Origin of the sequence: Pseudomonas sp. C9-3 (assembly GCF_032392015.1) — a bacterium.
In the GTDB taxonomy this organism is placed as follows: domain Bacteria; phylum Pseudomonadota; class Gammaproteobacteria; order Pseudomonadales; family Pseudomonadaceae; genus Pseudomonas; species Pseudomonas nitroreducens.
The window spans coordinates 1,650,578-1,765,192 of sequence record NZ_CP135919.1 but is presented as its reverse complement, the minus strand read 5'-3'; the positions used below and the strand labels follow the sequence as shown (position 1 = coordinate 1,765,192).

At 65.8% G+C, this 114,615-nt stretch carries 100 protein-coding genes and 1 riboswitch (2 of these 101 only partly in view); of the genes, 41 read left to right on the top strand and 59 right to left on the bottom strand.

The window, feature by feature from the left end:
* Positions 1-1,034: the 3' portion of an ATP-binding protein gene (locus tag RS899_RS08045; protein WP_315809574.1), read on the top strand. The gene continues 325 nt to the left of window position 1, outside the view; 1,034 of the gene's 1,359 nt are visible here — the last part of the coding sequence; its start codon lies beyond the left edge, outside the window; its stop codon occupies positions 1,032-1,034.
* 51 nt (positions 1,035-1,085) lie between these two features.
* Here the strand turns inward: RS899_RS08045 and RS899_RS08040 are convergent, their stop codons facing one another.
* Entirely contained in the window at positions 1,086-1,745 is a 660-nt protein-coding gene (locus tag RS899_RS08040; RefSeq protein ID WP_315809573.1) for a glutathione S-transferase family protein, read from the bottom strand.
* A 407-nt stretch (positions 1,746-2,152) separates the two neighbouring features.
* On the opposite strand from RS899_RS08040, the gene gabP reads away from it, so the two are divergent.
* Positions 2,153-3,565, top strand: a complete 1,413-nt coding sequence (gene gabP, locus RS899_RS08035; RefSeq protein WP_233300353.1) for a GABA permease — start codon at positions 2,153-2,155, stop codon at positions 3,563-3,565.
* A gap of 62 nt (positions 3,566-3,627) precedes the next feature.
* Positions 3,628-4,644 carry a GlxA family transcriptional regulator gene (locus tag RS899_RS08030; RefSeq protein WP_139093066.1) on the top strand — a complete coding sequence of 339 codons (1,017 nt, stop codon included), beginning with the start codon at positions 3,628-3,630 and terminating at the stop codon, positions 4,642-4,644.
* Between the two features lie 249 nt (positions 4,645-4,893).
* Here the strand turns inward: RS899_RS08030 and RS899_RS08025 are convergent, their stop codons facing one another.
* Positions 4,894-6,588, bottom strand: a complete 1,695-nt coding sequence (locus RS899_RS08025) for an amidase (RefSeq protein WP_315809572.1) — start codon at positions 6,586-6,588, stop codon at positions 4,894-4,896.
* Positions 6,589-7,037: 449 nt separating this feature from the next.
* A complete protein-coding gene (locus RS899_RS08020) occupies positions 7,038-7,427 on the bottom strand; it encodes a hypothetical protein (protein WP_054907880.1) in 390 nt (129 codons plus the stop codon).
* A 202-nt stretch (positions 7,428-7,629) separates the two neighbouring features.
* Here RS899_RS08020 and RS899_RS08015 point away from each other — a divergent pair, with 202 nt between their 5' ends.
* Entirely contained in the window at positions 7,630-8,049 is a 420-nt protein-coding gene (locus RS899_RS08015) for a hypothetical protein (protein ID WP_054907879.1), read from the top strand.
* Positions 8,050-8,053: 4 nt separating this feature from the next.
* Here the strand turns inward: RS899_RS08015 and RS899_RS08010 are convergent, their stop codons facing one another.
* Both RS899_RS08010 and RS899_RS08005 read right to left on the bottom strand, forming a co-directional pair.
* Entirely contained in the window at positions 8,054-8,554 is a 501-nt protein-coding gene (locus tag RS899_RS08010; RefSeq protein ID WP_233300350.1) for a GNAT family N-acetyltransferase, read from the bottom strand.
* An 84-nt stretch (positions 8,555-8,638) separates the two neighbouring features.
* Positions 8,639-9,034: a RidA family protein gene (locus RS899_RS08005; RefSeq protein ID WP_233300349.1), complete on the bottom strand. Its 396-nt coding sequence runs from the start codon at positions 9,032-9,034 to the stop codon at positions 8,639-8,641.
* Between the two features lie 163 nt (positions 9,035-9,197).
* On the opposite strand from RS899_RS08005, the gene RS899_RS08000 reads away from it, so the two are divergent.
* On the top strand, positions 9,198-10,121 hold the full coding sequence (locus RS899_RS08000) for a LysR family transcriptional regulator (RefSeq protein ID WP_233300348.1): 924 nt from the start codon (positions 9,198-9,200) through the stop codon (positions 10,119-10,121).
* An 11-nt stretch (positions 10,122-10,132) separates the two neighbouring features.
* Here RS899_RS08000 and RS899_RS07995 read toward each other — a convergent pair whose 3' ends face one another.
* Complete coding sequence (locus RS899_RS07995; RefSeq protein WP_233300347.1) at positions 10,133-10,798, bottom strand: O-methyltransferase; 666 nt, start codon at positions 10,796-10,798, stop codon at positions 10,133-10,135.
* 95 nt (positions 10,799-10,893) lie between these two features.
* Between RS899_RS07995 and RS899_RS07990 the strand changes: the two genes are divergently transcribed.
* Positions 10,894-11,523 (top strand): TetR family transcriptional regulator, encoded by a 630-nt coding sequence (locus RS899_RS07990; RefSeq protein WP_233300346.1) that lies wholly within the window; start codon positions 10,894-10,896, stop codon positions 11,521-11,523.
* 4 nt (positions 11,524-11,527) lie between these two features.
* Here the strand turns inward: RS899_RS07990 and RS899_RS07985 are convergent, their stop codons facing one another.
* Positions 11,528-12,220 carry a B3/4 domain-containing protein gene (locus RS899_RS07985; RefSeq protein WP_315809571.1) on the bottom strand — a complete coding sequence of 231 codons (693 nt, stop codon included), beginning with the start codon at positions 12,218-12,220 and terminating at the stop codon, positions 11,528-11,530.
* Between the two features lie 437 nt (positions 12,221-12,657).
* Between RS899_RS07985 and RS899_RS07980 the strand changes: the two genes are divergently transcribed.
* Entirely contained in the window at positions 12,658-13,587 is a 930-nt protein-coding gene (locus RS899_RS07980) for an MBL fold metallo-hydrolase (protein ID WP_315809570.1), read from the top strand.
* Positions 13,588-13,749: 162 nt separating this feature from the next.
* Here RS899_RS07980 and RS899_RS07975 read toward each other — a convergent pair whose 3' ends face one another.
* Positions 13,750-14,634, bottom strand: coding sequence for a LysR substrate-binding domain-containing protein (locus RS899_RS07975; RefSeq protein WP_054907871.1), 885 nt, complete (start codon positions 14,632-14,634; stop codon positions 13,750-13,752).
* A gap of 379 nt (positions 14,635-15,013) precedes the next feature.
* Between RS899_RS07975 and RS899_RS07970 the strand changes: the two genes are divergently transcribed.
* Positions 15,014-16,561, top strand: coding sequence for a nucleobase:cation symporter-2 family protein (locus RS899_RS07970; protein WP_054907870.1), 1,548 nt, complete (start codon positions 15,014-15,016; stop codon positions 16,559-16,561).
* A gap of 49 nt (positions 16,562-16,610) precedes the next feature.
* Here the strand turns inward: RS899_RS07970 and RS899_RS07965 are convergent, their stop codons facing one another.
* From RS899_RS07965 to ptrR, 3 genes are all read right to left on the bottom strand, one after another.
* Positions 16,611-17,420, bottom strand: a complete 810-nt coding sequence (locus tag RS899_RS07965) for an N-acetylmuramoyl-L-alanine amidase (protein ID WP_315809569.1) — start codon at positions 17,418-17,420, stop codon at positions 16,611-16,613.
* Positions 17,417-18,403 carry a hypothetical protein gene (locus tag RS899_RS07960; RefSeq protein WP_233300341.1) on the bottom strand — a complete coding sequence of 329 codons (987 nt, stop codon included), beginning with the start codon at positions 18,401-18,403 and terminating at the stop codon, positions 17,417-17,419. Before RS899_RS07960 ends, RS899_RS07965 begins: the two co-directional genes overlap by 4 nt.
* Before the next feature lie 223 nt (positions 18,404-18,626).
* Complete coding sequence (ptrR, locus tag RS899_RS07955) at positions 18,627-19,505, bottom strand: putrescine utilization regulator PtrR (RefSeq protein ID WP_054907868.1); 879 nt, start codon at positions 19,503-19,505, stop codon at positions 18,627-18,629.
* A 144-nt stretch (positions 19,506-19,649) separates the two neighbouring features.
* Between ptrR and RS899_RS07950 the strand changes: the two genes are divergently transcribed.
* Positions 19,650-21,035: an NAD-dependent succinate-semialdehyde dehydrogenase gene (locus RS899_RS07950; protein WP_054907867.1), complete on the top strand. Its 1,386-nt coding sequence runs from the start codon at positions 19,650-19,652 to the stop codon at positions 21,033-21,035.
* Between the two features lie 254 nt (positions 21,036-21,289).
* Here the strand turns inward: RS899_RS07950 and RS899_RS07945 are convergent, their stop codons facing one another.
* The 5 genes from RS899_RS07945 to RS899_RS07925 all read right to left on the bottom strand — a co-directional run bounded on the left by RS899_RS07945 (position 21,290) and on the right by RS899_RS07925 (position 27,662).
* The gene (locus RS899_RS07945; RefSeq protein ID WP_315809568.1) at positions 21,290-21,817 is read right to left on the bottom strand and encodes a DUF3828 domain-containing protein; all 528 of its coding nucleotides are present in this window, start codon (positions 21,815-21,817) and stop codon (positions 21,290-21,292) included.
* 63 nt (positions 21,818-21,880) lie between these two features.
* On the bottom strand, positions 21,881-23,197 hold the full coding sequence (gene qhpG / locus RS899_RS07940; RefSeq protein ID WP_315809567.1) for a flavin-dependent monooxygenase QhpG: 1,317 nt from the start codon (positions 23,195-23,197) through the stop codon (positions 21,881-21,883).
* 178 nt (positions 23,198-23,375) lie between these two features.
* A complete protein-coding gene (gene qhpE / locus RS899_RS07935) occupies positions 23,376-24,047 on the bottom strand; it encodes a subtilisin-like serine protease QhpE (RefSeq protein ID WP_315809566.1) in 672 nt (223 codons plus the stop codon).
* Complete coding sequence (locus RS899_RS07930) at positions 24,037-25,764, bottom strand: ABC transporter ATP-binding protein (RefSeq protein WP_315809565.1); 1,728 nt, start codon at positions 25,762-25,764, stop codon at positions 24,037-24,039. Before RS899_RS07930 ends, qhpE begins: the two co-directional genes overlap by 11 nt.
* Positions 25,764-27,662: a sigma-54-dependent Fis family transcriptional regulator gene (locus RS899_RS07925; protein WP_315809564.1), complete on the bottom strand. Its 1,899-nt coding sequence runs from the start codon at positions 27,660-27,662 to the stop codon at positions 25,764-25,766. Before RS899_RS07925 ends, RS899_RS07930 begins: the two co-directional genes overlap by 1 nt.
* A gap of 261 nt (positions 27,663-27,923) precedes the next feature.
* Here RS899_RS07925 and RS899_RS07920 point away from each other — a divergent pair, with 261 nt between their 5' ends.
* The 7 genes from RS899_RS07920 (at position 27,924) to RS899_RS07890 (ending at position 37,321) form a co-directional block, all read left to right on the top strand.
* Positions 27,924-28,328, top strand: a complete 405-nt coding sequence (locus RS899_RS07920) for a MerR family transcriptional regulator (protein WP_054907647.1) — start codon at positions 27,924-27,926, stop codon at positions 28,326-28,328.
* Positions 28,329-28,384: 56 nt separating this feature from the next.
* Positions 28,385-29,548 (top strand): isovaleryl-CoA dehydrogenase, encoded by a 1,164-nt coding sequence (locus tag RS899_RS07915; RefSeq protein WP_015477016.1) that lies wholly within the window; start codon positions 28,385-28,387, stop codon positions 29,546-29,548.
* A 118-nt stretch (positions 29,549-29,666) separates the two neighbouring features.
* Complete coding sequence (locus tag RS899_RS07910; protein WP_054907648.1) at positions 29,667-31,274, top strand: carboxyl transferase domain-containing protein; 1,608 nt, start codon at positions 29,667-29,669, stop codon at positions 31,272-31,274.
* 10 nt (positions 31,275-31,284) lie between these two features.
* Positions 31,285-32,097, top strand: a complete 813-nt coding sequence (locus RS899_RS07905) for a gamma-carboxygeranoyl-CoA hydratase (protein ID WP_315809563.1) — start codon at positions 31,285-31,287, stop codon at positions 32,095-32,097.
* The gene (locus RS899_RS07900) at positions 32,097-34,058 is read left to right on the top strand and encodes an acetyl/propionyl/methylcrotonyl-CoA carboxylase subunit alpha (RefSeq protein ID WP_054907650.1); all 1,962 of its coding nucleotides are present in this window, start codon (positions 32,097-32,099) and stop codon (positions 34,056-34,058) included. Before RS899_RS07905 ends, RS899_RS07900 begins: the two co-directional genes overlap by 1 nt.
* Before the next feature lie 235 nt (positions 34,059-34,293).
* Positions 34,294-35,196, top strand: coding sequence for a hydroxymethylglutaryl-CoA lyase (locus RS899_RS07895; protein ID WP_315809562.1), 903 nt, complete (start codon positions 34,294-34,296; stop codon positions 35,194-35,196).
* A gap of 172 nt (positions 35,197-35,368) precedes the next feature.
* Positions 35,369-37,321: an acetoacetate--CoA ligase gene (locus RS899_RS07890; RefSeq protein ID WP_315809561.1), complete on the top strand. Its 1,953-nt coding sequence runs from the start codon at positions 35,369-35,371 to the stop codon at positions 37,319-37,321.
* A 195-nt stretch (positions 37,322-37,516) separates the two neighbouring features.
* Here the strand turns inward: RS899_RS07890 and pcaC are convergent, their stop codons facing one another.
* The 9 genes from pcaC to RS899_RS07845 all read right to left on the bottom strand — a co-directional run bounded on the left by pcaC (position 37,517) and on the right by RS899_RS07845 (position 45,926).
* Complete coding sequence (gene pcaC, locus RS899_RS07885) at positions 37,517-37,912, bottom strand: 4-carboxymuconolactone decarboxylase (protein WP_315809560.1); 396 nt, start codon at positions 37,910-37,912, stop codon at positions 37,517-37,519.
* A gap of 112 nt (positions 37,913-38,024) precedes the next feature.
* Positions 38,025-38,813: a 3-oxoadipate enol-lactonase gene (gene pcaD, locus RS899_RS07880; RefSeq protein WP_315809559.1), complete on the bottom strand. Its 789-nt coding sequence runs from the start codon at positions 38,811-38,813 to the stop codon at positions 38,025-38,027.
* Between the two features lie 36 nt (positions 38,814-38,849).
* Entirely contained in the window at positions 38,850-40,163 is a 1,314-nt protein-coding gene (locus RS899_RS07875; RefSeq protein WP_315810411.1) for a 3-carboxy-cis,cis-muconate cycloisomerase, read from the bottom strand.
* Between the two features lie 236 nt (positions 40,164-40,399).
* On the bottom strand, positions 40,400-41,605 hold the full coding sequence (gene pcaF, locus RS899_RS07870) for a 3-oxoadipyl-CoA thiolase (RefSeq protein ID WP_054907655.1): 1,206 nt from the start codon (positions 41,603-41,605) through the stop codon (positions 40,400-40,402).
* The gene (locus tag RS899_RS07865; RefSeq protein ID WP_054907656.1) at positions 41,602-42,384 is read right to left on the bottom strand and encodes a CoA-transferase subunit beta; all 783 of its coding nucleotides are present in this window, start codon (positions 42,382-42,384) and stop codon (positions 41,602-41,604) included. Before RS899_RS07865 ends, pcaF begins: the two co-directional genes overlap by 4 nt.
* Complete coding sequence (locus tag RS899_RS07860) at positions 42,384-43,232, bottom strand: CoA transferase subunit A (protein WP_315809558.1); 849 nt, start codon at positions 43,230-43,232, stop codon at positions 42,384-42,386. The genes RS899_RS07865 and RS899_RS07860 overlap by 1 nt, the downstream gene beginning before the upstream one ends.
* A gap of 259 nt (positions 43,233-43,491) precedes the next feature.
* A complete protein-coding gene (gene catA / locus RS899_RS07855; RefSeq protein ID WP_315809557.1) occupies positions 43,492-44,424 on the bottom strand; it encodes a catechol 1,2-dioxygenase in 933 nt (310 codons plus the stop codon).
* 47 nt (positions 44,425-44,471) lie between these two features.
* Positions 44,472-44,762, bottom strand: coding sequence for a muconolactone Delta-isomerase (catC, locus tag RS899_RS07850; RefSeq protein WP_017519458.1), 291 nt, complete (start codon positions 44,760-44,762; stop codon positions 44,472-44,474).
* Positions 44,763-44,804: 42 nt separating this feature from the next.
* Complete coding sequence (locus tag RS899_RS07845) at positions 44,805-45,926, bottom strand: muconate cycloisomerase family protein (RefSeq protein ID WP_233300051.1); 1,122 nt, start codon at positions 45,924-45,926, stop codon at positions 44,805-44,807.
* A 147-nt stretch (positions 45,927-46,073) separates the two neighbouring features.
* Here RS899_RS07845 and RS899_RS07840 point away from each other — a divergent pair, with 147 nt between their 5' ends.
* Positions 46,074-46,946 carry a LysR family transcriptional regulator gene (locus RS899_RS07840; protein WP_315809556.1) on the top strand — a complete coding sequence of 291 codons (873 nt, stop codon included), beginning with the start codon at positions 46,074-46,076 and terminating at the stop codon, positions 46,944-46,946.
* A gap of 18 nt (positions 46,947-46,964) precedes the next feature.
* Here RS899_RS07840 and RS899_RS07835 read toward each other — a convergent pair whose 3' ends face one another.
* The 18 genes from RS899_RS07835 to RS899_RS07750 form a co-directional block, all read right to left on the bottom strand.
* Positions 46,965-47,738 (bottom strand): 1,6-dihydroxycyclohexa-2,4-diene-1-carboxylate dehydrogenase, encoded by a 774-nt coding sequence (locus tag RS899_RS07835; protein ID WP_315809555.1) that lies wholly within the window; start codon positions 47,736-47,738, stop codon positions 46,965-46,967.
* Positions 47,739-47,869: 131 nt separating this feature from the next.
* Positions 47,870-48,880 (bottom strand): benzoate 1,2-dioxygenase electron transfer component BenC, encoded by a 1,011-nt coding sequence (gene benC / locus RS899_RS07830; protein ID WP_315809554.1) that lies wholly within the window; start codon positions 48,878-48,880, stop codon positions 47,870-47,872.
* Positions 48,881-49,034: 154 nt separating this feature from the next.
* Positions 49,035-49,520, bottom strand: a complete 486-nt coding sequence (benB, locus tag RS899_RS07825; protein WP_054907663.1) for a benzoate 1,2-dioxygenase small subunit — start codon at positions 49,518-49,520, stop codon at positions 49,035-49,037.
* A complete protein-coding gene (benA, locus tag RS899_RS07820; RefSeq protein WP_315809553.1) occupies positions 49,520-50,887 on the bottom strand; it encodes a benzoate 1,2-dioxygenase large subunit in 1,368 nt (455 codons plus the stop codon). Before benA ends, benB begins: the two co-directional genes overlap by 1 nt.
* Before the next feature lie 554 nt (positions 50,888-51,441).
* The gene (locus RS899_RS07815) at positions 51,442-52,395 is read right to left on the bottom strand and encodes an AraC family transcriptional regulator (protein WP_233300056.1); all 954 of its coding nucleotides are present in this window, start codon (positions 52,393-52,395) and stop codon (positions 51,442-51,444) included.
* A 221-nt stretch (positions 52,396-52,616) separates the two neighbouring features.
* Positions 52,617-53,033, bottom strand: coding sequence for a type IV pilin protein (locus tag RS899_RS07810; protein ID WP_315809552.1), 417 nt, complete (start codon positions 53,031-53,033; stop codon positions 52,617-52,619).
* A gap of 22 nt (positions 53,034-53,055) precedes the next feature.
* Positions 53,056-57,363: a pilus assembly protein gene (locus RS899_RS07805; RefSeq protein ID WP_315809551.1), complete on the bottom strand. Its 4,308-nt coding sequence runs from the start codon at positions 57,361-57,363 to the stop codon at positions 53,056-53,058.
* 31 nt (positions 57,364-57,394) lie between these two features.
* Complete coding sequence (locus RS899_RS07800; protein ID WP_233300058.1) at positions 57,395-57,937, bottom strand: pilus assembly PilX family protein; 543 nt, start codon at positions 57,935-57,937, stop codon at positions 57,395-57,397.
* Positions 57,934-58,710: a PilW family protein gene (locus RS899_RS07795; RefSeq protein ID WP_315809550.1), complete on the bottom strand. Its 777-nt coding sequence runs from the start codon at positions 58,708-58,710 to the stop codon at positions 57,934-57,936. Before RS899_RS07795 ends, RS899_RS07800 begins: the two co-directional genes overlap by 4 nt.
* A gap of 1 nt (position 58,711) precedes the next feature.
* A complete protein-coding gene (pilV, locus tag RS899_RS07790; protein WP_315809549.1) occupies positions 58,712-59,242 on the bottom strand; it encodes a type IV pilus modification protein PilV in 531 nt (176 codons plus the stop codon).
* Between the two features lie 8 nt (positions 59,243-59,250).
* Complete coding sequence (locus tag RS899_RS07785; protein ID WP_315809548.1) at positions 59,251-59,673, bottom strand: GspH/FimT family pseudopilin; 423 nt, start codon at positions 59,671-59,673, stop codon at positions 59,251-59,253.
* A 358-nt stretch (positions 59,674-60,031) separates the two neighbouring features.
* Entirely contained in the window at positions 60,032-61,381 is a 1,350-nt protein-coding gene (locus RS899_RS07780) for an MFS transporter (RefSeq protein ID WP_315809547.1), read from the bottom strand.
* Between the two features lie 277 nt (positions 61,382-61,658).
* Positions 61,659-62,501 carry an IclR family transcriptional regulator gene (locus tag RS899_RS07775; RefSeq protein ID WP_054907667.1) on the bottom strand — a complete coding sequence of 281 codons (843 nt, stop codon included), beginning with the start codon at positions 62,499-62,501 and terminating at the stop codon, positions 61,659-61,661.
* Between the two features lie 278 nt (positions 62,502-62,779).
* Complete coding sequence (gene zapE, locus RS899_RS07770) at positions 62,780-63,859, bottom strand: cell division protein ZapE (protein WP_054907668.1); 1,080 nt, start codon at positions 63,857-63,859, stop codon at positions 62,780-62,782.
* Positions 63,849-64,454 (bottom strand): protocatechuate 3,4-dioxygenase subunit alpha, encoded by a 606-nt coding sequence (gene pcaG, locus RS899_RS07765; protein ID WP_315809546.1) that lies wholly within the window; start codon positions 64,452-64,454, stop codon positions 63,849-63,851. Before pcaG ends, zapE begins: the two co-directional genes overlap by 11 nt.
* A 12-nt stretch (positions 64,455-64,466) precedes the next feature.
* Complete coding sequence (pcaH, locus tag RS899_RS07760; RefSeq protein WP_138216277.1) at positions 64,467-65,186, bottom strand: protocatechuate 3,4-dioxygenase subunit beta; 720 nt, start codon at positions 65,184-65,186, stop codon at positions 64,467-64,469.
* Between the two features lie 117 nt (positions 65,187-65,303).
* Complete coding sequence (gene pcaQ, locus RS899_RS07755) at positions 65,304-66,233, bottom strand: pca operon transcription factor PcaQ (RefSeq protein ID WP_315809545.1); 930 nt, start codon at positions 66,231-66,233, stop codon at positions 65,304-65,306.
* Positions 66,234-66,239: 6 nt separating this feature from the next.
* Positions 66,240-67,109 carry a helix-turn-helix domain-containing protein gene (locus RS899_RS07750; protein ID WP_409978074.1) on the bottom strand — a complete coding sequence of 290 codons (870 nt, stop codon included), beginning with the start codon at positions 67,107-67,109 and terminating at the stop codon, positions 66,240-66,242.
* Between the two features lie 117 nt (positions 67,110-67,226).
* Between RS899_RS07750 and pobA the strand changes: the two genes are divergently transcribed.
* From pobA to RS899_RS07705, 9 genes are all read left to right on the top strand, one after another.
* Complete coding sequence (gene pobA, locus RS899_RS07745) at positions 67,227-68,411, top strand: 4-hydroxybenzoate 3-monooxygenase (protein WP_315809543.1); 1,185 nt, start codon at positions 67,227-67,229, stop codon at positions 68,409-68,411.
* 439 nt (positions 68,412-68,850) lie between these two features.
* Positions 68,851-69,207, top strand: coding sequence for a hypothetical protein (locus RS899_RS07740; protein ID WP_315809542.1), 357 nt, complete (start codon positions 68,851-68,853; stop codon positions 69,205-69,207).
* A gap of 183 nt (positions 69,208-69,390) precedes the next feature.
* Positions 69,391-71,301, top strand: coding sequence for a di-heme-cytochrome C peroxidase (locus RS899_RS07735; protein ID WP_315809541.1), 1,911 nt, complete (start codon positions 69,391-69,393; stop codon positions 71,299-71,301).
* A gap of 350 nt (positions 71,302-71,651) precedes the next feature.
* Positions 71,652-72,806 (top strand): catalase family protein, encoded by a 1,155-nt coding sequence (locus RS899_RS07730; RefSeq protein WP_315809540.1) that lies wholly within the window; start codon positions 71,652-71,654, stop codon positions 72,804-72,806.
* Positions 72,807-72,866: 60 nt separating this feature from the next.
* Positions 72,867-73,487 carry an HNH endonuclease gene (locus tag RS899_RS07725; RefSeq protein WP_054907677.1) on the top strand — a complete coding sequence of 207 codons (621 nt, stop codon included), beginning with the start codon at positions 72,867-72,869 and terminating at the stop codon, positions 73,485-73,487.
* Between the two features lie 137 nt (positions 73,488-73,624).
* A complete protein-coding gene (locus tag RS899_RS07720) occupies positions 73,625-74,317 on the top strand; it encodes a hypothetical protein (RefSeq protein WP_054907678.1) in 693 nt (230 codons plus the stop codon).
* Between the two features lie 328 nt (positions 74,318-74,645).
* Positions 74,646-75,152 (top strand): BRO family protein, encoded by a 507-nt coding sequence (locus tag RS899_RS07715; RefSeq protein WP_054907679.1) that lies wholly within the window; start codon positions 74,646-74,648, stop codon positions 75,150-75,152.
* Between the two features lie 124 nt (positions 75,153-75,276).
* Positions 75,277-75,789 carry a hypothetical protein gene (locus tag RS899_RS07710; protein ID WP_315809539.1) on the top strand — a complete coding sequence of 171 codons (513 nt, stop codon included), beginning with the start codon at positions 75,277-75,279 and terminating at the stop codon, positions 75,787-75,789.
* Positions 75,786-76,253 (top strand): hypothetical protein, encoded by a 468-nt coding sequence (locus tag RS899_RS07705; protein WP_256233660.1) that lies wholly within the window; start codon positions 75,786-75,788, stop codon positions 76,251-76,253. The genes RS899_RS07710 and RS899_RS07705 overlap by 4 nt, the downstream gene beginning before the upstream one ends.
* Positions 76,254-76,312: 59 nt before the next feature.
* Here RS899_RS07705 and RS899_RS07700 read toward each other — a convergent pair whose 3' ends face one another.
* Positions 76,313-76,870, bottom strand: coding sequence for a hypothetical protein (locus RS899_RS07700; RefSeq protein WP_218187771.1), 558 nt, complete (start codon positions 76,868-76,870; stop codon positions 76,313-76,315).
* A gap of 236 nt (positions 76,871-77,106) precedes the next feature.
* Between RS899_RS07700 and RS899_RS07695 the strand changes: the two genes are divergently transcribed.
* Positions 77,107-78,024 (top strand): hypothetical protein, encoded by a 918-nt coding sequence (locus RS899_RS07695; RefSeq protein ID WP_054907681.1) that lies wholly within the window; start codon positions 77,107-77,109, stop codon positions 78,022-78,024.
* A 382-nt stretch (positions 78,025-78,406) separates the two neighbouring features.
* Here the strand turns inward: RS899_RS07695 and RS899_RS07690 are convergent, their stop codons facing one another.
* Complete coding sequence (locus tag RS899_RS07690) at positions 78,407-79,120, bottom strand: hypothetical protein (protein ID WP_082450569.1); 714 nt, start codon at positions 79,118-79,120, stop codon at positions 78,407-78,409.
* A 259-nt stretch (positions 79,121-79,379) separates the two neighbouring features.
* On the opposite strand from RS899_RS07690, the gene RS899_RS07685 reads away from it, so the two are divergent.
* Entirely contained in the window at positions 79,380-80,615 is a 1,236-nt protein-coding gene (locus RS899_RS07685; RefSeq protein WP_054907683.1) for a tetratricopeptide repeat protein, read from the top strand.
* 69 nt (positions 80,616-80,684) lie between these two features.
* Here RS899_RS07685 and ppk2 read toward each other — a convergent pair whose 3' ends face one another.
* The 5 genes from ppk2 to RS899_RS07660 all read right to left on the bottom strand — a co-directional run bounded on the left by ppk2 (position 80,685) and on the right by RS899_RS07660 (position 84,750).
* Positions 80,685-81,602, bottom strand: a complete 918-nt coding sequence (gene ppk2, locus RS899_RS07680; protein WP_054907684.1) for a polyphosphate kinase 2 — start codon at positions 81,600-81,602, stop codon at positions 80,685-80,687.
* A 288-nt stretch (positions 81,603-81,890) separates the two neighbouring features.
* On the bottom strand, positions 81,891-82,343 hold the full coding sequence (locus tag RS899_RS07675; protein ID WP_054907685.1) for a PaaI family thioesterase: 453 nt from the start codon (positions 82,341-82,343) through the stop codon (positions 81,891-81,893).
* 135 nt (positions 82,344-82,478) lie between these two features.
* Complete coding sequence (locus RS899_RS07670) at positions 82,479-82,871, bottom strand: hypothetical protein (protein ID WP_054907686.1); 393 nt, start codon at positions 82,869-82,871, stop codon at positions 82,479-82,481.
* A 336-nt stretch (positions 82,872-83,207) separates the two neighbouring features.
* Positions 83,208-83,363, bottom strand: a complete 156-nt coding sequence (locus RS899_RS07665) for a hypothetical protein (protein ID WP_315809538.1) — start codon at positions 83,361-83,363, stop codon at positions 83,208-83,210.
* A gap of 265 nt (positions 83,364-83,628) precedes the next feature.
* A complete protein-coding gene (locus RS899_RS07660; protein ID WP_315809537.1) occupies positions 83,629-84,750 on the bottom strand; it encodes a M14 family metallopeptidase in 1,122 nt (373 codons plus the stop codon).
* A 210-nt stretch (positions 84,751-84,960) separates the two neighbouring features.
* Between RS899_RS07660 and lpdA the strand changes: the two genes are divergently transcribed.
* The 10 genes from lpdA (at position 84,961) to RS899_RS07610 (ending at position 99,308) form a co-directional block, all read left to right on the top strand.
* Positions 84,961-86,376 carry a dihydrolipoyl dehydrogenase gene (lpdA, locus tag RS899_RS07655; protein WP_315809536.1) on the top strand — a complete coding sequence of 472 codons (1,416 nt, stop codon included), beginning with the start codon at positions 84,961-84,963 and terminating at the stop codon, positions 86,374-86,376.
* Between the two features lie 246 nt (positions 86,377-86,622).
* Positions 86,623-86,892 carry a hypothetical protein gene (locus tag RS899_RS07650; protein WP_024763325.1) on the top strand — a complete coding sequence of 90 codons (270 nt, stop codon included), beginning with the start codon at positions 86,623-86,625 and terminating at the stop codon, positions 86,890-86,892.
* A 304-nt stretch (positions 86,893-87,196) separates the two neighbouring features.
* A complete protein-coding gene (locus tag RS899_RS07645; protein WP_315809535.1) occupies positions 87,197-90,880 on the top strand; it encodes a PAS domain S-box protein in 3,684 nt (1,227 codons plus the stop codon).
* The gene (locus RS899_RS07640; RefSeq protein ID WP_315809534.1) at positions 90,877-91,878 is read left to right on the top strand and encodes a two-component system response regulator; all 1,002 of its coding nucleotides are present in this window, start codon (positions 90,877-90,879) and stop codon (positions 91,876-91,878) included. Before RS899_RS07645 ends, RS899_RS07640 begins: the two co-directional genes overlap by 4 nt.
* A 63-nt stretch (positions 91,879-91,941) precedes the next feature.
* The gene (locus tag RS899_RS07635) at positions 91,942-92,487 is read left to right on the top strand and encodes a DUF4256 domain-containing protein (protein WP_315809533.1); all 546 of its coding nucleotides are present in this window, start codon (positions 91,942-91,944) and stop codon (positions 92,485-92,487) included.
* A 150-nt stretch (positions 92,488-92,637) separates the two neighbouring features.
* Positions 92,638-93,720: an efflux RND transporter periplasmic adaptor subunit gene (locus tag RS899_RS07630; RefSeq protein ID WP_315809532.1), complete on the top strand. Its 1,083-nt coding sequence runs from the start codon at positions 92,638-92,640 to the stop codon at positions 93,718-93,720.
* Entirely contained in the window at positions 93,720-96,761 is a 3,042-nt protein-coding gene (locus tag RS899_RS07625) for an efflux RND transporter permease subunit (protein WP_315809531.1), read from the top strand. The genes RS899_RS07630 and RS899_RS07625 overlap by 1 nt, the downstream gene beginning before the upstream one ends.
* A 96-nt stretch (positions 96,762-96,857) precedes the next feature.
* Positions 96,858-97,862, top strand: a complete 1,005-nt coding sequence (locus RS899_RS07620; RefSeq protein WP_315809530.1) for a GlxA family transcriptional regulator — start codon at positions 96,858-96,860, stop codon at positions 97,860-97,862.
* A 27-nt stretch (positions 97,863-97,889) separates the two neighbouring features.
* Positions 97,890-98,132: a DUF1272 domain-containing protein gene (locus RS899_RS07615; protein ID WP_054907695.1), complete on the top strand. Its 243-nt coding sequence runs from the start codon at positions 97,890-97,892 to the stop codon at positions 98,130-98,132.
* Between the two features lie 9 nt (positions 98,133-98,141).
* Positions 98,142-99,308 carry an MFS transporter gene (locus tag RS899_RS07610; RefSeq protein ID WP_315809529.1) on the top strand — a complete coding sequence of 389 codons (1,167 nt, stop codon included), beginning with the start codon at positions 98,142-98,144 and terminating at the stop codon, positions 99,306-99,308.
* A 209-nt stretch (positions 99,309-99,517) separates the two neighbouring features.
* Here RS899_RS07610 and nfuA read toward each other — a convergent pair whose 3' ends face one another.
* From nfuA to RS899_RS07585, 5 genes are all read right to left on the bottom strand, one after another.
* Positions 99,518-100,102 carry a Fe-S biogenesis protein NfuA gene (nfuA, locus tag RS899_RS07605; RefSeq protein WP_054907697.1) on the bottom strand — a complete coding sequence of 195 codons (585 nt, stop codon included), beginning with the start codon at positions 100,100-100,102 and terminating at the stop codon, positions 99,518-99,520.
* Between the two features lie 208 nt (positions 100,103-100,310).
* Positions 100,311-102,593, bottom strand: coding sequence for a fatty acid cis/trans isomerase (locus RS899_RS07600; protein ID WP_315809528.1), 2,283 nt, complete (start codon positions 102,591-102,593; stop codon positions 100,311-100,313).
* Positions 102,594-102,664: 71 nt separating this feature from the next.
* Positions 102,665-104,824 carry an ATP-binding protein gene (locus RS899_RS07595; protein WP_315809527.1) on the bottom strand — a complete coding sequence of 720 codons (2,160 nt, stop codon included), beginning with the start codon at positions 104,822-104,824 and terminating at the stop codon, positions 102,665-102,667.
* A complete protein-coding gene (locus tag RS899_RS07590) occupies positions 104,809-106,026 on the bottom strand; it encodes a hypothetical protein (RefSeq protein ID WP_054907700.1) in 1,218 nt (405 codons plus the stop codon). The genes RS899_RS07595 and RS899_RS07590 overlap by 16 nt, the downstream gene beginning before the upstream one ends.
* A gap of 267 nt (positions 106,027-106,293) precedes the next feature.
* A complete protein-coding gene (locus RS899_RS07585) occupies positions 106,294-107,100 on the bottom strand; it encodes a hypothetical protein (protein WP_315809526.1) in 807 nt (268 codons plus the stop codon).
* A gap of 274 nt (positions 107,101-107,374) precedes the next feature.
* On the opposite strand from RS899_RS07585, the gene metH reads away from it, so the two are divergent.
* The gene (metH, locus tag RS899_RS07580; RefSeq protein WP_315809525.1) at positions 107,375-111,067 is read left to right on the top strand and encodes a methionine synthase; all 3,693 of its coding nucleotides are present in this window, start codon (positions 107,375-107,377) and stop codon (positions 111,065-111,067) included.
* A gap of 189 nt (positions 111,068-111,256) precedes the next feature.
* Positions 111,257-111,610, top strand: a complete 354-nt coding sequence (locus RS899_RS07575; RefSeq protein WP_024763316.1) for a 50S ribosome-binding protein YggL — start codon at positions 111,257-111,259, stop codon at positions 111,608-111,610.
* Positions 111,611-111,669: 59 nt separating this feature from the next.
* Here the strand turns inward: RS899_RS07575 and RS899_RS07570 are convergent, their stop codons facing one another.
* From RS899_RS07570 to RS899_RS07555, 4 genes are all read right to left on the bottom strand, one after another.
* The gene (locus RS899_RS07570; protein WP_017519512.1) at positions 111,670-112,029 is read right to left on the bottom strand and encodes a hypothetical protein; all 360 of its coding nucleotides are present in this window, start codon (positions 112,027-112,029) and stop codon (positions 111,670-111,672) included.
* Between the two features lie 71 nt (positions 112,030-112,100).
* Positions 112,101-112,511 (bottom strand): roadblock/LC7 domain-containing protein, encoded by a 411-nt coding sequence (locus RS899_RS07565; RefSeq protein WP_024763314.1) that lies wholly within the window; start codon positions 112,509-112,511, stop codon positions 112,101-112,103.
* Positions 112,512-112,543: 32 nt separating this feature from the next.
* On the bottom strand, positions 112,544-113,074 hold the full coding sequence (locus tag RS899_RS07560; protein WP_054907703.1) for a GTP-binding protein: 531 nt from the start codon (positions 113,072-113,074) through the stop codon (positions 112,544-112,546).
* Positions 113,071-113,670: a hypothetical protein gene (locus tag RS899_RS07555; RefSeq protein WP_315809524.1), complete on the bottom strand. Its 600-nt coding sequence runs from the start codon at positions 113,668-113,670 to the stop codon at positions 113,071-113,073. The genes RS899_RS07560 and RS899_RS07555 overlap by 4 nt, the downstream gene beginning before the upstream one ends.
* A gap of 121 nt (positions 113,671-113,791) precedes the next feature.
* A riboswitch (cyclic di-GMP riboswitch) is annotated at positions 113,792-113,879 on the bottom strand.
* Between the two features lie 229 nt (positions 113,880-114,108).
* Here RS899_RS07555 and RS899_RS07550 point away from each other — a divergent pair.
* On the top strand, positions 114,109-114,615 hold the 5' end (the start) of the coding sequence (locus tag RS899_RS07550; RefSeq protein WP_315809523.1) for an MATE family efflux transporter. It continues 819 nt past the right edge of the window; only the first 507 of its 1,326 coding nucleotides appear in the window; the start codon lies at positions 114,109-114,111; the stop codon falls past the right edge of the window.

The following is a 114,615-nucleotide window of genomic DNA, read 5'->3' as shown; positions in this document are numbered from 1 at the left end:
ACCTTGCCGATGGCCTGTCGACCCAGTCCCTGTACGGCGAGTCCTTCCGCGTGCTGGTGAAAACCACCGCCGCCGGCGAACGCATCGCCGTGGCGCAGGAAACCGGCAGCCGTGACAAGGACGCCCGCGAGAGCGCCTGGCGCAGCCTGCTTCCCCTGCTGGTACTGTTCCCGATCCTGCTGCTGGTGGTCGCCGACCTGGTGCGCAAGCTGTTCCGCCCCATCGCCCGGCTGGCGGCGGAAATCGACCAGCGCGACGAGCAACAGTTGCACCCGGTGAACGAGTCGGCGCTGCCCACCGAGGTCCGGCCATTCGTACATGCCATCAATCGCTTGCTGGGCCGCGTGGGTAACAGCCTGGAAACTCAGCGCCGCTTCGTCGCCGATGCCGCCCACGAGTTGCGCTCTCCCTTGACCGCGCTCTCGCTGCAGGCAGAACGCCTCGGCGCCGCGGACATGTCCGATGTCGCCCGCGAGCGGCTGGCGCAACTGCGCCGGGGGCTCGAGCGAAGCAAGAACCTCGTCGACCAGTTGCTGAGCCTCGCCCGCGCCCAGGCTCCCGCGACGCAACCGGCCTCACCGACCTCCGTGCACCAGGTGTATCGCAGCGTACTCGAGGACCTGCTGCCACTGGCCAGGGCCAAGGATCTGGATATCGGCCTGGAACCCGGCGAGGACGCCCACCTGCCCGTCAGCGAGATGGATCTCTCGACGATGCTGAAGAACCTGGTCGACAATGCCATTCGCTACACACCGCAAGGCGGCCGCATCGACCTGGCCGTCCTGCGCGGACCGCAGGCCGTCCTGCTACGGGTCAGCGACACAGGGCCAGGTATCGCCGAAGCCGAACGGCAACGAGTCTTCGACCCCTTCTATCGCACGCTGGGCAACACCGAAATAGGTTCAGGCCTGGGCCTGTCCATCGTCAGGGCCATTGCCGAACGCCTGGGAGCCGTGGTGGAACTGGGCTATACGGACGCCAAGGCGAAAACCGGTCTTAGCGTCACCCTGAGCTTTGCCCTCGCAGCCGACTGAAAGCCCGAGCGCGCAAATCCTCCCAGGCCTGTACGAAGCAGCGCACCGTACTCAATCGCGATCCGGCGCTCCCAGCGGGAACAGTGTCCGCAGAGGTCGCGCATCCTCCACCGCGCGGGCGAAGGACGGGCGCGCCAGCAGACGCGAACGGTAGGCGCGCAGGGTCGGGTAGCGGTCGCCGATGGGGTGGGTCCAGTCGGCGTAGAACAGCGAAGGAGCCGCGGCACAGTCAGCCAGGCTGAAGCTGTCGCCCGCCGCCCAGGCGCGCCCGGCCAGTTCCTCTTCCAGCCAGGCGTAGGCCAGTTCGAGCTTGCTCACCGCGTGGGCCAGGCCTTCGACGCGCTTGCTCGCCTCACCGCTCATGGCCCCCAGCACGGCGTGCTGCACCGGGGTCATCACGTGCCAGTCGAAGAAGCGGTCGAGGAAGCGCACGTCCAGCGCCTTCAGCGGATCGTCCGGCAACAGCCGCACCGGGCCGGGATGCTTCAGGTGGAGGTACTCGATGATGATGCTGGTCTCGGCGACGCTGTGCTCACCGTCGAGCAGCACCGGGAACTTCGCCAGCGGCCACAGGCGCAGCCAGTGCGCACCGTTGTCCGGCTCATCCGGGCCCAGGCCGCGGAACTCGAAGGGCGTGGCGTTCTCGTACAGCGCGATCAGCACCTTCTGCGTGTAGGAGGAAAAAAGATGGCCGAAGAGCACAAGGGACATGGCTGGATCACCTGAGGCAGACGAAAGTACTCAGCCTAGACCCGAATGCCGCCAGGCGAGCCTCAAGCCGCCGAAACGCTGACCGTCGATCCGGTTCGCTGGCGTCGCCCCCCCTACTCCGGCCGTGCGGAACCTTCGCCGCAGAGCGGCTGATGGCCACTATCGATCCCCGTAGCCATGTCGCTTTTGATCATGCCCGCGGCGATTTCGAGCAACTCGCAGCCTGCCCATCTGCCTTAGCTTGGATCCCGCGTGATGCGCGTTGCCAGCAGCGGCGCCTTTCCCCGGTCATTCCCTGATCCTGCAAGGAGCGGAACCATCGACCGGACGGGAAGCCTCACTCCTGCACGCGCCACCGCGCCGACCTCGCTACTTCCATAAGAACAATTTCAAGAAAAGGCCGACAGATGAGTGCTCCCAGTGCAAAAGGCGCCAATGGCGATCTGGTGCAGGGCTTCAAGCCCCGCCACGTGACCATGCTTTCCATCGCGGGAATCATCGGCGCGGGGTTGTTCGTCGGCTCCGGCCACGCGATTGCCGCCGCCGGCCCTTCCGCCATCGTCGCCTACGCGCTCTCCGGGTTGCTGGTGGTGCTGGTCATGCGCATGCTCGGCGAGATGGCCGTGGCCAGCCCCGACACCGGTTCCTTCTCGGCCTATGCCGACCAGGCCATCGGCCGCTGGGCCGGGTTCACCATCGGCTGGCTGTACTGGTGGTTCTGGGTGCTGGTCATCCCCATCGAGGCCATCGCCGCCGGGGTCATCCTCAACAACTGGTTCCCACAGGTCGAGACCTGGGTCTTCGCCCTGTCGATGACCCTGCTGCTCACCGTCACCAACCTGTTCAGCGTCGCCAAGTACGGCGAGTTCGAATTCTGGTTCGCCATGCTCAAGGTGGTCGCCATCGTGGCCTTCATCGGCCTCGGCGCGGCAGCGCTGTTCGGCCTGCTGCCGGGGCGCGAGGTCAGCGGCCTGCACAAGCTGATGGGCGAGCACGGCGGCTTCATGCCCAACGGCTGGACGGCGATCTTCAGTGCGCTGATCACCACCCTGTTCAGCTTCATCGGCACCGAGGCGGTGACCATCGCCGCCGCCGAATCCAGCGACCCCAGCCGCAACATCGCCAAGGCCACGCGCTCGGTGATCTGGCGCATCAGCGTGTTCTACCTGCTGTCGATCCTGGTGATCATCTCGGTGGTGCCGTGGAACGACCCACGCCTGGTGGAGATCGGCTCCTACCAGCGCACCCTGGAGCTGCTGCACATCCCCAACGCGCAGCTGCTGATGGACCTGGTGGTGCTGGTCGCCGTGGCCAGTTGCCTGAACTCCTCGGTGTACATCGCCTCGCGGATGATCTATTCGCTGAGCCGCCGCAACGACGCACCGGCCTTCATCCAGCGCACCTCGGCAGCGGGCGTGCCGCGGGCGGCGGTGATCGCCAGTACGCTGATCGGCATGTTCACCACCCTGCTCAACTTCTTCGCACCGGGGCGGCTGTTCGAGTTCCTGCTCGCCAGCTCCGGCTCCATCGCCCTGCTCGTCTACCTGGCCATCGCCGTGTCACAGCTGCGCATGCGCGGCATCCTGCGCCGGCGCAACCACGAGCTGGTGTTTCGCATGTGGCTGTTCCCCTGGCTGACCTGGCTGGTGATCGGGATCATCAGCTTCATCCTCACGGTAATGTTCATCATGCCGGCGCACCGCGTGGAAGTGAGTTCGACCCTGGCGCTGACGGTGATCATCGTCCTGCTCAGCCAGACCGGCCGGCGCACGTCGCCCCACACCCAGCGAACCATCGGCCGGCGCGCCGTGCGTAGCTGAACGCTCCGCCACACAACGAGACGAGGTGCCGATTGGTCGAACGCCGCCAGTTCAGTGGTGCCATGCAGGGGCGCAACCTGCGCTACCTCGACGGTGAGTCCCGGGAGCCCGGCCGGCTCGCGCGGGTGGGCTTCCTGCTGCTGGAGCACTTCTCTCTGCCGGCCTTCACCCAGGCGCTGGATACCCTGGTCACCGCCAACCTCATCCGCGCACAGACCTTCGCCACGCAGACCTTCAGCCTCGATGGCGAGTCGGTCACCAGCGACCTGGGCCTGGTGATCTGCCCCGGCGCGACGCTGACCTCGGCGCAACTCGTCGAGCTCGACCTGCTGGTGGTGTGCGGCGGCCTGCGCACCCCGCTGCGCGCAATCCCCGAACTGACGCGCCTGCTGCAGATCGCCGCCGACCGCGGCATCGCCCTCGCCGGCCTGTGGAACGGCGCCTGGTTCCTTGGCCAGGCCGGCCTGCTGGACGGCTACCGTTGCGCCATCCACCCGGAGAACCGCGCGGCGCTGGCGGAGATCGCCCGGCACAGCGAGGTCACCAGCGAGAGCTACCAGGCCGACCGCGACCGCCTCACCGCCGCCAGCCCCACCGGCGCCTTCAACCTCGTGCTGGAGTGGATCAACGCGCGCCACGGCCGCGAACTGGTGGACGCCATCGTCGACATCCTCGCCTTCGAGGAGTCGCGCTTCCGCCGCACTCGCCCGGCGCTGCACGAAAAGCTCAGCGAGCCGCTGCGCGAGGCGATCAACCTGATGAGTGCGAACATCGAGGAACCGCTGAGCCAGGACCAGCTGTCGAACTACGTCGGGCGCTCCAAGCGGCAGATCGAGCGGTTGTTCCAGGAACAATTGGGCACCACGCCGGTGCGCTATTACCTGGAGCTGCGCATCACCGAAAGCCGCCGCCTGCTGCAGCATTCCAGCCTGCCGATGTACGAGGTAGGGCTGGCCTGCGGCTTCGTCTCGCCCAGCCATTTCAGCAAGTGCTACACGTCCTTCTACGGCTACTCGCCGTCCAGGGAGGCGCGTTTCGGTTGCGTGAAGGCGCAACGCACATCCGAGCGCTCCCCGTAGGAGCGGACTCTGTCCGCGATGGCTTCCCGGCTGTCGCGCCAGGCCGGCAGGGGTTCGCGAGCAAGCTCGCTCCTACAAGGAGCAGGACCGCCACACCCTGTGGGGACCGAGGGGGACGCCTAGTCCTTGCTCGCGAACAATGGCCCATCAACACACGAGACCATCGAAAACGTCGCACCCAGTGCTTCTGGCAATAAAAAACCGCGCCCTGGGGCGCGGTTTTTCATCCTGCTGGAAGCAACTGACCGATCAGCCCAGCGGCGGCGTGCTCGGCGGCACCAGGCGCTTGGAGCCGGTGGCCTCGAAGGCCGCGGCAAAGCTCAGCAGCGCCGAGTCGTCATAGGCGCGACCGGCGAAGGTCAGGCCCACCGGCATGCCGATGTCGGCCATCACGCCCATCGGCACGGTGACGGTCGGCACGCCCAGGTGACGGATCGCCAGGTTGCCGTTGGCTACCCAGATGCCGTTGCTCCAGGCGATGTCGGCCGATTCCGGGTTCACGTCGGCGTCCGCCGGGCCCACATCGGCCACGGTGGGGAACAGCACGGCGTCCAGCTTCAGGCCGTCCATCCAGTCTTCCAGGTCGAGCTTGCGGGTCTTCTCCAGGCCGCGCAGGCCGTCGGGCAGGGTTTCGATCTGGTCCCAGGTCTTCAGGCCACGCTTGGCCATGTTGACGTACTCGTCCATACCGGCGACCAGGTCGTCCTCGCGGTTCGGCAGAGTGCCCGGGTCATGCGGGAAGATCTTCGGCCCGTCGACGTCGGCCAGCTTGTTCAGCTTGGGGTCGCCGTTGGCGCGGAGGAAGTCGTCGAAGCCCCAGCCGGACAGTTCCCACAGTTCGTCATGCAGGAACTGCTCGGAAACGAAGCCACGGTTGTACACGGTCGGCGCGCCAGGACGGTCGCCCTCGCAGTTGGAAACCAGCGGGAAGTCCACTTCGACGACTTCGGCGCCGGCGGCTTCCAGGGCCTTGCGGGCCTGTTCCCAGAGGTCGATGACCGAGGCGCGGGTGTTGATGCGCTGGCCGGTCGGGCCGCCGATACCGGGCTTCTCGCTGGTGCCGGCCAGTTCGTCCTTGTTGATGAACATGCGCGGCACGCCCAGGCGCTTGCCCTTGAGGGCTTCCGGGCCGGCGGCGAGGTCCAGGTAGGACGCCGGGCGCACTTCGCTGACGGCGGGGATCGGCACCCACGGCTGCAGGCGCCACAGGTCGCCACGCTTGTCGGCGTCTTCGGCGACGACCACGTCAAGCACTTCCAGCAAATCGGCCATGGTGCGGGCGTAGGGCACCACCACGTCCATGGTCGGGGTCAGCGGCCAGTTGCCACGCACCGAGATCACGCCACGGGACGGGGTGTAGGCGCACAGGCCGTTGTTCGACGCCGGGCCGCGGCCGCTGGACCAGGTTTCTTCCGCCAGGCCGAAGGCCGAGAAGCTCGCGGCGGTCGCAGTGCCGGCACCGTTGGAGGAGCCGGAGGCGAAGGGCGCGGTGAGGAACTTGCGGTTGTACGGGCTTTCCGCACGGCCGTAGACGCCGCGCTGCATGCCACCGTTGGCCATGGGCGGCATGTTGGTCTTGCCCAGGCAGATGGCGCCGCCAGCGCGCAGGCGCTCGACGGTGAAGGCGTCGCGGTAGGCGATCAGGTCCTTGAAGGCCGGGCTGCCGGAAGCGGCGGTCAGGCCTTTCACCAGGTAGCTGTCCTTGGCGGTGTACGGAATGCCGTCCAGCGGGCCGAGGGTTTCGCCACGAGCGCGGCGGGCGTCGGAGGCTTCGGCTTCCTTCAGGGCCTCGGGGTTGCGCACGACCACGGCGTTGAGCTTGGTCGGGCCATCGTAGGCATCGATGCGCGCGAGGTAGGCCTTGACCAGTTCGACCGCGGTGGTGCGGTCCGACTCGAGGGCTTCACGCAGCTGCGCAATGGAAACTTCGGTTACCTCGATCATGCTTTCACCGTCGGCTGAAGGTTGGTGGGAAGGGGCAGGTCTGCGTCGCGAAGGACCCAGACGGCGCAAGTCGGAAAATGCGTGTTCATCTCGATTCTCTTGTACTTCTGTTACGCGACGGGAGTGAGTTTACCGTCGGCCGGCGGCGTCGTTCAGCGCCCGGCGGACAAACCGGATGCGCATCCTGGGCAAGGCAGGGCGAATACAGCCGCCAGGGCGCACACACTGGCATGTCCGATCAGAATACACAACACGCGTAAATTAAAAAAAACGCCCGCCGAGCGCGGACTCGACGGGCGAGATACGGGTGCCGGGGGAAGCACCCTTGGAGAGTGAATCAGCGAAAGCCCGAAGGCAGACGCTGGCGCAGGCTACTCGCCGCCTGCCGGCGCTGGGCGGGTCGCTGGGGGGAGCGACCCGCTCGAAGACATATCAACCTCTACAGATCATCAACCGTGCTGCGAGCACTGGTAGGCGGCGTCCAGCAGCTCGCCCTTGTCCTGCCAGGCGCTGCGCTGGTAGGCGCTGAAATGGTTGCCACCGGCGATGGGGGTCACCTGGACGATGCCGCTGGCCTGCAGCGGATCAGCGCTGCCGGTGAGCAGCTGGCGGGTGGTGCCGCGGTCGCTGACGAACGTGGCGGTGCCGGGAGTCAGCCTGCCGTCGACGCAGTTGAGGTAGGCGCTGCTGTCCTGGGCAGTCATGCCGCCGAGGCTGTCCCAGCTCAGCTGGCTTTCGGAGGTCGCCGCGCAGCCGGTCAGGCTTGCCACCGCCAGCAGTAGCGAACCAAGGGCGATACGGGCAGCCGGGCGATTGGCGGTGGGGCGCTGGGTGTTCATCGATTCTGTCCCTTGCTCGGTTCATCGATCTCGTGGGACAGATAGTCAGCCGCGCCCGGCCCGCGCACCACTCGATTGCATCGATAGTGAAACTCGACGGTATTGATGGTTGCGCACCGCTGCGCAGGAAGTTCGAACCCTCCCCGCCATGGCCGGTCGCAAATCAGGAAGCCCCCGCCTTTCCAACCCCGGAGGACATGCCATGAGCTACGACTGGGACCTGATCGAACGCCTGCTGCTGCGCGCCCAGGAATGCGCTGACCAACCCTACAAGGCTCGCGAATGCGGCGAGGAAGTGGCCGAGCAGCACCGGCTGCAGGGCGAGCCGGTGGAGGGCAGCACGGATCATCTGAAGAAGGTCGCCGGCGACCTGGAGGGCGATCTCTTCGCCAACGGCTATATCCAGGAGCGCCCGCGCGAACACGGCGGCACCGGCAACAACTTCGAGCTGACCGAGCGCGGCACCGAGTTGCTCACGCTGATCAGCCGCAGCTTCCCGGACCACCTGGTATTCCGCCAGCTGCTCGACGAGCAGGGCGAGGCGGCGCTGCTGCCGGAATCCTTCGACCGGCTGGCCGAGCGCGCCACCCGCGACCGGGTGAACGATCGACCGGAGCGCTGAAGGCTCAGGCGGCTGGCAATTCCATGACCATCTCGTGCCACGCCATGCCGCCATGGTCGGACGCCGACGGCTTGACGTAGCGGTAGCCGAAGCGCTCGTAGAGCGGCACGTGGCGGTCCTTGCACATCAGGTGGATGGTGCGCTTGCCCAGGCCCGCCATGCGTTCGACAAAGGTGCGCATCAGCAGCGACGCATAGCCTTTGCCCTGCTGCGCCGGGTCGATCACCACCGACATGATCACCACGTTGGGCGCCGCCGGATCATGGCCGATGAGTTCCTTGAAGTCCTCGTCGGACATCACCACGTCGAACGCGCAGCCACTGTTGATGAAGCCGATGATCTCGCCGTCCAGCTCCATGATCAGGAAGCCTTCGGGGTACTGCGCGATGCGCGTGGCGATCTTCTCGTGCGTCGCCGCTTCGTCGCCTTCGTAGGCGGTGGTTTCGATCGCGAAGCAACGGTCGGTGTCGGCGGGAACGGCGGTGCGGAAGGTCGGCGCGGTCATGGGGGAAATCCTGGCAGGGCAAACAGGATGGCATGGTAAAGAAACCCGGCCGTCCCGTCTCGCCGCCCTGCCCTGCGGCCGGCCTCAGCCCTGTGGCAGGCGCGCGATCGCCTTGATCTCGAAATCGAAGCCGTAGAGCCAGGTCACGCCCACCGCGGTCACCGTCGGATAGGGGGCTGCGCCCCAATAGTCGGCGGCAACCTGCCAGGCGCGCTCGAAATTCGCCTGGGGGTCGACCATGAAGATCGTCACGTCCATCACGTCATCGAAGCTGCAACCGGCGGCGTCGAGGATCGCGTTGAGGTTTGCGAAGGCGCGCCGCACCTGGGCATCCAGCCCAGCCTCGGGCGAACCGTCCTCGCGGCTGCCAACCTGGCCCGAGACGAACAGCAGGCCGTTGCTGCGGATCGCCGGGGAATAGCGGTTGCGTTCATAAAGAGCCTGGCGGCCGGAAGGGAAAACCACGTCACGTGTACTCATCTGCTTGCTCCAGCGAGGGGCGCGATGGCCCCGGTTCAACGATGGAGGCAGGTTACGGCGCGGGCGGGCAGCAATAATCGGGCAACACTGGTCAGCATTGTTTGTAGAATCCAAACAATCAGCCCCTATCAACGCCCTCCTTCCTGAGCCAGCCGGAGCCGCCATGGACCGTTTCGATGCGATGCAAGCCTTCGCCCGCGTGGTGGAAACCGGCAGCTTCACCAAGGCCGCCGACACCCTGCACATGAGCCGCACCAGCGTGACCCAGCTGATCCAGCAGCTGGAGGCGCGCCTGCGTGTGCGACTGCTCAACCGCACCACGCGCAAGCTCAACCTCACCGCCGACGGCGCTGCGTACTACGAGCGCGTGGTGCGCCTGCTGGCGGACATGGATGACGCCGAGACCAGCCTATCCAGCGCCGCCGCCGAACCCCGCGGGCGGCTAAGGGTGGACGTGCCCAGCCCGCTGGCGCGCATCCTGCTGATCCCCGCGCTGCCGGGCTTCCACGCGCGCTACCCGGACATCCAGATCGACCTGGGCGTCAGCGACCGCATGGTCGACCTCATCGATGAGAATGTGGATTGTGTGGTGCGCGGTGGCGAACTCACCGATCAATCGCTGATGGCCCGGCGCGTCGGCGACCTGCAGTTGGGGGTCTTTGCCGCACCTTCCTACCTGCAGCGCGCCGGAGTGCCGGAGCACCCGCGTGACCTGGAGAATAGCCAGCAGCGCATCGTCGGTTACCTCTGGGCGCGCACCGGCAAGCCGTTGTCGTACGCGCTGCACAAGGAGGGAGAAACCGTGCAGGTCCAGGGTCGGCCGGTGCTGACCGTGGACGACGGCAACGCCTACCTCGCCGCCGGTATCGCCGGCATGGGGGTGCTCTGGCTGCCGCGCTACATGGCCGACGAGGCCGTGGCGCGCGGCGAACTGGTGGAGCTGTTCGCCGGCTGGACGATGGAAACCATGCCGCTGTTCGTGGCCTTCCCGCCCAACCGCCACGTCAGCGCGAAGCTGAGGGTGTTCATCGACTGGATCGTCGAGCTGATGGCGCGACACGCGCCGGTGGCCCAGCCCCTGCTCTAGACAGCGCAGCTTCAACCCAGGCGCATGGACAATTCCACGTCATCGGCAAACGAAATCGACAGGTAGCGCCCGCCCGGCAGGCGGACCTCCGCCAGGTATTCCGCGCTGTAGTCGGCGTTGTCGGCGATGACCAGCGCACCGGGCCGCAGACGGTTTTCCACCAGGGCGAGGATTTCCGGGTAGAGCGCCTTGGCGCCGTCGAGCAGCAACAGGTCGATGCTCTCGGGCAGGTCGCGGGCCAGCGTCTGCAGTGCATCGCCCTCGCGGATTTCCACCAGGTCGGCCACGCCACCCGCGACCAGGTTGGCCTGGGCGCGTGCCACTTTCGAAGGCTCGAACTCGCTGGTGATCAGCCGGCCGCCGCCGTTGTCGCGCAAGGCAGCCGCCAGGTGCAGCGTCGAAATACCGAAGGAAGTGCCGAATTCGACGATGTGCCTGGCGCCGATGCTGCGCGCCAGCATGTACAGCAGCGCACCGGTTTCCCGCGAGACGGGCAGCGGCTGATCCTTGAGCTGGCCGTAGAGCTCCCGGTACTCGGTCTTGCTCTGCATCAGGTGCGTCAGCGCGGCCTGGTCGAGATTGGCGAAGGCCGGGCTGGACTGGGGAGAGGCCGCATCAGCTTCCTCGAAGAGGCGTTGCAGCAGGGGTGCCACGGGGGCAGAAGTGAGGGTCGTCATGGTGGTCTCCGGATAGGGGATTGAGCGCGAAAAAGCGCCCGACTAGAATGCGACGAATTCGTCAGGTTCCACTATTCGCATTGCCGGAGAGCCCCATGCCCGAACGCCGCAGCCCGCGTATTTCCACGCGCAAGGAGCCGAAACAGGCGCGCTCCAACGACCTGGTGACGGCCATTCTGGATGCCGCTGTTCAGGTTCTGGAGAAGGAAGGCGCCTCGCGTTTCACCACCGCGCGCGTGGCCGAGCGCGCCGGGGTCAGTGTCGGCTCGCTGTACCAGTACTTCCCGAACAAGGCGGCGCTCCTGTTCCGCCTGCAGAGCGACGAGTGGCGGCAAACCACCGAGATGTTGCGCGGCCTGCTGGCGGACGAAACGCAGGCGCCATTGCAGCGCCTGCGCAACCTCGTCCATGCCTTCATCCGTTCCGAGTGCGAAGAGGCGCGAATGCGCATCGCCCTGAGCGATGCCGCCCCGCTCTACCGTGATGCGCCGGAGGCCCGCGAAGCCAAGGCCGCCGGCGAGGGGATTTTCCAGGCGTTCATCGCCGAAGCCCTCCCGCTCGCTCCCGAAGCACAACGCACGCTGGCTTGCGAGTTGATCACCACGACGCTCGGCTCGGTGGGCAAGCAGTTCTCGGAAAGCCCGCGCAGCGCCGAGCAGATCGATGCATTCAGCGACGCGATGGCAGATATGTTCTGCGCCTACCTGAAGAGCCTCATGCAGTAGAGGCTTACTCCCGGCACGCCACCAGCAGCGCCTCGGCCTTGGCGCCCGGCATCATCTCCTGCAACCCGGCAATCAACTGCTCACCCGCACCCTGCAGGGCCTCCAGCGGCATCTGCGGCAGGCTTTCGAGGATGAACCACATCTGCTGCGCTTCGGCGTCCAGGCGGGTGCGCACGCCCTGCCGCCAGTTCCAGCGGCGACAGGTGACACCGAGGTCGTCACGCCAGACGACTTCGCCGGCGTCGGGCGATTCGTGGGCCGGCGTGCCGTCCTTCATCGTGTCGAAGAGTTCGTTGCCGTCGGCGATTACCAGGCGCGGGGTTCCGATGTAGGCGGCGAGGTTCTCCCCACCCACCGGAATCGCGAACTGCACGCTGATGGCGTTGTACAGGTCCACCACCGGATCGATCACCGGCAGGCTGCCGTCACGCAGTACACGCTTGCGCAGCGCCTCTGCCGAGCAGGGCGTGCGCTGGGGCTTGGCGCCGAAGCGGCGGAACACTTCGGCCCACGCCGCCAGGTGTGCCTCGGCCCAGGCCGGCTCGCCCGCCAGGAGCGCCGCGCAGGCTCGCTGCAGGGCCTGCTCGGCCACCGCCGGGTGGCGGATCGGCGCGGCCTCGACCGTGATGCTCAGGGCCCGAAAGCCGGGGGCGATGGCAGCGATGGCGGGATCAATGCGAGGCGTGACGGGATGCATGGCGAAATCCTTGATGTACAGCGAATGCGGACGATCGAATTGCCCGCCTCAGCGGCGAACGAAGTTGCGCTTGTTGTAGTCGCCCCAGGCAACAGACAGGGTTTTCAGCACGCACAGCAATGTGGTCCATCTGGACGTCATTGGAATAGCTCCGGTAACAGGGGAATGGGGCGCGAAAAGCGCGCCCGACCAGCGTAGTTCTACCGGCATGGCGTTCTCGCTGCCATGAAATCCCCGAATGAAGGATTAGCCCTGCTTATCGGATATCACGCAAATCGACTTTGCTAATACCGCCCAACTGTCAGGCTTTAGCTGATCTGAACTGTCGGGCCACAAAAATCGTGGATTGAAGTGCGCCCTCGCCAGCGTTGAGATGGGCTGACGGAAATACCCGCCGCCATTCCCACCCAAAACAACGACAAAGAGGTTCGCGCCCCATGCGCACACTGATCAAAGCCTTGGCCCTGGCTTCCACTACCCTCCTCGGCGCACCGTTCGCCGCCACCGCCACCGCCGCCGAGGCGCCCAAGGCCGACGCCCTCAAGGTAGAAAAACCGACCTTCGTGGTACACAAGCTGACGGACTTCCTCTACGCCATCGGCGAGCCGAACTACTACCAGAAGAACTATTCGTACCTGCTGGTGGGTTCTGAGCACGCGCTGATGTTCGACTCAGGCGCGAACCAGAAGGAAGACGTCACCCAGGTCGCCCGCCAGATCACCGACAAGCCGCTCTCGGTGCTGCCTTCGCACCTGCACTTCGACCATCTGGGCGGGCTGCACAACTTCCAGAGCATCTACCTGGTGGATACGCCCTTCACCGCGAAATTCCGCCGCGCCGACGGCCTCTACCAGGTGCCCGAGCCGGTCTACCTGGGCAACATCGACCACATGACCCTGGCGCCCTTCAAGGTGTCACGGCTGGTGAAGCCTGATGAAGTGATCGATCTGGGCGGCCTCAAGCTGCGCCTGCTGAGCATGCCCGGCCACACGCCGGACGAAGTTGCGCTGTTTGACGAAGCGCACAACATCCTGCTCTCCGGCGACCACCTGTATCCGTCGTGGCTGCTGGCGGGGAACCTGAAGGATTACGTCGCCTCGCTGGACACCACCCTGAAGGTGATCAACCCGCAGACCACCCTCTACGGCGCCCACGCCGACGAGGACCCGAGCAAGGTGCCGGCCATGACCTACGCCGACGTCGTGGCGGTTCGCGACAAGATGCAGCAGATCCAGGCCGGCCGCGCCAAGGGCGAAGCCTTCAGCGACCCGGAACTGATCAGGAGCTCGGAGCTGTACAAGGTGGAGAAGGACATCAGCATCCTGACCGACATCCAGTTCACGGATGGGCGCGGGTACGGCTACTGAGGCCTGCGCCCAACCCGCCTTTTGTAGGACCGAGAGGGACGCCCAGTCCTTGCTCGCGAACCGGGGTCAGCCTGATACAAAAGTGCAGGAAGGTAGGCTGCTGTTCGCGAGCAAGCTCGCGCCTAAAGATACTTCCAACCCACAGCGCTGGCGGGTTGAGCACTACTCACCCACAGACAGCAACCACTCGATGAACGCCCGTACCTCCGGGCGTTCCCGCTTCGCCTCGGGGCAGACCACGTAGTAGTTGTGCACTGCCGCTACCGAGATCGGCAGCGGGCACACCAGCCGGCCTTCGTCCAGGTCGCGTTGTGAAACCGTCTCGTCGCTGAGCGCCACGCCGAAGCCATCGCGCGCCGCCTGCAGGACCATGCCGAAATCCTCGAAATGGATGTCCTCGGCGCCTCCGCGGCTGTGGCCAGCCTCGGCCAGCCATTGCTGCCACTGGCTGCCATCGTCCTCGTGGAGCAACCGGTGCCGCGCCAGGTCCGCGGCCTCGACGATGGCCAGCGGCCCACGCAGGTACTGCGGGCTGCACACCGGCGTCATGCGGATGCCATGCAGCAGACGCCACCAGACACCCGACCACGGCGGCGTGCCATAGATCACCGCGACGTCGGCGCGGCGCCAGTCCACCTGGGGCATGCCCGGCGCGGTGATCACGCTCACCCGCACCGAACTCGACTCCTCCATGAAGCGCAACAACGGCCGGGTCAGCCACTCCACGCCTTCGGCCGGGGGGATCGACAGGCAGATATCCACCCGTTCCTCGTCCGGGCGCCCTCCTGCCTGCAACGCCAGGACCGCCCCGCTGATCTCGTCCATCGCGCTGGCCACGCTCTTCTGCAGCGCTCGCCCACTGGCGGTCAGCACCAACTGGCGGCCGCGCTTCTCGAACAGCTCCACGCCCAGGCCGGCCTGCAGCGCCTTGACCTGCTGGCTGACCGCGCCGGTGGTGACGTGCAGTTCGACGGCAGCCGCCGCCAGGCTGCCCAGGCGGGCCACGCTTTCGAACACCCTGAAACTGTGCAGTGGCGGGAGGGCCATCTTCTGAAGCAGTCCTGCGCAAATCGTGACGGACGGTTATAGCAGGAGCGGCCTTCACAGGGGAACGCAACGCGCTCGAAGCCCCCCTGGCCCACAAATTGCGAAGTCCTGTGTCCAGGTGGTCGCAAAGAACCTTTCGGCGCTTTGCATGCAGCCAACTGGTGCTTTTGGATTCAGAAATGCACACATTTTGGGCAAAGCATCCCGAGTCAGGATTTCATGCATAACGCTGATTGCAGAGCGATCTCAACGGAAAAAGCACTTAACCTCCCGGTCAGATTCCGGACCATCGGACGAGAAAATGTATACAAACCAGTGGATATTTCACACGAACTTTGTCTACAGTGGCCGCACAACAAAAACAAGCGAGTCCTCAGCCATGAATGATCGTTCAGCTGTAGCGTCCGCCGGAGCACGCCCGGAAGACGAGAACCTCGGAATCGGCGCCAACCTGGCGTACGGCCTGCAACACGTTCTGACCATGTACGGCGGTATCGTCGCCGTGCCCCTGATCCTCGGCCAGGCGGCCGGGCTCTCCCCCAGCGAGATCGGCCTGCTGATCGCCGCCTCGCTGTTCGCCGGTGGCCTCGCCACCCTGCTGCAGACCCTCGGCATCCCCTTCTTCGGCTCACAGATGCCGCTGGTGCAAGGCGTATCCTTCGCCGGCGTCGCCACCATGATCGCCATCCTCGGTGGCGGCTATGAGGGCGGCGGCATGCCCGCCGTGCTCGGTGCGGTGATGGCAGCCTCGTTCATCGGCTTCCTGATCACGCCGATCTTCTCGCGTATCACCAAGTTCTTCCCGCCGATGGTCACCGGCATCGTCATCACCACCATCGGCCTGACGCTGATGCCGGTGGCGGCGCGCTGGGCCATGGGCGGCAACCCCAAGGCACCGGACTTCGGCAGCATGGCCAACATCGGCCTGGCCGCGCTCACCCTGGTGATCGTCCTGCTACTGAGCAAGCTGGGCAGCGCCTCCATCTCGCGCCTGTCGATCCTGCTGGCCATGGTGATCGGTACCGTGATCGCCGCCGCCCTGGGCATGACCGACTTCTCCCGCGTGGCCGAAGGCCCGATGGTGGCCTTCCCGTCGATCTTCCATTTCGGCCTGCCGACCTTCCACATCGCCGCCATCATCTCGATGCTGATCGTGATCATGGTGACCCTGGTGGAGACCTCGGCGGACATCCTCGCCGTCGGTGAGATCATCGGCACCAAGGTCGACTCCAAGCGCCTGGGCAACGGCCTGCGCGCGGACATGGCCTCCAGCATCCTGGCGCCGATCTTCGGCTCCTTCACCCAGAGCGCGTTCGCCCAGAACGTCGGCCTGGTGGCCGTGACCGGCGTCAAGAGCCGCTACGTGGTAGCCACTGGCGGGCTGATCCTGGTGACCCTCGGCCTGCTGCCGGTGATGGGCCGGGTGATCGCCGCGGTGCCCTCATCCGTGCTGGGCGGCGCTGGCGTGGTGCTGTTCGGCACCGTGGCGGCGAGCGGCATCCGCACGCTGTCCAAGGTCGACTACCGCAACAACATGAACCTGATCATCGTCGCCACCTCGATCGGCTTCGGCATGATCCCGATCGCCGCGCCGAGCTTCTACGAGCACTTCCCTAGCTGGTTCGCCACCATCTTCCACTCGGGCATCAGCTCGGCGGCGATCATGGCCATCGGCCTCAACCTGCTGTTCAACCACTTCAAGACCGGCAACTCGGACCAGCAGTCGGTATTCGTCGCCGCCGAGGAACGCACCCTGCGCTACCGTGACATCGCTGCGCTGAACGAGGGTGACTACTTCCAGAACGGCAAGCTGTTTGACGCCGAGGGCAACGAAGTACCGGTAATCGTCGACGATCACGACCACGACGAGCACCACGCGCCAGCGACCAGACCGCTCAAGCGCGAGACGGTGAACAGCAGCGCCTGATACTCAGTCAGACGTCCATGAAAAAGGCCCCTTCCGGGGCCTTTTTCATTCAGGGCGCCTGTTCCTGCAGCAGGGCCTGATCGACCAGCCGCCAGGTCTTCGGCCCCACTATGCCATCAGCCACCAGCTCGTGGCGGCGCTGGAACTCCCGCACCGCAGCTTCGGTTTTCGCGCCAAAATGGGCGTCCTCATCGGCACCACAGGCACGCTGGACAAGGCGCACCAGGTCACCTACCGCACCACGCCGCAAGGTCGGCCGCGGTAACTGGCCAGGCACCGTATCCGGCTCCAGGGCCGGGATCATCGGACGCAGGATCGCCTTGCCATCGAGTATCTCGCGCACCCTCGCGCGAAATGCCTCCATGTCGAAGGTCGGATCGTTCTTGCGCCCATGCGGCAGGGCGTACTCCTTGTGGCCGGCGCAGGCCTGTTCGTCCTGCTTCAGGTGCTTGAGAATGGCCGCGACACCGCGCTGGTAGCTGTCCATCAGTACGTCGCTCCAGGCTTCATCGAGCCCGGTGTTTTCCGCCTCGATGCCGATGAAGCTGCTGTTACCAGAGCTTATGCCTTCCCAGCTTCCCTTGCCGGCATGGTTGCAGCGGCCGGCGGCGATCACGTAATAGGTGCCGTCGCGCCCGAGCCCCAGCTGTGCCAGCGGCCCGCTGAGATCACGGCGCCCCTCGATCAGGGTCTTGAGACTGGGCATATTGCCGCGCAACGGGCCAGCGGTGTGATGGCAGATCACGCCGTGCACCTGCCCCATATCTCCCACGCCGCGACTGCTCCAGCCGTCCACACGGGCTACTTTCAAGCCGGCGGCTTCGAGCACGTCCGGCAACCAGGTCAATGCATAGCTCATGCTTCGACTCCTCCGGTGGCGGCGGGCAGGTCCTCGTCCGCGGTTTCCTCTTCGATGGGGCAATCGCAACCGTCGATCTCAACCTCCGGGTGCAGCATGACGACCCCGGGCGCCGACAGCCCCACCGGCGCCGCGAGTGGCGCCGCGGCTGGCTCCAGCAGCGGCAGCATCAGCGGCGCCGAGGCGCCTCCACCTGGAGGCGGATTGACTACCACCAGGCTCAGTTGGCGGCCCGTCAGCAGGTCCTCCTCCAGCAGTTGCACCGCCAGGCGAGTGCTGTCGCTGATGGTGGTTTCACGGCTCACGCCGTTGACCTGGACGACGGCACCGCGCACGAAACCGCCGCCCTGCAGGCTGACATGGAGGGACTGGGCATCCACGGCGCCAGGCTGTGCATCGGTCAATATCGGCACGGGGTTGCTCAGGCCGTCGCGGCGCTTGTCGCTTTCACGGGTCCGGAACAGGGTGTCGAACAACTCACCCAGCTTGTCGGTGGCCTGCTTGGCGAACATGCCGGCAAGGCATGCCATGCCCACCAGGCCGTAGAGATTGACGTTGACCACACCGTCATCGGCAGCCGCCGTGGTACCAACAGTGAGGAATCCGCCGCGGATGACCAGGTAGAGCATCAGCGCGAGGATCATGCCGATAAAGGGCTTGAGGATGTACCACCAGATCCAGCTGGCCATGAAGCGGTCGTTGCCGACGAAGTCGCCGAACGACTTGGCAATATGCACGAAGCTGCCCAGGCCGCCCGCGACCATCACCATCACCAGCAACCGGGCATCTGGGCCAGGGCACCAGCCGAGCAGGCATTGCGCGCCGGCGTCGCCTTCGACACCGGCCAGCGGGAACTTCGGGTAGTGTTGCGGCCACAACGACACAAGCAGCCAGGCCAGCAGAAGGGAAAGGAAGATCAGGCCAGCGCCCATCGTCCATATTTGCAGACGATTCGCGCGGCGAGTCCGGGTGCGTGTGTCCATAGCGGCTCCGGGCAACGAGGGATGGAAACGATCCCTGTCGCGAAGCGCCACGGCATGCGCCCAATGCTTCAACCACTGGCGCCTTCCGCGCATTCGCACGGCTGACAGTCCAGCTCACGTTAGCGCAGCGCAAAGGCTCTGCAAGGGGGCTTTGCGGATAAATTCGGGCGTCTCGCCACCGTTACGTTGCAGCGCTGAAACAGGTGCTGTTTCAGCGTTGAAATCAAGCCGCTTCGGTTTCCGCGCCCGGCGCGTCCAGCAGCCCGATAAACGCCCGCAGCGCCGGCGTGTCGGTGCCGCGCCGCCAGAACAGCCAGGTGCTGGCATCGGCGTGATGTGGCGCCAGGCGGTGGATCGCCACGTTGCGGCCGCCGGCCAGGCTCTCGAACATCGCCCGCGGGATGATCGCCACGCCACCGCCCGCCGCGATGCAGGCAAGCATGCCGTGGTAGGACTCCATCTCGACGATCTTGCCCGGGACCACGCGGTGCTCGGCGAACCAGCCCTCCAGGCGCTTGCGGTAGGAGCAGGTATCGCGGAAGGCGAATACCGTCTCCCCCGCCACGTCCCGCGCGTCATGCACCGGCGGATGCGACCTGGCGCTCATCAGTACCAGCTCCTCGCGGTATACCGGCTGGCCGTCCAGTTGCGGGTGGTTGGCCGGGCCGTCCGCGAAGGCAGCGATGAAACGGCCGGAGAGCACCCCGTCGATCATCTCGCCCGAGGGGCCGGTGGAGAGGTCCAGTTGCACCTTCGGGCAATGCTGGTGGTAACGCGCGAGCATCTCCGGGATGCGCACCGCTGCCGTGCTCTCCATCGATCCCAGGGAGAAGCTGCCGTGGGGCTCGGCGCCCACCGCCACCTGCCTGGCCTCCTCCACCAGATCGAGGATGCGTTCGGCATATTCGAGGAAGCTGCGGCCGGTCGGCGACAGACGCAGGCGCAGCTTCTCACGGATGAACAGCTCGGTGCCCAGCTCCGCCTCCAGCTGCTTGATCCGCGTGGTCAGGTTGGAAGGCACGCGGTGCAGACGGGCCGCGGCGGCGGTGATGCTGCCTTCGGTGGCGACGGCGCGGACGATTTCCAGCTGGGTCAGGTCCATCATTCTCTCCGAGAGAAAGAGTCTTTCTTGATTATTCATTTTACATGAATGGTTCGGCATCTTAATTTCTGCCCCATTCCGGAGCCAGTGCGCCCGGACGAACGACCGGCCTTGCGCCCCTACACAGAACAAGCAGGACTCACCATGAATCAGATCGCCGCCATCCCCGCTGCCATCTCCCGCAGCCCCGCCACCGGCCAGGAACTGGCCCGCTACACCTTCGAAGACGCCGCCCAGCTTGAAACCTCGCTGGCCCGCACCGATGCCGCGTTCCGCCAATGGCGCGACACCAGCATCGCCGAACGTGTCGCCGTGCTGCGCAAGATGGCCGAAGTGCTGCGCGCCAACGTCGAGCCGATGGCCCGCATGGAAGCCCAGGAAATGGGCATGCCGGTCACCCAGGCCCGTGGCGAGATCAACAAGTGCGCCAACCTCTGCGAGTGGTACGCCGACAACGGCCCGGCCATGCTCGAAGACGAGAAGACCAGCATCGAAGGCGCGTACATCTCCTACCTGCCGCTGGGCCCGGTCCTGGCCGTGATGCCGTGGAACTTCCCCACCTGGCAGGTCATGCGTGGCGCGGTCAGCATCATCCTCGGCGGCAACACCTACGTGCTCAAGCACGCGCCGAACGTCATGGGCTGCGCCTATCAGCTGCGCGACGCCTGGCTGCAGGCCGGCCTGCCGGAAGGCGTGTTCGAGGTGCTGAACGTCGAGCCGCCGCTGGTCTCCAAGGCCATCGCCGATGACCGCATCGCCTCCATCGCCGTCACCGGCAGCGTCGGCGCGGGCGCCGCCATCGCCTCCCAGGCCGGTGCCGCGCTGAAGAAGTGTGTGCTGGAACTGGGCGGCTCCGACGCCTTCATCGTGCTCGCCGACGCCGACCTCGACGCCGCCGTGAAGGCCGCCGTCGCCAGCCGCTTCGGCAACTGCGGCCAGGTGTGCATCGCCGCCAAGCGCATGATCCTCGAAGAATCCATCGCCCCGGCCTTCACCGAGAAGCTGCTGGCTGCGGTGCAAGCGCTGAAGATCGGCGACCCGCTGGCGGACGACACCTTCGTCGGCCCGATGGCCCGCTTCGACCTGCGCGACGAGCTGGACGGCCAGGTACAACAGGCTATCGCCGACGGCGCCACCCTGCTGCTGGGCGGCCACAAGCTCGACGGCGAAGGCAACTACTACGCGCCGACCGTGCTGGCCAACGTGCAGCCGGGCAACACCGCGTTCAAGAAGGAAATCTTCGGCCCCGTCGCCTCGCTGATCGTCGCCCGTGACGCCGAGCACGCCCTGGAACTGGCCAACGACAGCGAGTTCGGCCTCTCCGGCGCGATCTGGACTGCCGACAAGGCCAAGGCCCAGCACATGGCCCGTCGCCTGGTCAGCGGTGGTGTGTTCATCAACGGCTTCTCCGCTTCCGATCCCCGCGTACCGATCGGCGGCGTGAAGAAAAGCGGCTTCGGTCGCGAGCTGTCGCACTTCGGCCTGCGCGAGTTCACCAACCCGCAGACCGTTTGGATCGACCGCAAGTAAGCCACGCTGAAAGCAGAAGGCCCCTCTATCGCCAAGCGGTAGCGGGGCCTTTTTCATGGGCGATGTACCGTGCGTTTCGTTCAAGGCAGAAGGGCCTTTGCAGGGGCAGACTTCTTACTCGCGAACAGAACCGGACCGAAGTCCGACCTCAAGCCGTAGGGCGGATAACCTGGAACAGGTTATCCGCCGGCTCATCCTTCGGCGGATAACGCTTGCGCGTTATGCGCCCTACAAGAACTTGAGGCGTTTCTGCATCAGGGCTTGGCCGCGCCCTTCTTCAGCTGCAGGAGCTCACGGGTGCTATGCCGGAGATTCTCGGCCAGGCTGCCCTGCTCATTGAAGCAGTCCTCGACGAGCCAGCCGCCTGACGTGCGATGCAACAGCAGGCCAAGGTCGCGGTCCTCCCCGGTCAGTGCATCCTTGAGCACCACCCGGGCCTTGATTCGCTCGTCGTCCACCGGGGCAAACTCCAGCGACTTCACCTTGATATCGCCCCAGTCCTGGCAATCGCACAGCGGGTCGCCACCCAGGTAGCCCAGCTCGCCATCGGCGGCGTCCTGGTCGGCCTTCATCAGGGCGATCAGCGAGGCGTCGTAGACGTCCTCTTCCTTCAGCGACTGGTTCGGCACGCCCAGCCCGTCCGGCGAATAGCTGGCGTACAACTGGCGCAGGAAGCGCTCCGCGCTGGCGGTGTCGACCGCCGACGTCGAAGCCGCGAGCGAAGTATCGAAGAGCGTCAGCAGGATCAGCGACAGGGCAAAGGCGGATCGCAGGAAGGCCATGGGATTCTCCATCGGGCAGCCGTACATCATCGCCCGGCGCAGCCTCGAAAATCCGTGAAGTGGTTAAAGCTGCGGGCGATAGCCCTGGGCGAGCAGCCAGCCCTGGAAGGCTCGACGCCGTTCCGGCGGCAGGTCCGCCAGCACCTGGGCTTCCGGCTCCGTGCGCAGCCGCCGCAGCCAGGGCGCCAGCTCCAGGCCGTCGAGGTGCCAGATGCCCAGCGGCTGATCGGCGCTGACCACCACTTCCGCCTCATCGACGAACTCGCCCCTCAGGACCGGTGCACGCTCGATGCGCAGGCTGGCGAAATCCGCCGGCACGTGGCTCGGCTGCTCGTCAGGCCACCCGCGGCGCGCCTGCCAGAACGGCTGGCCACTCCACTGTTCTTCGCTGGCATAGAAGTCACGGCCAACGCGAGCGAAGCGCAGGAACAGCTGCTCGACCCGTTGCTGGTGGAAGCGCTTGGCCAATTCAGCCCGCTCCGGCGCGCGCAGCAGCGTGTTGATCACCAGCGGCGCCTGCAAGGCCGAGGACAGCGACTGGAAGATGCCATTGCCCGACAGCGGGTCCACCGCCATCGCCGCATCGCCCACGCGAATCCAGTTATCGCCGCAAGCCTCCAGGCAGAGGATCGCCGTACTGCTGCGGGCGTGCAGGTCCAGTTCGCGCTCCTCGGCATCCCCGAAAAATTGCCGGACCAACCTCGACGCGCGGCGGCGCTCGCGGCAGTAGCCCAGCAGTTGCTCGCGGGGCGGCAGTTGGCTGCTGGCGACGTCCAGGGTGAGCTGCCAGTAGCAGCGCCCATCCTCCAGCCGCGCCATCCACGCCCAGCCGTCGGGCAGGCTCTCCACCGCTGTCGCCAAAGGACCGGGCTCGCCCTGCCAGCGATTGAGCAGGCTGAGGGTTTCCGGGCCGCGCCGGGCTTTCATTCCCTTCTGGCTCAAGGGCGCCTGCCGGCCTCGCGCCTCGACCAGAAAAGCGCCCTGCACTTTCCGGCCGTTTTCGATTTTCACGCGCCAGCCGGGGCCGTCTTCCGCCACGCCCAGCACCTGGGCTTCGATCAGTTCGACGCCGGCCAGCCTCAGGTCCTCGCGCAGTCCTGCGTCGAAGCGCGGGCGGTCGAGGACACATTCGATGTTCTGCGCGCTTTCCACACCGTTCCAGTGCACGCGACGCTGTGAGGGTGGCGCGGCGCACTCCAGCGCATGCCGCAAGCCGGCATTGCGCAGGCCTTCGAGTACGCGCTGGGAGACACCTTCGACGGCGGCGAAGCGGCGCCATTCGCTGATCACTGTGACGGGATGACCGAGACGGCGCAGGCCGAGGGCGACGGCGGCTCCGGCGGGGCCGACGCCAAGAATCAGGATCGGGCGTTCACTCATGCTACGGAGGCCCTCACCCTAGCCCTCTCCCAGAGGGAGAGGGGACTGATCGGCGTGCATGGGAGTTTCTGCGCACGTAGAGGGCCGCGGGAAAGTCTGCGTAATGAACGCTTGCAGAGGACGGCTCCCTCTCCCTCCGGGAGAGGGTTGGGGTGAGGGGAAAAAACTCGACCATGACTCACAAACTCACCTTCCGCTCGATCCCCCGAAAAGCTGCCCGCTCCCGCATCAGCTCAATGAGCTGCACATTGGAAAGCTCCGGTCGTTCCACCAGCAATGCCGCCAGATGCCCGCAAAAAGCCGCACACCCCAGGCTCGCCCCGGAACGCCCGCCGACCTTCACCGCCGCGCCAAAATCCGCCTGCGGACTATCCAGCCACGACCACTCTTTTTCACTGCAGCGCGCATCACCCGTCACCCGAATTACACCGGGATAGGCCGCTGGAAACACCGCTTCACCCCGCGCCGGGCTGGACGCACAAACGATCACGCCAGCTTCGACCAGTTCCGCCACGGCATCACGCAGGATTGGCCGATCCTGGCGCACGCCCAGGCTCAGGTTGATCACCCGCACGCCCTGCTCACCGAGCCAGTGCAACGCGGCGGCGATCTGCAAGGGGCTGGTCACGCCGCGTTCGTCGAAGACCTGTGCAACAGACAGGCGAGCATCCGGCGCACGGGTAAGGACGGCTTCGCAGACAGCGCTTCCGTGGCCAAGGGCATCCACCTGGAATTCGCCTTCAGCATGGCCGGTGTCGGTGAGGAAGAAACGGCGCGCAGCGCTGACGCTCGCTGACTGCGACTCGGCAAAACCGCTATCGACCACCCCAACCCGCAGCTCAGGCCTCATGTCGCTGCACCGGCTGCGCTGCGCGCACGCGCATCTGTCCGTCCTGCAATTCCAGGTACAGGTCGGCGGCGGCCAACGTCGAAGTACGGTGGCTGATCAGCAATCGCGTACGCCCGGCAAACAACTGGTCGATGGCCGCGATCACCTCGCGCTCGGTGCTCTCGTCCACCTGCGACGTGGCCTCGTCCAGCACCAGAATCAGCGGGTCCTGCAGCAGCGCACGGGCAATGGCGATGCGTTGCTTCTGCCCACCGGACAGCTGCTGGCCGCGCTCGCCCAGCGGGCTGTCGAGGCCTTCGGGCAGGCTGGCGATCAGGCTGTCCAGCTGCGCGGCGCGAGCAGCCTTCTCGATGGCCTCGCGGCTCGACTCGGGTGCGCTGTAGGCCAGGTTGTCTGCGAGGCTGCCGCGGAACAGCACGATGTCCTGGCTGACCACCGCCACGCGCCGGCGCAGGGCTTGCAGGTCGAGCTCGCGCAAGTCGACGCCGTCGAGCAGGATGCTGCCTTGGTCGGGGTCGTAGAAGCGCTGCAGCAGGTCGATCAGGGTGCTTTTGCCAACGCCGGACGGGCCGCTCAGCGCGACCTTGAGGCCGGCAGGAATCACCGCCTGCACGTCCTGCAAAACGGCTTGCGCACGGCCAGGCCAGGCGTAGCTCAGGTTCTCCAGGCGCAGCTCGCCAATCGCAGGCATGGCCCGTGGAGTGACCGGTGAAACGATGCTGGCTTCCTCGCCGCGCAGTTCCATCACCCGGCCAAGGCTGACCGTCATGCGCTGCAACGCGACATACAGGCCGAGCAGGCTCTGCACCGGCCCGATGGCCATGCCCAGGTACGTGGAAAAGGCGATCAGCGAACCCAGTTGCCAGGTGCCCTGCACCACCCAGTAACCGCCGACCAGGAAGGCGCAGGCGCGGGACAGCGACATCAGCGTGCCCGGCACGGCCTGGGTGAAGAACTCGGTGAGTTGCAGGCGCAGCAGCTGGCCCAGATAGCCCTGCCCCAGGCCTTCCAGGCGCCCGGCTTCGCGGTTCTGCTGGCCGGCGGACTGGATGAACTTCATCGCCGGCAAGGTCTCGACGAAGAACGACGAGAGGTCCGCCGAACGCTCGCGCAGCCCGCGCGCTTCGCGCTCGACCTTGCGCCGCATCCAGCGCAGCCAGAGCACGTCCAGGGGAATCAGCAGCGCCACCAGCAGCGACAATTGCCAGGACAGCGTGAGCAGCAGCGCCAATGCACCGATCAGCCCGATCACGCTGGAGACGGCGGAGAACAGCGAGTCCACGGCGAAGCGCTGGATTTCCGCGACGTCGCCATCCAGCCGGGACATCAGGTCGCCGATGCGACGGCGGCCGAAGAAACTCGGTGAGAGGGTCTGCAGGTGGCGATACAGCGCATCGCGCAGGGAGAACAGGATGCGCCCGGACAGCCGCGTGTGCAGAAAGCGGTTGAGCCCGGACAGCGCGGTACCTACCAGACCGACGACGATCATCGCCATGGCCACCGTCACCAGCACCGGGAAGTTTTTCGCCAGCAGGCCGTCGTCGATCAGCGTCTTGGTCAGCCAGGGCTGCGCCAGCACCAGCAGGGATGCGCAGAACGACAATCCGAGAAGCCCGGCAATCGCCAGTTTATGCGGCTTCACGAAGCCGTACAGCCAGCGCAGCGAAGCCTTGAGTTGCTGCGGGTCTTCGCTGTCGATCAGGCGGGTGAAGAACATCAGCCCACCTTGAGTTGCTTGAGCTTGCGGTACAGCGTGGCGCGGCTGATGCCCAGCGCGTCGGCGGCGGCGGAGACGTTGCCCTGGTGACGTTCCAGCGCCTGGCGGATCAGCTCCAGTTCGTTCTCGCGGATGCTGCCACTCTGCGGGCGTTCGCCGACGCTGAGTTCGTCCAGGGTGCTGTCGGGCAAGTGGTCGAGACTCAGTTCCTCCTCGCCCTCCTCGCGCATGGCCAGCGCGGTGCGCAGGACCATTTCCAGCTGGCGGATGTTGCCCGGCCAATGGTATTCGCGCAGCAGGCCGAGCAGTTCGGCGGAGAGTTTCACCTTGAGTGCGCCCAGGCGTGCCAGTAGACATCTGGCGAGCTCGGCGAGGTCGTCGCGTTCGCGCAGCGCCGGCAGCTTCACGCTGATGCCGTTGACGCGGTAGTAGAGGTCCTCGCGGAAGTGCTTTTCTTCTACCAGGCGCTTGAGGTCACGGTGGGTGGCGCAGATCAGCGCGACGTCGATGTCCTGCTCTTCGCCGGCGCCCAGCGGCGCTACCTTGCGTTCCTGTAGCACGCGCAGCAGTCGCGCCTGCAGTGCCAGCGGCATATCGCCGATTTCGTCGAGGAACAGCGTGCCGCCGTGGGCCTGTTGTAGCCGGCCGACCATGCCGCCACGCCGCGATCCGGTGAAGGCGCCGTCGCGGTAACCAAAGAGTTCGGATTCGATCAGGCCCTCTGGAATCGCCGCGCAGTTCACCGCGACGAAGGGTTTGTCGCTGCGCGCGCTGGCCTGGTGCAGGGCACGGGCCACCACTTCCTTGCCGCTGCCGGTTTCGCCCAGCAGCAGTACCGGCAGTTCGTTCACCAGCCCCTGGCGCGCCATGCGCAGGGCGCGGGCATAGCGCGGATGATTGCCGGCAAGGGCTTCAAGTTCGGGACCGGCCGCCGGGCGCGGCGCGCGGGCACTGACCGGCACCGCATGGCTGCGCAGCGGCGCCTGCAGGGTCTTGTAGAACAACTCGCCCTTGGGCGTCTGCAGGCTGCCCACGCCGCCCTGGTAGAGCCGCGCAATAAGCTGCTCGCCGCGCAGGCCGAGGAAGTCTTCGCTACGCCGGCCGACGAGGGATTCACGGTTGGCGCCGAGCAGTTGGCAGGCCTGCCCGCTGACGGCCAGCACCTTGCCGTCCAGCCCCAGCGCCAGCAGGCCTTGCCAGGCTGAGTCGAGGTACTGGCGACGGTAATGGAAGGCGATCACCACCTGCCCCGGATGGCTGACGGCGAACAGCCGCGCCTCGATCTGGAACACCGCGAGGCTGAGCAGCGAGAGGCTTTCCCGCGGGCCGGAAAGCGGTCCTTCGCGAGTCATGTCGAGCACGCCGAGCAACGTGCCCTGCGGCCCTTCAATGGGCACCGAGGTGCAGGAGAAACGGCTCAGGCGGTCGAGGAAGTGCTCGCCGCAATCGATCTGCGTGGCGCGCCTTTCCACCAGCGCGGTACCCAGCGCATTGGTGCCGCGCGAGGCTTCGCTCCAGCAGGCGCCCTGGACGATGTCGGCCAGGCCCTTGCTCTGCATGCGCTCGCGCGCGCCTTCGACGGAAAGAATGGTGGCGTCGGCGTTGGCCAGGATGATCACGCCGTCGTGGCCCTGGCGCTGTTGCAGGTAATCGAGCTCGGGAGTTGCCGCGTCCAGCAACAGGCGGTTACCGGCCAGCAGCACGTCGGGTTTGACCCGTGTATCGAGCCCATGCTCGGTGCCGTTGGAGCAGTCCAGGCCATGGCCCAGGCTGCGCCGCCAGGAAGCGTCGATCTCCTCGCGGAGCACGCCGCTAGGCACTTCGCCCTCCTGTTGCAGGTGTTCACGGGCAAGGTGGGCTTCGCGCAGCAGGTCGCTGTTTATTGTTCTTGTGGTCATGCATCGCTCCGGTAGGTTCCGCGCCCTCTTTGAGGGCACGGAACTCGCAGGCTGGTCAGGGCTGTGTACACCCGCTGGCGGCGTCCGTAAAGGGGAAGCCCCCGGTAGGAAGGTTAGTCCTCAGACGCGAGGCAATTCCCGCGCCAGAGAAGCTTGCCGGACCTTTCCAAAACCTTCCTACGCCGCATTCGCGTTGTATTGACAGTGACCCAAGGCAGGTTTACGTTAACGTAAAGGTAAACAACCAGGCAAGAGCATTCCATGTCCACGACCTACACCATCTCCGAGCTGGCCCGCGAACTGGATGTCACCACCCGTGCCATCCGCTTCTACGAGGAGCAAGGCATGCTCAGCCCCGAACGCCGTGGCCAGGAGCGCATCTACAGCGCCAAGGACCTGGTGGCGCTGAAGCTGATCCTGCGCGGCAAGCGCATCGGCTTCTCGCTGGCCGAGTGCAAGGAACTGATCGACCTCTACGACCCCAGCAGCGGCAACACCAGGCAGCTGCAGACCTTCCTCGACAAGATCACCGCGCGCCGCGCGCAGCTGGAACAGCAACTGCTCGACATCGAGCAGATGAAACTGGAACTGGACACGGCCGAGGAGCGCTGCCTGGCGGCCATGGCCGAGACCGACAAACCCCGCAAGCAGCGCGCCACGAGCTGATCTCGCCGCCCTGCCCGCTCTCTCATCCGATTACAAATACAAGTACAGGTGATTCCATGAGCTACCCCTCCCTCAACTTCGGCCTCGGCGAAACCATCGACATGCTGCGCGAGCAGGTGCAGGGCTTCGTCGCCAGCGAACTCGCCCCGCGCGCCGCGCAGATCGATGCGGACAACCTGTTCCCCATGGACATGTGGAAGAAGTTCGGCGACATGGGCCTGCTCGGCATCACCGTCGCGGAGGAATATGGCGGCGCCAACATGGGTTACCTGGCCCACGTCATCGCCATCGAGGAAATCAGCCGTGGCTCGGCGTCGGTCGGCCTGTCCTACGGCGCGCACTCCAACCTGTGCGTCAACCAGATCAAGCGCAACGGCTCGGCCTCCCAGAAGGCCAAGTACCTGCCCAAGCTGATCAGCGGCGAGCACATCGGCGCCCTGGCCATGAGCGAGCCCAACGCCGGCTCCGACGTCGTATCGATGAAGCTGCGTGCCGAGAAGCGCGGCGACCGCTTCGTCCTCAATGGCAGCAAGACCTGGATCACCAACGGCCCGGACGCCAACACCTACGTGATCTACGCCAAGACCGAGCCGGAGAAAGGCGCCCACGGCATCACCGCATTCATCGTCGAGCGCGACTGGAAAGGCTTCAGCCGTGGCAGCAAGTTCGACAAGCTGGGCATGCGCGGCTCGAACACCTGCGAGCTGTTCTTCGATGACGTGGAAGTGCCGGAAGAGAACGTGCTGGGCGCGGTCAATGGCGGCGTGAAGGTGCTGATGAGCGGCCTGGACTACGAGCGCGTGGTCCTCGCCGGCGGCCCGATCGGCATCATGCAGGCCTGCATGGACGTGATCGTCCCCTACATCCACGACCGCAAGCAGTTCGGCCAGAGCATCGGCGAGTTCCAGCTGATCCAGGGCAAGGTCGCCGACATGTACACCCAGCTCAACGCCAGCCGCGCCTATCTGTATGCCGTGGCCCAGGCCTGTGACCGTGGCGAGACCACCCGCAAGGACGCCGCCGGGGTGATTCTCTACACCGCCGAACGCGCCACCCAGATGGCCCTGGACGCCATCCAGATCCTCGGCGGGAATGGTTACATCAACGAATTCCCCACCGGCCGCCTGCTGCGCGACGCCAAGCTCTACGAGATCGGCGCCGGCACCAGCGAAATCCGCCGCATGCTGATCGGCCGCGAGCTGTTCAACGAGACCCGCTGATCCTGCTCTTGTAGGAGCGAGCTTGCTCGCGAACCGGCCCCGCTACGGAGGTTGTTCGCGAGCAAGGGCCAGGCGCCCCCCTCGCTCCTACAGATCCCTTCCCGCTCGTGGAGACGCCATGACCATCCTCGGCACCCAACTCAACACCCGTTCCCCGGAATACGCCGCCAACGCCGCGACCATGCTGGAGAACGTCCAGGACCTGCGCGCCGTCCTCGGCCGCGTCCACGAAGGCGGCGGCGCCGCCGCCCAGGCCAAGCACACTGCGCGCGGCAAGCTGTTGGTGCGCGAGCGCATCAACCGCCTGCTCGACGCCGGCTCGCCCTTCCTCGAAGTCTCTGCCCTCGCCGCCCATGAGGTGTACGGCGAAGACGTCGCCGCCGCCGGCGTGGTCGCCGGCATCGGCCGCGTGGAAGGCGTGGAATGCATGATCGTCGGCAACGACGCCACGGTGAAAGGCGGCAGCTACTACCCGCTGACCGTGAAGAAGCACCTGCGCGCCCAGACCATCGCTCAGCAGAACCGCCTGCCGTGCATCTACCTGGTGGACTCGGGCGGCGCCAACCTGCCGCGCCAGGACGAGGTGTTCCCCGACCGCGAACACTTCGGCCGCATCTTCTTCAACCAGGCCAACATGAGCGCTCAGGGCATCCCGCAGATCGCCGTAGTGATGGGTTCCTGCACCGCCGGCGGCGCCTACGTGCCGGCGATGAGCGACGAGACCATCATGGTGCGCAACCAGGCCACCATCTTCCTCGCCGGCCCGCCGCTGGTAAAAGCCGCCACCGGTGAAGTGGTGAGCGCCGAGGACCTGGGTGGCGCCGACGTGCACTGCAAGACCTCGGGCGTCGCCGACCACTACGCCGAGGACGACGAACACGCGCTGGCCATCGCCCGCCGCTGCATCGCCAACCTCAACTGGACCAAGCAGGGCAAGCTCAACACCCGTGCCCCGCGCGCGCCGCTGTACGCCGCCGACGAGCTGTACGGCGTGATCCCGGTGGACAGCAAGCAGCCCTTCGACGTGCGCGAGATCATCGCGCGGCTGGTCGACGGCAGCGAATTCGACGAGTTCAAGGCGCTGTTCGGCACCACCCTGGTGTGCGGCTTCGCCCACCTGCATGGCTACCCGGTAGCGATTCTCGCAAACAACGGCATCCTCTTCGCCGAGGCCGCGCAGAAAGGCGCGCACTTCATCGAACTGGCCTGCCAGCGCGGCATCCCGCTGGTGTTCCTGCAGAACATCACCGGCTTCATGGTCGGCCAGAAGTACGAGGCCGGCGGCATCGCCAAGCACGGCGCCAAGCTGGTCACCGCGGTGGCCTGCGCCCAGGTGCCGAAGTTCACCGTGATCATCGGCGGCAGCTTCGGCGCCGGTAACTACGGCATGTGCGGCCGCGCCTACGACCCGCGCTTCCTGTGGATGTGGCCCAACGCGCGGATCGGCGTGATGGGCGGCGAACAGGCTGCCGGCGTGCTGGCCCAGGTCAAGCGCGAGCAGGCCGAACGCGCCGGCAACGCGCTGTCCGCCGAGGACGAGGCGAAGATCAAGGCGCCGATCCTCGAACAGTACGAGCGCCAGGGTCACCCCTACTACTCCAGCGCCCGCCTGTGGGACGACGGCGTGATCGATCCGGCGCAGACCCGCGACGTGCTCGGCCTCGCCCTCTCCGCTTCGCTCAACGCGCCTGTCGAAGCGACCCGCTTCGGCGTCTTCCGCATGTAAGGCCGCTGCCATGACCGACTATCAGACTTTCTCTTTTGAGAGCATCGAGCTCGATATCGACCCACGCGGCGTCGCCAGCCTGTGGCTGAACCGCCCGGAGAAGAACAACGCCTTCAACGCCCAGACCATCACCGAGCTGATCCAGGCGCTGGGCGCCGTGGCCAACGACGACCGCGTACGCCTCGTCGTGCTGCGCGGCCGTGGCCGCCACTTCTGCGGCGGCGCGGACCTGGCGTGGATGCAGGAGTCCGTGAAGCTGGACTACCAGGGCAACCTGAACGACGCCCAGCAGCTCGCGGAGTTGCTCTACAACCTCCACCAACTGAAGAAGCCGACCCTCGCCATCGTCCAGGGCGCGGCGTTTGGCGGCGGTGTCGGCCTGGCCGCCTGCTGCGACATGGTGCTGGCCGCCGAGGATGCGCAGTTCTGTCTGTCCGAAGTGCGCATCGGCCTGATCCCGGCGACCATCGCCCCGTTCGTCACCAAGGCCATCGGCCAGCGCGCCGCGACTCGCTACGCCATGACCGCCGAGCGTTTCAGCGGCATCCGTGCCCGCGAACTGGGCCTGGTCGACGAGCACTACCCGGCCGCCGAACTGGACGATGAGGCCGAGGCCTGGATCGCCAACCTGATGAACAACAGCCCGGCGGCGCTGGTCGCCTGCAAGGCGCTGTTCCAGGAAATCGGCGCCGGCGAACTCACCCCCGAACGCCGCCGCTACACCGAAGCCGCCATCGCCCGCATCCGCATCAGCCCCGAGGGGCAGGAAGGCCTGCACGCCTTCCTGGAAAAACGCAAACCGGCCTGGCAGGAGCAAGTCTGATGAAGAAGATCGATACCCTGCTGGTGGCCAACCGCGGCGAAATCGCCTGCCGCGTGATGCGCACCGCCAAGGCCCTGGGCCTGACTACCGTGGCCGTGCACAGCGCTACCGACCGCAACGCCCGCCACGTTGAAGAGGCGGACATCGCCATCGACCTGGGCGGCGCCAAGCCCGCTGAAAGCTACCTGCGCGCGGACGCCGTGCTGGCCGCCGCGAAAGCTGCCGGCGCCCAGGCCATCCACCCCGGCTACGGCTTCCTCTCGGAAAACGCCGGGTTTGCCCGCGCCTGCGAAGAGGCCGGGCTGATCTTCCTCGGCCCGCCGGCCAGCGCCATCGACGCAATGGGCAGCAAGTCCGCTGCCAAGGCGCTGATGGAAACCGCCGGCGTGCCGCTGGTGCCCGGCTACCACGGCGAGGCGCAGGACTACGCCACCTTCCAGCGCGAAGCCCAGCGCATCGGCTACCCGGTGCTGCTCAAGGCCGCCGCCGGTGGCGGTGGCAAAGGCATGAAGGTCGTCGAGCGCGAGGCCGAACTGGCCGAGGCGCTGGAATCCGCCCAGCGTGAAGCGCAGTCCGGCTTCGGCGACTCGCGCATGCTGGTGGAGAAGTACCTGACCAAGCCGCGCCACGTGGAAATCCAGGTGTTCGCCGACCAGCACGGCCACTGCCTGTACCTCAACGAGCGCGACTGCTCGATCCAGCGCCGCCACCAGAAAGTCGTCGAGGAAGCGCCGGCACCGGGCCTCTCCGCCGAGCTGCGCGCCGCCATGGGCGAGTCCGCTGTACGCGCGGCCCAGGCCATCGGCTACGTCGGCGCCGGCACCGTGGAGTTCCTCTACGACGAAGGCAGCGGCCAGTTCTTCTTCATGGAAATGAACACCCGCCTGCAGGTGGAACACCCGGTCACCGAAGCCATCACCGGCCTCGACCTGGTCGCCTGGCAGATCCGCGTCGCCCGTGGCGAGCCGCTGCCGATCACCCAGGAACAGGTTCCGCTGAACGGCCACGCCATCGAAGTGCGCCTCTACGCCGAAGACCCCGAAGGCGGCTTCCTGCCCGCCAGCGGCCATCTCGCGCTGTACCGCGAACCCGCCGCCGGCCCCGGCCGTCGCACCGACAGCGGTATCCGCGAGGGCGACGACATCTCACCGTTCTACGACCCGATGCTGGCCAAGCTGATCGCCTGGGGCGAGAACCGCGAGGAAGCGCGCCAGCGCCTGCTGTCGATGCTGGCGGAAACCGCCGTTGGCGGCTTCAAGACCAACCTGGCCTTCCTGCGCCGCGTGCTGGCCCACCCGGCCTTCGCCGAGGGCGAACTGGACACCGGCTTCATCGCCCGTTACCAGGACACCCTGCTGCCCGCTCCGACCGCACTGCCCGAGCGCTTCTGGCAACTGGCCGGCGAAGCCTGGGTGCAAAGCGAAGCCGCCCGCGTGCGCGGCGATGACGCCCATTCGCCCTGGTCCGCCCAGAGCGGTTGGCGCAGCGGCCTGCCGGGCGAGACCGACCTGCACCTGCTGGCCAAGGGTGAATCGCAAGTGGTGCGCCTGCGCCATGCCGATGGGCAGCGCATCGCCCAGCTCGATGGTCAGTGGCTGGACGTGAAGGACGGCGAGATTCGCCGCCGCCATCAGGTGATCCGCCGTGGCGACAGCCTCTACCTGGAGTGGAACGGTGAGTTGGTCAACGTGCAGCGTTTCGACGCCATCGCCGAGGCCGAAGCCGCGCATTCGCACCAGGGCGGCCTGGGCGCGCCGATGAACGGCAGCATCGTGCGCATCCTGGTCGAACCCGGCCAGAGCGTCGAAGCCGGCGCCGCGCTGGTGGTGCTCGAAGCCATGAAGATGGAACACAGCATTCGCGCGCCGCACGCTGGCGTGGTGAAATCGCTGTATTGCAGCGAAGGCGAGCTGGTGTCGGAAGGCACGGCGCTGGTCGAACTGGAAGAAGCGCCGGCCTGACGCTGGCTTTTGTAGGGCGCATAACGCGCCAGCGTTATCCGCCGCGAGACAACGGCGGATAACGCGTTCCGCTTTATGCGCCCTACCTGGCTGATTGATGCCGAAACAACTTTTGTAGGAGCGAGCTTGCTCGCGAACCCGCTTCACTCCGATCCCTTCGGGTGCAATGCGTTCGCGAGCAAGCTCGCTCCTACAGGAAGAGCCGCCCTTCGCACGAATCCAACGAGGACAAGTCATGACCCTGCCCCAATCCGTCCGTTTGGTCGAAGTCGGCCCGCGCGACGGCCTGCAGAACGAGAAACAACCCATCGCCGTGGCCGACAAGGTTCGCCTGGTCGATGACCTCACCGCCGCCGGCCTGGGCTACATCGAGGTCGGCAGCTTCGTATCACCCAAGTGGGTGCCGCAGATGGCCGGTTCGGCGGAAGTCTTCGCCGGCATCCAGCAGAAGGCCGGCGTCACCTACGCTGCCCTGGCGCCGAACCTCAAGGGCTTCGAGGCCGCGCTGGAATCGCAAGTGAAGGAAGTCGCGGTGTTCGCCGCCGCCTCCGAGGCCTTCTCGCAGAAGAACATCAACTGTTCCATCAAGGAGAGCCTGGAGCGCTTCGTGCCGATCATGGAAGCGGCGCGCCAGCACGGTGTGCGCGTGCGCGGCTACGTCTCCTGCGTGCTTGGTTGCCCCTACCAGGGCGAGGTGGACGTGGCGCAGGTCGCCGCCGTCGCCGAAGAACTGCACGCCATGGGCTGCTACGAAGTCTCACTGGGCGACACCATCGGCGTCGGCACCGCCGGCGCCACCCGGCACATGTTCGACGTCGTCGGCCAGAGCGTACCGCGCGCGCAACTGGCCGGGCACTTCCATGACACCTACGGCCAGGCCACGGCGAACATCTACGCCAGCCTGCTGGAAGGCATCGCCGTGTTCGACAGCTCGGTCGCAGGCCTCGGCGGCTGCCCCTACGCCAAGGGCGCCACCGGCAACGTCGCCACCGAAGACGTGCTCTACCTGCTCAACGGCCTGGGCATCCACACCGGCATCGACCTGGACAAGCTGATCGACGCCGGCCAGCGCATCTGCGCCGTGCTCGACAAGCCGAACGGCTCGCGGGTGGCCAAGGCGCAGTTGTCCAAACGCTAAGGCGCCTGCCTGAACCTGTAGGAGCGAGCTTGCTCGCGAACACCCCCGCTGCGGGCCCGGTTCGCGAGCAAGGACAAGGCGCCCCTCGCTCCTACAAAAGCCTTCCGCTTCTCCTACATCTCGGCGTCCCGTGCCACACTGGTTCGAAAGAAAAACCGGACGGACGCCCAAGATGACCCCATTGTGGACCCCCTCCCCCGAACGCATCACCGCCACCCGCATGGACGCCTTCCGCCGCAAGGTGGCGCAGCGGCATGGGCTCGACCTGCCCGACTATGCCGCCCTGCACGCCTGGAGCATCGCCGAGCGCGAGGCCTTCTGGCTGGCGATCGTCGATACCTTCGGCGTGCAATTCCACGAGGCGCCCACAGCGGTCCTCGAGGAAGGCCCGGAAATGCCCGATGCGCGCTGGTTCCCCGGCGCCACCCTGAACTTCGCCGAACATCTGCTGCGCCGCCGCGACCACCAGCCGGCGCTGATCGCCATCAGCGAGGACGAGCGCCGCGAGGTGATCAGCCACGCCGAACTGGCCGCACAGGTCGCCGGCCTGCAACGCGCGCTGCGTGAAGCCGGCGTGGGCGTCGGCGACCGCGTCGCGGCCTTCATGCCCAACACCTGGCAGACCGTGGTCGGCATGCTCGCCACCACCAGCCTCGGCGCTACCTGGTCGAGCTGCTCGCCGGACTTCGGCACCCAGGGCGTGATCGACCGCTTCGGCCAGATCGAACCCAAGGTGCTGATCGCCTGCGCCGGCTACCGCTACGCCGGCAAGGTGCTGGACCTGACCGCCAAGCTCAACGAAATCCTTGCCCAGCTGCCGAGCCTGGAGCAGTTGCTGATCGTCCCCTACGCCAACGGCCACGCCCGCCGCACGGACTTCCAGACCCCGGCGCGGGTCAGCCTCTGGCAGGACTTCTTCCACAGTGGCGGCGAGCCCGTGTTCACCCCGGTGCCGTTCGACCACCCTCTGTACATCCTCTACTCCTCCGGCACCACCGGCGTGCCCAAGTGCATCGTGCATGGCGCTGGCGGCGTGCTGCTGCAGCACCTGAAAGAACACGGCCTGCACGTCGACCTGGGCCAGGACGACACGCTGTTCTACTACACCACCTGCGGCTGGATGATGTGGAACTGGCTGGTCTCCGGCCTGGCCGTCGGCGCCACGCTGGTACTCTATGACGGCTCGCCCTTCCACCCCCGCCCGGAACGGCTGATGGACCTGATCGACGCCGAACACATCAGCGTCTTCGGTACCAGCGCCAAATACATCGCCGCGCTGGAAAAGGCCAATGTGCGACCGCGCCTGACCCACTCGCTGGAACAACTGAAGGCCCTCCTCTCCACCGGCTCGCCGCTGGCCCATGAGAGCTTCGACTACGTCTACCGCGATGTGAAAACCGACCTCTGCCTGTCGTCGATTTCCGGCGGCACCGACATCGTTTCCTGCTTCGCCCTCGGCAACCCGACTGCGCCGGTGTGGCGCGGCGAGCTGCAATGCAAGGGCCTGGGCATGGCGGTGGAAGTCTGGGGCGATGCCGGCAAACCGGTGCGTGGCGAGAAAGGCGAGCTGGTCTGCGTACGGCACTTCCCGTCGATCCCGGTGGGCTTCTGGAACGACGAGGACAACGGGAAGTTCCTTGATGCCTACTTCGCCACCTTCCCTGGCGTCTGGGCCCATGGCGACTACGCCGAGGAAACCGAACACGGCGGCCTGGTGATCCACGGTCGCTCTGACGCCGTGCTCAACCCCGGCGGCGTACGCATCGGTACCGCGGAAATCTACCGCCAGGTGGAAAAGATCGAGCAGGTGCTGGAGTCCATCGCCATCGGCCAGGACTGGCAGGGCGACGTGCGCGTGGTGTTGTTCGTACGCCTGCGCGAAGGCGTGGAGCTCGATGAAACGCTGCAGGAGCGCATCCGCCAGAACATCCGCAGCAACACCACGCCGCGCCACGTGCCGGCGAAGATACTTGCGGTGACGGATATCCCCCGCACCATCAGCGGCAAGATCGTCGAACTGGCGGTGCGCAACGTCGTGCATGGGCAACCGGTGAAGAACACCGATGCGCTGGCCAATCCGCAGGCGCTGGAGTTGTTCAGGGATCGGAAGGAGCTGGAGAGCTGAACTGGTGGTTGGGTAGAGGCACAGCATGGGTATCGCTTCGCTCCACCCATCCTACGAGAACCCAACCCACGGCATGCGCCTGCGATCGCCACATGAGACGCTCATACATAAGCAGACAGACCTCCGGATGCGTGGTCCGGAGGCCGTTGTGTAGGATGGGTGGAGCGAAGCGATACCCATCAATCCCGGAACGGGTTACTCGTCCAGCGACTCGGTACCCAGCTCGTCCCACACCGCTTCGGCAAGGTGGAAGGTAGCGTTGGCGGCGGGAATGCCGCAGTAGATCGCGCTCTGCAGCAGCACTTCCTTGATCTCCTCGCGGGTCACGCCATTGTTGCGCGCAGCGCGCAGGTGCAGCTTGAGCTCGCCCTCGCGGTTCATGCCGATCAGCATGGCGATGGTGATCAGGCTGCGCGTATGGCGCGGCAGGCCGGGGCGGGTCCAGATGTCACCCCAGGCGTGGCGGGTGATCATTTCCTGGAACTCTTCGTTGAAGTCCGTGCGCTTCTCCAGGCTGCGGTCGACATGGGCATCGCCCAGCACCGCGCGGCGGACCTGCATGCCGACTTCGTAGCGTTCTTTCTCGTCCATCTCTAACTCCGATGTTGACCTGTAGGACCGAGGGGGCGCCTGGCCCTTGCTCGCGAACAAGCCCCGCAGGGGGGCTTGGGTTCGCGAGCAAGCTCGCTCCTACGAAGAGTAATTACGCGCGCAGGAAGGCCAGCACACGCTGGCTGAAGGCATCGCCTGCCTGCACATTGGACAGGTGCGCGGCGCGGAACTCCACCAGCTCGGCGCCGTGAATGCGTGCCTGCAGGAAGCGGCCGTCCTCGGTGGTGGTCACCGGGTCGGCGGCGCCGCAGACCACCAGGGTCGGTGCGCTGATCGCGCCGATCTCGCCACGGAAATCGGCGTCACGCACAGCGGCGCAGTTGGCCGCGTAACCTTCCGGCGAGGTCTGCGCCAGCATGCCGACGATGGCCTCGACCTTGCCCGGCTCAGCCTCGGCGAAATCGGCAGTGAACCAGCGCGAGATGGAGGCATCGCGCAGGTTGCGCATCGCTTCGGCCCCACCGCTGAGCACGGTGTCGATGCGCGGGTTCCAGACGTCCGGCGTACCGATCTTGGCGGCGGTGTTGCAAAGCACCAGCCGCGAGAGACGCTCTGGCGCATGGATGCCCAGCCATTGGCCGATCAGACCGCCCATGGACAGGCCGCAGAAATGCGCACGCGGGATGTCCAGCGCGTCCAGCAGCGCCAGCACGTCGCGGCCGTTCTGCTCGACGCTGTAGGGGCCGGGGGTGACCAGCGAAGCGCCGTGGCCACGGGTGTCGTAGCGCAGCACGCGGAAGTGTTCGGCGAAGGCCGCGACCTGCGCGTCCCACATGTGCAGGTCGGTGCCCAGGGAGTTGGACAGCACCAGCACCGGCGCACCGGCCGGGCCGTCCAGTTGATAGTTCAGGTCGCCATCGGCGAGATGTACGGCAGGCATGCAAAGCTCCTATCGCGACTGTTATCGCAAAGCCAGTTATCGCAAAGAAAGTTCTTGATGTTCGGCCAGCGCGCGCTCAACCCAGCGGCGCGCCTGGCCCAGGTAATGGGCGGGATCGAGCAGGCGATCCAGCTCCTCGGTATTCAGTTGTGCAGTGACCTCGGCATTGGCGCCGAGCACCGCGCGCAGGTGCGCGCCCTCCTTCACCGCCTGCTTGCAGCACTGCTCCACCAGATGGTGGGCGGCATCACGGCCGATGCGCTGGGCCAGGGCGATGCTCACGGCTTCGGCGAGTACCAGGCCGCGGGTCAGGTCGAGGTTGGCGAGCATGCGCTGGGGATCGACTTCCAGGCCCGGCACAAGGGACAACGCCTGTTGCAGCGAACCGGAAACCAGGCAGCACAACTCCGGCAGGCTTTCCCATTCGGCGTGCCACAGGCCGAGGCTGCGTTCGTGCTCCTGCGGCATGGCGGAGAACAGCGTCGAGACCAATCCCGGCGCGCGGGTTGCTGCGCCGATCAGCACGGCAGCGCCCACCGGATTGCGCTTGTGCGGCATGGTGGAGGAGCCACCCTTGCCCGGTGCAGAAGGCTCGAAGACTTCGCCGGCTTCGGTCTGCATCAGCAGGCTGAGGTCGCGGCCGAGCTTGCCGAGGCTGCCGGCGACCAGGCCGAGCAGGCTGGCGAACTCCACCAGCCGGTCGCGCTGGGTGTGCCAGGGTTGCTCGGGCAGTTGCAGGCCCAGTTCTTCAGCGAGTGCTTCGGCCACGGCAAAGCCCTGTTCACCCAGCGCGGCGAGGCTGCCGGAGGCGCCGCCGAACTGCAGGCACAAAAGGCGAGGTTTGAGTTCCCTCAGACGCTGGCGATGGCGGGTAATCGCGCCCAGCCAGCCGGCGATCTTCATGCCGAGCGTGACCGGCGTGGCGTGTTGCAGCCAGGTGCGGCCGACCATGGGCGTGCCGGCGTGGGCTTGAGCCTGAACGGCGAGCGCGTCGGCCAACTGGGCGAGATCACTCTCCAGCAACTCGATGGCGGCACGCAGTTGCAGGACCAGTCCGGAATCCATGGCGTCCTGGCTGGTGGCGCCCAGATGCACATGGCGCTCGGCCTCGGCGTCCTCGGCGGCGATGCGCTTGCCCAGCGCCTTCACCAGCGGGATCGCGGAATTACCGGCGCTGCAGATGGCCTGGGCCAGTGCCTCGAAATCGTAGAGCTCGGCGCGACAGGCAGCGGTGATGGGTGCCACCGCGTTCGCCGGGATCACGCCAACACGGGCCTCGGCACGAGCCAGGGCAGCCTCGAAGTCGAGCATGCCCTGCACCCGGCCGTGGTCGCTGAAGATCGCGCGCATGGCGGGCTGGGTGAAGTAGGCGTCGAACAGAAGGTTGGTGCTCACGAGGCAGCTCCGGAGATCGGCGGGCGTTGTCGGGACAGTATGATCGCAGAGCAGGAGTCTGTAGCAGACTCCCATTGGCTGCGCGCAAGGGCGTCGGTTTGCGTAGGGCGAATAACGCGCCAGCGTTATCCGCCGAATGGGAACCGGCGGATAACCTGTTCCAGGTTATGCGCCCTACACGGCTGAGCGAATCACACCCGCTCGACGACCAGCGCCACGCCCTGCCCGACGCCCACACACATGGTGCACAGGCCGAGCTTGCCACCAGACTTCTGCAACTGATGCACCGCTGTCAGCACCAGCCGTGCCCCGCTGGCGCCCAGCGGGTGACCGAGGGCGATGGCGCCGCCGTTGGGATTCACCCGCGCGTCGTCATCGGCGACGCCGAGATCACGAGTGACTGCCAGCCCCTGTGCAGCAAAGGCTTCATTCAGCTCGATGACATCGAACTGATCCATCGACAGATTCAGGCGCTCCAGCAGCTTGCGCACCGCCGGCACCGGGCCGATGCCCATCACCCGTGGCGCGACGCCGGCGCTGGCCATGCCGAGTACTTTCGCACGCGGCGTCAGGCCGTGTTTCTTCACCGCTTCGGCACTGGCGATGATCAGCGCCACGGCGCCGTCGTTGACGCCCGAGGCGTTGCCGGCGGTGACGGTCTTGCCTTCGCCGTTGACCGGCTTGAGCTTGGCCAGCGCTTCCAGGGTGGTATCCGGGCGCGGATGCTCGTCGGTGTCGACCACGGTCTCGCCCTTGCGACCCTTGATCACCACCGGGACGATTTCCTCGGCGAAGTAACCGTTGGCCTGGGCGATGCCGGCACGCTGCTGGCTGCGCAGGGAGAAGGCATCCTGGTCGGCGCGGTTGACGTTGTAATCGTCGGCCACGTTGTCGGCGGTCTGCGGCATGGCGTCCACACCGTACTGCGCCTTCATCAGCGGGTTGATGAAGCGCCAGCCGATGGTGGTGTCTTCGATCTTCTGGCCACGACCAAAGGCGCTGTCGGCCTTGCCCATCACGTAGGGCGCACGAGACATGGACTCCACGCCGCCGGCGATGACCAGTTCGGCCTCACCACTGGCGATGGCGCGGAAGGCGGTGCCTACCGCGTCCAGGCCCGAGGCGCAGAGACGGTTGAGGGTCACGCCCGGCACGCTCTCCGGCAGGCCCGCCAGCAGCAGCGCCATGCGCGCGACGTTGCGGTTGTCCTCGCCGGCCTGGTTGGCGCAGCCGAGGTAGACCTCGTCCAGAGCGGCCCAGTCGACCTGCGGATTGCGCTCCACCAGCGCCTTCACCGGCACGGCGGCGAGGTCGTCGGCGCGCACACCGGCCAGCGAGCCGCCGAAGCGGCCGATGGGCGTGCGCACGGCGTCGCAGATGAAGACATCGCGGCTCATTCCTCACCTCCCAGCTGACCGTGGGCGGCGGCAGTGCGAGCTTCCAGGGCACGCAGGGCGGTCAGTTCGATCTCGTTCGGGGCGACGGTTTCGCTCACCTGCTCGGCGAAGCGGATCGCCCAGCCGGTGTTCTCGACCACCTGCTCGCGGGTCACGCCCGGGTGCAGCGAGGTGACGATGAATTCGTTGCTGCCGGCTTCCGGTTCCATGATGCACAGGTCGGTGATGATCGCCACCGGGCCTTTTCCGGGAAGGCCCAATTGCTGGCGGTGGTCGCCGCCCTCGCCGAAGCCGACCGAGGTAACGAAAGCCAGCTTGTCGACGAAGGTGCGGTGCGACTGCTTGAGGATGATCAGCACTTCCTTGGCGGAACCGGCAATCTCCGGTGCCCCGCCGGCGCCCGGCAGGCGCACCTTCGGCTTGTTGTAGTCGCCGATGACGGTGGTGTTGATATTGCCGAAGCGATCGACCTGGGCCGCGCCGAGGAAGCCGACGTCGATGCGCCCGCCCTGCAGCCAGTAGCGGAAGATTTCGCCGGTGGGCACCACGGTGTCGGCGGTCTCGGCCAGTTCGCCGTCGCCGATGGACAGCGGCAGCACGCTGGGCTTGGCGCCGATGGGGCCGGATTCGTAGATCAGGACCACGTCAGGGGACGCGGTCAGGCGCGCGAGGTTGGCGGCCTTGGACGGCAGGCCGATGCCGACGAAGCAGACGGCGCCGTTCTTCAGGCGGCGGGCGGCGGCCACGGTCATCATTTCATTGGTGCTGTAGGCGCTCATCAGTTGGCCTCCGCGAGCTTGGTCTGGAACTCGGCAAAATCCTTGGTGCCGCGGATGTAGGTATCGATCCAGGCGTTGAAGGTGTCGCGGTCACGGGCGATCGGGTCCCAGGCCTGGTAGAAGCGGTTGTCACGCTCGGAGTAGCCGTGGGCGTAGGACGGGTGCGAGCCGCCGGGCACGTGGCAGACGGCGGACAGTGCCCAGGTCGGCAGCACGCAGGAGTTCATCGGCGCGTTCAGGTCGTCGACGATTTCTTCCACGGTGACAATGCAGCGCTTGGCGGCCAGGGCGGCCTCCTTCTGCACGCCGAGGATGCCCCACAGCAGCACGTTGCCCTTGCGGTCGGCCTTCTGCGCGTGGATCACGGTGACGTCCGGGCGAACCGAAGGCACGGCGGCCAGTTGCTCGCCGGTGAACGGGCAGTTGATGAACTTGATGTTCGGGTTGACCTTCGGCAGGTCGGAACCGGCGTAGGCGCGCAGCACGGCGAACGGCAGGCCCGAGGCGCCGGCGACGTAGGAGTTGGCGAGGTCGGCGTGGCTGTGTTCGTCGATCTCCAGTTCGCGCGGCCAGCCCTTCTCCACCGCGTCACGCAGGCGGTGCAGCGAACCGACGCCGGGGTTGCCACCCCAGGAGAAAGTCAGCTTGCGCACGCAGCCGGCGCCGATCAGCAGGTCGTAGACCAGGTCGGGCGTCATGCGTACCAGGTGCAGGTCTTTCTTGCCCTGGCGGATCAGCTCGTGGGAAGCGGCGGTCGGGATCAGGTGGGTGAAGCCTTCGAGCGCGACGGTATCGCCGTCGTTGACGAAGCGCTCGACCGCTTCGCGGAGAGTCAGGAGTTCAGCCATGGTCGGTCTCGTTGTAAGGGTGGTGCGGGTGGGAAAAAGGTACCGCCGGGGGGATGGACGAACAATGCGATAATCGACTATTGGTGCGAATATCGAACACTTCTCTTAGGGGGCTAACGGCTGCTCTGGGAGTAAGGATTGCCACTTGAGCGAGTCTGCGGGAGGCGCGGTCTTTTGTAGGAGCGAGCTTGCTCGCGAACCCGCCCAGCGCTGGAGCGGCCGGGGAATCCGTTCGCGAGCAAGCTCGCTCCTACAGGTTTCAGGCTTGCTGCAGCGCGCGGGGGCGGTTGCTGCGGTCCTCGGCATCGGCGGAAACCGCCTGCTGCAGCTGGAAATCGAACTCGATCTCGGCGAAGCGCCCTTCCACGCCGCGTGCCCTGGCAGCGGCTGCGTCCTCGACGAAACGCACCTCGCCGATCAGCCCGTCGCGGGTGGCGTAGGCGAAGTCGTCCCACAGGTACTGGTCGCCGGCCAGGTTGATCTGCGTGGTCAGGTGGCGATGCCCCGGCGCGGAGATGAAGAAGTGGATGTGCGCCGGGCGCTGGCCGTGGCGGCCGAGCTGGTTCAGCAGCTCCTGGGTCGGGCCGTCCGGCGGGCAGCCGTAGCCGCTGGGCACGATGCTGCGGGCTTGGTAGCGGCCTTCGGCGTCGGTGACGATGCGGCGGCGCAGGTTGTACTCGGACTGGGTGCTGTCGAAGTACGAGTAGGTGCCGTTGGTGTTGGCGTGCCAGAGGTCGACTACGGCGCCAGCCAGCGGCTTGCCGTCGAGGTCGAATACGCGGCCGGAGAGGAACATCACGGTGCCGGCATCTTTTCCGTCATCCATCCGCGCTTCGCCTTCGGACAGCGGCGCACCGGCCACGTACAGCGGGCCTTCGATGGTGCGCGGGGTGCCGCCTTCGATGCCGACAGCAGCGTCCTGGGCGTCCAGCAGCAGGTCGAGATAATGCTCGATGCCCAGGCCGGCGACCACCAGGCCGGCTTCCTGGCGAGCGCCGAGGCGGTTGAGGTAGTCCACGGCTTTCCAGAACTCGTCGGGGGTGACGTTCATGTCTTCGATGAGCTTCGCGGTGTCCTGCAGGATGCGCAGGACGAGGTTCTTCACGCGCGGGTTGCCGGCATCGTTCAGGGCGCCGCTGGCTTCTTCGAAGAAGGTCTGGATATCGGCAGTCTGGGAAATCTTCACGGTCATGGTGCGATCCTCAAGTCTTGTTCTTGTTGAGTCGTACGGAGCGACTGTCAGCGGTCGTCGGAATGGATCGAGGACGGATGGCGGCAGAGCCCGTCGACCTCGATGTCCATGTAGGGGAACAGCGGCAGCTGCATCAGGGTGTCGTGCAGCTCCTCGACACTGGCGAGGTCGAACACGCTGTAGTTGGCGTAGTGCCCGGCGATGCGCCAGAGGTGGCGCCACTTGCCCTCGCGCTGCAGGCGCTGGGCCAGTTCCTTCTCGTCGGCCTTGAGCTGGGCGGCCTTGGCCGGGTCCATGTCGACGGGCAATTTCACGGTCATCTTCACGTGGAACAGCATCGGGTCATCTCCTCTATCGGGCAGTCGGGAACAGGTTGAAAGTCAGGTGCGGCGGAAGCGCGCCAGGCGCTCTTCGTCCAGGGTCAGGCCCAGGCCGGGTGTGCGCGGCACGTGCAACTGGAAGTCGCGGTACACCGGCGCTTCGGTAACGATTTCCTCGGTGAGCAGCAGCGGGCCGAACAGCTCGGTGGCCCAGGTGAGTTTTTCCAGGGTGATGAAGGCGTGGGCCGAGGCCAGCGTGCCGACCGCGCCTTCGAGCATGGTCCCGCCGTACAGCGCGATGCCCGCCGCCTCTGCAATCTGCGCGGTACGCAGCACAGCGCGCGGGCCGCCGTTCTTGGCGATCTTCAGGGCGAAGATGCTGGCTGCGCCGTCGGCGGCGAGACTGAAGGCGTCGGCCACGCTCTCGATGGATTCGTCGGCCATGATCGGTGCCGGGCTGCGCTGGTTCAGGCGCACCTGGCCGCTGCGGTTGATGCGCGAGATGGGCTGTTCGATCAGGTCGATGCCGTTCTCGCCGAGCACCTGGCAGCCGCGGATGGCCTGGGATTCATCCCAACCCTGGTTGACGTCCACGCGCACGCTGGCGCGCTCGCCCAGGGCCTTCTTGATCGCCACCACGTGCTTGAGGTCCTGCTCCAGCGGGTTGGCGCCGATCTTCAGCTTGAAGATGCGGTGGCGGCGGATCTCCAGCATCTGTTCGGCTTCGGCGATGTCGCGGGCGGTGTCGCCGGAGGCCAGGGTCCAGGCCACTTCCAGGCTGTCGCGCACGCGGCCGCCGAGCAGCTCGCTGACCGGCAGGCCAAGGCGCTTGCCCTGGGCGTCCAGCAGCGCGCTCTCGATGCCGGAGCGGGCGAAGGTGTTGCCCTTGATCGACTTGTCCAGGCGCTGCATGCACGCGTTGATGTTGCTCGCGTCCTGGCCCTGCAGCAGCGGCGCGAAGTGCGCGTCGATGTTGGCCTTGATGCTTTCCGGGCTCTCGTTGCCGTAGGCCAGGCCACCGATGGTAGTGGCTTCGCCGATGCCTTCGACGCCGTCGGAGCAGCGCAGGCGGATGATCACCAGCGTCTGCCGCTGCATGGTGTGCATGGCCAGCTTGTGCGGGCGGATGGTCGGCAGGTCGACGATGATCGACTCGATGCGTTCGATGACGGGGCTACTCATGGACGGCGTTCCGTTCTGCTATTTCTGAAGTGGCCGGGCTGCCAGCTGGCGATACCCGGAGGGTCTTTTCGCGATTCAAGAAGGATTGCGCCGGGGCCTGCGGCCAGTCCAATATCGATGCCGTCTTGTGCATACCCTGGAGGTATCATGGAGCTGCGACACCTGCGCTACTTCCGCGAAGTGGCCGGCACCCTCAACTTCACCCGCGCCGCCGAGCGCCTGCACATCGCCCAGCCGCCGCTGAGCCGGCAGATCCAGCAGCTTGAGGAGCTGCTCGGCGTACCCTTGCTGGAACGCGGCCGGCCGCTGCGCCTGACCGACGCCGGGCGCTACTTCCACGAGCAGACCGGCACCCTGCTGGCGCAGCTGGAGGGCATCTGCGAAAGCACCCGGCGCATCGGCCTGGGCGAGCGCCAGTGGTTCGGCATCGGTTTCGCGCCGTCGACGCTGTACGACGGCCTGCCCGAGCTGATCCGCGAGCTGCGCAGCGATGCCGGGCTGGAGTTGGGTTTGCAGGAAATGACCACGGTGCAGCAGGTCGAGGCGCTGAAAAGCGGGCGCATCGACATCGGCTTCGGGCGCATCCGCATCGACGACCCGGCGATCAGCCAGATCGTCCTGCGTGAGGAGCCGATGGTCGCCGTGCTGCCCGCCGGACACCGTCTGCTGGGTCACCCAGTGAGCCTGGAGCAGCTGGCCGGCGAGGACTTCGTGCTCTACCCCGCCAACCCACGCCCCAGCTACGCCGACCATGTGCTGGCGCTGTTCGCCAATCACGGCCTGAGCGTGCGTATTGCGCAGTGGACCAACGAATTGCAGACCGCCATCGGCCTGGTCGCCGCTGGCCTTGGCGTGGCGCTGGTGCCGGCGTCGGTGCAACAACAGCACCGTGCCGATATCGGCTACGCCACGCTGACCGATGCCGAGGCAGTCTCGCCGATCATCCTCAGCCTGCGCCGGGGCGATGTCAGCGCACCGCTGCAACGCTGCCTGCAGCTGATCGGCGCGAAACTGCCGTGAGCGGAGCATGGCGGCGCCTCAGCCCAGGTCGCCGCCACCCACCGGCAGGGTCACGCCGGTGATGTAGCTGGCTTCGTCGGAGGCGAGGAAGAGAATCGCCCCCACCTGCTCGTCGATAGTCCCGTAGCGCTTCATCAGGCTGCTGCTGACGGTCTGGTCGACGATCTGCTGGTACCAGGTTTTCTCTGCTTCGCTCTGCTGTGCCGCATTGCGCGGAATGCGCCGGGGCGGCGCCTCGGTGCCGCCGGGCGCGGTGGCGTTCACCCGCACGCCGCGCTCGGCGGTCTCGAAGGCCAGGCAGGCGGTCAGCGCGTTCACCCCGCCTTTCGCCGCGCCGTAGGGCACGCGGTTCACCCCACGGGTGGCGATGGACGAGACGTTGACGATGGCGCCCGCACCCTGCTCCAGCATCGGCACCAGCGCCGCGCGGCAGCACCACAGGGTGGGGAACAGCGAGCGACGCACCTCGGCTTCGATCTCCTCTTCGGCGTAGTGCTCGAAGGGTTTCGCCCAAATGGTGCCACCGACGTTGTTGACCAGGATGTCGAGGCGGCCGAAGCGTTCGTGTGCCTGATCGACCACGCCCTGGCAGTCGGCAAAGCGCTCCAGGTCCGCGGTCAGGGTGAGGATTTCTCCGTGCTGGCCGAGGGCGTCCTGCAGTTCGTGGACGATCTCGGAGCGGTCCACGGCGATGACCTTCGCGCCCTCTTCCACCAGTCGTTCGGCGACGCGACGGCCGATGCCCTGGGCGGCGCCGGTGACGAGGGCGATCTTGTTGTTGAATCTTTTCATGGTGACCTCATGGCACTGAGGCGAGCACAACCTGTTGGAGCGCGCTTGCTCGCGAACCAAAGCCCCGCTGCGAAGCTGTTCGCGAGCAAGCTCGCTCCTACGAAGAGCCGCCCCGCGTGGGTTGTCGGGAATCAGGCAGCGCTGGCGGCGAACTTCTCGTAGTAGAAATTCGCCGGAGTGATGCCCTGTTCTCGGATGTACTGGCTGACCGCCTCGACCATCGGCGGCGGCCCGCAGAGGTAGATGTCCACTTCGCCATCGTTCAGGTGCGCCGGCGTGATGTGCTGGGTGACGTAGCCCTTGCGCGGGTAGCTGCTCTGGGGGCTGGCCACGCAGGCGCTCCAGGTGAAGTTGGGAATGCGCACGGCGAAGGCTTCCAGGCGATCCAGCTCCACCAGATCGAAGTCATGGGTGACGCCGTAGATCAGGTGCAGCGGATACTCGCTGCCACGCTCGGCGATCTGCTCCAGCATCGCGGTGAAGGGCGCCAGGCCAGTGCCGCCGGCCAGCAGAAGCAGCGGCCGCTTGATCTCGCGCAGGTAGAAGCTGCCCAGCGGACCGGCCAGGGTCATGCTGTCGCCGGCTTTCGCCAATCCGGTGAGGAAGCTGCTCATCAGCCCGCCCGGCACATTGCGGATCAGGAAGCTCACCTCGCCATCCTTCTGCAGCGAGCTGAAGGAGTAGGCGCGGCTCTGTTCGCTGCCCGGCACCTGCAGATTGACGTACTGCCCCGGCAGGAAGGCGAGCTTGCTCAGCGCCTCGCCCTGGATCGACAACGCGATGGTGCTTTCGGACAGTTGGCGCACGGCACTGATGCTGGCCTCGAAGCTGGCCTGGGCGGTCTTGCAGACTTGCGACGATGCCGGCACGCGCACCACGCAATCGCTTTGCGCACGCATCTGGCAGGTGAGCACATAGCCCTTCTCGGCTTCGTCCTCGGTCAGGGCATCTTCGATGTATTCCTGGCCCAGGTCGTAGCGGCCGGTCTCGGCGAAGCACTTGCAAGTGCCGCAGGCGCCGTCGCGGCAATCCAGCGGGATGTTGATGCCCTGGCGGTAGGCCGCATCGGCCACGGTTTCGTTGGGGCTGGCGTCGATGAAGCGGGTAACGCCGTCTTCGAAGTTGAGTGCGATCTTGTTCATTTCATTCGCCTCAAAAACGCGGCTTGAAGCGTCGCGAGCGCAGGCCGGGCAAGGCGGAGGACGGTTCGGAAGCGCAGTTCACTCTAGTGAATGAGCATTACGGACCGTTCTCCAACGCAGCACGGGCAAGCGCAGTAGCTTCATGCCGTGTTTTTCAGATGTGGTAGATGTCGATGACTTGCCTGACGTAATCGTTCTTCAGCACGACCTTCTTGGCCTTCACCAGCGGCTGCTCGCCAAGCACGTCGAGCGTGTAGAAACTGGTGCCGAAGTAGCTGTCGACGGTCTTGTAGCGGAAGCTCAGGGTGTGCCAGTTGAAACGCACCTGGCACAGGCCATCCGCCTCGCTCAGCACCTCGATGTTGCTGAGGTTGTGCGAGGTGCGGGTATCGGGCAGGGTCGCGCTGGAACGCTCGGTCCTGATGCGGAACACGCGGTCTTCCAGGCCGCCACGGCTGCCGTACCAGATCAGCGAAATCTCCCGCTGCGGGTCTTCGGTGAGTTGGTCGCGGTCGTCCCAGGAAGGCATCCAGAAGGAGGCGTCGGCGGCGTACAGCTCCAGCCAGGCGTCCCAGTCCTTGTCGTCGAGGTAGCGCGCTTCGCGGTAGAGGAAATCGCGCACGGTTTCGTAGCGGCTCATCACACGCCCTCCTCTTTCAGTGCGATGCGATTGGCCTGCTCGGTGGCCAGTGCGTCGATCATGGTCTGCTGCCAGTACTGGTGCTGCAGCACGAACAAGCCTTCATCCTCGGTGCGCACCCCGGACAGCGCCGGCGCCAGGTCGATTTCCCGTGCGGCCTCGTCCGCGCCCTCGATCCAGTGCTTCGCTCCGCGCGACATGTCGTTCCAGCCACCCGCACTGCCCTGGTAGGCCTGCTGGCAGGAGCGGAATTCCTCCAGATCGTCCGGCGTGGCCATGCCGCTGACGTTGAAGAAGTCCTCGTACTGGCGGATGCGCTGGGCGCGCGCCTCGCTGCTCTCACCCTTGGGCGCGATGCAGTAGATGGTGATCTCGGTGCGGTTGACGTCGATGGGCCGGGCGATGCGGATCTGCGAGCTGAACTGGTCCATCAGGTAGACGTTGGGGTACAGGCAGAGGTTGCGCGAGTTCTCGATCATCCAGTCGGCGCGGGCACGGCCGTGGTCGCGGGCCAGCTCGTCGCGGCGCTCGAAGGCCGGGCGCGCCTCGGGGTTGGCCCAGCGGCTCCAGAGCAGCAGGTGGCCGTGGTCGAAGGAGTAGAAACCGCCACCATGCTTGGCCCAGCCACCGGCGCTCATGGTCTTCACTTCCTCGCCGGCTTCACGCTGCTGACGCTGGCTCTGGGTGGCGGCGTAGTTCCAGTGCACGGAACTGACGTGATAGCCGTCGGCGCCGTTCTCGGCGGTAAGTTTCCAGTTGCCCTCGTAGATGTAGCTGCTCGATCCGCGCAGCACTTCCAGGCCTTCGGGGGACTGGTCGACGATCATGTCGATGATCTTCGCTGACTCGCCCAGATGCTCCACCAGCGGCTTGACGTCGGCCTTCAGGCTGCCGAAGAGGAAGCCACGGTAGGACTCGAAGCGCGCGACCTTCGTCAGGTCGTGGGAGCCTTCGCAGTTGAAGCCTTCCGGGTAGCCGGCCTCGGCCGGGTCCTTGACCTTGAGCAGCTTGCCGGAGTTGTTGAAGGTCCAGCCGTGGAACGGGCAGGTGTAGCTGGAGCGGTTGCCGGACTTGTGCCGGCAGAGCATGGCGCCCTTGTGGCTGCAGGCGTTGAGGAAGGCATTGAGCACACCGTCCTTGTTGCGCGCGATGAAGATCGACTGGCGACCGATCATGGTCGTCAGGAAGTCATTCTTCTCGGGGATCTGGCTTTCATGGGCGAGGTAGACCCAGTTGCCTTCGAAGAGGTGGGTCATCTCCAGGTCGAACAGGCGCGGGTCGGTGAACATTTCCCGGCGGCAGCGGTAGACGCCCTTCGCGGGGTCTTCCTCAAGCAGTGAACGCAAGTAGTCGATACCCAGGGACATGGCCAGGGCCTCCGTTGTTATTGTTCAGGCAGGCTCAGGTTAGGGCTGGGTACGCGGGGGCAATATCCGCTTTGTGCAGAGTGCTATCCGTTTTGTGCAGGCGTGCTGGTGAGCGGATGCCCTTGATTTGTGGCACAGGATTCGCGAGCAAGCTCGCTCCTACAGGCAGGGGCTGCCTCTGTGTGCTCTTGAGGGCTTCCAGAGCGACTTCCGAGCACTCCGAACGGCCCCGTTCAGGAGGCCTCGTTGAAGCGCAGTTTCAGGGGTTGAGCGACATGGATGTCGCGAGAGCCGCGATGGGCCAGGGATGGCCCTTCGTGGGGGGACGCCTAGTTCGGGCCCCTGAAACTGCGCTTCAACGAGGGAATTTTTCGCCTAAGCGAAACCGGGGCAAGACCTTTGGTTACTTTGGGCGGGGCGGCCATCCGTCGTTTGCCAAAGTGACTCGCCCGAGGGGGCGAAACGAAGAGTCCGAGTGCACGCCGATGCGGCGCAGGACGCCCAAACGGCACACCAATCCAATCTTGGAACCAAGGCTAACCAGCAGGAACGGCTCAGGTGCGACGCTTGAAAGTTTCCGAAGGCAACTCGCCAAACTGCTGCCGATACCCCTCGGCAAACCGCCCCAGGTGCAGGAAGCCATAGTCCAGCGCCAGCTCGGTCACGCTGCGGACATTGCACGCCGGGTCCGCCAGGCACGAGCGAATACGCTCCAGCTTGAGCCGGCGGATATATTGCCGCGGCGTGGTGCCGGCCTGGCGCTCGAACAGCGCGTACAACGAGCGCAGGCTCATGGACGCCTGGCGCGCCAGGGCTTCGACATCGATGTCCTCACGCAGGTGGCCTTCGATGTACGCCTCGATGCGCTCGAAGGAGGCGCTGCCGCCAGCGATGGGCTCGCGACTGACATTGGTCTTCAACAGGGTCAGCAGCTTGCTGGCGACAATCTGCTGGTAGTGCTCGTCCACCCGAGCCAGACGTTCGCCAGCTTCGGACTCCTGGCAGACCATCGACAACAGGTTCACGAAGCCTTCCAGTTCGCCCAGCCGGTAGCGATTCTCGGTGAAGCGCACGCCACCGCGCGGTGCGTTCCAGCGCTGCTCGGCGCAGATGGCTTCGAGCAGGGTCACCGGAATCTTCAGGATGAATTTCTCGCAGTCGTCCGAGTAGGTCAGGTCGACCGGATCATCCGGGTTGATCAGCAGCAGCTCGCCCGGCGCCAGGTAATGCTCCTGCCGCTGGCCGCGCCAAAGGCAGTGGCCGCTGAGGAGAATCTGCAGATGGAAGATGCTTTCCAACGCCGGCGAGGTGACGCGCACCGCACCGCCATAGCTGATACGGCAAAGGTCGAGGCTGGCGAAGCGGCGGTGGTTGAGGCTGGCCTGGGGATGACCGTGCGCCGGCAGGCGCAGGTCGTGGGTGCCCACATGCTGGTTGACGTAGCCGGATACCGCATAGGGATCAGCGCGCTCGAACACGCGGCTGCGCTCGCTCAGCAGGCTTTGCATACAGGCACTCACTCTTGTGGTTGGCCGCGCTCTTCGGCGCGGCTCGTGTGCCCAGTCTATGCCGTGGCCCAAGGCATGGGCAGTAGCGGAGATGGGCGGTCGCGCGGGCGGTTCAGGGCGACGGCAGGCCCGCGTCTGCGTCCCACCCTAGGGACCCTCCCCGCTGGGCGCAATTCGACCTGTGGTGCAGTGTTCGCCAATCGCCCGCTTTCGTTAACCACTCATTGCCAACAAGTGGTGCCGGTTCCCGTGCCGGTATTGCTGCGGGTACCGGCCTGGTCGAGGATCAGGGAGAGGCACTCGCTGTCCTTGGCCTGGGCTCCCTTGGCAGTGGCAGTGAGCGTGTAGCTGGTGGCAGTGACATTGGAAATCGCCAGGCTGTAGTACTGCAGTCCGTTGACGTAGCTGGTCATGTTCAGTGCGCCAGCATTACTGGCATAGGCGTTGTTCTGCGTGTAGTAGCGCTCCTGGCGGGCGGCCGCCTCGCTGAGCAATGCCTGGCCTTCGACACGATGGCTGCGCAGCACGTAACGCTGGTAACTGGGGAACGCGACCGCGGCGAGGATGGCCACTATCACCACCGTGATCATCAGTTCGATCAGGGTAAAACCGTGCATCGGCCGCCGTATCTTTGTCATCGCCCTACTCCTTCGCCTGGCGTCAGTTGGGGTTGGCCGGCTGCACCTGCCAGGTGCGCCTTCCGCTCACGCTGCCGAGATTGGTGCTGATGCCGTCCAGGGTATTGTTGGGGGTATCCGAGTTGCCCCAGGTGTAGCCGCCGGACAGGGTGATATCGCCCCCGCCGGTGATGAAGCCCGAGAGGCTGTCGAAAGTGCCGTCGCCATTGAGGTCGAAGACGTTGTAATCGGTACGGGCGCCCGACTCCGGGTTCACCGCGTAGACGGTGCCGGAAAGCCCTGCCGTGCAGGTTCCGGTCTGTGGCGTGATGGTGCTGAGGATGATGCTCGATCCATACAGCGTCATGTCGTAGATCAGGCGCTCGCCGCTCTGGGTGAAGTCGAAGTACCAGCCCCACTTGTTGACGTTGGCATCGGCGGTATTGCCCGAGGTGTCGTACCAGGCCACGGCGTTGGTGCTGAGGCTGTAGGTCGTCGCGCCATTGGCGGTGGTAGCGCTGAGGGTCTGCGCCTGCAGGCTGCTGCGGGTGCGCGCGCCCGTCAGCGATGTAGCAGTGGCCTCGCCGGCAGTCTTGCGGTCCCAGATGCCGTAAAGGCTCTGCACGCCGGTGGAGGTCTTGTCGGCGGTGACCAGATAGCGCCCTGTGCCGAAGGTGACGATGTAGCCAATGCCACCGGGATGCTCCAGCAGCGACGGCGCAGCAGTGATCGGCTGGCGCGTGCCGTCGGCGTTGCGCGCGACGTACAGCGGGCTGCCGCCGAAGGACACGCCATAGCGCGCTTCAGCGGCCGTCGAGTTGAGCGGGTCGGCCACGGCAGTATCGATCAGGTCGAAGCGCCAGAGGTTGCCCAGCAAGTCGCCGCCGTAGGCGTAGTCGGCGATGCCGTCGCTGTTGACGTCGGCGACGAACAGACGCGAGAGGCCGTTGCTCAGGGCATCCAGCCCGGCCGTTTCAGCGGCGGTCAAGCTCGGCGTGGCAGTGATCTTTCGCAGCAGCGTGCCGGTCTGGATATCGATGATCAGCAGCGAGGCGGTACTGCTGCCGGTGTCATAGCCATTGGGCACCAGCGCCACCCACTTGCCGTTGTGCAGACGGGCGATGGTCGGGCGCGCAGCGGTGTAACCCAGGCTGCTGTCGTTGTCGCTGGTGAATTCCCAGAGCAGCTTTGGCGCGGCCGGGTCGCTGACGTCGAGGGCGAAGACTTCGCGCCCACCGCCCCCCAGGCTGCCGACCAGTACCTTGTGCCAGTCGGCGCCGTAGTAGACGTCGGCAACCACGGGACTGCCGTCGACGAAGTATCGGTGCTCGGTGCCCTGGTTCTTCCCGTAGTCGGTGGCGGTGAGCGCGTTGAGGTTGGGGATCACCGCGCTGGGAATGAAGGCGAAGAGCTCGGCGCCAGTGCCGGCGTTGAAGGCATGCAGCATGCCGTCATTGGCGCCGACGTAGACGGCTGCCGGCTTGCCTGCCTGGACGGTGGCGTAGGCAGCGTATTTGGTGGTGCCCTCGAGGGCGTCGGCGCGAGACACCAGGTAGTCGCTGCCACTGACCAGCGCCGGCGAGGAGTTGATGATGTCGCCGATCAGCGAGGCACGGGTGCGGAAGGTACTGTTCTCGCCACGCAGGAAACCGACGCGCGCCTGCCCCTGGCTATCGACCACACCTGTCACGGTGCGGTTGAGCTGGGTCTGCTGGGCGGTAGTCAGGTTGCCCCAGTTGAACGCCGTGAGCGCGCCGGACTTGGCGAACAGGATGTTGCGTGAACCGGGCGCACCCAACTGTGCAGAGGCACGCCAGACGACGGTGCTGGTGGCCGAGGTGCCGGTGCGTGTCTTCTGCCGCTTCACCACGTCGCCAGTCCAGTCACTGGAGGTGAAGCTGGTGCCGTAGACGTACTGGCCACTGTCCAGGGACTGCGAGTCGACCGCCACGGAAGTGACCGAGGTGTTGAGCTGGAGGATATCGTCGAACGCCGATTTCAGCTGGGCTGCCAGTTGGCTCGGGTCGCTGACCAGGAAATAGTTGTCCGGCACGCCGTCGCCATCGCGATCCCAGCTGTTGAGGTCGGTCTTGCCGTACTTGGCGGCATACCACAGCGGGTCCTGCAGGGTGGTCACGGCGGTGGTCGCCGAGGGCGTGAAATTGCGCGTGTGATAGGCCAGGCGATTGCCGCTGAGTGCCCCACTGCTGCCACTCAGGCCAGGCAACAGGGCACAGGTGATGGAGGAGCAATCGCCGGGGGATCGGCCGTCGGGGGTGTCGAGCTTGTAGCGGGTGCTACCGCTGCCGCCGCCGGTGACCTCCAGGTACACGCCGTCCTTGGTGGTGCCGGCCATGGTATAGCCCATGTGCGATTCGTCCCCGGCCACCGAGTATTCGGTCTGACTGGTCACGTCCACGGTGCCGTCGCCCTTGGCCGTCACTGTGTAGAGCACGATGGCGTCCATGTCGTAGTCGCGGCCCTGGGCCGAATCGTCGTAGACCACGCGGAAGGTGATGGAGGTGAGGTTGCCGGCGCTGTCGCGGGCCAGGGTGTCGACGTAGAACCCAGTGATCTGGCTGACCACCCCCTGGCTGACGTTCATGCTGAAGGGCACCAGGCGCAGGGTGCCCTTGCTGGTCTTGATGCGGATATAGGGCAGGGTCGAGGACAGCGCGATGGAAAAGCTCTGCACCTTGTTCGAACCGGCGGTGGTAAGGACATTCTGGCTGCCGAAATAGGACACCGCGGAAGCCACATAGCTGCCCTGCCGGGTCGGTTCCTCCGCCAGGCCGCGGATGGTGGCGAAACTGCTGGCGGTCTTGGCGGTGGGCGCAGAGTCGTTGGTGCTGCCCGATTGGCCGACGTTGACCGAAACGCTGCCGCCCACCTCGCGGCTCCACAGGGTGGCGCCGATGCTGGCGAAGTCGAAGCCGATATCGGTGGTCGGTCGGCTGTCGGTGCCGAGCGTGCTGCCCGGCACGTCGGAATCGTAGCTGGGGTTGATGTCGCTCATCAGCGTCATGAACGGCCGGGTGCAGGACGGGTAGGTACTGTAGGGGTTGCTCCAGGTGGTCAGGCTGGAGAGACCCAGGTTGGTATCGGCCGTGCCGGCGGCATAGGCGCTGTTGGGCGCCTTGCCCGCGTAGTAGCGCAGGGTTTCGTAGCTCATCTCGCCCAGCGGGTTGCCCCAGTCGACGCATTTGCCATTGGTCAGCGGATTGAGGTTGTAGCCGCTGGAATCGGTGCAGCCGGCGGAAAAGACCAGGCGGTCGAGGTTGGCGACTATGCCGCTGTTGTTCACATAGCAGCGACCATTGAGGCAACCGGTACCGGTGATGGCATCGGTGAGGAAGCGCCCCGTGGAACTGCTGTATTCGTTGCTGAAGGACGAGGCTGCCTTGCGCACTACCCCGCCGCGCAGGTTGTTGGTGTAAGTGCCGGTGACCAGGCCGAAGTACATCTTGTCCGCCGAGCCGTAGTCGTGCAGCACGCCGGTCGGTTTGTAGACGCTGCCGTACTGGGTGCAGTTGCTTTCCAGCAGCCCCGCCACGCAGACCCGCACCCGCACATTGAGGTCGTAGGCCGGGATGATCGTTGTGTCACTGTTGGTGGTGCTGGTGATGGTGTTGGTGCCCTGGGCCGACTCACGCGAAACCCATCCCCAGATGCGATAGGTGCCCAGAGTCTGCTGAGTGCTGGTAATGATCCGCAGCCGCGGCACAGCACTGCTGTTGTAGGCGGTCAGCGTGCCAGTGCCGATGGAGGTGTTGGCGAAGAGCACGTACTTGCCATTGGTGGGCGCGCTGATCGGTGTGTAGTCGGCGATGTTGTAGCCGTCGCGGGCCACGCTCAGGTATTCCTTGCCCCAGCTGTGCGCGTCATTGGGGATGAAGGCGCGCTCGAGCACGGTGGACAGGGTCGTGTCGGTGGAGCGGTAGCCCCCGTAGAGCACCTTGCGCAGCACGTCCTGGCGCGACATGGTCAGGTAGTTGAGGTAGTCGCCGCTCCAGCGCCCCAGCGCACTGCCGCACTTCTTGTTGGCCGTGGTGGTGGACGGTGTGAACGCTCCGCTCAGCGCATCGTAGAGGTAGCACTTGTAGGAGTCGAAATAGCCGGTGTAGTCGATGCCGGGCTTGTAGTAGGTATCCAATTGACCGTCGCCGTCGATGTCGGAGGCATCGTTGTAGGCCGGGAAGTAGAGCTTCTGGTCACGGCCGACCACCAGCATGTTCATGGGTGGGGCGATGTTGCTGACGAACAGTGGCGTCTGCGCCAGGGAGGCTCCCCAGGCCTGGGCTACCGCCAGGCAGGACAACAGCAGGAACAGCGTCGCGCGCAGCATCTTCATGGCATCGGCATCCTTGTACGACCGGAACGATTCAAGGGATCACCAGCCCGAAGGTCGAGCGCAGGCACAGCGCATCGGCACCGCAGGCCTTGCTGGTGGCGGTGCCCTTGTAGGCCTGCGAGTTGACCTCGTAGTAGTAGGTACAACCCACCTGCCCCTTCGACAGGTAGGAGTTGGCGCTGCCCCCTGCGCCGCCCTTGCAGTTGTTGGAGATGTAGCGCAGGTACCAGCGCGCACTGCGCAGCAGGCTGGTGCCACCGTCCATGCCGGAGTAGAGGTTGGACTTGCTGAAATCGGTGGTGTAGTTCGTCGCCTGGGCAGCGAAGCAGGGCGTGGTCCCCGCGGTGCAGTTGTCCAGCGCGCGGGTACTCTTGCGCAGGCGCCCTTCCCCTTCACGCAGCGCGGACTCGGCCGCACTCATCAGCCGCTGCTGCTCCAGGCGATTGCCAGTCATGCGACCCTCCAGTTGCATGCCGCGCATGCCACTGACGGCAGCCAGGGTAATCAGCAACAGCATCACCAGCGCGACGAACAGCACCGCTCCGCGCTGCCGTGGGAAAGACTGTCGGTTCATGGCATCAGGTTCCTCAACATGCTGGTGCCGCTGACGATGCGCCGCACCGGCCCATCGCCGTCAGTGCAGGCCTTGCTGCCGTAAAGGTCCTGCCAACGCTGGCAGGTAGTGGCAGCCAGGCCGCCGCTCACCGAGCTACTGCTGGCCAGCAGCACGGCGTAGCGCAAGCTGCGCACCGTCTGCCCGCTGGCGGGGGTGGCGACGTACTGCGCCACCTGGCGATTGAACTCGTCGCTGCTGGTGTCCACTCCGAAGTCGAAGCGCACCGCCACCACGTTATCCACCAGGGTGGTGCCGTTGCAGGTCAGCTGGCCGTTGCTCAACGTGAGCTTCTCGACCACGTTGTTGCTGGGGCTGTAAGTGCTGTAGGGCTTGCTCACCCCCGCACGACTGGCCAGCGAAGCGCCGGTGCAATCCACGTCGGTGGTGTCGCGCGGCTGGTAGCGCAGGCAGACGGTATTGGCGTCCACCCGCACCAGCGCCTGTCCGGCGGTAAAGACACAACCGTTGCTGGTCTGCGCGGGAAAGGCAGCGGTCATCCGCGAAGACGGCAGGCGCCGGTAGCCGGCTTTCGTCAAACGCCCGTCCAGCATCTGCTGGGCGTAGCGGGCGCTGTCCTGGTTCTGCGCCTGGCCGTCGAAGTAGCGCGAACGGTTCTGCCCGTCGAGGAACATCTGGGTCACACCCAGGATCAGGAAGAGGCTCAGCCCCATGGCGATCATCAGCTCGATGAGCGTCACCCCCGCCTGAGCGCACGCACTTGACCGATGCATCCTAGGGTTCCTCCCGCAGCACGTACCGGCAGATGGTGTTGTCGCCCGTGGCGCTGGCATCCAGGCACTCGCCCGCCTTGACCCGCCAGGCCAGCTGGATCTCGATGGCCGACCCGCTGTTGCTGCACTTGCTGCTGCCATTGGTGCGGCAGACATAGAATTCGCTGGCCAGGCCCGAGGCGCCCGGCAGTGCCTGGTTGACCCGCTGCGCCCAACAGGCCAGGCGCTGGCTGGCAGTCAGCGTCGCCAGCGAGGCACAACTGCTGGGGGCACTGGGGAAGGAAGCGCTGGCAGCCTTGTAGTAACCCCAGCTGGAGGGCGGCAACACCTGGGCGGCGCTGCCGTCCTGGATGGAGTACAGGTCCGTGCGCATCAGTTCCATCAACTCGTCCGCCAGCTCCGCTGCATTGCTGCGCAGAACGGTGTCCTGTGCGTAACTGATGGTGCGCCCCTGCATTGCCAGCATGCCCAGTACACCAAAACAGGTGACCAGCAGGGCCACCATCACCTCCACCAGACTGAATCCCGCCATGCGCCGGTTCATTGCCCGCTGGCTCCCTGCAGGTTGATGTAGCCCGAGGCAGCGACCCTGATGCTGAATGCCTTGCTGGTGCCGCTGCTGGAAATGCCCAGATCGGCCGCCGCGGCGGTGCCATCGGGCTTGAAAGAAAGCGTGCTGACACTGCTGCTGACGCTGAGGCTGCCCGGCAGGTCCAGACGCTGGCTTACCAGGCTGCTGGCGAGCGATCCGCAGGTGCTGGCGCGCACCACCACCCACTGCAGGTTTCCCCCGCTGGGGCAGAGCGTGAGGGTCTGTCGGGTATTCACCGCATCCGCGCGGGATGCCTGCAGCAGCCGATAGAGGGTCGAAGCGCCGCTTTGCACCCGGCTGGATTCGATCAGGTAACGGAAACCCGGCAGGGCTACGCTGGCGAAGATCGCCAGCAGCGCGACAACCACCATCAGCTCCACCAGGGAAAAGCCTTCCTGGCGTCCGGGGCCCCGCCACGAATGTGGGCGGGAATACGAGCATCCAACTGCATGAAGAAACATGGACTTTTCCAACGATGGTCAGGTGGCCGGGCCCCGTGTGGAGCCCCCCTTGCGGGATGCCAGGACAAAGATTGGCTATTGGTCCGACAGCAATTTCTTCAGGGAGTTGAATCTGATTCAGCGAAATAAGACGATTTTTCGACCGCTCATTCCCGCTCAGCGACCGTTCATCCTGTTGACGTCAAAACAACTGCGTTGACGTGGGCGTCGGGAAGACCTGCAGGAGGGAAGCCGCGACCTTGCATCGCGGCCTTATCGGAAGCGTCTGTCAGGTAGCGTCGGCGTGGCTCACCAGCCCCTTGACCAGCACCGCCGCCGTCGCGATGGCGGCCGGCACCATCAACGCGGTCAACACCTGCTCGAAGTTCCAGCCCAGGCCCAGCAGGGTCGCGCCGATCCAGGCACCGAGGATGGCACCGAAACGGCCGATGCCGAGCATCCAGGACACCCCGGTGGCGCGCCCCTGGGTCGGGTAGAAGCGCGCGGCGAGAGACGGCATGGCCGACTGCGCACCGTTCACGCACATGCCGGCGGCCAGCACCAGGGTCGCCAGCAGCGTGACGGTGCCCAGGCTCTGCCCGACGAAGTAGGCAAATACGCCTGCCAGGCAGTAGAAGATGCCGATGACCTTGTGCGGGTTGAAGCGGTCCATGGCCCAGCCCACCGCCACCGAACTGAGCACCCCGCCGAGCTGGAACAGCGCGCCGATGAAGGCGGCCTGCTCCATGCTCGCGCCGGCGTCACGCATCAGCGTCGGCAGCCAGCTGGTGAGCAGGTAGACGATCACCAGGCCCATGAAATAGGTCAGCCACAGCAGCAGGGTTCCCGCGCTGTAGGTGCCGGAGAAGATCACCTTGAACACGTTGCGGCTCTGCACCGTCTTCTGTTCCGGCACGCTGAATGCGCTGGCCGTGACAACCTCGGCCGGGGCAATCGGCGCCAGCACACGCTTGACCCTGTCCGCTCCGCGATTGCGCACCACCAGGAAACGCGCCGACTCCGGCAGCCAGACCAGCAGCACCACCGTCAGCACCAGCGGCAGCACTCCGCCGAGCAACAGCAGGCTATGCCAGCCGTAGGCCGGGATCAGCTTGGCAGAGACGAAACCGCCCGAGGCCATGCCGAGGTTGAAACCACAGAACATGCTGGTCACCAGCAGCGACTTGAGGCGCTCGGGGGTGTACTCCGAGAGCAGCGTGGTCGCGTTAGGCATCGCCGCGCCCAGGCCGATACCGGTCAACAGGCGCAGCGCCATCAGTTGTTCGAGGTTGCTGCTGTAGGCCGACAGAAGGCTGAACAGCCCGAACAGGAACACCGCCACCACCAGCACGCCCTTGCGCCCGAAGCGGTCGGCCAGCGGGCCGGAACCCAGGGCGCCAAAGACCATGCCAATCAGCGCGGCGCTCATCACCGGGCCAAGGCTGGCACGGTCGATGCCCCAGTCCTGGGTCAGCGCCGGGGCGATGAAGCCCATGGCGGCAGTGTCCAGGCCATCGAGGAAGACGATGAGGAAGCACAGCAGCACGATGCGGCACTGGTACAGCGACAGCGGCTGGGCGTTGATGAAGGACTGGACGTCTAGGGTGCCGGCAGCGGGCACGTGGGCGGAACTGGTCATGCGAAGACTTCCTGCGAAGGCGTCGTCGCGGGAAGGCCGGCTGGATCGCCCTGCACTCCCGCAAGCTGGACAGGAATGAGGCGCGAGCCGGTGGACGCACGGACCGGCGGATGGGGCAGGCACACAGGGGCCATGGCTGACGCTCATTGTTGTTATTGCCCGTCCGGCTGGACGGGTCGAGCAACAGTACGAAGAGACGTTCAGCCGATCAATTCGATAATCGCCACTGTGGGCGGTTAGCGAACGGGATTACCGCAAGACGGACCGCGCAAGGCAATCAATGGAACAGCCGCGTGCCCAGCTCGCGGCTGGCCTCAAGCAGTACCGGCAGGAAGCGCGTTTCCAGCTCCTGGCGTGACACGCGCCCGGCGTGGGTGCCGACGTTCAGCGCGGCCAGTACCTGGCCGGCGGAGTCCTTCAGGGGCACGGCGATGGAGCGCAGGCCGACTTCCAATTCCTGATCGATGATCACCCAGCCCTGCTGGCGGATCTCGGCGATGCTCGCGCGGAGCATTTCCGGGGTGTGCACGGTGCGGCTGGTCTTCACTTGCAGGTCGGCGTGGGCCAGGTAGTCCTCCAGGGCTTCGTCATTCAGCCCAGCGAGCAGGATGCGGCCCATGGAGGTGCAGTACGCCGGCAGGCGGCTGCCGACGCTCAGGTCTACCGAGATCAGACGCTGCGGCGTGGCCGAGCGGGCGATGTAGAGAATCTCGTCGCCTTCGAGCGTGGCCATCGAACAGGCCTCGTGCAGTTGCTCGCTCAAGCGGTCGAGAATCGGCTGCGCGGTGACCGCCAACGGCGTCGACGACAGGTAGGCGTGGCCGAGGGTCAGCACCTTCGGCAACAGCGAATAGGTGCGACCGTCAGAGGTGACGTAGCCCAGCTTCATCAGCGTGTGCAGGCAGCGGCGCACGGCGGCGCGGGGAATCTCGGTGCGGTGGCTGATCTGCGCGATGGTCAGGTGCCGTTTGCGCTCCTGGAACGCGTGGATCACCGCCAGGCCGCGGGCCAGCGAGGTCATGAAGTTCGGGTCGCCGGTGAAGGCCTCGATGCGCTTGGCAGGCGAAGCGATGATCGGTGGTGCGAGGGGCGGCAGGCTGGCGCGGGGGGCGTCGGTCATTGTTGTTGTCCTGGCAGGCGAATGCCGGGCGATTATCGACACGCACGGGCGATTATCGCAACACAACTGGCCGATTATCGAACGGAGGTTACCGGCACCGCAGGCGATGGCTGCAGCGCGCCTGCCCTGCCTGCCCTGCCTGCCCTGCCTGCCCTGCGGGCCGACGCATCGGTGCCGGCCAGAGTTCGCGAGCAAGCTCGCTCCTACAGGCGAAGACCGTGCGTTCCTTGTAGGAGCGAGCTTGCTTGCGAACAAATCTCGACGGCCCGCGCGACCGCCTACAGCGGCTCCAGCTTCAACTGCCGCAACCGGCTCAGCGTTCGCGAGAAGTCCAGCGCCGCCCCGCCTGCGGCCAACTCGTCCAGCGACACCGTGGCGAACAATTGCAGCCTCAGCTGCCGATCGTAGGCGATATCGATGAAGTTGAGGAAGCGCATGCTCACGTCCGGCGGGTAGTCCGCCAGCGGTCCGAGGCCGCTCACCGCCATGCGCGGGAAATGCTCGATCAGCCACAGGTAATCGCTGGCCGAGCGCGGGCGCTCGAACATTTCGCTGAAGTCCATCCACGCGCAGTGATCGTCGTGGGCATGTACCTTCAGCGGATGGTGATTGACGCTCAAGACCTCGTCGAACTTCGCGTCTGCAGCCAGCCCCAGGCGCGAGCCGATCAGCTCCAGATCATCCGCGCGGGCCGGCCAGAGGAAGCTGCCCCACTCTTCCAGCGACGTGCTGTGCTCGCGGTAATCCTGGCCGGCATCCACCGAAATCACGTCGAAGCGCTTTTCGATCAGCTCGATGGCCGGACGGAAGCGCTCGCGGTACAGCGGATTCGGACAGAGATTTTCCGGTTCGTAGTTGGACGTACAGACCAGGCCTACGCCTTCATCCACCAGCACCTTCAGCATCCGCCCCAGGAGCATGGCGTCGCCGATGTCGTGCACGTGGAATTCATCGAAGCACAGCAGCTTGGTTTCCTCGGCGATGGCGCGGGCCACACGCACCAGCGGGTCAGATTGCCCGGTGATCGCCAACATGCGTGATTGCAGTTCCTGCAGGAAGGCATGGAAGTGCACGCGGCGCTTGGCCTGCGTCGGCGCGGCGGCGAAGAACTGGTCCATGACGAAGCTCTTGCCCCGCCCGACGCCGCCCCACAGGTAGACGCCCGCCACCGGCTTGCGCAAGAAGCCATGGCGGCCGGCGAGGAAGTCGTCGAGCCAGGTGGCGAGGTGGTCCACCGCCGTCACCTGCGCTTCGTCCGCCCGATAGCCGCGCTCGTCGAGCGCGGCCGCGAAGTGCCGCCGAACGCGGTCGGCGACCGGCTCGGCGGATGTCTCATGTAGTCGTGTATCAGAAGTCAAAGAACACCGTTTCCGCATTTCCCTGGACGCGGATATCAAACCGGTAAGCGAGCCTCCCGTCCACCTCGCAACGCTTTGCAATGAGGGTTTGCCGACGTTCGGGCTGCTCGATCAGGTTCAAGACCGGGTCCAGGGCGTTCGCTTGCGCCTCATCCTCGAAGTACAGCCGCGTCTGCAGATGCAGGTTTATACCGCGGGCGAACAACGAGATGTTGATATGCGGCGCCATGGGCACACCGGCGGCGTTTTTCACCACACCGGGCTTGATGGTCTGCACCTGCCACTCGCCAGCATCGAAGGTCGTTGCCGTGCGTCCGAAGCCATTGAAGGGCTTTTCCAGATCGTAATCAGTGTCATACACACCTTCGTGATTTGCCTGCCACAGCTCCAGGAAGGAATCGCGGATCAGGTGGCCGTTGCCGTCATACACATGGCCGATCAGCAGGATGTGTTCGCCCGGCGCGCCGGACTTGGCCATCTCGCTCCAGATTTCCTGGTCACGGGGCGGATTACCGGCGGCGGCCAGCGCCAGACCGATGTGCACGTAGGGGCCGGCGGTCTGCGAGGGGGTTTCCGGCAGCAGTTCGATAGGCATGGTCGGTCCTCCTCACTTGTTCTCGAAATGGGTCTTGCGCTGGCCGCGCAGCACGATGTCGAAGCGGTAGGCCAGGCAGTCCATGGGGTTGGCGTTGCTCATGTCGAGCTTCGCGATCAGGCTTTCCACCGCGTCCGGGTTAGCGATGGACTTGACGATGGGGCACATCGGAATCAGCGGGTCGCCCTCGAAGTACAGCTGGGTGATCAGCCGCGTGGAGATCGACGGGCCGCTGATGGAGAAGTGGATGTGCGCCGGGCGCCAGTCGTTCGGGCCGTTGCGCCAGGGATACGGGCCGGGCTTGATGGTGCGGAAGACGTAGCGTCCTTCGCTGTCGGTCAGCGCACGGCCGACGCCGCCGAAGTTCGGGTCCAGCGGCGCGAGGTAGCGGTCGTTCTTGTGGCGATAACGGCCGCCGGCGTTGGCCTGCCACATCTCCACCAGGGTATGTGGCACGGGCTTGCCATACTGGTCCATGACCCGGCCGGAAACGATGATGCGCTCCCCGATGGGCAGGCCACCGTTGTTGAAGTTGAGCAGCAGGTCATTGTCGTGCTCGCCCATCTTCAGGTGCGAGAAGTCCGGGCCGCTGGTTTCGGAAACCGATTGCGGAATGCTCACCAGCGCCTGGCGCGGCGAGCGGGCGATGGAAGTCTTGTAGTCGGGCGTGAGGGCTTTGGGGTGCCAGTTTCGGTCACGAATGACGAAGCGGCTGTTCTCCGCGTCGGACATGTCGGTCTCCTCTTGTTGGATTTATAGGAGCCTGTTGCATCAGGCAGTGCGACGCAGTGTCGCCGGCTCATCCGAACTGGAAAACTGAAAAGATGCCCGCCATCCATAACCAATAGGTTATGGATAAGTCCCGTTGCGATAGGCTTCTCCCACCTCGCGCAGTACCTCCAGGCACCAGTGCGCACCGAGGGAAAGCGGCAGCGTCGAGTTGCTGCAAATCCCCACCGAACCGCCCGGCTCCTGTACATCCAGCGGCAGTTCGACCATCTCGCCGGAGCGCAGGTCCAGGCGCACCGAATCCAGCGGAGCGATCCACAGCGCGTCGCTGGTCAATACATAACGGCGGCTGAGCACCGTGGACAGGGTTTCCAGCCTCTGGCGCGGCTGGCCGAGGCCGCTCTGCACCAGCAGGCTGTCGGCGGACTTGCGGATGGTGGTGCCGGCCAGCGGCAGCACCAGCGGCCAGTCGTCCAGCGCAGAGGGCGGCAGAGGGCGGCCCAGCAGCGGATGGCCGGCGCGGGCCACCAGGGTCATGGCTTCGCTGTACAGGTGCTCGAAAGCGAGGCCCTGGATCTGCGGGCTTTCGGTCATACGGCCGACCACCAGGTCCAGCTCGCCCACACGCAGTTGCGAGAGCAGGTGCGCACTCGGCCCAGTCACCACGCTGACCACCAGCGCCGGATGGCGCTCGTGCAGGCGCCGCACCGTCTCCGGCATCAACAGGCTTTCCACGGTAGAGAGCACGCCCAGGCGTACCGTGCTGGAGGCGTACTCGCCGCCGCGCAGGCTGTTCACGCCGTCACGCAGCGCCTGCACGCAGGGGCCGGCGTAGCGCAGGAAGGCTACTCCCGCTTCCGTCAGACTGGCCCCGCTCTTGCCGCGCTCGAACAGGCTGGCTTCGAGCAGGTCCTCCAGTTCCTTGAGCGTCTTCGAGATGGCCGGCTGGCTCACGGCCAGGGCATCCGCCGCGCGGGCCAGGCTGCCCTGACGGGCCACTTCGAGGAAGCACACGAGGTGGCGGAACTTGATACGCGAATCGATATTCATGGCGGCTCAACGCAGCTCGCGGAACGCGCGGGGCGAAACCCCGGCGTAGCGCTTGAAGAATCGGGAGAAATACGCGGGTTCGGAGAAGCCCAGGCTGTCCGACACCTGCTGGATGGTCATGGCTGTGTACACCAGGTTGCGCTTGGCCTCCAGCAGCAGGCGCTGATGGATCATCTGCAGCGCCGACTGCCCGGCCAGGCGCCGGCACAGCGCATTGAGGTGCGCGGCGCTGATGCCCAGCGCCGCCGCGTAGTGTTCGATGGGCCGATGTACCCGGAAATCCTGCTCCAGCCGGCGGGAGAACGCCTGCATATGCTCGACGCCGCGATCCTGCTGGCTTGCCTCCGTGCGGGACTGCTCCAGCGCCCGGCGGCTGAGCCAGACCAGCAGCATGTTGAGCAGCGATTGCAGCATCAGGTCGCGGCCCGGTGCCTGCCCGGCGTACTCGCGGTCGATGGATTCGAACAGCGCATCCAGGTGACGCTTGCCCTCGCCCACGGCAAAGCACGCCGGCTGCTCCAGCACCGTGCTTTCCAGCAGGCTGCCGAGCTGTTCGGCCAGCGGCAGGCCCATGCTCAGCACCCAGCCCTGCACGTCCTCGGCGAAGCGAAAACCATGCACAGCCAGCGCCGGCGTGACCTGCAGCGACGCCTCGCGGATCAGCGTCAGCTGCCCCTCCACCTCCAGCTCCGCCGCACCGGCCTGCACGTAGAGCAGTTGCACCAGGTCGCCATGGCGATGCGGGCGGATTTCCCAGTCATGCAGGCGACTGCGCGAGGCGATCGACTCGCAGTGGATCAGGTCCGGCGTCGGCCAAACCGTCGTTTCGCCATACAGGCGGAACACCGGGACCGGATTGTCAGCACGTTGTTCGATCACCGCCCGCATCCATGAAAAGTCCAAGAAGACTGTTGGAAATTACCTTCAAAGACCGATCCCATCCACAAAAAATGCAGGAGACAAAAACAACAGCGCTCTCCAAGGAGCCACGCCATGAAGACCCAAGTCGCGATTATCGGCGCCGGCCCTGCCGGCCTCCTGCTTGGCCAGCTGCTGCACAAGGCTGGCATCGACACCGTGATTCTCGAACGCCAGACCCCCGACTACGTACTCGGCCGCATCCGCGCCGGGGTACTCGAACAGGGCACCGCCGACCTGCTGCGCGAAGCCGGAGCCGGCGCGCGGATGGACGCCGAAGGGTTGCTCCACGACGGTTTCGAGCTGGTGCTCAACGGCCGCCGCGAGCGTATCGACCTCAAAAGTCTCACCGGCGGAAAGCAGGTGATGGTGTACGGCCAGACCGAAGTCACCCGCGACCTGATGCAGGCCCGCGCGGCCAGCGGCGCGATGAGCGTGTATGAAGCGGCTGACGTGGAGCTGCACGACGTCACCAGCGAAAAGCCCTACGTCAGTTTCACCCATCAGGGCGAGCGTGTGCGCCTGGACTGCGACTACATCGCCGGCTGCGACGGCTTCCACGGCGTGGCCCGGCGCAGCATTCCCGCCGATCGCCTCAGCGTCTTCGAGCGCGTCTATCCGTTCGGCTGGCTCGGCCTGCTCAGCGACACGCCACCAGTCAGCCACGAACTCATCTACGCCAGCAGCGAACGCGGTTTCAGCCTGTGCAGCCAGCGCAGCGCCACTCGTAGCCGCTACTACCTGCAGGTAGGGTTGGATGAGAAGGTGGAGGATTGGTCTGACGGGCGTTTCTGGGACGAGCTCAAACGCCGTATTCCCGAGGACGTTGCGCGCCAGTTGGTGACTGGGCCGTCACTGGAAAAAAGCATCGCCCCGCTGCGCAGCTTCGTGGTGGAGCCGCTGCAGTACGGCCGGCTGTTCCTGGTCGGCGACGCCGGGCACATCGTCCCGCCCACCGGCGCCAAGGGACTGAACCTGGCGGCCAGCGATGTCGATGCCCTGCACCGAATCCTCCTGAAGGTCTACGCCGACGGCCGCACTGACTTGCTGGCGCAGTACTCGCCGATTGCCCTGCGGCGCATCTGGAAGGCCGAGCGCTTCTCCTGGTGGATGACCTCGATGCTGCACCAGTTCCCCGACAGCGACGCCTTCACCCGGCGCATGCTGGAGACCGAGCTGGACTACTTCCTCGACTCCGAGGCCGGGCGCACGACCATTGCCGAGAACTATGTCGGGTTGCCGTTCGAGGACGTAGCCTGACGGCGCTTCCCCAGGCCTGTAGGGCGCATAACGCGCCAGCGTTATCCGCCGTTCAAGTGCAGGCGGATAACCTGTTCCAGGTTATTCGCCCTACGATTCTGGGGTGAGGGGAATTCAGTGGTACGAACTTCCCCGAAGAAGACAGTTGCTCCTGCAAGGAGGCTCCGTCGGTAGCCCTAAGTTGTAGGAGCGAGCTTGCTCGCGAAGAGGGGCTCGCCGGGAGATCCGCTGCTGGGCGGTTCGCGAGCAAGCTCGCTCCTACAAAAGCATCGCGATCTATCCTTACCCTCCAGCCACATCGCTCGCCGCGACACCGCCGGAGGCCGTCATCGACCCGGACGAAGCCAACTTCCTCAGCTACCTGCTCGCCGAAAGCGGCGACGGGGACGCGCGCGCCTTCGCCACGCTGTACCGCTGCACCGCCCCGCGCCTCTACCCCTTGGCGCTGAAGCTGAAGGACGATCAGACGCAGGCCGACGCCCTGCTGGTCGACACCTTCCTCCACGTCTGGACCGACGCCGACCGCTACCATCCCACGCGCATTGCCGCGCTGGACTGGATGATCGCCCTGCTCTACCAGCTCGCCGGCCACCCTTCCCCGCCGCCCAGCGACGAACCCTGGCCGGAGTTGCCGCCCCCGGACGAACTCTGGCCCGCCATCCATGCGCGCCTGCCCGATGACGAAGACGACAGCCCCGGCCTGCGCTGGCCGCTGATCATCGCCAGCGTGGTCGGCGTGCTGATCGGCGCGGTGATCTGCCTGAGCCTGCTGATGGAGCTGCGCCCCGCGGCTTAGGCGCTTGCCTGAAAGACGATGGCTGCCACCGCACATCCGCTCTCCGTAAATCCGGAAACTCCCCACCACACCCCGTAACCCGCCATAAAAACCCTGAATTCAGTGCGGCATCACCTTGCCAATCCGTCACGCAGTTGGCATAAACGTCCGAATCTTTTTCGCACACATAACAAGGAAGTTTCGATGCGCATTCTCGGACGCGTCCTACTGGCGATTTTGCTGCTGTTCCTGCTCGTCGGCGGCGTCATCGCCTGGTACACCGCGCATCCCAACCTGCCGGAATACACCCCGCCGCAGAAGATGATCCACCTCGAGGAGCAGTGGTCCAAAGAGGACCGCGAAACCTATTACTACACGCCCCAGGGCACCCAGGTGAAAGGCCTGCGCTACGACTGGTTCACCCACCTCGAGCAGCCTTTCAACAAGGACAAGTTCGCCTCCCCGGAAAACCTCGCGCGCTTCGGCTTCCTCATCGAGCCCGAACAGATCGGCCGCGCCGCCGACGACACCCTGGCCGCCACTGCAAAGAATCCCGGCAACCTGCCAGTCGGCTTCGCCCGCCACCAGGACGGCGAGACCGGCGCCTGGTACCTGGACATCACCTGCTCCGCCTGCCACACCGGCGAGCTGCGCTATAAAGGCACCGCCATCCGCATCGACGGCGGCGCGGCCATGCACTCCATCGCCTCCACCGTGCCCACCCTGCGCGGCGGCGCCTTCGGCCAGGCGCTGGGCGCCAGCCTCGCGTCCACCTACTACGTACCGTGGAAGTTCGACCGCTTCGCCAAGGGCGTACTGGGCGATCGCTATCCCAAGGGCAAGGCCGCCCTCAAGCGCGACGTGCGCAACGTGCTCGGCACCCTCGTCTCCACCGCCTGGAACGACACCCACCGCGGCCTCTACCCGACCCTGGAAGGCCCTGGCCGCGCCGACGCCTTCGGGCGCATCGCCAACAGCGTGTTCGGCGATGGCATCGACGCCTCCAACTACCGCGTCGCCAACGCCCCGGTGAACTACCCGCAGGTGTGGGACATCTGGAAATTCGACTGGGTGCAGTGGAACGGCTCGGCCATGCAACCCATGGCGCGCAACATCGGCGAAGCCCTCGGCGTCGGCGCCACCTTGCGCATGTTCGAAAGCGACGGCAAACCGGTGATGGGCGATGAGCGCTACGCCTCCAGCGTGCGCCTGCGCGACCTCTACACCCTCGAAGAAACCCTCAAGCAGCTCAAGCCGCCGGCCTGGCCGAAGGACGTCTTCGGCGAAATCGACCTGAAGAAAGCCTCCCAGGGCCGCGCCCTGTTCCAGGCCAACTGCGTCTACTGCCACGGCCCGCACGTGAAGGAGCCCGGCGCCAAGGACTACATCGCCCCGGCGCGCGTGCCCGAGTGGCGCATGAAGCTGGTGTCCACGAAAGAGATCGGCACTGACCCGACCACCGCCGACAACATCGCCGACCACACCTTCGACATCCGCGCGCTGAAGCTGAAGACCGACGAGCTGCAGGGCATGAACGTCCACCTCTACCCGCAGAGCGACGTGCAGTTGGACCTGTCGAAAATCTCCGCCGCCAAGGGCCTGGCCTACGTCACCGCCTTCGTCGAGCAGCGCGCCTACCGCGACGCGCACATCAGCGAGCCACAGCAGCAGGAAATGAACGGCTACGGCCTGCCCATCGGCGTGCAGGAACTGCGCGCCTACAAGGCCCGCCCGCTGGACGGCATCTGGGCCACCCCGCCCTTCCTGCACAACGGCTCAGTGCCCAACCTGTTCCAGATGCTCTCCCCGGTGGCCGAGCGCGACGCGCAATTCTGGGTCGGCAGCTTCGAGTACGACCCCAAGTTCGCCGGCTACCGCACCGAGCGCTTCCCCGGCGGCTTCCTCTACAAGACCAGCGTCACCGGCAACAGCAACCGCGGCCACGAATTCCGCGACGGCTGCCGCCAGGACGGCGTCATCGGCCGCGCCCTGTCGCCGGAAGAACGCTGGGCGCTGGTGGAATACCTGAAGGTGCTGGGCAACGCCGAATACGAAAACAAACTCGACCCGAACGTCCCCACCCCACCGTGGACGCCCGGGCCGAAGTGCGAATGACCGGCCAGCGCTGAACTGTCTTTTGTTTTTTTGTAGGACCGAGGGGGACGCCTAGTCCTTGCTCGCGAACAGACTCCCCACCGCTCCAGAGTGAAGCGGGTTCGCGAGCAAGCTCGCTCCTACAGGTAAAGCTCCTGAGCACAACCGAAACACCGGACAGCCCCCTCTCCCCCTGGGAGAGGGCTGGGGTGAGGGCCAGCCGCCCGCTCCCAAGCACCACCGAAACACCGCCCCATCCCCTCTCCCTTCAGGGAGAGGGCTAGGGAGAGGGAAACGCTCCACAGCAAGCCCGCACGGGCCAGGGAACGGAATCCCCTCCAAAAAAAGAAAACACCAAAGGACCCCGTGCCATGCGCTCCCTGCTCACCCGAATCTGGCTCTTCCTCGGCAAATGGCTCGGCCGTCTGCTGCTCGCCATCGCCGCCATCGGCCTGCTCGGCTGGGGCATCGGCAGCCTCTACTACGCCTGGAAATTCTCCGGCCCCGTCTCCGCCCAGGAAGAAATCCCGCCGGGCGAAGCCCAGCTCACCCAGGCCATCATCGAAGACGCCGTGCGCATCGTCGAACAGCACCGCGACAACACCCGCGTACTGCGTGACGCCCACGCCAAGGCTCACGGCTGCGTAAAAGCCGAGGTCACAGTCGCCAGCGATATCGCTCCCGGCCTGCGCCAGGGCGTGTTCGCCGAGCCGGGCCACAAGTGGGACGCCATGGTCCGCTTCTCCAACGGCAACGCCTACCCGCAGTTCGACAGCGCCCGCGACGCCCGCGGCATGGCCATCAAACTGCTCGACGTCCCCGGCGCCAAGCTGATGCCAGGCAAGGGCCACGACACCGAACAGGACTTCGTCATGTTCAACCACCCGGTGTTCTTCGTCCGCGACGTCGCCGAATACCGGCAGAACTTCGCCGCCCAGGCCAGTGGCCAGAAGGTCGCTGCCTTCTTCCCCAGCTGGAAGCCCAGCTCCTGGGAAATCCGCCACCTGGTCATCGCCCTGCAGACCCTCGCCCCCGCGCCCGACAGCCCCTTCGAAACCGGCTACAACGGCATCGCGCCGTACAAGCTGGGCGAGGCGAACAACATCAAGTTCCGCGTCATCCCGCAAGCCGAAGGCTGCCCGGCCTACCAGCTACCCAAGCTCAACGAAAAACTGCCCAACTTCCTGCGCACCGCTATGTACCAGCAGCTCTCGGTCGACCGCGTCCCCGCCTGCTTCGCCCTGCAAGTGCAGAAACAGGACCCGAGCAAGTACATGCCCATCGAAGACACCAGCGTCGAATGGAGCGAATCCGACGCCCCCTTCCAGACCGTCGCCACCGTCAGCATCCCGCCCCAGGACTTCGACAGCCGCGAGCAGAACCTCGCTTGCGACAACATCTCCTACAACCCGTGGCATGCCCTGCCGGAGCACCAGCCGATTGGCGGGATCAACCGGTTGAGGAAGGCGGTTTATGAGGCGGTGAGTGTTTATCGGCATCAGCGCAATGGGGTGGGCGGGGAATAGTCCCGCCCAACTCATAGAGACGCAGTAACTGAAATTCAGCGGCAAAAAAGTTGGCGATAGATGACGTTTCACGATTGGTTGATTGCCCAAGGCAAAAGCCCCAAGACCATCAAACACTACACCGGTGCCATCGACGGGCGCCTACAAGGGATGGCTACGCATTTCAATAACGGCGATTTCTCGCTGGGCGATATCAAGACCAGTGCGGCATTCGCCGACACTTGCCAGACGTTCGATCCAACTGAGGAAATCCTGCCGCTCAACACACGCGGGAAGGACATGTATCGCCGCGCTCTGGTGATGTACGCGGAATATCGGCACAGCTCGCTGAACGAAGCCGCGCTCGTCCAAGACGACTTCCTGCAATCCGTGCAGAAAGCGCTTCAGGACTCAACCGAGCAGCGACGGGGCCGTCTGGCAAAAGCCCCAAAGAAACCGAGCAAGAAAACCGTCCGTACGGTGGTGTTTAACCGCAACCCTGATGTAGTCGCCGAGGTATTGCTGCGTGCAGAAGGGCATTGCGAGGGCTGTAAGGAGCCTGCCCCCTTCAAGCGCAAATCGGACAGCTCACCCTATCTAGAGGTACACCACCGGATACCGCTCGCCCAGCACGGGGACGACACGGTTGAGAACGCCATTGCGCTTTGCCCTAACTGCCACCGCGAAAGACATTTCGGCTGAAGCCCTTACAAATTCAGCGCCCAATAGTGCACCAAGGACCGTTCATGTACAGCCTCCTACGCAGCTCTCTCCTATCCGTGACTACTGCTCTGCTAATCCCGATTGCTAGCGCCCAAGCAGCCCAGGAATATTTGGTGATGGCCCCGTTGGAGGAGGTGCGGCACAAATGCGATAGCGACCTGCCCCGCCTCGGAGTCGGGTGCACCCTCGACGGCAACCCAATCGGTGGCGAGGCACAGTGGATCAAGGTCACCGAGAATCTCTCGCAGGACGAGTGGGCCGCAGGGGTGACCGTCAGCGCCGTGCTTCAACTCACAACACACACTACTGCCAACGGAATCCCGTACCTCACGGCCACCAGCTACCAGATGACCAGCCAGGCGCCAAAACAGAAGGAAACTCGCTTCGGCAGCACTTTCTGGAAGTCCATCCGCGCCCAGGTGTATAGCAAACCGATCGAAGACCCAGTCTCCGTGCAGTACTTGAAGGACGCCAACAACAATCCCACCTCGGAACAACTGGCTGCCCGCGACTTCGCCGCGAAGGACGCCGAAGCGCGCCAGTACGCCGCTTCCCCCGAAGCACAGCGCAATATCTCCGCCGACTTGATCCTTGATTGCGATCTACGCATCAAGGAAGCGCGCGAAACCATCACTTACGAGAAGAAGGTGGGCGCGACGTCCGGCTTCGTGAACAAGCTGAATCTGCGTCAGGCAGGTGAACAGATCGTGCAGTGCCAGGAGGACATGAAAGAGTACTGGAGTGACTACAAGAGCAACGGCGGCAAGTCGCGCAACATTGAACAACTCAGAGCTGAGCGCGCGAATTGAACGTGACGCTAGAGCAAGCCCCACAACTTTCACGAACGAAATGGCTGCAGCATCGACTGCAATACTGAGACAGGCAATGCAGTTTCACCCCGAGGCGGACTGTACCCATCGCGTCTCTTGTCTGCCTCAGTTTGTTCCCTCTATCGTTCACCCGCCCCGTGATAAAGCGGGGCCGGGATTAGCAGCCCGAAACCCTAGAGACAATCGCCGATCTGTATCGGCGGCCCAGCCAATTGGGCCGTCCACCGGAACGCGGCGTGTTGGTTCATGTGGCTGCTGATCCAACATCGTCCGTAGGTGGTCTGCTCGTAGTAGAGATGTGACTGAAATGGACGATTCATCCCTGCCCACCCCACTCCCCTTCCTCCGCAATCGCCGCACCCTGCGCGCCCTGCTGATCGACGATCAGGTCTGGTTCCTCCTTCCCGATTTCTGCCGCGTGACCGGCTATACGCACGAAGACCGCATGGCCATGCGTATGGCCGACGACCAGATTCGCCAGGAACGGCTGCTGACCGAGGACGGCCTGGAACTCGACCAGGTGCTGATCAGCGAATCCGCCGTGTACCAGGCGCTGGTGCTGTTCAACGTGCCGGACTACGGCTCGCTGCGGCGCTGGATCAGCGGCACGGTGGTGCCGCAGGTGCGCAGCCAGTTCAAGGCCAGCGGCCCACGCCATGTGCAGTTGCAGTTCGAACGGCAATGCCTGCGAGTGCTGGATTGGCAGGACGATCTCTGGGTGAGCTTCGGCGACTTGCCGCGCGTGCTCGGCGGGCGCTCGCCGATTGTCGGGCGCACCGGGTGGCGCGGTTGGGCGAAGCGATTGCGGACCTGATACACGGGCAGGGTATGAGCCGCGCATCAGCGCTGTACCCAGTCAGCCGCTTCAGCGGAGCAGCCAATGGTTTGGCTTTGCGATATGGTGCGAGGCTTGTTACAGATCGCACGGAAGCACACCCATGCACATCGAATTGCTCACAGCGCAGATGATCGGCCACTGGGAATCCAGCCCCGGCGTCCATCAGTGTGAATTTCAGTTCGGATCGCGACTGATCTATGTCGAGCACCCCTCCAGTGAACCACCAGAACCATCCCTCCAGGTCGCGCTGCCACTGGCACAGGCTGCATGGAACGACATCGATGCAGTCATCGCCTTCGCTCAGCTGACGCTCCGCCCGGGCGATCCTGAGCTGTGGCGACTGTTGGAGTCGGCGACGAGAATGGGCTCGCCACTGGATGTTTTCTCGATCCATATTTCAGAAGGCGGCGGCCTAGTGTCCTACACGATGTCGTGGAATCCGGATTTCGATTGGCGGCAGATGTTGTACGACGAGTTCGACACTTGGAAGGAATCGCCCATTTCGCTGCAGCGCTTCGAGCCAGAAAAAGATCTCTGGCTGGGTATCAGGCGTCACAGCGACGGTCGATTCGAGCTGGAAAATCCTGAATCCCTGGCCGGGAGCGTCGAATGAATCGACTCTCCTGCAAACTGTACAAGTCGCGCTACAGCATGGACTTTTACCCAGCCCTGAGCATTGACGGGCTGCCGCTGGAGGTCTGGTTGCCGCAACACGATGCAAGCGCAGAACTCGATTTGGTCTGCGCTCATGCAGGCCTCTACAGCGATACCGATTCAGAGCTGGTCTGGGATCGATCGTATTCCGTGGCACCGGGCTGGAAGACGGTCGTGCCTTTGCTGGTGCGCTCCGATGACCTGGACCTGAGCTGCGCGGTGATCGCTGTCAAACAGGTGGCAGACGAGCAACATGTTCGCTGGGAGCGCTTCGGCTTGTTGCGCGAGTGTATTACCCACCCCACTCCCATTCCCGAGTATTACGACATTCCACCGGCAGTGTTCGACCGCGATCAGTTCATCGCCGCGCTGGACGATTTTCGTCGGGAAATCGGGCTGCGGATGGAATGGGATCTGCCGTGATGGCGCAGGGCGCGGCGCAGCATCAGCCTTGTCCTCCCTGCTGAGGCGTCACGCAAAAATCAGAGCCTGCCGGTCAGCTTGAGGACGGTGAAGACCAATCCGCCGATGGTCATCGCGGCCGAAAGGATGGTGCCGAGGATCAGTGGGACGAAGGTGGCCGGCGAGACATGGGGCGAGACTTCCAGCTGGAAGCCGGGGCGGATGTGTTCCGGGGTCAGGCAGGTGACCTGGTAATCGCCGGGTTCGCTGCAGCTGAACTCGCCCAGTGGGTTGCTGGAGTTGCCGCCCATGTCGCTGCGCCGCACGCTGAACAGGTTGAACCGGCTATAGCGCTGGTACGGCACGGGCTGGCCGGAGGCGCGGGCGGTGATGGCGAAGTCGGCGGAGAAATAGGCGGTGCCGGTGACCATGGTGAAGGCCGGGAAGACGATGTTGATGACGTAGCGCCCGGCGCAGGGCAAGGCGACCACTTCTGGCCGCCTGGCGTCGGCCCAGCGCTGGCGCACGGCCGGGAAGATGATGCGGCGCAACCGGCCGATACAGCGGGTCAGCAGGTAGCCGCCCAGCAGCATCAGCACGGGAGCGCCCCATAGCAGGGTGGTGGGTTCGAGGGTCATGGGCGCCCTGCTCTGTCAGGTACGTTGGCTGGGGTAGCAGAAACTATAAGCCAGCCGTTCCCCGAGCATGCAATCTGCGGCGCTGCGCGGGCCCGATCCTGCAATCTGCATGGCCATCGGCCGCCGAAATTTTCCAAGTCATTGATTAGACTAGAAATATTATTTTGTTACATCTGGCATATCCGCTGCAGCGGAAAGACGGAGGCTTCCACCTCTCTTTCACGGAGCAGCCAACAATGATCACAACGACCGATGCCTACGCCACCACTGCCGTGGATACCACCGACCATTCGGGGGTGTCCTGGGCGGCGGTATTCGCCGGGGCCGCCGGGGCGGCGGCGCTGTCCCTGATCCTGATCATCCTGGGCTTCGGCCTGGGCTTTTCCGCGGTGTCGCCCTGGCCGGGCGATGGCGCGACGCTCAAGCAGATAGGCGTTTCCACCATCGTCTGGCTGATGCTGACGCAGATCCTCGCCTCGGGCCTGGGTGGCTATATCGCCGGGCGCCTGCGCGCGCGCTGGGCAACGCTGCATGACGACGAGGTGTATTTCCGCGACACCGCACACGGCTTCCTCGCCTGGGCCGTGGCGACGCTGGTAACCGCCACACTGGTGGTGGGCTCGGTGAGCAATATCGTCGGCGGCGGCCTGCAGGCCGGGGCTTCTGCGGCAACCACCGCCGCCGCTGCCGCGGGTTCGAACGCCAGCGCCAGTGGCACGGACGACGGCTCGGCGTACTTCATCGACATGCTGTTCCGCGATAACCGCCCGGTGGCGGTCAGTGACGACGCCGCCCATGCCATCGCCACGCGCATCTTCCTGCGCGGCCTGGCCGACGGGCAGTTGAGCGCGGACGATCGCAGCTATCTCGCCCGCGTGGTTTCCCAGCGTACCGAGATCAGCCAGGCCGAAGCCGAGCAGCGCATCGACCAGGTATTCGCCGCGGCGCAGCAGGCCAAGCTGAAAGCCCAGCAAGCGGCCGATACCGCCCGCAAGGTGGCCGCCGCCTCGGCGCTGTGGATGTTCGTGGCCCTGCTCTGCGGCGCCTTCTTCGCCAGCTTCCTGGCCATCCACGGTGGCCGTCGCCGCGATGCGGTGGTGCTGCTGACCAATACCCGCACGCTGCATTCCACGCAGTCCCGTCCTGCCCACTGACCGGAGGCACATCATGCGCTCGATTCTTCTGTACTTCCTCGGCGTTCCAATCCCGATCATCATCCTGATCGCGCTGTTCTGGCACTGATTGCAGCCGGTTGGCGCACTGACGAAAAAGCCGTCCTCGGGACGGCTTTTTCAATGGAGTGCCGAGTGGATTCGCGAACAAGGGCCCGGCGTCAGTCCGGCCCTGCGCGATCAACCCTTTCTCTTCGAAGCGACGCGTGCAGCCAGGGATGGGGAGAGCTGCGCAGCCCTTCCAGAAGAGGCCAATTGCCCGGCCGGTTCCGGCAGGAACGAACCTTCCGACGAATCATCGGGACCGTGGTCGCAAGCGCGATGGGTAGCGCGGCGCTCCACGCTCTCCAGGCTCATGGCGGCCTCAGCCGCAGGAGCCGTCCATGGTTTCCTGGCTTTCACGGATGATGCGCTGGCCTTCGTCACGCAGTTGCGTCCAGGTGGGGATTTCATGGCAAAGCTCGGCCACGCGCACGGTCATCTCGCCGATCTTGTGCATCGCCCTAGCGGAGCCGCAAATGCCAAGGTCCTGGTTGTTGGCTTGCTGGCCGAGCCGTTCCATGTAGGCCTGGCCCTTCTGCTGCGCTGCCTGGCAGCCACCGGAGAGGTCGACCGAGCCGACTTCGCCGGAAGCCGCTGCGCCACTGGCGTTCTGGCTGCCACTGGCCGGCGCAGCCGGGGCATCGGCCTGCACCAACTGGCTGTTGCTGAACACGCCGCTGGCGGTGGTGCCATTCGGGTAGCGATAGGTGCCGTGGCCGCTGAGCGTGCCGTTCTGCAACTCGCCTTCGTAGCGGTCGCCCTTGGCCCACTGGATCACCGCGGGGCCGTTGAAACTGCCCTTGCGCAGGGTGCCCTCGGTGGTGGAGAACACCTGGCCGTCCACCAGCGACAAGAGGATGCCCTTGCCGTCGGCGAAACCGCCCACGCACTGGCCGGACCAGATGTAGCTGGGATTGGAGCGCTGGGCGTTCCAGTCCTGAACCAGGCAGCCCTTGTCCGTTCTGGCGAACTCGACGGCAAGGCCCGGTGCGCTGACAAGCATGGCGAGCAAGCTCGCCAGTCCGATTCGATTCATTCGATCACCCGCTGACAAGGCTTCAGGGCCCGATGGATTTCCTGCGGGCAAAGAATAGTGGCGGGCCGATATCACCGCTAGCCGGGAGACAGCGGCGGCGCGGAAGAGACTTCGTACTTATCGCCGCCGCGCGCAGGAAATATCCGATAGAGCCCTCTCCCCCCGCTCCCTAGCCTTGCGCTCCATGCAATCGAGGGCGCGCGGGCTGCTCATTCCGGGCAGAAATACCCGCCGCCCTCCTGCCCTGGAGAGTTTCTGCATGTCTGCCGTCGAGAAGAAGTTCCAAAAGCTGGCCGCCACCTTCCGCGCCGCCCTGGCGGCAGGCAATTACCGCCAGGGCCGTGACGTGGCGCGTCAGGCGCTGCAGCTCTCGCCGAACAATCCGACGCTGCTGACGGACTATGCCCTGTGCCTGATGCGCACCAAAGACTACGAACAGGCCTACAAGACCTATCTCAAGCTGCTGAATACGCTGGGCGAAGACAGGATGCCGGACACCGCGCTGGACGGGCTGACGGAGGTTTGCGGCTGGCTGAAGCGGGAGGACCTGGTGCGCCGCTACGGCAACCTGTCGCTGAGCGTGGCGGATCGCAAGTACGGCCAGCTCCCCGCCTATCCCCTGCCCGATGCACCGCCCCCGCCGTTTGACGGCTCGAGACCGGAACGCAACCTGATCGTGTTTTCGCTGTTCGGTGCCCGCCCCCGCTATTGCGAGAGCGCGCTGAAGAACGTGGAGGCCGCACGCGAGCTGTTCCCGCAATGGCGCTGCCGCTTCTACGTGGACGAATCGGTGCCGCCGACGGTGCTGGATCGCCTGGCGAAAGCCGGGGCACAGGTGGTGCTGGTGGACCCGGCGACACGCGCTTCGATCCCGCCGACGATGTGGCGCTTCCTGGTGATGGAGGACGGCGAAGTCTCGCGCTTCCAGGTGCGCGATGCCGACTCGCTGCTCTCCGAACGCGACCGTGCGGCCGTTGAGGCGTGGCTGCAGAGTGGCTTCTGGTATCACCACATGCGCGATTACTTCAGCCACACCGAACTGCTGCTGGCGGGCATGTGGGCTGGCTGTCACAACCCGAACCTGCCGGGCATCCGCGAGCTGATCGCCCAGTACCTGAAGGATGAGAAGGCGCACCCGCGCTTCGCCGACCAGTACTTCCTGCGCCGCAGCCTGTGGCCGACCATCCGCCAGAGCCTGCTGAACCATGACGAACTGTTCGGCTTCCTGGAGGCGCAGCCCTTCCCCGCGCACGAGCCGGTGCGCTGGCGGATGGAAGCCTTCCATGTCGGCTGCAACGTCAGCTACCAGGGCATCAAGGTGCCGAGCAAGCTGAAGGACGGCGAGCTGCAGCCCTGGGGCCTGTTCGAAGCCGAAGGCACGCTGCTATGCCGTTACGAATCGCCAGTGGCGAAGGGACATTGGGAGGAATGGATGCCGTACTTCCTCTGCAACGCCATTACGGACGGCAGCTGCACGGTGCGCAGCCTGGCGTGAATGATCCCCGAGTGCGAATCGCGCCGGTGGCGCGACTCCACGCCATCCTGCGAAAGCGCCCGCTACCGGTCAGTAGACTTCCGGCACCTGCAACTCCAGCGGCGTGGGATGCCGGCGGTAGCCTTCGTGGCGCTGCCGCTCGGGCAGGCTGACAGCGGGCAGTTGCACTTCCTGGTAGGGAATCTGGCTCAACAGGTGGCTGATACAGTTCAGTCGTGCGCGCTTCTTGTCGTCAGCCTGCACGATCCACCAGGGCGCCTCGGGGATGTGGGTGCGCTCGAGCATGATTTCCTTCGCCTTGGTGTAGGACTCCCAGCGGCGGCGCGATTCCAGGTCCATCGGGCTGAGCTTCCACTGCTTGAGCGGATCATGGATTCGGCTGAGGAAACGGTAGTGCTGTTCCTCGTCGGAGATGGAAAACCAGTACTTGATGACCTGGATGCCGGACCGCACCAGCATGCGCTCGAACTCGGGCACGCTGCGGAAGAACTCCTCGTACTGGCCGTCGGTACAGAAGCCCATCACCCGCTCGACCCCGGCGCGGTTGTACCAGCTGCGGTCGAACAGGACGATCTCCCCCGCCGCCGGCAGGTGCGAGACGTAGCGCTGGAAGTACCACTGGGTCTGCTCGCGGTCGTTCGGCGCGGGCAGCGCGGCGACGCGGCAGACACGCGGATTGAGGCGCTGGGTGATGCGCTTGATCACGCCGCCCTTGCCGGCAGCGTCGCGCCCCTCGAAGAGGATGACCACCTTGTGGCCGGTCTTCACCACCCAGTTCTGCAACTTGACCAGCTCGGCCTGCAGGCTGAACAGGGTGTGGAAGTAACGCTGGCGCGCCAGGCGCTCTTCATGGGTTTGCAGGCTGCCGTGGCGCAGCCCTTCGAAATCGTAGAGTTCGTCGAACAGTTCGAGTTCGAGCTCTTCGTCGCGGTCGTCCTGCAGGTCGCGCTGGACGCGCCGTGGGAAGTTCTTGTCATCGAGCAGCATGGTGGGTTGCCTTGTGCCGTCACTGGCTCAGTCACATTGAGTGACACTTTCATGACAGAAAAATGTAGACACGCTTTATGACGAATTCATTACAACCGGTGAAAGAAGTTTCTTGCAGAGCCCGTGCTAGAGCGTCCCTTGATAGGACACCCGATGAATTAAGAAGATCTTAAGAACGCCGCCGGGCCGCCGAGCGGTGCTGGTATCGAAGCGCTATCAGCCCGGGGAAACAGCCGCGAACATCCGTCCGCGGCCGTGGGGAGGTGAATATTCGGGGGCGGAAAATGCTCAGGCGTCAGCCAGCGGGCGCGGCTTGTTGACGTACTTGAAGGTGCCGGAGGCGGACGCCACGGCCACACCGGCGCTATTGCGCAACTCGGCCTCGCAGAAGGCGATGGAGCGCGTGTGGTGGCGGACGCTGCCAAGGGCTTCCAGCACCTCACCCACTTCCCCGCCCGGCCGCAGGAAATTGGTCTTCATTTCCACCGTCACCACGCCGCGGCCGGCTTCGTCGGCATCGCTGGCACTCAGCGCCATGGCGACATCCAGCAGGGTCATGATCAGCCCGCCATGGGCGTTGGCCCAGCCGTTCACGTGCTGCGGTTCGACGCGCACCACCAGCCGACCGGGGCCATTGCCGTCGTCCGCCGGGGCATGGCGGAACTGCAGGAAGTCGAGCATGGGAATGGCGATGCCACGGTGTGCGGTGTAGAGCTTGAGCTGTTCGATATCGAGGGGCATGGGGCTTCCTGGTGCAACGAGTGGGGCCAGGCGATATTCCCCGCTCCGATCGGCAGATCGCAAGCCCGACGAAGCTTCATGCACGGCGGGAATGCCCACCGATTGCAACGCTCAGCGCCCCACCGGCGCGGGGGGTCAGCGCGCCTTGCGGGTGCCGTTCTTCTTTTCGCTCTGGCGCTCGACGGCCTGGACGAAGAGTTCCTCCACCAGCAGCGACTGGATCGGCGAGCGCGTTTCCAGCGACAGGCTCATGGACTCCAGCTTCTGGTTCACCCCCAGGCGGGCGATGCCGCACAGCAGGATGCGCTGGGCGCCGAAAATGCTGCCCTTGTCGACCAGCACTTCGCGGGGCTTGTCGCCGTCCAGGTAACTGATCTTGAGGGATATACCGGTGTCGTCGCGCACAGCCAGGTTGAGCCAGGTGGCAACGTTGAACTCGACCACCCATCCCAGACCGGTCTTCTTGGCCACGGCTTCACGGACCAGATGAGCGGGAACCGGACCCAGGGGGGTACTGTGGTTTTCCATGGGGTTACTTCTGACGGCTGCGGGTAGAGCGAAATGCGCTAACGGAAGACCCGAGTTTATGTGAAGCAGTTCAAGTTTTCAGTCTGTATTTTGTATGACATCGACTATTGGGTAAGCCTGAAGTTACAGATACGCGGCGCTCTAAAATGCCGTCTCCAGCCTGGAAACGGATGACAGAAGGGAGCTGACGACGCGGAACAGCAGAAGCAGTCCGACGAAGTGAATGACTGCGGCCCAACATCACATAAGGCCGATCCGGCGGAAAGCCGAATCGACCTTGGCGTATCTCCCTGCCTGGCGCACTCCCTAGTGAGGCATAACCCTCGGCCTGCTGGCTCAGGCTGCGCCAGCAAAGGTGCGTGACCTGTGTTCGCCCGCGCGGTTCTTGCGCACTTCACGGCGCTCTCTGAAATCCAGTTCTTCCAGGGCGTCCGTGCGGTCCTGCAGGTCTTCGATGACTTGCGGGGTCAACAGCTTGCAATGTCGAGTCATACCTGCCTCCTGAATTCGTATGCCTCATGCTTTGGATTAGCACGCGAGGGTGAAGATTCAACAGCCAGGCGGGACGGATTACCCCAACGGTCAGCCGCCAGGGATGTAAGACGTCGCCGGGAAAGACGCCTTTCTGTAGGAGCGAGCTTGCTCGCGAACACCCAGCGGCTGGGCGGGTTCGCGAGCAAGGACTAGGCGTTCCCTCGGTCCTACAAAGAACTCCGGGGCGGGCTAACGCAAACCGCGATGTCCGTCCGCTCGCGAATCAGCGCAGCTCGTCGACCAGGCTGGCGACCGTGACCAGCACCGCCTCCGCCAGCGCCTTCGACCGCGCCCCGCTCCAGCCGGTGCGCGGGTTGGGCGACAGGTTGTGGTCCTTGAACGGCATTTCCAGGGTCAGCGACAGGCAGTCGTAGGTGCGGCCGACGTGATTGCAGGCCAGGGTCAGGTTGGCCTGGCCGGGGGCGTCCTTCGGGTAGCCGTGCACGCTCTGGAATTCGCCGTTGGCTTCCAGACGCTCGCGGAACAGGCTTTCCAGGCGATCCAGGCGCGGCGTGAACTCCGGGTTGCCTTCGCAGCCGGCGGCGAATACGAAGGGGATTTCCTCGTCGCCGTGCACGTCAAGGAACAGGTCGACGCCGTACTGGGCCATCTGCTGCTGGACGAACAGCACTTCCGGGCTTTCCTCGGCGCTGGGCGCGGCCCAGGCGCGGTTCAGGTCCTTGCCGGCGGCGTTGGTGCGCAGGTGGCCGTGGAAGGCACCGTCCGGATTCATGTTCGGCACCAGGTAGAAGTCGGCGCGCTCCAGCAGGCGCTGGACCTCGGCATCACCCGATTGCAGGCGATCGATCAGGCCTTCCATGAACCACTCGGCCATGTGCTCGCCGGGGTGTTGCTGGGCGATCAGCCAGATCTTCCGCGCACCCGCCGCGCCCTTGCCGATGCGCAGCAGGGGCAGTTCGCGGCCTTCGATGCTGTGGCCGGTGGCGAGCAACTCGGCGCCATTGGCCTGGGCGCGCTTCACCAGTTCGGCGTGACGTTCGCGGCTGTAGGGCTCGAAGTAGGCGAACCAGGCCTGGGGCTGTTCGGCATCGAGGCTGAAGTGCAGGCCGTTGGAATCATAGGTGCTGGGCACGCGGAACCAGTCGCGCTGGTCATACGAAGCCACCGCGTTGTAGCCCGGCCAGCCGCCGGTGTAGCTGGAGCCGGGTGTATTGGTCAGGCTGAACCGGTACTGCTGGCCGGGTTCGAGGCCCTCGGCCTTGAAGTGGAACCACTGGAAGTGCGGGCTCTTGGTGTCCGGGCGCAGCGCCAGGCGCACGTGGCGCGGGTCACTGTCGTCGATGACCTGGATGTTGCCGCTGTCGAAATCGCAGTCGATCTTCATGAATTCTCCGTAGGCGCACGAACCTGAGGCGCCAAAGCCCTGCATTTTCGCCCTCCCCGCCGCGTCTGTCATGTCTGCGTGACTTGCGTTGAATAATATATTATGTTCGTAATATAAATCGAGTAACGCTTATCCCAGGCCCTGCGCTGGTGATCCGGCGAGCGCGGGCTAACCTCGATTGACCCCTTTTTCCAACTCGGAGAGCACTGCATGAGCGCATACGATGTGATCGTCATCGGCGGCGGCCCCGGCGGCTACAACGCGGCCATTCGCGCGGGCCAGCTGGGCCTGAAGGTCGCCTGTGTGGAGGGCCGCGAAACCCTCGGCGGCACCTGCCTGAACGTCGGCTGCATGCCGTCCAAGGCGCTGCTGCACGCGTCGGAACTGTACGAAGCGGCGGCCGGCGGCGAGTTCGCCAACCTCGGCATCCAGGTCAAGCCCAAGCTGGACCTGGCGCAGATGATGAAGCAGAAGGCCGAGAGCGTGACCGCGCTGACCAAGGGCGTGGAATTCCTCTTCCGCAAGAACAAGGTGGACTGGGTGAAGGGCTGGGGCCGCATCGACGGGCCGGGCAAGGTGGAAGTGACCGCCGCCGACGGCAGCAAGAGCAGCCTCACCGCCAAGGACATCATCATCGCCACCGGTTCCGAGCCCTCCCCGCTGCCGGGCGTGGACGTCGACAACAAGCGCATCCTCGACTCCACCGGCGCGCTGTCGATTCCCGAGGTGCCCAAGCACCTGGTGGTAATCGGCGCCGGCGTGATCGGCCTGGAGCTGGGTTCGGTATGGCGCCGCCTGGGTGCGGAAGTCACGGTCATCGAATACCTCGACCGCATCTGCCCCGGCATGGACCTGGAAACCGCCAAGACCTTCCAGCGCGCGCTGACCAAGCAGGGCATGAGCTTCAAGCTGGGTTCGAAAGTCACCCAGGCCAAGGTCAGCGGCAAGCAAGTGACCCTGAGCGTCGAGCCGGCTGCTGGCGGCGCGGCAGAGTCGATCCAGGCGGAGCTTATTCAGGCAGATCGTGTATTGCTCGCCATCGGCCGCCGCCCTTATACGCAGGGCCTGGGGCTGGAAAGCGTGGGCCTGGCTACCGACAAGCGCGGCATGCTGGAAAACCATGAACACCGCAGCAGCGTGCCGGGCATCTGGGTGATCGGCGACGTGACCTCCGGCCCGATGCTCGCGCACAAGGCCGAGGACGAGGCCATCGCCTGCGTCGAACTGATTGCCGGCAAGGCCGGGGAAGTGAACTACGACGTCATCCCCAGCGTGATCTACACCCATCCGGAAGTGGCCACCGTGGGCAGGACCGAGGAGCAGCTCAAGGCCGAGGGCCGCGCTTACAAAGTGGGCAAGTTCCCCTTCACCGCCAACAGCCGGGCGAAGATCAACCACGAGACCGAGGGCTTCGTGAAGGTGCTGGCGGACGAGCGCAGCGACGAGATCCTCGGCGTGCACATGATCGGCCCGAACGTCGGCGACATGATCGCGGAGTACTGCGTGGCCATGGAGTTCCGCGGCGCCGCCGAGGACATCGCGCGCACCTGCCACCCGCACCCGACCCGCTCCGAGGCACTGCGCCAGGCGGCGATGAACGTGGACGGCTGGGCCATGCAGGCCTGACCGCTCGTCGCCAACTACAGATGGCACATGCGGCGCGATGGCGCACCCCGAAAATCGCTACAGGCCACGGCTGACGGGGCCTGTAGCGACTGAAACAGTTTTATTTGCGACTATTTTGTGTACAACCGCGACATGGGTTGTGACTTTCTTCGACTCTGAATCCATCAATTGCGTGAACGAACACGAAAGTGGATGAACCGCTTTCGCCACCTTCGCAATGGATTACCACGCAGAGAGATCACAACCATGCATGCGACTCTTCGTTTCAACGAGGCTCTGCTGATCACTGGACGAGCCTTCCAACCCTTCAATTGTGTGACCTGGGTTGACCAAGGGGGCGACGGCAGCCTCGACCTGTCCGTCCTCGATCGCACCGGTACCCGTCTGCTGGGCCTCACCCGCATTCCCAGCTCCGCCTACTCCGACCCGGAGCAGCTCGAAGGCCTGCTGAACCAGGCCCGCGACGAGCTGAACCGCGAAGGCTACCGCCTGCAGGAATGGCACATGCCCGCCTGATCCGCAGACAGGTACCCCAAGAAGCCCGGCCCCAAGCCGGGCTTCTTCATTTCCGGCGCCAGCCGTCGGCAAGCGCTCAATTTGCCGCTTCGTCAGCCGACAACGAAGTGTCGGTCGCCGTCCGAGCTGCATCGTTTCAGCTTCGATTCCGAACATTGGCTTTCCGCTCGTCCGAAACCCGCATTCCACTGCCGGTTCAGCGGGAGCAGCGATCGACAATGATGGCAATTTGCAGCCATCCTGTGTTTTGCTCACCCCGTCTCGTCTTCCACCGGGCCTTCGGCACGCAGTACGGTCTCGTTCAATGCTCGATCTGCAGCGATATTTCTACAGCGGCGACACTCCTTCGCTGCTGGTTTTCGGCGAGCACAACAATGCTCTGGTGCTGCTCTCCATCCTGATTGCCGTCTTCACCTCGACCATGGCCCTGCAACTGTCAGGCGTGGCGCGGCTGGCGCGCAGCCCGTTCTACCGCCAACTGGCCATCGGCACCGGCGCGGTGGCCCTGGGCGGTGGCGTGTGGGCGATGCACTTCATCGGCATGCTGTCCTTCCAGCTCTGCGCGGCGGTGCGCTACGACCCGTTGATCACCCTGCTTTCCGGCCTGCCGAGCCTGTTCGCCTCCTGGATCGCACTCAACCTGCTGGCCCAGCGCAACGTCAGCACGCTGCAGTTCATCGGTGGCGGCGTGCTGGTCGGCGCCGGCATCGGCGCCATGCACTACAGCGGCATGGCGGCCATGCAGATGGCGCCGCTGCTGCGCTACGACCCGTGGATGTTTGCCCTGTCGATCCTCGTCGCGGTGGTCCTGGCCGTCATTGCGCTCTGGGTGCGCTTCGGCCTGCGCGGCAAGATGCGCCCGAACCTTGCCATTCTGGTCAGCGGCCTGGTGATGGGCCTGGCAATTGCCGGCATGCACTACACCGGGATGGCGGCGGCACGTTTCGTCGGCATGGAAGAATTTGGCGTGCCGCAAGGCGTGCAGGGCAGCTTCTACCTGGCGATGGCGGTGTCCATGGCCACCATCAGCCTGAGCATCTGCGTCGCCGCGGTGAACGGCCTGCTGCGCTATCGCCAGCTGTTCCAGGAGCTGGAGCGCCGGCGCAAGCACCTGGATTCGCTGCTCGACGCCGCCGTCGAGGCGATCCTCACCATCGATCACAGCGGCGTGATCCGCTCGGTCAACCACGCGGTGCTGCGCCTGTTTGGCTGGCACCCGCACGAGCTGGTGGGCAAGCCCATGCAGGTGCTGATGAACGAGGCTTACGGCCATCAGTTCCGCATGGCGCTGGAGAACTACAAGAGCAGTGGCAAGCGCCAGTTCAGCAACTCCGAACTGGAGCTGGAAGGCCTGACCCGCGACGGCCGGGAAATCCCCGTGCGCGTCAGCCTCGGCGTCACCGATCACAACGGCAAGCCCTGGTTCGTCGTGTTCGTCGCCGATATCAGCGAACGCCGCGAAATGGAGCAGGCCCTGCGCACCAGCGAGGAGCAGTACCGCTCGCTGATCCGCAACATGCCCGGCATCGCCTTCCGCGTCCTCCCGGACGACGCCTGGAGCACCCTGTTCGTCAGCGATGCGGTGGAGGCCGTCACCGGCTGGTCGGCGCAGGACTTCAGCGACCAGCGCATCACCTTCGCCCAGCTCTACCATCCCGATGATCAGGAAGCGGTGAACGAGGAAGTCCGCCGCGCCATTGCCGAGCGCCGCAGCTACGTCGTCGAGTACCGGCTGTTCGACCGCAGCGGCGCCGAACACTGGATCTGGGAAGGCGGCAGCGCCTGCTACGACGAGGCTGGCAACCCGCAGTGGATCGACGGGGTGCTGCTCGACCAGACCGAAACCAAGCTGCTGAGCAACGAGTACGAAGGCAAGGTCACCGCCATTGGCCGCGCCATGGCGCTGATCGAATTCGACCTGGACGGCCGCGTACTTGCCGCCAACGAGAACATCCTCGAACTCTTCGGCTACACCGAAGCCGAGGTACTGGGCCAGCACCACAGCCTGTTCTGCCCGCCGGACATCGCCGCCAGCGCCCGCTACCAGGCCTTCTGGCAGGGCCTGCGCGAGGGCGAGTACAACGCCGGCGAATACCGCCGCCTGGCCAGGGATGGGCGCGAGGTGTGGATCCACGCCACCTACAACCCGATCCTCGACTTCGACGGCAAACCGGTGAAGGTGGTGAAGCTGGCCACCGACCTCACCCCGCGCCGGGTCATGGAGCAGGAACTGCGCAGCGCCCGCGACCGCGCCGAACAGGCCGCCGCCGCGCGCAGCAGCTTCCTGGCCAACATGAGCCACGAAATCCGCACGCCGATGAACGCCATCATGGGCTTCACCGAACTGCTGCTGGATTCACCGCTGGAAGACAATCAGCGGCGCTACCTGAGCACCGTACAGAACGCTTCGCGCTCGCTGCTGGGCCTGCTCAACGACATCCTCGACACCGCCAAGCTGGACCGTGGCGCCATCGAACTGGAAGCCCTGGACTTCTCCCTGCCGGAGCTGTGCGAGCAGGTCTGCGCGGCGCTGCGACTGTCCGCCGAGCGCAAGGGCCTGAGCCTGCAGATCGACTACGGCCCGCGCGCCGGCGAGTACTTCCGCGGCGACCCGCTGCGCCTGCAGCAGGTGCTGACCAACCTGCTGGGCAACGCAGTGAAATTCACCGAGCGCGGCGAAGTGCGGCTGGTGATCAGCGGCGAACCCGGCGCGCTGCGCCTGGCCATCCGCGACACCGGCATCGGCATCGCCGCCGACCGCCTGGAGCGCATCTTCGACCCCTTCGCCCAGGCCGACGCCTCCATGAGCCGGCGCTTCGGCGGCACCGGGCTGGGCACCACCATTTCGCGCCAGCTGGTGGAGCTGATGGGCGGCCGCATCACCGTGGAAAGCGAAGTGGGCCGGGGCAGCGTGTTCACCGTCGACCTGCCCTTGCCAGCCGGCCACAGTGTGCAACCGGTTACCCGCAGCCACGCGCCGGGCCTGCCGCCGCTGCGCATCCTGGTGGCGGACGACGTGCCGCAGAACGTCGAGCTGCTGGAGCTGAACCTGCGGCGCCTGGGCCACCACCCGCACAGTGTCGGCGACGGCCAGGCCGCGGTGGAGGCCTACAGCGCGCAGGACTTCGACCTGGTCCTGATGGACGTGCAGATGCCCGGCATGGACGGCCTGGAAGCCACCCGGCGCATCCGCACCCTCGAGCAGCAGCGTGGCGTCGAGGCCGTCCCTATCATTGCCCTGACCGCCAGCGTGCTCGACCGCGACCGGCAGAACGCCCTGGACGCCGGCATGAACGGCTTCGCCAGCAAGCCGCTGGAGCTCAATGCCCTGCTGGATGAGATAGCCCGCCTGCTCGGCGCCGCGCCCGCAGTACGCAGCACGCAAGCCACCGCGCCAGCACCACTGGCAACCCTGGACTGGACCGTCGGCGCCCGCCTGTGGGGCGGGCCGCTGCCCATGGCACGGGCCATCGTGCGCTTCCTCGAAGAGCAGGAAACCAGCCTGAACACCCTGGAAAGCGCAGTGAGCAACGGCGATCGCGCCGGCATTGCCGCCCTCGCCCACCGCCTGCGCGGCGCCGCCGCCAACCTCGCCCTGCCGCGTCTGGCCGGCGCCATCGGCGCACTGGAAGGCTCCGCAGAGCAGGGCAAGGCTGAACAACTGGCGGCGGCCCTGGAGCGTGTCCGCGCGGAGTTCACCACGGTCCGCGAATCAGTGCCGCTGGTACCGGAAGCCTTCGCCGAGGCGGTTGGGGCAGCCGTTGGCGAGGCCGCCTCGCAGGACCTGCGCGACGCGCTGCAGGCCCTGCAACTGGCCCTTTCCCGCGGCGGCCTGGACGACCAGGCACTGGAACGCCTGCGCCTGGGCACCGCCCAAGGCGAACACCGCGAGGCCTTCGAAGCCCTGCGCTATGCCATCGACGACTTCGACTTCGACCAGGCCCTGGAATGGGTCCGGACCCTCGGCGCCCGCCTGGAGCAAGCATGACCCTGACCGCCCAAGATCATCGTCCCTGCCTGCTGCTGGTGGACGATAAAGCCACCAACCTCCAGGTGCTGCGCCACATCCTGCAGGACGACTACCGCCTGCTGTTCGCCAAGGACGGCGACAAGGCGCTGGAGCTGGCCAACCGCGAACGCCCGGACCTGGTCCTGCTGGACGTGATGATGCCCGGCATGACCGGTTTCGAGGTCTGCCAGCGGCTCAAGGCCGAGCAGGCCACCTGCGCCATCCCGGTGATCTTCGTCACCGCGCTGGCCGATGTGCCCGACGAGGCGCGGGGCTTCGAGGTCGGCGCGGTGGACTACATCACCAAGCCGGTGAGCCCGCCCATCGTCAAAGCGCGCGTGCGCACGCACCTGTCGCTGGTGCGCGTGGAAGAGCTGCGCGAGACGCGCCTGCAGATCGTCCAGCGCCTGGGCAAGGCCTCCGAGTACAAGGACAACGAGACCGGCCTGCACGTCATCCGCATGAGCCACTACGCGCACATCCTGGCCCGCGCCGCCGGCTTCTCGGAGAAGGCCGCCGACGACCTGCTCAACGCGGCGCCCATGCACGACGTGGGCAAGATCGGCATTCCCGATGCCATCCTGCAGAAGCCTGGCCGCCTCGACGAACAGGAATGGGCGGTGATGCGCCAGCACCCGGAGATCGGCGCGCGGATCATCGGCGAACACGACTCCACCCTGCTCACCCTGGCGCGCAGCATCGCCCTCACCCACCACGAGCGCTGGGACGGGACGGGTTACCCCAATGCCCTGCGCGGCGAGGAAATCCCCCTGGAGGGCCGCATCGTCGCCATCGCCGACGTATTCGACGCGCTGACCAGCGTGCGCCCGTACAAGCCGGCCTGGAGCATCGACGAGGCCATCGAACTGCTGCGTCGGGAAAAAGGCCGCCAGTTCGACCCGGAGCTGGTGGAGCTTTTCCTCGGTTGCCTGCCCGACATCCTCGCCGTGCGCGAGCGCTGGGCCGACGCCGGCTGAGCCGCAGGCCGCGCAAATCCTGCTTTACTCTCTGACCTGCAACCCCTGCCGAGAGTAAGCAAGATGAATGCGAAGCAACGCGACGCCCTGCTGGCCACCCTGCAGGCGCGGTTCAAGCAACACCCCGAGCGCCACAAGGGCATCGACTGGGCGGAAGTCCAGGCGCGCCTGGAGGCCGCCCCGGCCAAGTTGAAAGCGCTGGAGCAGATGGAGGAAACCGGCGGCGAACCCGACGTGGTCGGCCGCGAAAGCGCCAGCGGCGCCTTCCTGTTCTTCGATTGCTCCGCCGAGACCCCGGTCGGCCGCCGCAGCCTCTGCTACGACCGCGAGGCGCTGGACGCACGCAAGAAGGACAAGCCCGCCGGCTGCGCCACCGAGCTGGCCGCGCAGATCGGCATCGAGCTACTGGACGAGGCGCAGTACCGCCAGCTGCAGGAGCTGGGCAGCTTCGACCAGAAGACCTCCAGTTGGCTGCGCACGCCCGGCTCCATGCGCAAGCTGGACGGCGCGCTGTTCGGCGACCGCCGCTACGAGCGGGTGTTCACCTACCACAATGGCGTGCAGTCCTACTACGCCGCGCGCGGTTTTCGCGGTGTGCTGATGGTTTAGAGGCGCTCATCTGTAGGCCATTTCTGAACGATTCCTGTACCGCTACCGAACTTTCCCAGGGCCGGCCGGCAGCCCTTGATTCATGTCAGACGGATTCCTCCGAGCGGCGCGCAGCCTTGCCACACCCGCTCAGCTCAAGAGGAATCCCGCGTGAAAACGCCCGCCTGCCTTCTGCTCGCCGGCCTGCTGGCCGGCTGTGGCCCGACGCCGTCGGCGCCGATAGATATCGTGCGCCCGGTAAAGCTCTACAGCGTGCCCGCCGCCACCGCCGAAGGCGTGCGTCAGTTTCCCGGCCAACTGGTAGCCTCGGACGAGGTCGACCTGTCCTTCCGCCTCGCCGGCCACCTCAAGACCCTGACAGTGAAACAGGGCCAGCGCGTGGAGCGCGGCCAACTGATCGCCGAACTGGACGACGCCGACCTGCGCCTGCGGCTGCGTGACCGCGAAGCCAGCTATAACCTTGCCCGCGCCCAATACCAGCGGGTCGCAACGCTCAACGAACGGCAACTGGTGGCCCGCGCCGAGCTGGATCAGCGCAAGGCCCAGCTGGATTCCGCCGAAGCCGCGTTGAAGCTGGCCCGCCAGGAACTGGGTTACGCGCGCCTGGCGGCGCCCTTCACCGGCGTCATCGCGCAGGTGCCGGTGCAGAACCACCAGATGCTGCAGCCCAAGCAGCCGGTGGCCATCCTGCAATCCGCCGATAGCTACGACGTGCAGTTCCAGTTGCCGGAAAGCCTGCTGGAGCGCGTCGACGGTGCGAGCCTGCGCAGCGACTACCAACCCATCGTGCGCCTGGCCCGTGTGCCTGGCCGGGACTTCCCCGCGCACTACAAGGAGCACAGCACCCGCCCCGATCCGGCGACCCTGAGCTACACCGTCACACTCACCCTGGAGCGACCGAAGGACGTCACCCTGCTGCCGGGCATGAGTGCCACCGTCGAGGTGGATTTCGCCCAGCTCGGCCGCGATGCGCAGGCGCTCCTGCGGGTGCCGGTGGAAGCGGTCTTCAGCGCCGACGACGGCGCGCCGGGGCAGAGCCAGGTGTGGGTAGTAAAAGGCGACGGCGTTGCGCTGCGCGTTGAACGCCGCACGGTGCAACTTGGCCAACCCGGTGCCGAGGGCATCCAGATTCTGTCGGGGCTGGAGCCGGGCGAGCGCATCGTCGCCGCCGGCACCGCCGAGCTGCGTGAAGGCCAGCACGTGCGTCCGTGGCAACGCGAACGGGGGCTGTGATGGACTTCACCGGCTATTTCCTGAAAAACAAGGTCGGCAGCTGGATCGTCATCCTGCTGCTGGCCCTCGGCGGCCTCTACGCCATCCTGGAGATCGGCCGGCTGGAAGACCCCGCCTTCACGGTGAAGACCGCCGTGGTCGCCACCCGCTACGCCGGCGCCTCGCCGCAGCAGGTGGAAGAGGAAGTCACCTACCCGCTGGAAAACGCCATCCAGCAACTGGCCTACGTCGACAAGCTGACTTCGATCTCCAGCGCCGGCCTCTCGCAGATCACCGTCAACGTGAAGCCGCAGTACCGCGCAGGCGACTTGCCGCAGATCTGGGACGAACTGCGGCGCAAGGTCAACGATCTCGCTCCGCACCTGCCGCCGGGCGTTTCGCCGCCACAGGTGAACGACGATTTCGGCGACGTGTACGGCATCCTCCTGTCGCTCTCCGGCCAGGGCTACAGTTACCAGGAGCTGCGCGACTACGCCGACTACCTGCGCCGCGAGCTGGTGCTGGTGCCCGGCGTGAGCAAGGTGGTGGTTTCCGGCCTGCAGGCCGAACAGGTGCAGGTGGATGTCTCGCGGGAAAAGATGACCGCCATGGGCGTCCCGCTGACTCGCTTGGTGAACCTGCTGACCCGGCAGAATGTGGTGTCCGACGCGGGTAGCCTGCGCGTCGGCAGCGAGAGCATTCGTCTGCACCCCACCGGCGAATTCACCGACGTCTCGGAGCTGGAACAGTTGCTGGTCAGCGCACCGGGCAGCGCCCAGCTGATCCGCCTGGGCGACATCGCCACGGTGAAACGCGGTTTCACCGACACTCCCAGCCACCTCTGGCGCGCCGACGGCGAAGCGGCCCTGGCGCTGGGCATCGCCTTCGCCCCGCAGGTGAACGTGGTAAAGGTCGGCGACGCCGTGCACCTGCGCCTCGACCAGCTGGAAAGCGAACGCCCCGCTGGCATGCAGCTGACGCCGTTCTATGACCAGGCCGTGGAAGTGCACGGCGCAGTGAACGGTTTCCTGCTCAGCTTCGTCCTGGCGCTGGCCATCGTGGTCGGCACGCTGCTGGTCTTCATGGGCCTGCGCAGCGGCCTGGTGATCGCCGGGGTGCTGGCGCTCAACGTGCTCGGCAGCCTGCTGCTGATGTACCTGCTGGGCATCGAGCTGCAGCGCATCAGCCTCGGCGCGCTGATCATTTCCCTGTGCATGCTGGTGGACAACGCCATCGTCGTGGTCGAGGGCGTGCTGGTCGGGCGCCTGCGCGGCCAGGGCATCGACGCCGCGATCCGCCACATCGTCCGCCTCACCGCCCTGCCCCTGCTGGGCGCCACGGTGATCGCGGTGCTGGCCTTCGCGCCCATCGGCCTGTCTTCCGACTCCACCGGTGAATACTGCCGCTCACTGTTCGATGTGCTGCTGGTGTCGCTGCTGCTCAGCTGGGTGACGGCCATGACCCTGACGCCGCTGTTCGCCCGCTGGGCCTTCGCGAAGATGCCGGCACAGGCAGCGAGCGCCGAGCCGCACCAGGGCTGGCTGTACCGCACCTACCGCGGGCTGCTGGAAGCCTGCCTGCGCCAGCGCGCGCTGACTCTGGGCGTGCTCGCCCTGGCACTCGCCGCATCGCTGCTGGGCTTCTCCCAGGTGCGGCAGAACTTCTTCCCGCCGGCCAACACGCCGATGTTCTTCGTCGACCTGTGGCTGCCGCAGGGCACGGCCATCGAACACACCCGCGACCTGGCCGCCGAGATCGACCGGCACATCACCGCCCTGCCGGGCGTCGAACGCACCGTCACCAGCATCGGCCAGGGCGCACCACGCTTCATCCTCACCTACAGCGCCGAACGCCAGCACGCCAACTACGCGCAAGTGCTGGTGCGCACCGAGAACCGCGCGCAGATTCCAGGGCTGATCGCCGACCTGCAGCACTACCTCGATGAGCGCTATCCGCAAGTGCAGACCGGCCTCAAGCGCCTGATGTTCGGGCCCTCCAGCGGCAGCGCCATCGAAGTACGGCTGACCGGCGCCGATCCGCAGGTGCTGCGCCGCCTCGGCGCGCAGGTGGGCGATATCCTCGCCGCCGACCCGGTCGCCACCGGCGTCGGCCATGACTGGCAAGCCCGCGCGCTGCTGGTCCGCCCACAGTTCAACGAAGCCCGCGCCCGCGAACTGGGGATCGACAAGGGCGACCTGGATAGCCTGCTGCGCATGAGCTTCAGCGGCCTCTCCGTCGGCCTCTACCGCGACGGCACGCAGCAGTTGCCCATCGTCGTGCGCGAACGCGACCTGGACGCCGGGCAGATCAACGACCTGATGCTGTGGAGCCCGGTGAGCCAGCGCTACCTGCCCATCGAACAGGTGGTCGGTGGCTTCGACAGCGTCTGGGAAGACCCACTGATCCTGCGCCAGGACCGCAAGCGCACGCTGACGGTGATGGCCGACGTCGCCCCACAGAGCGGCGAAACCTCCTCGCAATTGCTCGCCCGCGTGCGCCCGCAGATCGAGGCGCTGCAACTGCCACCGGGCTACGAACTGGCCTGGGGCGGCGACGTGGAAAGCTCTGGTGATGCCCGCAATGGCGTACTCGGCAGCCTGCCGATGGCCTTCCTGGCGATGTTCATCATCACCGTGCTGATGTTCTCCTCGCCGCGCAAGGCGCTGCTGATCTGGCTGACCGTGCCGCTGGCGATGATCGGCGTGACCGTCGGCTTCCTGCTCACCGGCATTCCCTTCGGCTTCATGGCGCTGCTCGGGCTCCTGAGCCTGTCGGGCATGCTGGTGCGCAATGGCATCGTACTGCTGGAGGAAGTCGACAACCTCGCCGCCGGCGGCCAGCCGCCGCGCGAGGCGCTGGTGAACGCGTCCTGTGCGCGCCTGCGGCCGATCTGCCTGACTGCGCTGACCACCATCCTCGGCCTGGCTCCCCTGCTGCTGGACGCGTTCTTCCAGAGCATGTCGGTGGTGATCATGTTCGGCCTGGGTTTCGCCACGCTGCTGACATTGATCGTGCTGCCGGTGCTGTATGCCAGCGCGTATCGGCTGGGTGCAGCCAGGTAGGCCGGCCTGTAGATTGGCAAGATTCGTGGGGTGACTGACGTTGCCGCCAGCGTCGGCCACCGCCACACTCGTGACATCCAATGAACGAGTGTCGCCATGGAATCGCTGCGCCGCATCGCCTGCCTGCTCTACCCCGAGGTCATGAGCCTGGACATCACCGGGCCGCTGCAGGTGTTCGCCTCGGCCAACGTCGAGCGCCAGCGCCAGGGCCTGGCGCCGGTCTATGAGCTGCTGGTACTGGGCGAACAGGCCGGGCGGGTGGCCACCTCGGCCGGCCTGCGCATCTGCGCTGACATGGGATGGCGGGAAGTCGAGCCCGCCACCCTGGATACCCTGCTGGTGCCCGGCGGGCTGGGCGTCCCGCAACAATGCGAAAACACCGACCTGCTGCATTGGCTGGCTGCCGCCGAGCCCCAGGTGCGCCGGCTCGGCTCGGTGTGCTCCGGCGCGCTGATCCTCGCCGCGGCCGGCGTGCTCAACGGCCGTCCGGCCACCACGCACTGGGCGGATGTCGATGAGCTGTGCAGCGACTACCCCGAGGTACTGGTCCAGGGCGACCGCCTGCATACCTACGATCCGCAGCGCCGCGATGGCGACGATCACGTGTTCACCTCGGCCGGCGTCACCGCTGGCATCGACCTCGCCCTGGCGCTGGTGGAAGCCGATCTCGGCCGTGCCCTCGCCCTGACCGTGGCGCGGCGGTTGGTGATGTTCCTCAAGCGCCCCGGCGGGCAGGCGCAGTTCAGTCACTGGTTGACCCCGGAACCTAGCCGCACGCCACGCCTGGCGGCACTGCTGGAGTGGATACCGGCCAACCTGGGCAGCGACCTGTCGCTAGAGGTTCTGGCCGAACAGGCGTGCATGAGCCCGCGCACACTGTCGCGGGTGTTCATCAACGAACTGGGCATGGGCCCGGGGCGCTACGTCGAACGCGTGCGCCTGGAAGCCGCCCGCGCGCTGCTGCAGGACGCCCAGGCGTCGATCAGCACGGTGTCGCGCCTGTGCGGCTTCGGCCACCCGGAAAACCTGCGCCGTACCTTCCACAAGCACCTGGCGATCAGCCCGCAGGAATACGCCGAGCGCTTCGGCCAGTTGCACTGACTTCACTCCACAGCAAAGGACTTTGCCATGCTCGAACTCCGCCCCGGCTGCGAATGCTGCGACCGTGACCTGCCCGGCGACAGCGCCGACGCGCGCATCTGCAGCTTCGAATGCACCTTCTGCACGGACTGCGCCGAACAAGTGCTGCACGGCCATTGCCCGAACTGCGGCGGCGAACTGCTGCCACGCCCACGCCGGCCGCTGGCGAAACTGGCGGCCAACCCGGCCTCGACCCAGCGCGTGCTCAAGCCTGCCGGCTGCCAGGGCTGAGGACGGAGCATGCTGCTGCGCACTCCGGCGATCCGCCTGCTGTTCGCCAGCCAGGCGCTGTACTGGTCCTGCTCGCTGATCGGCATCACCCTCACCTCGCTGGTGGGCGCGCAGCTCACGCCGATCAACAGCCTGGCCACGCTGCCCCTGGCGATCCTGGTGCTGGGCAACCTGCTGGCGGTGCAGCCGTTGTCGCTGTTCATGCAACGCCACGGACGGCGGCGCGGCCTGCTGCTGGGCGCCGCCTGCGGCGTGTTCGGCGGGCTGCTATGCGCGCTGGGCGTCTGGCTGGCGGACTTCCTGCTGTTCTGCCTGGGCGCGTTGCCTATTGGCGCCTACCAGGCGTCGGCGATGTATTACCGCTTCGCCGCGCTGGAAGCGGTGGACGAAACCCACAAGGGGCGCGCCACCGCCTACGTGATCGGTGGCGGCGTGCTGGCGGCGTTGCTCGCACCGAGCCTGGCGCTGTGGTCGCGCAATGCCCTGCCCGCGCCCTTCGTGGGTTCGTACCTGACCATCGCTGTGCTGGCGCTGGTCGCCCTCGCCGTGCTCAGCCGTCTGCCGGAAGGCGCAGCGCCCGCGCCATCCACCGGCGGCTGGAAGGTGATGCGCGAGCTGCTGTCGCGCCCGGCGGTCCGCGCGGCCATGGCCTGCACCGCCGCCGGCCACGGGCTGATGATCCTGATCATGAACGCCACGCCACTGGCCATGAGCTTCTGCGGGCTGCCGCTGGAGCGCTCGGTGAGCGTGATCCAGTGGCACGTGCTGGGCATGTTTCTCCCCGCCTTCGTCGCCGGCCCGCTGGTGGACCGCCTCGGCGGCCGCCGCGTGGCCTGGGCCGGCATGGCGCTGCTGGCAGTGAGTGCGGCGGTGGCGCTGAGCGGTCAGTCGGTGGCGCAGTTCCTCATCAGCTCACTGCTGCTGGGCATGGGCTGGAACCTGATGCTGGTGGCCGGCACCACCCTGCTCGCCTTCGGCCACACGCCGCAGGAGCGCGGGCATGCGCAAGGGCTGATGGAGCTGGGCAACGGCAGCCTGGCGGCGCTGATGTCGTTCAGCTCCGGCGCGCTGATCACCAGCGTCGGCTGGAGCGCGGTGAACCTGCTGGTGTGGCCGGTGCTGCTGGTGGCGCTGGTGATGCTCTGGTCGGGACGGCGGGAAGTGGCGCAGGCCTGAGAGTTTGGCTGCCTACGCGGTTCGCGAGCAAGCTCGCTCCTGCAAGGAGTACCACTGCGTCGGGCGCATAACCCGGAACGGGTTATCCGCCGCAATGGCGGATAACGCCTGAGGCGTTGTTCGCCCTACGTTTCCGAGCAGGCTCAGGCCCGGCTCCAAACGAAAAAGGCGACCCGAAGGTCGCCTTTTCGCTGCTCGATCGCCTGCCTTTAGTAGTAGGCGTTCTCGCGGTTGCTGTGGTCGGTGACGTCACGCACGCCCTTCAGCTCAGGGATGCGCTCGATCAGGGTCTTCTCGACACCGTCCTTCAGGGTCATCTCGACCGCACCGCAGCCCTGGCAACCGCCGCCGAAACGCAGCACGGCGATGTTGTCCTCGACCACGTCCACCAGGCTCACCTGGCCGCCGTGGCTGGCCAGGCCGGGGTTGATCTCGGTCTGCAGGTAGTAGTTGATGCGCTCGGTGATCGGGCTGTCCTCGTTGACCATCGGCACCTTGGCGTTCGGCGCCTTGATGGTCAGCTGGCCGCCCATGCGGTCGGTGGCGTAATCGACCACGGCGTCTTCCAGGAAGGGCTCGCTGATGGCGTCGATGTAGGCAGTGAAATCCTTCAGGCCGACCGGGGTGTCTTCCGGCTTCTGCTCACCCGGCTTGCAGTAGGCGATGCAGGTTTCGGCGTACGTGGTGCCCGGCTGGGTGATGAAGATGCGAATGCCGATGCCGGGAGTGTCCTGCTTGGACAGCAGCTCGGCCAGGTAATCCTGTGCGGCTTCGGTAATGGTGATAGCGCTCATGGCAACTCCTCGCAAACGTGGCGCCAGTTTACGCCAAACGGGGGGATCGGATAAAGCCCTACTGATTTAGTAGGAATAATTCGCAGGTAGGCTAAGCACTTTCCTGTAGGAGCGAGCTTGCTCGCGAATGGCCCCGCAGCGGGGGCTGGTTCGCGAGCAAGGACCGGGCGTTCCCCTCGGTCCTACAGGTTCAGGTCCGCGATCTGGTTTACAGGTTCTCGTAGCGATTCATGTCCAGCACGCCTGCCTCCACCGGTTCGGTTTCGCGCAGGTAGGCATCCAGGTCGTGGAAGTAGAACCAGAACTGCGGGTTGCTGCGACGCACTCCCCAGCGGTCGGCGATCTTCTCGAAGTCCGCCGCACTCTTTACCTGCTCCAGGGCGCCGACGAAATCCCGCACCTCGGCCGCCTTCAGGTTGAACATGAAGTTCGGGTAGCTCGACAGCACGCCTGGGTAGATGGTCAGCGTATCCAGCCCCGGCTGGTAGCGCAGCGACTCGCCCGTCATGAAGGCCACGTTGCTGTGGGCACGGTTGCGCAGCACGGTGTAGATCTCGCGCTGGCCGTCCGGCAGTTCCACACGCAGCATGGTCGCCTCGGGGAACTGGTCGATGACCGGCAGGCCGGCAGCCGGGCGGCTGACCAGCCGGCTGAAGGCCTGTTCGGCGTCCTGCAGCGGTGCGGCCACCGAGTTGCGGTAGCAAGCGCCGTTTTCGCACAGGTTGATCGGGTCGGGCCGCGCATTGAGCGCCACGTAGTGCTTCAGCAATTGCTTGGCGAAGGCCAGCTTGGCGCCCTTCTCCGGCAGGAACAGCCCGGTGGGCGCGTCGCTGTCGGTGGTGTAGTAGTCGGCCCACATCTTCAGCTTGCCGCTGCTCTGGTACCAGTCATCCAGCAGCTTCTTGCGCGCCCCCACCGGCATCAGGCGCAGGAAATTCTGCTCGGCGCCGTTGCGGATCAGGTCGAAGTACAGACGCGTCTGCGCCTGGTGGGCGACGTTGCCGAACACGTCGAAGTTCACCACCAGCCCGTAGTAGGTGCGCTCCAGCAGCGGGTAGTCCATCCACCAGAGGGTCTGCGGCACGCCGCCGATCAGGCCCTTGCGCACCGAAGCGCTGTCGTACTGGCGGAAGATGCTCAGCACGGCGTTGTCGTTGCCGGCCCAGATGTCCGCCCAGGTCGGCGCGGGCGCCTCGTCATAGACGTCCTGGCGCAGCTCTTCGTATTTATTGCGCTTGTCGCGGTAGGAGCGCCATTGCGACAGCATCGCGCCGACGTCGTCGATCTGCCCCGGCAGCGCCAGCAGCGGCGAGGCCTGGCGCTGGAATTTCGGATCGGTGACATAGAGGTCGTGGTCCGGGTCCTGGAACACCGCCCAGAAGTTGTCGCGGATCACGTCGGTGGCGATCTGCCCACGGCACACCGGCCCGCGGATGAAGGTACGGACGAAGTACTCGGCGTTGTCCAGCATGAACTGGTAGCGCGCCCGCGCCGGAATCGCCTCGAAGGTCACGAAGGGGTTGGCGCGGTGCTGCAGGCCGTAGCCGGGCACCTTGTCGGTAGTCCAGGCGGTGCCGTAGAACAGCTCCTGGTTGCGCTTGAGCCGCGCCTCGTTGAGCGGATAGGTGATGTGCGTCTTGTGCACGATCACACCCTGGATCGGCCACAGGCGGTAATAGAAGGTATTGCCCGGATCGTCGTTCGGCCGCCGCGTGGCGATGGGGTCGATGGGCTGGCCGCTGGGCGTGCGCGAGCGCACCAGCTGGAAGAAGTGCCCCGGCTCGCCGCGCTCGGTGAAGTACAGGTGGGCGAGGAACAGGTGCTCGTAGATCCAGCGCGACACCAGGCTCTGACGGGCGCCGGGCTGGTTGAGGAAGCTTTCCCACTCGGCGATCTGCTGCGCTTCGCCGCTGCCCGGCTGCCAGGCCTGTTCGTCCACCGGCGCGCCCTGGGCCAGCCAGGTCTTGATGGTTTTCAGCTGCTTGTCGGTTAGGCCGGTAACGGCGAAGGGCATGCCGCTGCGCGGGTTCTTCGCCACGAAGTCGTCGATGGTCGCGGGCGTCGGGCACTGGTTGGTGCGGTTGATCGACAGGTCGAGCCCATCGGGGATCTTCGCGTTGGGCACCAGCGGGTGGTCATGCCCCAGGTCGATCATCCGTGCCATCAGCGCCGCCTGGCTGCCGCGGCCATCGAGCACCGACCAGAAGTCCTTGCGTCGCCAGGCATCCGCACCGTGGGCGTCGAGGAACAGCCGGGTGGTGTCCTGTGCCTTGGTACGCGCGCCGTCATACACCGGCAGCTTGTTCGCGCCGCGTTGCGCGCCTTCGGCGGCCGTCAGGTTGAGCTGGCACGGCGAGTCGTAGCAGGCATGGCAGGCCACGCATTTCTCGGTGAAGATCGGTTGGATATCGCGGGTGTAGGACATCGATTCGGCACGCAGGCCCACGCTGGCCATGAGCAGGGCCAGCAGCACGAGGATCCGGGGGAGCATGGGGGTGTTCCTTGGCCAGTAACGCCGGCAAGTCTATCAACTCGCGGCCCGGCCGGCTCCGCGCCTTTTGGCTAGCGCGCGTCGCGCTCCAGGGTGGATAGCTCGTGGCGCAGCAATATCGGCAGCTCGGCGGCCTCGAACTGACCGGCGAACAGCGGCACGGCGAAGGCGTAGCCATCGCCGCTGCGCTTGAGCACGAAAGCCAGTTGCAGCCGCGCCAGGGAGGCCTTGAGCGCCACAGCATCGATGCGCTCGCCGAACAGCTCGATCAGCACCGCCAGGCCGGTGCCGGCATGCTGCGCGCAGTGGTAGACGATGATCCGGTCCAGGCGGCAGGCCGTCTCGTCCTGGCTCAGGCGGCCCCAGCCGGCCAGTGCATCCTGTACCGCCTGGGAGGCCAGCGCGCCCTTGAGTTGCAGCCGCTCGATCACCCGCGCCCCCGGCGGCAGCGCCTCCAGGCATTCCTGGCAGAGAATGGCGACCAAATTGGCGCGCTGGCCGCTGGCGTCCACCAGGTCTTCCAGCAGGGTGTCGCTGGCGAACCCCAGCCGCAGCCGCGCCAGGGGCACACTGGCCAGTTCGCGGCAGGCCTGGCGCTCCAGCGCGCCGATGGTCAGCACCTCGCCGAAGTTGCGCAGCGGCGACTGGTAGTCCAGCACGGCAGTGGCATAGAGGTCCCAGAAACCGGCCAGCATGAACCAGCAACGCCCCTCCTCGCTCAATGCGCGCAGGGTCGATAGCTGTGGATAGCCGTTGGCGGCCTCGTCACGGAAGAACAGGTCGGCCTCGTCGATCAGCAGGAACAGGCGCTTGCCGAGTTGCTGGGTATTGATGTGTTCGATGATCGCCTCCAACGTGCTTTCTGCGGGAAGGCCGAACTGCAGCGCCAGCCGTGGCGTGAGGCGGTGGTCGCGTAGCGACACGTAGTGGCAGACCACCTGCGGATGATCCTCCAGGCGCCGCTGCACGGCCTTGAGCAGGCTGCTCTTGCCCAACTGCCGGCCGCCAACCACCAGGTAATTGGCCGGCTCGCGGTTGAGTACTCGCGCCAGCAACTGGTCGCGGCCGAAGAACGAGCTGGCGCGCACCACGCCGCCGCGCGTCTGGTACGGCGAGATGCGGGTCAGCCGCAGTTGTGCGGCGAGCAGGCGCAGCAGCAGCTCGCCGGGGTTGCCGCCCAGCAACCATTGGGTCTGCTCGCGGGCGTCGATCGCCACGCAGAGATTGGCGGTATCGGCGCAGTACTTCAGCAATTGTTCCTGGCGCTCGCCGAGCAGCACCAGCATCACGTCGAGTCCGGTGTGGGAAACGCGCAGGTGCTGGAGGACGCGGGTCTCGTTCTCCTCAGTCGCCGGCACATAGACCAGGCAACGATCCAGGGAAACCGGCACATCCTCGGGCAGCTTCCACTCGAATACCCGCCCCGGCAGCGACCAGCCCCAGCTCACCTGGCAACTGGCACCCAACGCCAGGGCCAGCGCCTGGGCGCGCTGCTCCGCTTCGGCGCCCACGTAGGCCAGCGCCTGCTGCCAGCTCTGCGCTTCGATGCCGGCGGCACGCAGGGTTGCCCTGCGCCGCCCGAGCAGACCGAGCAGGCGGTCGACCCTGGGCAGGTCCGCCGGCGGCATGTCCAGCAGGCGTTGCGGGCGCAGCTGCACCGGCCCCAGCAAAGGGTGGCGAAACAGCAGGAGCAACGCGGCGATGACGAACAGCAGCGCGCAGATGATCACCAGCCAGCGCAGGTTCTCCACCAGCGGGCTGTCGTTCGAGGCCTTGTCCGCGGACTCCAGGCAGAAGTTCATCAGGTAGCGCGCGGGAACCGGCGGGCTCCCCGGCCGGCAGCTCCACTCGCTGCTGCGCGGCGGCATGTCGACGATGACTTGCTTGCCGGCCAGGTCGCCCATCTCGCTGCGATCCGCGACGGTCATCAGCAGGCGCTGCGGCTGCGGCGAAACGACGTTCAACACGGGATGTTCGATGGAGGGCGCGAAAGCCTGGATGTTCTCGGGCCAGTGGCCCTCGATCTGCTGCGCCTCCATCATCGCCGTTCGCCAGGCGGCCATTTCGCCGAAGAACTGTTCGAACGCCGCATTGCCCAGTGCCGCATCGCGGGTGAAGGGATTGAGCCGGGGCGCCAACACAGCGCTGACCAGCAGGAAGGTCACACTGGCAATGACCAGCAGGCGCTTGTAGCTCACCGCGCCCCGCTGGCGACTCAGGCCTCGACGCATGCGTCCAGCACTTGGCGGCCCGTCTGCCGGATGATCTCGCAGCGCCATACCAGGCGCGCAGAATCCCCGTGACCGCGGACGGTGATCAGGTTGTTCCAGAACAGCCGACGCAGCTCGCCATCGGCCAGGTACGGGCTGGCGCGCCCCAGGTCGTCCGCCTCCAGGCGCAGGCGCAGGCGTTCACGTGAGCTGTCGGTTTCGCTCAGCGGCAGGAAGGCCTGCCAGAGCCGGGCACTGCGGGACAGTAGTTGATGCAGCGCTTGGCGGGACTCCGCGGTCAGCACGGTGTACTGCACCAGCCACTCCAACCCCTCCTCCGCCAGCGCCGGGTGGCCGCCGCAGCTTTCCAGCAGCTCGCCGAGCATGGCCTGGTCGAAGCGCTGCCCGGGCCAACGGCGCTGGGCGAGCAGCGCCAGGTCGGCGAGGGTCAACTCGGACCAGTGGCTGACCTGAGCGATGTTCAGCAGCGAGAGGTCGCCACTGCGGTATTTCAGGTCGGCCAGCGCTTCCCCGCCGCACAACAACAGATGCAGGCGACCACTGTGCATTTCACTCAGGCTGCGCAGGATGCCGGCGAGCATCTCGCGCAGTTCTGCGGTGCCCTGTTCGAAACGGCTGACCAGGCAAAAGATCCGTTCGCCGGCCAGCAGGCGGCGCTCCAGGGCGGCTTCGAAGTCGTAGTCAGAGGTGATGTCGGCGAAGCCACACTGGCGGCCGATGGCGGCGAAGTAGTCGCTGCTGGCGGTGCTGGCGCTGTAGGGCGGCTGGATATGCAGCACCGACTGTTCGCCGTAAAGCCCACGGGCACGGGTCAGCAGTTCCTGGCGGAACGGCGGCTGGCCCCAGTGCGCCTGGGACAGCAGCAGGACGATGGGATACGGCGTGAGCCTGCGCAACTGGTCGAACAACGAGTCGATGTAGGGCGCGAAAGGCACGCCGCCGGCAGCCTCGGCCTGCAGCGGGAATTCCGGTTCGAAGCCCGCGGCACTGAACAGGCGGTTGGTTTCCGACTCGGTCAGGCGCAGGTAGCGGGCGCAGGCGATGAGCTTGTCGCGGGATTTCGGGTTAGGCAGCGACAGGCCGTTGCGCCAGTTGTTCACCGCCTCGCGGCTCAGGCCGATTTCCGTCGCCACGCCCGAAGCGCTGGCGCGAATGCGCCGCATATAGAGCGTCAGCAGTTGCGAAAATGCATCCGTATCCAAGGTCGCCAATCCATAGCTTGCGTGGGGCGGCCAGCTGCGCCGCACGCTCCATCCCTGCCGGTCCTGCGATGCTGCCGGCTGCATGATCCGGCAGGCGATCATGGCGCCCTGCCGACGGCGAGCAGGCAGATAGCCACTACCTCTCGCCGCGCGCCAGCATACGCATGGCCGGGTTTTGCGCCTAGATGGGTGCGACAGCGTTTCGCTTTTGGCTGCGACGGGTTTCGCATTTCACGGTAGCGGACCGATGGGCCGGAAGCTGGCGCATCAGTCCGCGCCATCGGCAACCTCGGGTTCCTCGCGCTTTTCGCTGAGGTCGCTGTACTCGACCCAGCCATACAGCAGCGGCAGGACGATGGCGAGCACCACGCCCAGGCCCAGCCACATCCAGAAGCCCTTGAAGAACACCAGCGCCAGCACGGTCAGGATCACCGCGTGCAGCAGGCCCTTGGCCATCTGCCAGAGCACCAGCCCGGTCTTGATCACGCCTCCGGGGCCGACGCCCGTCTGGCGCGCCACCTTGGCGATTTCGGCGATGCCCTCCACCAGCGCCTTGGCTTTCTCCTCCTGCTCGCGCTCTTCCTCGATCAGCTTGCGCAGGGGCACCGGTCGCGCCACGCAGACACTGGTGTCCTCCTCCCCTTCCTCGCGCTGGACGTCCAACTGGGCGGTGACGATGGGCGCGATGAAGGGTTCGCGGTGATACAGGTCGGAGCGATTCACCAGCTTGCCGTCGAGGAAATGGTGGCGCTGGGTTTCGCCGACCTGGTCGTGGAACACCTCGACTACCGCCGCGCGCAGGCCGCGCTCGAACAGGCTCTCCAGCAGCACCAGCGGCAGGTTGGCGCGCACCGAGGTGTCGAAGTCCAGGCGGATGTACTCGGGCTGCGCGCTGAACTGCTGGTTGAACCATTCGCCCTGCCAGACTCCCGAGAGATCGACACCCAGGCGCTGCTGGTAGACGAGTGATTTCTCCTCGTCACCCCGCATCAGGTTGACCAGCGACAGCACGCACAGCTCGTGCGGGCCCTGCTCCTTGAAGAACAGCATCAGGGTGTTGGCGTTCTGCGACATGGGTGTCTCCTTGCGTGCGAATTCCTTGGGCGAGCGGCCAGCGACGCGAAACTTCCTCATCCGTGCCGCCTTGTGCCGTGGATTCTTCCAGCAAGCCCGTCGTCAGGCAGTTCCGGACTTGTCAGGTCCGGCCGGGGCGCGGTTGACAGGACGTCAAGTCGTCCCTCGCGCCAACATGAGCAGAATTCATGGAAAACCGCGAACCACCGGAAAGCTGTGCAGCTTTGCTATCATCAGCGACCTTTCGCCACGCCCTTTTCCCCCAGGTATTCCAATGATCGACCGTGCCGCACGCCTGCAAGCCCTCCAGCAAGCCCTCAAGGAGCGCATCCTGATCCTCGACGGCGGCATGGGCACCATGATCCAGAGCTACAAGCTGCAGGAAGAGGACTACCGTGGCGCGCGCTTCGCCGACTGGCCGAGCGACGTGAAGGGCAACAACGACCTGCTGCTGCTCAGCCGCCCGGACGTGATCCAGGCCATCGAGAAGGCCTACCTCGATGCCGGCGCCGACATCCTCGAGACCAACACCTTCAACGCCACCCGCGTGTCGCAGGCCGACTACGACATGCAGGAGCTGGCCTACGAGATGAACGTCGAGGGCGCGCGCCTGGCCCGTGAAGTGGCCGACGCCAAGACCGCCGAGACCCCGGACCGCCCGCGCTTCGTCGCCGGCGTCCTCGGCCCGACCAGCCGCACCTGCTCGATTTCCCCGGACGTCAACGACCCCGGCTTCCGCAACGTCACCTTCGACGAACTGGTGGAGAACTACAGCGAATCCACCCGCGGCCTGATCGAGGGCGGCGCGGACCTGATCCTGATCGAGACCATCTTCGACACCCTCAACGCCAAGGCAGCGATCTTCGCCGTGCAGGGCGTCTATGAAGAGCTGGGCGTCGAGTTGCCGATCATGATCTCCGGCACCATCACCGACGCCTCCGGCCGCACCCTGTCCGGCCAGACCACCGAGGCCTTCTGGAACTCGGTGCGCCACGCCAACCCGATCTCCGTCGGCCTCAACTGCGCCCTCGGTGCAAAAGAGCTGCGCCCGTACCTGGAAGAGCTGGCGACCAAGGCCGGGACCCACGTCTCCGCCCACCCCAACGCCGGCCTGCCGAACGCCTTCGGCGAGTACGACGAGACCCCGGCGGAAATGGCGGTGGTCGTGGAAGAGTTCGCCTCATCCGGCTTCCTCAACATCATCGGCGGCTGCTGCGGCACCACGCCGGGCCATATCGAGGCCATCGCCAAGGCCGTAGCCAAGTACGCGCCACGCGCCATCCCGGAGATTCCCAAGGCCTGCCGCCTGTCCGGCCTGGAACCCTTCACCATCGACCGCAACTCGCTGTTCGTGAACGTCGGCGAGCGCACCAACATCACCGGCTCGGCCAAGTTCGCGCGGCTGATCCGCGAGGAGAACTACGCCGAAGCGCTGGAAGTGGCGCAGCAGCAGGTGGAAGCCGGCGCCCAGGTGATCGACATCAACATGGACGAGGGCATGCTCGACTCCAAGGCGGCCATGGTGAAGTTCCTCAACCTGATCGCCTCCGAGCCGGACATCTCCCGCGTGCCGATCATGATCGACTCATCCAAGTGGGAGGTGATCGAAGCCGGCCTGAAGTGCATCCAGGGCAAGGGCATCGTCAACTCCATCTCCATGAAGGAAGGCGTCGAGCAGTTCAAGCACCACGCCCGCCTGTGCAAGCGCTATGGCGCCGCCGTGGTGGTGATGGCCTTCGACGAAGCCGGCCAGGCCGATACCCAGGCGCGCAAGGAAGAAATCTGCCAGCGCTCCTACGACATCCTGGTCAACGAAGTGGGCTTCCCGCCGGAAGACATCATCTTCGACCCGAACATCTTCGCGGTCGCCACCGGTATCGAGGAACACAACAACTACGCGGTCGACTTCATCGAGGCCTGCGCCTACATCCGTGACAACCTGCCCTACGCACTGACCTCGGGCGGGGTGTCCAACGTGTCGTTCTCGTTCCGTGGCAACAACCCGGTGCGCGAGGCGATCCACTCGGTGTTCCTCTACTACGCGATCCAGAACGGCCTGACGATGGGCATCGTCAACGCCGGCCAGTTGGAGATCTACGACGAGATCCCGAAGGAGCTGCGCGACAAGGTCGAGGACGTGGTGCTCAACCGCAGCCCGGACGCCACCGAAGCGCTGCTGGCCATCGCCGACAACTACAAGGGCGGCGGCGCGGTCAAGGAAGTGGAAGACGAAGAGTGGCGCAGCCACAGCGTCGAGAAGCGCCTGGAGCACGCCCTGGTCAAGGGCATCACCACCTTCATCGTCGAAGACACCGAGGAATGCCGGCAGAAGTGCGCGCGCCCCATCGAGGTCATCGAAGGCCCACTGATGTCCGGCATGAACGTGGTCGGTGACCTGTTCGGCGCCGGCAAGATGTTCCTCCCGCAGGTGGTGAAATCCGCCCGCGTGATGAAGCAGGCCGTGGCGCACCTGATTCCCTTCATCGAAGCGGAAAAAGGCGACAAGCCAGAAGCCAAGGGCAAGATTCTCATGGCCACGGTGAAGGGCGACGTCCACGACATCGGCAAGAACATCGTCGGCGTGGTGCTGGGCTGCAACGGCTACGACATCGTCGACCTGGGCGTGATGGTCCCGGCGGAGAAGATCCTGCAGACCGCCCGCGAGCAGAAGTGCGACATCATCGGCCTGTCCGGCCTGATCACTCCGTCGCTGGACGAGATGGTCCACGTGGCCAAGGAGATGCAGCGGCAGAACTTCAGCCTGCCCCTGCTGATCGGCGGCGCCACCACCTCCAAGGCGCACACCGCGGTGAAGATCGACCCGCAGTACAGCAACGACGCGGTGGTCTACGTCACCGACGCCTCCCGCGCGGTGGGCGTGGCGACCACGCTGCTGTCCAAGGAAATGAAGCCCGAGTACGCCCGCAAGCTGCGCGAAGAGTACGCGGAAGTGCGCGAACGCACCGCCAACCGCAGCGCGCGCACCGAGCGCCTGAGCTACGAACAGGCCATCGCCGCCAAGCCGAAGTTCGACTGGGCCGGCTACCAGCCGCCGGTGCCGAGCTTCACCGGCGTCAAGGTGCTGGATGATATCGACCTCAACGTGCTGGCCGAGTACATCGACTGGACGCCCTTCTTCATCTCCTGGGACCTGGCCGGCAAGTACCCGCGCATCCTCACCGACGAAGTCGTGGGCGAAGCGGCGACCAGCCTGTTCAACGACGCCCAGGCGATGCTGAAGAAGCTGATCGACGAGAAGCTGATCAAGTCCCGTGCTGTGCTGGGCTTCTGGCCGGCCAACCAGGTGCACCACGACGACCTGGAAGTCTACGGCGACGACGGCCACAAGCTGGCCACCCTGCACCACCTGCGCCAGCAGACCATCAAGCCCGACGGCAAGCCGAACTTCAGCCTGGCCGACTTTGTCGCGCCCAAGGACAGCGGCGTGAAGGACTACGTCGGCGGCTTCATCACTACCGCCGGCATCGGCGCCGAGGAAGTGGCCAAGGCCTACGAGGCCAAGGGCGACGACTACAGCGCGATCATGGTCAAGGCCCTGGCCGACCGCCTCGCCGAAGCCTGCGCCGAATGGCTGCACGAGCGCGTGCGCAAGGAATACTGGGGTTACCAGCCCGAGGAACACCTGGACAACGAGGCGCTGATCAAGGAGCAGTACGTCGGCATCCGTCCGGCGCCCGGCTACCCGGCCTGCCCGGACCATACCGAGAAAGGCACGCTGTTCCAGCTGCTCGATCCGCAGGGCCTGTCCGGCGTGACCCTGACCGAGCACTACGCGATGTTCCCCGCCGCCGCCGTCAGCGGCTGGTACTTCGCCCACCCGCAGGCGCAGTACTTCGCCGTGGGCAAGCTCGACAAGGACCAGATCGAACGCTACAGCGCGCGCAAGGACCAGGAAATCAGCACCAGCGAGCGCTGGCTGTCGCCCAACCTGGGCTACGACAACTGATCTGACGCCCCACGCCGCAGCCGGGCCCGCCCGGCGCGGCGGTTTCGTCAGGCAGGTCCGCGGCCTGGGGAAAAGCTTCGCTGCATATCCTGCGCAGATGCGGGATAATCCCGCCATCCTGGGCACCCCCAGGGCACAACGGATCGAAGCTGGCCACCCGCCAGGCTTCCGCTGAAGAGAGAATCACAGATGAAATACCTCACCCCCGAACAAATGGCCAAGCCTCGCAAACGCCGCCTGCTGAAGAAGCTGCGCCTGGGCGAGTTCCAGGAGTTCGGCTTCAGCCTCGAAGTGAACTACACCGGCGACCTGGATGACGTGCTCGACCAGTGGATCGCCTTCGTCGAGTCCGAAGGCTGGGTCTTCGTCGGCGGCGCCACCGAAGACGGCGAGTTCACCGGCTACCTGTGCCTGAACGACGTCGGCAGCCTGACCGAAGCCGACCGCGAGACCACCCGTCTGTGGCTGGAAAAGCAGTCCTGGGTGAAATCCTTCGAACTGGGCGAGCTGAGCGACTGCTGGCACGGCCTGTTCGAGGAGTAAGCACTCCTTGCGCAAAGCGTGGGCGGGCCTCCCCGCCCGCCCACGTCCATCAGCTCACCTCAGATCGCCACCTGTGCCTCGACCTCCTGCAACTTGCGCCGCGCCAGCGCCAGGTTGGCTTTCACCTTGTCCAGCACGTAGTACATGAACACCCCTTCGTGCTTCGCCATCGGGCGGATGATGTGGTACTGCCGGCCGAGGGTGATGAGGATGTCCTCGATCACGTCGTTGAGCGCCAGGGACTTCATGGTCTTGAGCTTGGCGCGCACCACCTCGGTGTTGCCCGCGGCCGCCAGTTCCAGGTCCACGCCGCCTCCTGCCTGCCCGAGCAGCATGCCGCTCTTGGCATCCACCACGGCCGACGCCAGGGCACCATCCAGGTTCAGCAGTTCGTCCAGCGATTGTTGCAGTGCTGCCATAGCGATTACTCCTTGAGTGCGCGTCCTGTTATAGGGGCCCCGCGACCGCGCGCGCCGCGAAACCTTTTGTCTCAGCCGGCCAGCGACAGATCCGCCAGCCGGGTTGCCGTTCGCTTGGCCTGGTAGAGCACCTGGCCAAGCATCTCCTCTCGATCGGCGACCAGGTTGAGGATCATCGGATGGCTCGGATGCGGTATGTCGACGATGACGATGTAGCCCTCGCTGGCCTCGACTATCACGTTCTGGTGCGGGCCGACCTCGCTCTCCTGGCCGACCATGGCGCCAAGGGCCGAAATCGAGCAGGCCATGGCTGCCAGCTTGGAAACCTCCAGCCCCTTACCGGCGCGGGAGGCCACCTCAAAGCCGTCGGTGGTGGCGATCACCGCCGCGCTCAGCCGCCCCAGGCTGGCGCCGAGCTCATCCAACGCCTGTTCGGCGTCGTTCCGCAGTCTTTCCGGCAAGCTCGTCAAGGCGTGTTCCATGGTCGACTCCAGTCGGTTGCAAACGTCAGGCTTCAGGCCGCCGTGCATTCCAGTTGCAGCAGGAGCAGGTCGAGCAGCATGCGCACCTGCTCCGCCTCGCGTACGTCCACTTCGACTACCGGGAAGCTGTGGCCGGCCCGCGCCAGCGCGGCGGCGTAGTCATCCAGGCCGGGGACGGGATGCCCTGGCAGTCGCCCGACGCCGATGACACAGGGCGCACCGGCGATGCAGTCGGCAAAGCCATCGAGGTAAACCTGCAGGTCGCCCAGCGGATCGGGCCGCGAGTTGTCGATCAGGATCACCAGCCCCAGCGCCCCGCGCGCGAGGATGCCCCACATGAAGGCGAAGCGCGCCTGACCGGGCGTGCCGTAAAGGCGCAGGCGCTCATCGGGCCCGAGCACCACTTCGCCGTAGTCCAGGCCGACCGTGGTGCGTGCCTTGTCCAGGTTGGGATCGTTGTTCTGCACATCGGTGCTGACCGGCTCGATATCGCTGATCGCGGCGATGGCGGTGGTCTTGCCGGCGCCCATGGTGCCGGTGAAGAGGATCTTGTATTCCCTCATCGACCGACCTCCGAAGCACCGCCAAGGCCGAAGTGGCGGCGGATGCGCGCCAGCAGGCCGACGGGGGCGGCTGCCTGTTGCTCGGGCCGCGCCGGCAAGGCCTCGCCGGGCTGGAGCATGTCCTGGGCGGCCATCAGGCGGGCGAAGCTCTCCGCCACGTGGCGCGGCACGCCGGAGCGCTCGCAAAGCTCGTCCAGGCTCATGGTCCTTGCACAGAGCAGCGTGGCCAGCCGGACGTAGCGGTGATCACCCTTGAGCAGCGCCGCTGCCGGCCAGTGCTTCAGGCGCAGAGCTTCACCCGTGGAATGCGCCGGCCGCTGGCCGATGGCGCGGGCGGCACGTTCCAGGCAATCGAATACCTCGCTGGCACGCAGCGGCCAGTGCACCCAGAGCGGTTCACCCTCGGCCGTGCGCAACTGCACCCGCGGCTCGCCCTCCTCGCCCTCCACCAGCAGGTCGGCCGGGCCATCGACATACGCCCAGCTCGCCAACGTGCGACCACTGAGCAAGCCGACAATGGACTTGAACACCACCTGATCACGCAACGCCATCCGGGCGAACCCGTAGGTGTACTGAAGCTGGTACGGCTGATTCATCGGCGCGCTCCCTTGGGCCAACAAACACCATCAACCTGCACGGGTTGATCAGGAGGCTCACCGGGACGTTGGAGGATGCCGAGCACAAGCTCGCAGAGGGCGCGGACGAACGTCCGGCCTGCTTGGCAACCCCGCGGTCATGGCCCTTGCGGGCGGTAGATCGGTGGCTTTGCGTCCCTGGCTTTCGCACAGGTTTGCCCTGGTCAATTGAATTTCAGCGTAGTACGCCGCCTTCGTTCGCCAAGCCGAAAAAACGTGACATACCTCACACAAACATCGGAAATATCACCGGAACAACTTCGCAATGTTCGTAGGCATATTCCGCCCCAAAAGGGAGCAGGAAGCCTGCCCTTCGGCTAGGATTTCCCACAGCGGCGCCTCACCGGCACGGCCCGCCGGATATCCACAACAAGCCGGAATTCACTGCCCCGAGACGCCATGCTAGAGCGCCAGCGGTTCCAGAACATTCTCAGCCTGGGCCTGCCGATCATCGGCGGCATGCTCAGCCAGAGCCTGCTCAACCTGGTGGATGCAGCCATGGTTGGCCACCTGGGGGAGAAATCCCTCGCCGGGGTCGGCATCGGCAGCTACGCCAACTTCGTCGCCATCTCCCTGGTGATGGGGCTGGGGGCCGGCGTACAGGCGCTGGTAGCTCGCCGGCGGGGCGAAGGTCGCAGCGACGAGCTGGCCGCACCGCTGAACTGCGGGCTGCTGGTCGCGCTGGGCCTGTCGCTGCCGATCACGCTGATCTGCCTGCTGTTCGCCGAGCCCATCGTCCGCGCCCTGTCCAGCGACCCTGACGTGCTGGCGGTCGGCACCCCCTACTTCGAATGGCGCGCGCTGTCGGTGCTCGCCGTGGGCCTGAACTTCTCCTTCCGGGGCTACTGGAACGGCACCCGGCGATCAGGCATGTACATGCGCACTCTGGTGGTCATGCACCTCGCC

Coding starts and splice junctions, on each gene's coding strand:
- RS899_RS08040 (WP_315809573.1), bottom strand. CDS start 1,745: ATGTCCCTTGTGCTCTTCGGCCATCTTTTTTCCTCCTACACGCAGAAG.
- gabP (WP_233300353.1), top strand. CDS start 2,153: ATGAGTGCTCCCAGTGCAAAAGGCGCCAATGGCGATCTGGTGCAGGGC.
- RS899_RS08030 (WP_139093066.1), top strand. CDS start 3,628: ATGCAGGGGCGCAACCTGCGCTACCTCGACGGTGAGTCCCGGGAGCCC.
- RS899_RS08025 (WP_315809572.1), bottom strand. CDS start 6,588: ATGATCGAGGTAACCGAAGTTTCCATTGCGCAGCTGCGTGAAGCCCTC.
- RS899_RS08020 (WP_054907880.1), bottom strand. CDS start 7,427: ATGAACACCCAGCGCCCCACCGCCAATCGCCCGGCTGCCCGTATCGCC.
- RS899_RS08015 (WP_054907879.1), top strand. CDS start 7,630: ATGAGCTACGACTGGGACCTGATCGAACGCCTGCTGCTGCGCGCCCAG.
- RS899_RS08010 (WP_233300350.1), bottom strand. CDS start 8,554: ATGACCGCGCCGACCTTCCGCACCGCCGTTCCCGCCGACACCGACCGT.
- RS899_RS08005 (WP_233300349.1), bottom strand. CDS start 9,034: ATGAGTACACGTGACGTGGTTTTCCCTTCCGGCCGCCAGGCTCTTTAT.
- RS899_RS08000 (WP_233300348.1), top strand. CDS start 9,198: ATGGACCGTTTCGATGCGATGCAAGCCTTCGCCCGCGTGGTGGAAACC.
- RS899_RS07995 (WP_233300347.1), bottom strand. CDS start 10,798: ATGACGACCCTCACTTCTGCCCCCGTGGCACCCCTGCTGCAACGCCTC.
- RS899_RS07990 (WP_233300346.1), top strand. CDS start 10,894: ATGCCCGAACGCCGCAGCCCGCGTATTTCCACGCGCAAGGAGCCGAAA.
- RS899_RS07985 (WP_315809571.1), bottom strand. CDS start 12,220: ATGCATCCCGTCACGCCTCGCATTGATCCCGCCATCGCTGCCATCGCC.
- RS899_RS07980 (WP_315809570.1), top strand. CDS start 12,658: ATGCGCACACTGATCAAAGCCTTGGCCCTGGCTTCCACTACCCTCCTC.
- RS899_RS07975 (WP_054907871.1), bottom strand. CDS start 14,634: ATGGCCCTCCCGCCACTGCACAGTTTCAGGGTGTTCGAAAGCGTGGCC.
- RS899_RS07970 (WP_054907870.1), top strand. CDS start 15,014: ATGAATGATCGTTCAGCTGTAGCGTCCGCCGGAGCACGCCCGGAAGAC.
- RS899_RS07965 (WP_315809569.1), bottom strand. CDS start 17,420: ATGAGCTATGCATTGACCTGGTTGCCGGACGTGCTCGAAGCCGCCGGC.
- RS899_RS07960 (WP_233300341.1), bottom strand. CDS start 18,403: ATGGACACACGCACCCGGACTCGCCGCGCGAATCGTCTGCAAATATGG.
- ptrR (WP_054907868.1), bottom strand. CDS start 19,505: ATGGACCTGACCCAGCTGGAAATCGTCCGCGCCGTCGCCACCGAAGGC.
- RS899_RS07950 (WP_054907867.1), top strand. CDS start 19,650: ATGAATCAGATCGCCGCCATCCCCGCTGCCATCTCCCGCAGCCCCGCC.
- RS899_RS07945 (WP_315809568.1), bottom strand. CDS start 21,817: ATGGCCTTCCTGCGATCCGCCTTTGCCCTGTCGCTGATCCTGCTGACG.
- qhpG (WP_315809567.1), bottom strand. CDS start 23,197: ATGAGTGAACGCCCGATCCTGATTCTTGGCGTCGGCCCCGCCGGAGCC.
- qhpE (WP_315809566.1), bottom strand. CDS start 24,047: ATGAGGCCTGAGCTGCGGGTTGGGGTGGTCGATAGCGGTTTTGCCGAG.
- RS899_RS07930 (WP_315809565.1), bottom strand. CDS start 25,764: ATGTTCTTCACCCGCCTGATCGACAGCGAAGACCCGCAGCAACTCAAG.
- RS899_RS07925 (WP_315809564.1), bottom strand. CDS start 27,662: ATGACCACAAGAACAATAAACAGCGACCTGCTGCGCGAAGCCCACCTT.
- RS899_RS07920 (WP_054907647.1), top strand. CDS start 27,924: ATGTCCACGACCTACACCATCTCCGAGCTGGCCCGCGAACTGGATGTC.
- RS899_RS07915 (WP_015477016.1), top strand. CDS start 28,385: ATGAGCTACCCCTCCCTCAACTTCGGCCTCGGCGAAACCATCGACATG.
- RS899_RS07910 (WP_054907648.1), top strand. CDS start 29,667: ATGACCATCCTCGGCACCCAACTCAACACCCGTTCCCCGGAATACGCC.
- RS899_RS07905 (WP_315809563.1), top strand. CDS start 31,285: ATGACCGACTATCAGACTTTCTCTTTTGAGAGCATCGAGCTCGATATC.
- RS899_RS07900 (WP_054907650.1), top strand. CDS start 32,097: ATGAAGAAGATCGATACCCTGCTGGTGGCCAACCGCGGCGAAATCGCC.
- RS899_RS07895 (WP_315809562.1), top strand. CDS start 34,294: ATGACCCTGCCCCAATCCGTCCGTTTGGTCGAAGTCGGCCCGCGCGAC.
- RS899_RS07890 (WP_315809561.1), top strand. CDS start 35,369: ATGACCCCATTGTGGACCCCCTCCCCCGAACGCATCACCGCCACCCGC.
- pcaC (WP_315809560.1), bottom strand. CDS start 37,912: ATGGACGAGAAAGAACGCTACGAAGTCGGCATGCAGGTCCGCCGCGCG.
- pcaD (WP_315809559.1), bottom strand. CDS start 38,813: ATGCCTGCCGTACATCTCGCCGATGGCGACCTGAACTATCAACTGGAC.
- RS899_RS07875 (WP_315810411.1), bottom strand. CDS start 40,163: ATGCGCGCGATCTTCAGCGACCACGGCCGGGTGCAGGGCATGCTCGAC.
- pcaF (WP_054907655.1), bottom strand. CDS start 41,605: ATGAGCCGCGATGTCTTCATCTGCGACGCCGTGCGCACGCCCATCGGC.
- RS899_RS07865 (WP_054907656.1), bottom strand. CDS start 42,384: ATGAGCGCCTACAGCACCAATGAAATGATGACCGTGGCCGCCGCCCGC.
- RS899_RS07860 (WP_315809558.1), bottom strand. CDS start 43,232: ATGGCTGAACTCCTGACTCTCCGCGAAGCGGTCGAGCGCTTCGTCAAC.
- catA (WP_315809557.1), bottom strand. CDS start 44,424: ATGACCGTGAAGATTTCCCAGACTGCCGATATCCAGACCTTCTTCGAA.
- catC (WP_017519458.1), bottom strand. CDS start 44,762: ATGCTGTTCCACGTGAAGATGACCGTGAAATTGCCCGTCGACATGGAC.
- RS899_RS07845 (WP_233300051.1), bottom strand. CDS start 45,926: ATGAGTAGCCCCGTCATCGAACGCATCGAGTCGATCATCGTCGACCTG.
- RS899_RS07840 (WP_315809556.1), top strand. CDS start 46,074: ATGGAGCTGCGACACCTGCGCTACTTCCGCGAAGTGGCCGGCACCCTC.
- RS899_RS07835 (WP_315809555.1), bottom strand. CDS start 47,738: ATGAAAAGATTCAACAACAAGATCGCCCTCGTCACCGGCGCCGCCCAG.
- benC (WP_315809554.1), bottom strand. CDS start 48,880: ATGAACAAGATCGCACTCAACTTCGAAGACGGCGTTACCCGCTTCATC.
- benB (WP_054907663.1), bottom strand. CDS start 49,520: ATGAGCCGCTACGAAACCGTGCGCGATTTCCTCTACCGCGAAGCGCGC.
- benA (WP_315809553.1), bottom strand. CDS start 50,887: ATGTCCCTGGGTATCGACTACTTGCGTTCACTGCTTGAGGAAGACCCC.
- RS899_RS07815 (WP_233300056.1), bottom strand. CDS start 52,395: ATGCAAAGCCTGCTGAGCGAGCGCAGCCGCGTGTTCGAGCGCGCTGAT.
- RS899_RS07810 (WP_315809552.1), bottom strand. CDS start 53,033: ATGACAAAGATACGGCGGCCGATGCACGGTTTTACCCTGATCGAACTG.
- RS899_RS07805 (WP_315809551.1), bottom strand. CDS start 57,363: ATGAAGATGCTGCGCGCGACGCTGTTCCTGCTGTTGTCCTGCCTGGCG.
- RS899_RS07800 (WP_233300058.1), bottom strand. CDS start 57,937: ATGAACCGACAGTCTTTCCCACGGCAGCGCGGAGCGGTGCTGTTCGTC.
- RS899_RS07795 (WP_315809550.1), bottom strand. CDS start 58,710: ATGCATCGGTCAAGTGCGTGCGCTCAGGCGGGGGTGACGCTCATCGAG.
- pilV (WP_315809549.1), bottom strand. CDS start 59,242: ATGGCGGGATTCAGTCTGGTGGAGGTGATGGTGGCCCTGCTGGTCACC.
- RS899_RS07785 (WP_315809548.1), bottom strand. CDS start 59,673: ATGGTGGTTGTCGCGCTGCTGGCGATCTTCGCCAGCGTAGCCCTGCCG.
- RS899_RS07780 (WP_315809547.1), bottom strand. CDS start 61,381: ATGACCAGTTCCGCCCACGTGCCCGCTGCCGGCACCCTAGACGTCCAG.
- RS899_RS07775 (WP_054907667.1), bottom strand. CDS start 62,501: ATGACCGACGCCCCCCGCGCCAGCCTGCCGCCCCTCGCACCACCGATC.
- pcaG (WP_315809546.1), bottom strand. CDS start 64,454: ATGCCTATCGAACTGCTGCCGGAAACCCCCTCGCAGACCGCCGGCCCC.
- pcaH (WP_138216277.1), bottom strand. CDS start 65,186: ATGTCCGACGCGGAGAACAGCCGCTTCGTCATTCGTGACCGAAACTGG.
- pcaQ (WP_315809545.1), bottom strand. CDS start 66,233: ATGAATATCGATTCGCGTATCAAGTTCCGCCACCTCGTGTGCTTCCTC.
- pobA (WP_315809543.1), top strand. CDS start 67,227: ATGAAGACCCAAGTCGCGATTATCGGCGCCGGCCCTGCCGGCCTCCTG.
- RS899_RS07735 (WP_315809541.1), top strand. CDS start 69,391: ATGCGCATTCTCGGACGCGTCCTACTGGCGATTTTGCTGCTGTTCCTG.
- RS899_RS07730 (WP_315809540.1), top strand. CDS start 71,652: ATGCGCTCCCTGCTCACCCGAATCTGGCTCTTCCTCGGCAAATGGCTC.
- RS899_RS07725 (WP_054907677.1), top strand. CDS start 72,867: ATGACGTTTCACGATTGGTTGATTGCCCAAGGCAAAAGCCCCAAGACC.
- RS899_RS07720 (WP_054907678.1), top strand. CDS start 73,625: ATGGCCCCGTTGGAGGAGGTGCGGCACAAATGCGATAGCGACCTGCCC.
- RS899_RS07715 (WP_054907679.1), top strand. CDS start 74,646: ATGGACGATTCATCCCTGCCCACCCCACTCCCCTTCCTCCGCAATCGC.
- RS899_RS07710 (WP_315809539.1), top strand. CDS start 75,277: ATGCACATCGAATTGCTCACAGCGCAGATGATCGGCCACTGGGAATCC.
- RS899_RS07705 (WP_256233660.1), top strand. CDS start 75,786: ATGAATCGACTCTCCTGCAAACTGTACAAGTCGCGCTACAGCATGGAC.
- RS899_RS07700 (WP_218187771.1), bottom strand. CDS start 76,870: ATGACCCTCGAACCCACCACCCTGCTATGGGGCGCTCCCGTGCTGATG.
- RS899_RS07695 (WP_054907681.1), top strand. CDS start 77,107: ATGATCACAACGACCGATGCCTACGCCACCACTGCCGTGGATACCACC.
- RS899_RS07690 (WP_082450569.1), bottom strand. CDS start 79,120: ATGAATCGAATCGGACTGGCGAGCTTGCTCGCCATGCTTGTCAGCGCA.
- RS899_RS07685 (WP_054907683.1), top strand. CDS start 79,380: ATGTCTGCCGTCGAGAAGAAGTTCCAAAAGCTGGCCGCCACCTTCCGC.
- ppk2 (WP_054907684.1), bottom strand. CDS start 81,602: ATGCTGCTCGATGACAAGAACTTCCCACGGCGCGTCCAGCGCGACCTG.
- RS899_RS07675 (WP_054907685.1), bottom strand. CDS start 82,343: ATGCCCCTCGATATCGAACAGCTCAAGCTCTACACCGCACACCGTGGC.
- RS899_RS07670 (WP_054907686.1), bottom strand. CDS start 82,871: ATGGAAAACCACAGTACCCCCCTGGGTCCGGTTCCCGCTCATCTGGTC.
- RS899_RS07665 (WP_315809538.1), bottom strand. CDS start 83,363: ATGACTCGACATTGCAAGCTGTTGACCCCGCAAGTCATCGAAGACCTG.
- RS899_RS07660 (WP_315809537.1), bottom strand. CDS start 84,750: ATGAAGATCGACTGCGATTTCGACAGCGGCAACATCCAGGTCATCGAC.
- lpdA (WP_315809536.1), top strand. CDS start 84,961: ATGAGCGCATACGATGTGATCGTCATCGGCGGCGGCCCCGGCGGCTAC.
- RS899_RS07650 (WP_024763325.1), top strand. CDS start 86,623: ATGCATGCGACTCTTCGTTTCAACGAGGCTCTGCTGATCACTGGACGA.
- RS899_RS07645 (WP_315809535.1), top strand. CDS start 87,197: ATGCTCGATCTGCAGCGATATTTCTACAGCGGCGACACTCCTTCGCTG.
- RS899_RS07640 (WP_315809534.1), top strand. CDS start 90,877: ATGACCCTGACCGCCCAAGATCATCGTCCCTGCCTGCTGCTGGTGGAC.
- RS899_RS07635 (WP_315809533.1), top strand. CDS start 91,942: ATGAATGCGAAGCAACGCGACGCCCTGCTGGCCACCCTGCAGGCGCGG.
- RS899_RS07625 (WP_315809531.1), top strand. CDS start 93,720: ATGGACTTCACCGGCTATTTCCTGAAAAACAAGGTCGGCAGCTGGATC.
- RS899_RS07620 (WP_315809530.1), top strand. CDS start 96,858: ATGGAATCGCTGCGCCGCATCGCCTGCCTGCTCTACCCCGAGGTCATG.
- RS899_RS07615 (WP_054907695.1), top strand. CDS start 97,890: ATGCTCGAACTCCGCCCCGGCTGCGAATGCTGCGACCGTGACCTGCCC.
- RS899_RS07610 (WP_315809529.1), top strand. CDS start 98,142: ATGCTGCTGCGCACTCCGGCGATCCGCCTGCTGTTCGCCAGCCAGGCG.
- nfuA (WP_054907697.1), bottom strand. CDS start 100,102: ATGAGCGCTATCACCATTACCGAAGCCGCACAGGATTACCTGGCCGAG.
- RS899_RS07600 (WP_315809528.1), bottom strand. CDS start 102,593: ATGCTCCCCCGGATCCTCGTGCTGCTGGCCCTGCTCATGGCCAGCGTG.
- RS899_RS07595 (WP_315809527.1), bottom strand. CDS start 104,824: ATGCGTCGAGGCCTGAGTCGCCAGCGGGGCGCGGTGAGCTACAAGCGC.
- RS899_RS07585 (WP_315809526.1), bottom strand. CDS start 107,100: ATGTCGCAGAACGCCAACACCCTGATGCTGTTCTTCAAGGAGCAGGGC.
- metH (WP_315809525.1), top strand. CDS start 107,375: ATGATCGACCGTGCCGCACGCCTGCAAGCCCTCCAGCAAGCCCTCAAG.
- RS899_RS07575 (WP_024763316.1), top strand. CDS start 111,257: ATGAAATACCTCACCCCCGAACAAATGGCCAAGCCTCGCAAACGCCGC.
- RS899_RS07570 (WP_017519512.1), bottom strand. CDS start 112,029: ATGGCAGCACTGCAACAATCGCTGGACGAACTGCTGAACCTGGATGGT.
- RS899_RS07565 (WP_024763314.1), bottom strand. CDS start 112,511: ATGGAACACGCCTTGACGAGCTTGCCGGAAAGACTGCGGAACGACGCC.
- RS899_RS07560 (WP_054907703.1), bottom strand. CDS start 113,074: ATGAGGGAATACAAGATCCTCTTCACCGGCACCATGGGCGCCGGCAAG.
- RS899_RS07555 (WP_315809524.1), bottom strand. CDS start 113,670: ATGAATCAGCCGTACCAGCTTCAGTACACCTACGGGTTCGCCCGGATG.